Genomic DNA, 115,343 nt, shown 5'->3' with positions numbered 1-115,343 from the left:
GCGCCAGCAGCACCGCCGGCGGCGGCAAATCGGCCGGGCGATTTGCCCCGGCTGCGACGTCCATTGCCCAGGGCGCCGGTAAGAATGAACGCCAGTAAGACGAGGTCGGGCCAGGGGAAGACGAGCGTGAGACAGCTGGCCAGGATGTTCTTGGCGAATTCGGAGGTGTTGGCCGCGCCGTCTGTTGCGGTGGCGGTGAGCGGATCGCAGAAACCGACCCCGCTCAGCGGTATCGTGAAATGACCACTCGAATCGGCGTTGCCGCTTCCCACATACGTCATGCCTTCGCCGAACGCACCTTGACCCGAATCGGCGATGAAGATTTCCACGGTACAGCCCGGGCAGGCGTCTCCTTCCGCCGTGTTCACATTGGCGGACTGCAGCTCGGGGAAGTTGAGCAGCGTGTTGGGGCCGACGTCCGTGTCCCCAGGGTCGTTCAGGGTCACACCCGCGGGTTCCAGATCGATTCCCAGGGCACGATTGTGGTGGATGCTGTTACGGCTGAAGGTGTTGGATTCGGGAAAGCCCATCGAACTCGTACCCAGAATGCCCTGCGTGCGGCCGTAGGCGATCTCGTTTCCGATGACGCGGTTTTTGTGCGCCAATGCGTACAGGCTGAGCCCGGCTTCCTGGCTGAAGATGATGCGGTTTGCTTCTCCCGGGCCGTTTCCCCCGATGATGTTCGTGTTCCCCATGATGGTGACACCATACTGGTTGCCCATCATGAGAGTTCCGGCGAGATTGGTGCCGATGATGTTGCCGTACACCTGGTTGTATTCCGCGCCGCAGTACAGATCGAGGCCGATGCTGGTGTTGGCGGCGATGATGTTCGCTTCGCCGGGGTTCGTGCCGCCGATGCGGTTGTGATCACCGTTCACCTGGACGCCGCCCTGATTGGGGATGGCGATGTTCGTCGACCAATCGGTTCCGACGCGGTTGCCCAATATCTTGTTGTCGTCCGAATAGACCGCCATGGCGCTGATGTTGCCCGAAACCACGTTATCCTGGATGATTGACCCGTGGGCGGTTTCGTAAACGTAGATACCCAGGCCGTTGAGGATGGCCGTAGTGCCGGAAGGATCGACGCCGATGAGATTGTCCCGGATCAGGTGGCTGCCGGCCCAGATGTCGATTGCCGTTCCGTTGCAATTGAATACGTTTTTGAGAATGCGCTGGTTGCCGGCGTCGGTATCGATGCGAACGCCGTATTGGGTGTTGAAGAGCGAACAGGTGGGTTGGTAGCCGATGTGATTCAACTCGATCAAGTTTCCGCCGCCGCGCTCGATGTAGATGGCGGTTTCGTGCTGCAGGGTGGGGTGCATGAAGTCGATGGTGTGCAGCCCGCGGATCACGTTCCCGTCGGATTGGATCCAGAGGCCGATGTGCGGTCTTACACAACTCGGATTTGCAGATGGCGTCAGCGTGATGACAGGCGTCCCCGCATAACCCGGTTCCGTCGTGCCGTCGATCGTCGTCCCGCCGTCGGTGAGTTTGGGCAGCAGACTGCACAGTTCGATCACGTGCGGTCCGGCGCCGGGAATGTCGAAGGCGATCGTGTCCGCGCCGGGGTTGGCGTTGGCGGCGTTGATCGCCTCGCGCAGGGAACAGTGATCGGCGTCGCAGGTCCCGTCGTCGAGATCGTCGACCGTGTTGACGACGAAGGTGCTGGCTTCTGCTGGGAATGGAAAAGCGAGGGTCATCATCGCCAGCAGGCCCAGGGTCAGCCAGGCCTGGGAAATGTGTTTGCGAGTTCTCATCAAAGTGCTCCTTACATCAACCTCTGGCTGCGATTTTCGATCAACTTCACGGCGTAGTATTCTCGAATCGGTTTTACTCCGGGCACACACATCCCGCAGCGCCCGTCACGCCGCCGGACCAGGTGCCTCCGCTCGCTTCGCAGTCCTCCTGGCCCAGATCCGGAGTGCAGACCGGCGGCGTTGCGGTCGGCGGCGGCGCTGGATCGATGACCGGCACGCCACAGGTGCCGTACGGATTTTCAGGACCTTCCAGCAGTCCGAGCCAGATCCAGCACTGCCCGTGATCGAGTTCGAACTTACCGTGGGTGAACTCGGGATTCAGGGCCAGGAGTTCAGCCGATTCCCCCTGCATGAGGATATCGATCTGCAGCGACTCCGGATAGTCGCTGGCGCGGCAGTTGCTGTTGCGTACCGCCGTGTACAGACAGACTCCCGCAGGAGACTCGGGCGTGCTGGTGGGCGTCGGGGGTTGTCCCTCCGGGGTATCCGGTGTCCACGGCGGCGCCAGCAGTGGTGACAATCCGATTTGGAACGTCAGCCAGGCGGAGGGCGTGCAGAAAGCCTCCCATTCAGCAGAAGCGTCGTCGAACCGTTCGCCGCTCAAGCGCCAGGAGAATCGATCCCCATCATCGAAAGCGAGACCAAACGCAGTGAAAGGCAGCGTTAAGTTCTCCGTTGTTTGCTGACCCGAATCGTCGGGACCATTCAATTCCAGGATCCAGCGGAAATCACCGTTCGACGGTTCATTCAACCAGGCCCACGCGAAATCGAAGTTCTCGTCGAGCACGATTGCGCCATCTTGCGGGACGAATGCCTGCGGATCGAGGTAGGCATTGCAGGAGGGGACAAGTGCCGTCAGGCCTTCGGAGACCGCGTGTTCTTCTTCTGGCGGAAAGCGAAAGATCGGAATGAAGGAGGTAGCCAGGAGCAGCCCGGCGCCGATCAATCCGCCCAGCGCTGCGCCAGCAGCGGTCCCCAGGCCGGGTCTCTTGCCGCGGCCGCGCCCGATACTACCACCGGCGGCCGCACCACCGGCCAAGAAGACCACACCCAGGAAGAGTAAAAGGTGCGGCGAGAACGTGAAGCAAGGTCCGATAAGGAAGTTCTGGGCAAACTCGGAGGTATTGCCGTTCGAATCGGTGGCGGTGGCCGTAACGTAATCACAGACACCTGCGGTAGAGAGCGGATCGACACTGATGCTGAAATTACCGGCAGTGTCGGTTAACCCCTCGCCGATAGGCGATATGCCCTCTCCGTATCCGGAGGGATCCTCTTCGCTTTCGAAAATTTCCACCGTGCAACCCAGACAGGATGTTCCCTGAACCGTGGCAGTCGTAGCCGAACTGATCACGGGGAAATTTTGCAGGTTATTGGCGCCGCTGTCTGCGTCACCCGGGTCGTTGGGGGTCACGCCCCAGGGGAAGAGGTCGATACCGAGTTGATCGTTAAAGTAGATGTTATTGTAGTGAAAGGTGTTTTGGATCGACGTTCCGGTCGTAGCGCCGGCGGTGATGCCCCGTTCGTTCCAGGCGATGTAGTTGTTTTGAACCAGGTTATCGCTGGCGGTGGTGACGAACTGGATGCCGTCCTGGATATTGTGCATCACCCAGTTGGCTTCCATGGGTAGATAGATGCCTCCGATCGTGTTGTTGTTGGCGCCATCGAGCAGGATGCCCGTGGTGTTGGGCAGACTCGAATCCGGACTGTTGCCTGCGCCGATCTTGTTGCCTTTGATGTAGTTATTCTGCGCATTCGGGCCGAGGAAGATGCCCGTGTCATTGCCGGAGATGATGTTACCAGCCGTGCTGCCCGGTACGAGCATGATCGGAATCTCACCGCCGATGACGTTATCGCTGCCGGTGATGTGAACGCCGGTGTCGTTGCCTAACGCCAGGTCGCCGCTGGAATCCGTGCCGATGAAGTTGCCCGAGATCTGATTGCTGCTGCCGGCCAACAGCACACCGATCTGGCCGTCGCTGACCTGATTGCCCTCGATCAGGTTTCCACTGCCGGTCACCCAAATACCGGTGTCGTTTCCCAATCCGAGCGTACCGCTGGTGTCCGAGCCGATGCGGTTGTTGGTCACGGAGTTATCGTCCGTTACGACTTGAACACCGGTATCGTTGCCCGAAATGAGGTTCATCCAGGCGGGATTTGGACCTCCGATTTGCACGTTGCTGGAGGGATTATCCACCAGGATGCCGACGGAATTTTTCAGCGTGGGGCTGGTGAACGTGCCCGTGGGATCGGTTCCGATGTAGTTCAAACGGATGACGTGATCGCTGCGGAAGACGTGAATGCCGTTGACGTTGCCCGAGATGCGGTTGGAATAGATCTGCGACGCCTCGGAGCCCATCAAAATACCGTCTCGATTTCCGACGGGCGTTCCGGAAGGATCGAGGCCGATGTAATTGTGCTCGATCGTGACGTTCGAGCCCATGTGGGTCACGATTCCCCCGGCGACGGAGGCGGAAGGACTTCTAAAACCGATGATGCTCAGGCCGGTCACGGTGATGTCGCTGGCGGCGATCCAGATCCCGACTGGTGGAGGAAAGCAGCCCGGATAGGCGGACACATTGAATATCCCCGGCTTGATCACGACCACCGGTACGGTACCCCCATAATCGGGCTCCGAGGTGCCGTCGATCAACGTTCCGTCGTCGGTCAACGCCGGCAGCATCGAGCAGAGTTGGATCTCGTGTGGGCCCGGTCCAGGGATATCGAAGTAAATATACTGAACGCCTGGACTGGCATTGACCTGATTGATTGCTTCGCGCAAGGAACAGTGTGTGCTGTCACAGACGCCGTCGTCGAGGTCGTCGACCGTGTTGACGATCCACACCCCGCCGCCTGCATGAGACGGCAGCGGGGTAACGAAACCAATAACTAGAGCCAAACATACCGCATATCCCACCAACATGGTCGAGCGTCGTGATTTCATGATCTTCCTCCACAATCGAACCATCATCTCTAACCGAATCTCATCCTTGATGTTCGATTCTTAATCCGGGCAGACGCAACGGGGTTTTGTCGTTTCACCTTCCGGCCAGGTTCCGCCGCTTTTTATACACATTTCTTCGTTTAAATCCGGCGTGCAGGCGGGCGGCGTGGGCGTGTCTGTCGGCGGTGGTGGGGGATCGAGGACCGGTACGCCGCAGTTGGCGAACGGATCTTCCGGCCCGTCCAGCAAGCCGAGCCAGATCCAGCACGCACCCTGGCCGAGATTGAACTGGCCGTGGGTGAACTCGGGATTCAAAGCCAACAGTTCGGCCGTCTCTCCCTGCATGAGGATCGAGATTTGGGCCGCTTCCGAGTAGTCGCTGGCGCGGCAGTTCGCGTTCTGCAGCGCCTCGTATACGCAGGTCATTTCTTCGGGAGTCGGCGTGGAGGTCGCTGTGGGCGACGAAGTCGGGGTCGGAGAATCTTCAGGCTGGCTCCATTCGTCGGGCGTCCAGGGCGGGGCGTTGAGCGGTGGGCGTTCGCCGAATTGGAAGGAACGCCAGCCCATCTGCCGGCAGAAGGGCTCCCAGCGGTCCGTTCCGGGGATTGCTTGCTCGGCGCTGAGGCGCCAGGAGAATACGGCGCCTTGTGAGATTTCAGTATCAAAGGAAAGGAAGGGCAGTGAGTTACCGATTGTAGACAATTGCTGCATGCTGCCATCCGGTCCGAGTAGCTCGACGAGCCAGCGGAACTCTCCATCGGGCATCTCGGCAGATGGACTCCAGGTGAAATCCCAGTCGTTATCATCGATCTCAAAGATCGAGCCATCTGCGGGCGAGAGCCCGGCAGGATCGAGGAAGCGATCGCAGGGCATCTGCACGGCCGGCAAGCCTGCGTCTTCCTGTGGTTTTTCGATGTGCACAACGGGCAGCACGATCGCCAGGACAACCAGTCCACCGCCGATCCCGGCGCCGATGGCGGCGCCGCCGGCGGCGGAAGCCAGCCCGGGTTTACCACGGCCTGCGCGGCGGCCTCCGAGCAGACCCAGCAAGCCCAGCAGGAGGGGTGGTGCGAACAGCCACGGGCGGCGCATTACGAAGCAGGGTGAAACGCGCATGTTTTCCGAGAATTCGGAGCTGTTCCCAGACCCATCCGTCGCTCGCGTCGTAATCAGGTCGCAGGTGGAGACCAGGTTCACATCCAGCGGAACGCTGAAGTTACCAGAGGAGTCGGTGAACGCTTCCCCAACGAAGGTCATGCCTTCGCCGTAGCCGGAGGGATCGCCGTCGGCGATGAAGGCTTCCACGCGGCAGCCGGTGCAGGCGGTCCCCTGCGCATCGGTGGCCGTCACCTGGCTGAGCTCGGGGAAATTGAGCAGCGTGTTGGCACCTGTATCGGCGTCACCCGGGTCGTTAGGCGTAACGCCATCTGGAAATAAATCCACGCCCAATTCGCCGTTATCGAAGATGCTGTTGCGGTTGATTGTAATCTGCTGGGGAGTGGCTGGATTGGCTGAGAACGTTCCCAATATTATCCCGTCACCGCCGTTCTGCGTGATCGTGTTGCCAGCGATGTGATAGGTATGGGCATCAGCCAGAAGCATGATCCCGTGGTGGCCGTTGAATGCGATGAGATTGCCCCCCAGGGCGGAATTATTTCCGATAACGATGTTGTCTCCGCCGATTGTAAATATACCGACGAAATTTCCCAGCGATGCGGTACCGCTGGCGTCGGCTCCGATGATGTTGCCCAGGATTTGGTGGCCGCTGGAATTCCAGCCGATGATGACGCCGTCGATGTCGTTTCCGGAGATCAGATTCCCCTCACCGGCGTTACTACCGCCGAGGAGATTGCTGTTCCCTCCGAGGCTCACACCTTCCTGCTGGCCCAGGGCGGTATCGCCGATCAAATTGCAGCCGATGTGGTTGCCCTGGATGATGTTGTCGTCGGATTCCACCTCTATCCCGACGGCGGTGTTGCCGGAGATCACGTTCTTGTGGGTAGGATCGGAGGAGCCGATGATGTTGGCACCCGCTGAAGCTTCGATATAAATGCCGCGGTAGTTGCCCATGCCGGTTCCGCTCGTGCTGCCGGAGAAATCGGTGCCGATGCGGTTGGCGTATATTTTTTGTTCGCCGGCGCGGACGTGGATACCGTTGTCGTTGCCGGAAATGGTGTTGTGCCGAATCTCCTGGCCGGCTGCGCCGAGGAGAATGCCATCGCGGTTGCCGTCTGGTGAGCCGCCGGCGTCCAGACCGATGTAGTTTGCGTCGATAAGATTGTTGCTGCCGTTAGCGACCACGATCCCGGCGGCGATCGCCGGCCAGGTCTGGCGAAAACCGACGATGCTCAAGCCTCGCACGGTGATGTCGTCGGTTTCGATCCACAGGCCGACCGAAGGTGGAATACACGGCGGGACGTGGGTGAGCGGCGGCGGCGTATCGGAAAGGAACGCCGGCTGCAGTACGACGACGGGCGTTCCGGAATAACTCGGTTCCGTCGTGCCGTCGATGGTCGTGCCCGAACTCGTCAGCTGCGGCAGCGCGTGGCAGAGATTGATGACGTGCGGGCCGGCGCCGGGGATGTCGAAGGTGATCGTAGGCGTACCCGGCATGGTGTTGGCCCAGTCGATCGCTTCGCGCAGCGAGCAGTGTGTCGCATTGCAGACACCGTCATCGTTGTCGTCTACCGTGTTGACCTCGATGATGCCCCCTCCGGCGTAGCCGGAATGCGTGGGCTGCATGACGAGGGCGAAGACCGCCAGCGTTAAAGCGAGGGTAAGGTACAAGATCCGCTTGTTCTTCATTTTCATCTCCTAACCTTCTGACTTGCTGTCGAGCACCTCCCCGGTGAGGAAATGCCCGTCTCGAAATACGTCGCTGCATGCGTCTGCGCAGCTCAATCCGGGCAGACGCAGAAGGGCGCCGTCGTGCGCGTTTCACTCATCTGCCCGCCGGCGAGTATACAGGCTTGCTCATCCAGCTCCGGCGTGCAAGCCGGTGCGGGATCGATGATCGGCACGTCGCACGTGCCGAAAGGATTTTCGGGACCGTCCAGCAAACCGAGCCAGATCCAGCACGACTCCTGATCCAATTCGAACTGTCCATGCGTGAATTCCGGGTTGAGCGCCAGCAGCGCCGCGCTTTCTCCCTGCATGAGAATATTTATCTGCTCCGATTCCGAATGGTCGCTCGAACGGCAGTTGGCGTTTCGGATCGCCGTGTAGACACATACGTCCGGCGTGGGTGTCGGGGTTTGCGTGGGCGTGGGCGACGGTTCGGGGGTGTCGGAGGGCGCCGCAGGGACGATGAGGCGCTCGAACTGAAAGGGCAGCCAATCGGTGGGCGCACAGAAAAATCGCCAGCTGCCATCCGCGGATCCATCCATCTCTCCGCTGAGACGCCATTTGTAGATATCGCCCGGGTCCGGCTGCAGGCCGAAGGCCGAAAACGCCAGATGCTCTTCGCTCGTTGTCTCACTCTGCGCCGGATCGGGATGCCGGGAAAGCTCGACCGTCCAGCGCAGCGAATCGGGGAGCATGTCTTCGAGCGGCGACCAGGACAACACGGGATCGTCCTCCAGCGCAAACACTTCTTCGTCCGGGGACAGGCTATCCGGTTCGATGTAATCGCTGCAGGATGGCAAACCCGCCCATGGATCCATTTCTGCCGGCTGCGCTGCGGGGGCTTTGGTGGGACTTCGCAGGATCAGGAACAAGCCGCCCGCCAGTCCGAGGCCGACGATTCCGGCGACGGCAAGGGCGGCGCGGCCATTGATTTTGGGTGAACGTCCGAACAGCACGCCGGCCAGCAGACTCAACCCAAGGGACAGCATAGGTATGAAGAGGTTCCAGGGATGGTGGGATATACACAGTCCGAACTCAACGTTCCTGGAAAACTCGGAGGTGTTTCCCTGGATATCCGTCGCCGTTGCCGTGAGGCGGGTGCAGTGTGAATACGCCAACATCACCGGGATTGTGAAGTCGCCGTCATCTTCGGCGACGGTTTGGCTGATAAACGTGCTGCCCTCGCCATAACCGGAGGAGTCGTTGTCGCTTATATAAAGCTCGACGATGCAGCCCGGGCACGCAGTTCCGCTTACGCTGTTGAAACCTGCGCTGAAAACCGGGAAGTTCAACACCGTGTTGCCGCCGCTGTCTGTATCGCCGACGTCATTCAGTGATACCCCTGCGGGTTCGAGGTCGATTCCCAAACCCATGTTATCGTAGATGCTGTTCTGAGACAGCGTGTTCATCAACGCCGTATACCACTGATCGGATTCAACAAGCACGCCGGTTACGTTAGAAAAGATCGTATTCCCTACGACGTGGTTGGAGGTGGCACCGTGATCGAAGTCAATCCCTTCACCCGTGATAAAGGCAATCCGGTTGCCCTCTCCGGGATTGGTCCCGCCAATCGTGTTGGAATCGCCAAAGACGATCATTCCATGCCAGTTACCGGCCGCATTCACAAGTGCCTGGTTTCCGCTGATATCTGCTCCAATGTTGTTGCCCTGGATGATGTTGTCATCTGCGCCGCTGGCGAAGCTGAGTGCCAATCCGTTGCCCGAAATCAGATTGCCCTGGCCGGGTAACGGGCCGCCGATTATGTTGTCGTCTCCACCGATCATGATTCCGTTGGAGTTTCCCAGATCCATGGTGCCGGTTCTATCCGTTCCGATGCGATTGCCATAAATCGTGCTGTCCGAGCAAATGGATATACCGATCGAATTTCCGGAGATCAGATTCATTTCATCCGGATTCACGCCGCCGATGGTCGTGGATTCGCTGGGACACCACAAAAATATCCCTGTTTGATTCCCTAACAATAAGCTTGTAGACGTTCCCGAGATGTCCGTGCCGATGTAATTGCCCTGGATGGTCGTGTCCGAGGCAAAGCTGTTGATGCCATACCAATTCCCCGAGATCAAATTGTTACGAACGATGTGATTCTCATCTGTCAGGTAGATCGCATTATAGTTTCCCTCTACGACTCCATTGGGATACACACCCAGTTGGTTGTATTCGATGAGTGCGTTTGAGGCGTTGTCGACGATGATCGCGCCGGACGTCTCGGCCTGGAAATTGAGGAATCCAACCATGCTCATACCGCGTAGGATAACGTCATCAGCGCCGACCCAGAATCCGTAGGGTGGCGGATTGCATGGCCATGGGGGAAGATTGTTGATATCCCAAGGTTTGATCACGACACTGGGTGGACCAAACGTCCCGGGTGGCAAGGTGCCGTCTATGGTAACCGGATCGGCGATGTCCGGAAGCGGACTGCACAGTTGGATCGTGTAGTAGTTGCCGGGGTCCGGCATTTCGAAGACAATCGTTTGCCTTCCTTGCGTGTCGTTCGATTGGCCAATGGCCTCACGTAGAGAGCAATGTACATCGTCGCAACTGCCGTCTTCTTTGTCGTCATCGGTGTTGACTATGATCTTGCCGTCGTCGGCACTCGCGGGAAGCGGATCGGCAAGAGCGGCGAATGCGATGGAAATCATGACTGTCAGTAGTGTGATGTAAAAAATCGTTCTCTTCATAATTCTCGTTCTCCTATCAAAAACCCCACAAATCCCAGATTGGAGTGGGTATCGATATGAACAACCAGGTTCGATGTGGCTTCAACTGCAAAGCTGGCGTCGAAGTTCCCCTCGGTCCATCAATTTCATACTCCTGAAACGGTTCGGGAAGTCGTTTTGTGACATGTACACAAGCATGCGCGAGTGCGTTATGTGGTATTGAATTCAGTTTGATACCGGCTAGAAATCGCAGATTTGCAGACGTATGCCCATGGCTGCGAGAGATTCGAGCATGTCGAGAGATCGTACAACACCGCAACTACCCGGCGGGAGGCGTCCGAAATATTCTCGCGCCTTTTTTCACAAAGTTCAACGTGAACGCTTGCACAGGGATGCTGCGGGCGGAATTAGAGCCGAACCGCAGGAGGATTGACAGATTACGGTGTAGGGAGATCCGCGTGGACCTGGGCAATGTCGACAGGAGAGGCGATCAGCGACCAGGGACCGCTCCACTCGACGCGTACCGGCACCAGTTTGCCCAGCAGGTCCGCTTCGGAGTCGAAGAACACCAGTTTGTTGGTGCGCGTGCGGCCTTTCCAACGGCCGCGATGCTTTTCTTCGACCAGCACCTCGACAGTTCGATCCCGGTAGCCGGCGTTGATTTCCGCGGCGATGTCGGCCTGCAAGGCCTCCAAGGCCCGGAAACGGCGCATTTTCTCTTCCTCGGGCACATCGTCCGGCATGCGCCTTGCGGAGACGGTGTCCGGCCGCGGCGAATAGCGCGCCAGATGGGCGACGTCCAAACGCAGCTCCTCGAGCAGGTCGTAGGTGCACTGGAACTGTGCCTCCGTTTCACCCGGGAAGCCGACGATGATGTCGGTGGCGATGGATGCGTCCGGTACGCGCTTGCGGATGCGCTCGATCAAGCGCCGGGACTCGTCCACACTGTAACCGCGCTTCATCTGGCGCAGAACGTCATCGTCACCGGCTTGCACGGGAACTTCGATGTGCTCGCACACTTTGGGAAGCTCGGCTACGGTGTCCAGTAATTCGGCGTTCATCCAATTGGGGTGGGAGGTCAGGAAACGGACGCGTTGGATGTCCTCGACGGCATGCACGGCTCGCAGCAGACTGCTCAGCGTTTCCCCGCTGTCTAAATCTTTCCCGTAGCGGTCGACGATCTGCCCCAGCAAGGTGACTTCACGAACGCCCTGCGCGGTGAGTGCACTTAGTTCGGCGACGACCTCGGCGAGCGGCCGGCTGCGTTCCACACCGCGGCGGTAAGGTATGACGCAAAACGAACAGGCGTGGGAGCAGCCATACACCACGGGAATGAAAGCCGAGACGGTTTTCCCGCGTTGGGCGAGGGGCAGTTGGAGTTCGCCGTCCATGATGGCGTGGCGGCGATTCGTCTCCGCCCGGTCCACGTCGTGGGCGTCCTTCAGCAGCAGATGCTCGATCAGCGGGCTCGGGTCGGAAGGGGGTGAAAATACGTCGACGTGGGGAAAGACCTTCCGCAGCTTGGGATTGTCCTTCACGCCGACCAGGCAGCCCATGAGGTTGATGACCAAATCGGGGTTGCGTGCTTTCAACGGCTTCAGTGACTGGAGCCGGCCGTAGGCTTTGTCTTCGGCGCTCTGACGCACGACGCAGGTGTTCAGCACGATGACGTCCGCCTGCTCGATGTCTGCGGATGCGATGTAGCCCAGGCGTTCAAGGGCGGAAGCCACGCGCTGAGAATCGGCGACGTTCATCTGGCAGCCGGCGGTCCAAATGTGATACTTCATGGGGACGATTATAACCCGATCGAGTCTGATTTGTCGGATGTCCGGCTGTAACGTGGATCGGATGGAACGGAAAGGCCGGGACATCGCTCCTGCGGGCTTGTCATCGTTAATTGCGGTATGATTGGGATTCACGATGAGGAAGGACCGTCACAACACCATGCAGGCTGACGACACGGATTCCGTTCTGCGCATTGATCCACGAGGGCTAAAACGCACTTTGCTGGGCTGTCTCATCCTGGTGTTGGGGGGCGTGAGCTGTGGTCCTGGCGCTGGAAGCGTGGACGTCTCTCCGACGACAGAAGCGACGAAAGCGCCGGCCGCCACCCGCACCCTCCCGCCGACGAAGACTCCGGCGCCAAGCCTCACGCCCACGTTGAGCCCCACGGCTGCTTGCCCGGAACTGCAAGGCCATCTGGAACAAGGAGAATACACGAGCAGCCTGTTGAGAGAGCAGGTGCCTTATCTGATTTATCTGCCGCCCTGTTACCCCGATGAAAGCCGGCCGTATCCCGTACTTTACCTGCTGCATGGTTTTCCTTTCGACGAGACTCATTGGTATGACCTGGGGTTTACCGAGTGGGTGGATCGTGCCATCGCCACGAACTTTCTTCCGGGGATTCTGATGGTCATGCCGCGTGCACCGGAGCCACTGTTCACGAGCAGCGATGGTGGTCCCGGTTCCTACGAAGCCGAGTTCATCGACGATTTGCTTCCGGCAATCGAACAGAATTATCCCATCGATACCCGACCACAGATGCGTGCGCTGGCGGGCGTCTCGCGGGGTGGGGTTTGGGCCTTGGAGATTGCATTCCGCCACCCGGATGTTTTCGATACCGTGATAGCCTTGAGTCCGGCGTTGAACGTCAATTATGCCCGTCCGGCGTACGATCCCCTCTTGCTCGCCGGAGACGATCGCCCGCTGCCCGCGGCGATTTTTCTCAGCGCCGGGAAAGGCGAGCCCTCCTTCCGCCAGGCGACGGAGAAGCTGGTTGCGCTGCTCGAACAGCAGGGGATTCCTCACACCTATATATCCTCACAGGGTGGGCACGATCACGAAGGCTGGATTCTGGTTTTTGACGACATGCTCGATTTCCTGGCCGATAAGTGGCAAAACTAAAGTTAGATATTCCTAACATTTAACCGCCCAGATGACTTGAATTCAGGTACAATGAAACGCGCCGAAGGAGTTGTGGTTGCGCTCCACACTGGAGGGGAGTGATTGGACATGCCTGAACCGGAACCAGATGTCGCGGACGTAATTATGGCCTACAGGCGGCGTCGAGAGCGTTTGGTGCCGCTCATCCTGGGGGGGATGGCGGTGGTGCTCCTCGTTGTGGGAGTCTTCATGGTCGTGCTGTGGCTGACGGGTGATAACCCACCGGCGCTGCCCGGATTTCTTGCCAGCAAGACACCGACACCCACGGAAACCTCAACCCCCTTGCCGGCAACCGACACGCCTACGATTACCCTCACCCTGCCGCCTTCGGATACGCCGACCCCCACGGGCCCGTTGAGTTACACGGTCGAGCTTGGGGACTCGCTCTGGACGATCGCCGAACAGTTCGGATTGGATGGAATCTCGCTCTTGATGGCCGTGAACAACATCGACGATCCGGATGCGATATTCGTAGGACAGGTTTTGATCATCCCCGGCGCGGAAGACGTCTTGCCGACGAACACACCCCTGCCGGAGAATCTGCTGCCCGGACAAAAAATCGAATACCGCGTCCAACCGAACGACACGCTTGAGTCGATCGCCGCACAGTTCAACAGCACGGCGGAAGCGATCGCCGAAGCCAATGACATCGAAGACCCGAACGACATCGGCGTCGGTCAGATCATCCTCGTCCCGGTCAACATCGCCACACCGACGCCAACGCTGTCTCCGGCCCCGGGTACGCCTTCCGCTACGCCGAGCTAGCCGCGATATCAAATCCATAGAGTAAAAATAACAACGGGGCTGTCCCAAAAGGGCAGCCCCAATTGAAACCCGCCGGGTCTAACTCGTAGGTTGGGTTGAGGGAACCGAAACCCAACATTTCACGGCGGCGGAAAAAATGCGCCAGATACCGGCACCGGATATATATCCGGCACCAGCGAGGTTTTAGGTTGGTTGCGGGGCGATATTGGATCTGGGTGCAGCTCTTTGTGGAAGTTCTCTTTCCTATTTTCTCGAATCGAGTGTAAACGGCCAGGAATCTCGCAGCGCCGCCTCGATGGCTTCGATCACCTCGGGTGATTTCTCGCCCGAATGCGCCGCTCGGAGTACGGACAGGGCTTGCGGAGAACGAATGCGGCCAAGCGCCCACGCCGCATGCGATCGCACGAGCGGTTCCGGGTCTTGCTGGAGGAGAACCGTCAACTGGGGGACAAATGCCGGAGCTTCGGCGTTGCCCGCCACGACGGCTGCGTTGCGCACCAGACCGCGCCGTCTGGCGCGCAGCAGCGGGCTTTCCTTAAATCTGCGGCGCCAGCCGTGCGGTAGTAATTGCAGGAATTGCTCGAGCGTCGCGCCGGCGAGGGATTCGCGAATCTGGAACGCGGGATCCTCGCTCGGCCTGGCGAACGTTATATTGAAGGGACATACTTGCTGGCAGACGTCACAGCCAAACAACCAGTCCCCGATCTGCGAACGGACGTCGAGCGCGATGGCATCCCTGGCTTCGATGGTCCAGTATGCTATGCATTTGCGGCTGTCCAGGGTGCGGTCGGGCAGGATGCATTGGGTCGGACAGGCGTCGATGCAGCGGGAGCACGTACCACAGCGATCGTATGCGTACGGCGCGTCGATAGGGAGGGGGACGTCGAGCAAGATTTCGCCCAGGACGAAGTAGGAACCGAGTCGTGGGTGGATCAGGCACGAATTCTTTCCGATCCAACCCAAGCCCGCTCGTTGTGCGAGCTCGCGCTCGAGCAGCGGCCCGGTGTCGGTGTAGATCTTATGCCGCACGTCTCTTCCCAGCCGCTCCTGAACGAATTCGACGAGCCGGCGCATCCGCTCGGGCAGCACGATGTGGTAATCGTCGCCGAGGGCGTAGGATGCAATCTGGAGGTGAGAGGCCATTCGATCTCGAGCCGTGTTTCCGGGGAGGTAGTTCGCTGCGAGGACGATGATCGCCCGGCATTCCGGCAGGATCGAGCGGGGATCGGCGCGGTGTTGGCGGGCGTCTTCGCGGTTCATGTAGGCCATGCCCGCATGATGCCCTTCGGAAAGCCACGCTCGATAGACCTCGAGATGGGCAGGCGGATCGGGCGACGTGATACCCACAAGCGAAAAGCCGACACGTCTTGCTTCGTCTTTTATTTCTATGGCTAACGCCTTCGCTGGGGCCTCGTGCATGGTTTCCAATTCTTCCCTTGGAGGAGCGCTGACCTGATTATACCGGTCTTCGCTTAAATCGAGGCGCGGGCCGTCTTTCCACTCGAGTACAGCAGATGCGCCCTTTTAAAATCGATTGGGGACGCGGGCCTGGCCGCGTCTCCTGACGTAACATGGAATCGGAAAGATGGATTATGCGCTGGTTTCGAGCAGGTATTCGTTGATGCCTGCCGCAGCACGCCGGCCCGAGGCGACGGCCGTAACGACCAGGTCGGGTCCGCTGACTGCATCGCCGCCGGCGAAAATGCCCTTTCGAGACGTGGCGCCTGTTTCATCATCGGCGATGACGAGACCATACTTGCTGGTCTCCAGTTTGTCCGTCGTCTCTCCAATGAGGGGATCGGGCCAGTAACCGATCGCCAGGATCACGGTGTCCGCCTCTACGGTAAAATTCGAACCCTCGATGGGGATGGGCCGACGGCGGCCGCTTTTATCGGGCTCGCCCAATTCGCATTGCAGACACTCAACGGCGCTCACGCTCCCGTCTGGTCCGGCGATGTAACGCACCGGCTGGGTAAGGAAACGATATTGGGCGCCCTCTTCTTTCGCCAGGTGACGATCTTTCTCACCGCCCGGCATCTCGGCTTCCGTGCGCCGGTACAGACAGGTTACCTCTTCCGCCCCAAGCCGGATCGCAGTGCGCAGGCAGTCGGAGGCCGTGTCGCCGCCGCCGATGACGACGACCCGATGTCCGATTTCGGGTTTGCTGCGCTCCGATTCCGGAAGCAGCTTCGGATCGACGTTGGCGCGCATGAGAAAATCCGTGGCTTTGTACACGCCGGGTAAATCCTCTCCGGGTGCATCCATCTTGGCATCAATCAGGGAACCGACCCCGATGAAGACGGCGTCGAAACCTTGTTTCATGAGATCATCGATCTTTTGATCCTCGCCGATGCGGGTGTTGTTCACGAAGGAGACACCGGCGTCTCGCAGATCGTCGATCCGCGCCTGGACGACGTGCTTGTCGAGTTTAAAATTGGGAATTCCGTACATTAATAGACCGCCGAACGCAGGCATGGCATCGAAAATTGTTACGGCGTGTCCTTTTTGGACCAGTTGCTCCGCACAGGCGAGGCCCGATGGTCCGGAGCCGACGATGGCGACCTTTTTGCCGCTGGGCGAACCGACTGGGATTTCAACTTTACCGTGCTCGCGTTGATAGTCTGCGACGAAAGCTTCCAACGCCCCGGTCAGGACAGGCTCGCCGCGCTTGTTGCGCGGACATGCGCCCTCGCAGAACGACTCGTGCGGGCAAACCCTGCCGCAGATTTCGGGCATGGAACTGGTACGGCGGTAGATTTCGGCTGCGCCGATGAAGTCGCCTTGCTCGATTAACCACATTGCGGAGGGGATGTCGTTATGCAGAACGCATGCTTTGTGACAAGGGGCGGGATCTGGGCAATGGATGCATCTTTCTGCAGCGCGACGCGCTTGCTCTGCGGTCAGCGGTTTGAACGTGGGCTCAAAATCGAGGATGCGAACCTTGGCTGGGCGTGCTTCAACGTCCTCGAAAGGCAATTTCATGCGAGCTCTGCGGTCGAGAGCTAGTTCATCACTGGATATTTCCGGCATTTGTAACCCTCCGCGAATCCATACATAAGATGATACAGACCCAAGTGGTCCTATATCAGTCGTGAATGTCATCCTTATTCGTGATGGTTGTCACAACCGAAAATATACCTATCATCATAGGGTAAAATACAATTTGTTGTGCTGTTCGGCTCGGAAAACCGAGGATCCCCAGGCGTTTACCTTATTGCCCTGGGGATCGCAAATCTTATTCACCGTACGATAAAGGCAGAGAAGCAACTGGAAGGATGTAGAAATATGAAACGACGATATATCGCGATCGCAGTGGTTGTTGTCATTATTGCGGGTTTTCTTGCACTGCGATCTTGCGCGCAATCGAATCAAGCTTCATTGGGTTCTCTGCAGACCGAAAAGTTGACCCGAGGATCGCTAACGGCATCGGTCGGTGCGACGGGAACGGTACGGGCGAACCAATCCGCAGTGCTTACTTTTCAATCCAGCGGCATCGTAGACGGCGTCGAAGTGGAACTGGGGGACAAGGTCAAGCACGGGGATGTGCTATCCGAAATTCAACAGACATCGCTGCCCGCAGCGGTGATCCTTGCGCAGGCCGATTACGTCGCCGCACAGCGAGCCCTGGAAGATCTTCTGGAGTCCTCGCAAACGCAGGCCGCAGCGCAGTTGGCCCTCGCCCAGGCGCAAGATGCACTCGAAAATGCTGAGTACCTGCGCACCGTGCGGCAGGAAGGTTATCGGGCGAGCAGCGACACGCTGGCTGCAGCGCGCGCCAACCTGGTGCTCGCGCAGCAGGACGTCGACCGTGCCCAGGCTGCATACGATCGGGTGGAGAATCGTCCGAATGACGATCCGGGCAGGGCTCTGGCGCTGTCCAACCTCATCGCAGCGCGCAAGAAACGCGACTCGATCCAACGTGAGCTCAATTGGTACACGGGACATCCTTCGGAAACCGAACAAGCGTTGCTGGATGCCGATGTGGCAGTGGCGGAAGCGCAGGTCGCGGATGCCATGCGAGAGTGGGAGCGCGTGAAAGACGGCCCCAATCCTGATGACATCGCCGCGGCGAAAGCGCGTTTGGCGGCCGCGGAGGCCACGCTGAAGACTGCCCGCATCGAGGCTCCTTTTTCGGGCACGATCACTTCGGTGCAGGCAAAACCCGGCGATCAAGTTGCTCCGGGCACGGTCGCTTTTGGATTGGCGGATCTTTCACACCTGTTGGTGGACGTCGAAATTTCCGAGGTGGACATCAATCGAATTGCGCTCGGCCAACCGGTTAACATGAATTTCGATGCCGTCCTCGACCTTACGTATCACGGAGAGGTCACCGCGATCGGGCTCAGCGGTGTGATCACGCAGGGCGTCGTGAGCTTCAACGTTACCGTCGAACTGCAAGATGCAGACGAGCGTATCAAGCCGGGGATGACCGCCGCTGTAAACATCGTCGTCGAGCAGATCGAGGACGTGCTGCTTGTACCCAATCGAGCCGTACGAGTGGTCGACGGCGAACGCACTGTCTTCATCCTCGAGGGAGGGCAATTAAAGCCGGTCACCATCCAGCTTGGCGTATCGTCCGATACGCAAAGCCAGGTCCTCGATGGAGAACTAAAGGTAGGGGATCTCGTGGTTTTGAATCCGCCCGAAAATATGCTTTTCGGTGGACAACCGGGGTTCATGGGGGGCAGATAATGACGGATTGGGTCATCGAAGCCGAAGACCTGACCAAAGTCTATCGAATGGGCGAATTCGAAGTACACGCACTATGCGGCGTGTCGATGCGCGTCAAGCCGGGAGAAGTGATCGCCATCATGGGACCTTCCGGCTCGGGGAAAAGCACGCTGATGAACATCCTGGGGTGCCTCGATCGTCCGAGCAGTGGCTGTTACAAGCTCGATGGGCAGGAGATCGCCGATTTGAGTGACGATGAATTGGCGGAAATCCGCAGTCATAAAGTAGGTTTCGTTTTCCAGAGTTTCAACCTTTTGGGACGCCAGACCGCACTGACGAACGTCGAGCTGCCCATGCGTTACGCCGGCGTTTCCAACGGCAGGCGGAAACGTGCGATCCAGGCGCTGGAAGACGTCGGCCTGGGCGACCGCATCCACCACCGGCCGAACGAACTTTCCGGTGGCCAGCAGCAGCGGGTGGCCATCGCCCGGGCACTGGTCAATAATCCGGCGATCATTCTGGCCGACGAACCCACGGGCAACCTGGATACGAAGTCGGGCGAGGAAATCATGGACATCTTGCTCGATCTCAACGAGAAATTCTCGACGACCCTGATTTTCGTGACTCACGATCCCGAGATCGCGGTACGGACAGAACGCGTGATCATGCTGCGGGATGGATTGGTCGAAAGTCAACCGGGTTGATAGCGTGACCGCACGGATGGCCCTGCACATTTCCCACACATTTTTGCGATGCGGGGTCACGAGCGGTCAGTTGCAAGGCGGTAAGGAATCGGGATGGACATCTGGAACAACGTCCTCGAAGCGCTGGATAGTCTCGCCAGCAACAAGCTGCGCTCCGGCCTGACGGTACTGGGTATCGTTATCGGCGTCGGGGCGGTGATTGCCATGCTGGCGATCGGCACCGGCGCGCAAAACACGATCACGGGATCGATCAGCGGCATTGGGACCAATTTGCTTTTCGTTGTGCGCGGCGGATCCCAGGAAATCCGCAATCCCAAGCCGTTGACCCTGGCGGATGCTGAAGCGATACGCGATCCGTTCGTGGCTCCTTCCGTGGTCGGCGTGGCTCCCGTGCTTCAAGGTACGGTCGAGGTCAGTTACGCTGGGGAGGGAGATCTGACCACAGGCTACGGCGTCACACCGGACTATCAAAGTGTGCGCAACGTTGAACTCGCGGAAGGGGAGTTCATCAGCGAAGTGCATCTTCTCGGACGGGCCGCCGTGGCTGTCATCGGCCCGGACGTCGCCGATGAATTGTTCGGCCGAAGGCAGGGCGTGCTCGGTGAAACCATACGCGTCGAAGGGCAGCCGTTTCGTGTCATTGGCGTCACCGTTTCGAAGGGTGGATCCGAGTTTTCAAACGAGGACAATCAGATCATCGTGCCGTTGTCCACCGCACAAGTTCGCTTGCTGCGCAGGAACCGAGACGCGGTGGACATGATTCTGGTCCAGGCGATCAGTCCGGAGAATGTCACCACGGCGAGCGACGAAATCGCCGCCATACTGCGCGCCCGTCACCGCACGCCAATCGGCGAAGACGATTTCACTATTTTCACGCAGCAGGATTTCCTCGAAACGGCGGAACAGATCACCAACGTACTTACGGTCTTCCTGGGTGGGATCGCGGCGATCTCGCTGCTCGTCGGTGGGATCGGGATCATGAACATCATGCTCGTGTCGGTAACGGAGCGCACGCGGGAAATCGGCCTACGCAAGGCGGTCGGTGCACGCAAACGCGACATTCTGTTTCAATTCCTCACCGAATCGGCGTTGTTGAGCATGATGGGAGGCTTGATCGGCATCGGCCTGGGTTGGGGATTGTCGCAAATCGTCGGTGCGATCGCAGCCGCTTCGGATGCCGAATTGAACCCCAGCATGGGCCTGGATGCGATATTGCTGGCGACGCTGTTCTCGGCGGCCGTCGGCGTATTCTTCGGCCTCTATCCGGCAAAACGCGCCGCCGATCTGCAACCCGTCGAGGCGCTGCGTTCCGAATAACGTCCTCGATTTACGGCTATTTCAACTGCTCTCGCAAAAATTGACCGGTATACGATGCGGCCACGCCGCTGAGCTCTTCCGGGGTTCCGACCGCGACGATTTCTCCGCCCTGATCTCCCCCTTCCGGGCCGAGATCGATCACCCAGTCGGCGACTTTGATGATGTCGGGATGGTGCTCGATGATCAAGACGGTGTTGCCCTGGTCCACCAGGCGCTGCAGCACGTCGATCAATTTATACACATCCGCAGCGTGCAATCCCACAGAAGGCTCGTCGAGAACGTAGAGTGTGTGGCCGGTGCTGCGTTTCGAGAGTTCGCGCGAGAGTTTCACGCGTTGGGCCTCGCCACCGGATAAGGTGGGTGCCGGCTGGCCGATTTTGATGTAGCCCAGCCCCACCTCCTGCAACGTATCGAGTTTGCGTACGATCGCCGGAAATGCCTCGAAAAACTCTGCGGCTTCATGGATGGTCATGTCGAGGATGTCGGCAATGGAATGTTCTTTGAAGCGCACCTGCAGAGTCTCGCGGTTGAAGCGGGCGCCGTGGCATACCTCGCACGGCACGTACACATCCGGCAGGAACTGCATTTCGATGCGCAGTTGTCCCTGTCCCTGGCAGGCTTCACAGCGGCCGCCGTGGACGTTGAAAGAGAAACGTCCCGGCTTATAGCCGCGCACTTTGGATTCGGGCAACTCGGCGAACAACGCGCGCACGTGATCGAAAACACCTGTGTACGTGCCGGGGTTGGAGCGCGGCGTGCGGCCAATCGGACTCTGGTCGATGTTGATGACCTTGTCTACGAATTCGACCCCTTCGAGTGCGGAATAGGCACCCGGCTGCTGCCGTCCCCCGTGCAGTTTCTGCGCCAACGCTTTGTAAAGCACCTCCACCATCAGCGTGGATTTGCCGGAGCCTGAAACGCCCGTGATGCATACAAACGTTCCCAGGGGGATGTCGACGTCGATGTCCTTGAGGTTGTTCTCGCGTGCGCCGAGGACGGACAGGGTGTGTCCGTTTCCTGTGCGCCGTTCCTTGGGAGTGTCGATGCAGAGATTTCCGGCGAGGAATTGCCCGGTAACCGAATTCTTGTTGCGCGTGACTTGAGCTACCGTGCCTTCCGCCATGATTTCTCCACCGGATTCGCCGGCTCCCGGACCCAGATCGATGACCCAATCCGCAGCGCGGATGGTGGCTTCGTCGTGCTCGACGACGAGCACGGAGTTGCCCAGATCGCGCATCTCCTCCAGTGTCCGGATGAGGCGTTTGTTGTCGCGGGGATGAAGGCCGATGGAGGGTTCGTCGAGCACGTAGAGCACGCCCATCAAACGCGATCCAATCTGGGTCGCCAGCCGGATGCGCTGCGCCTCGCCGCCGGAGAGCGTGCTCGCCGAACGGTCGAGGGTGAGGTAATCCAGGCCAACGTTCACCAGGAAGCCGAGACGATCGGCGATCTCTTTCAGCACTCGATCGGCGATTTTCCGTTGACGGTCGGACAATGGACTGTCGTCTCCCTGTAATTTCTGTACCCACTTCAGGGTGCGTTGGACGGGCCACTTCGTGATCTCGACGATGTTCATGCCGTCCAAAAGAACGGCCAGGGCTTCTGCGCGCAAGCGCCGGCCGCCGCAGGAGGGACACGGCCGCTCGGCCATGAATTCTTGAATCCGGTTGCGAACCGCATCGGACTGCGTCTCCTGATAGCGCCGCTCGAGATTTCCGATCACGCCTTCGAAAGTCGTCTTGAATGTCGTTTTGCGGCCTTCAGTGTTCACGTAATGAACGGGTAATTTTTCGTTGTTCGTCCCATACAGGATCAAATCCAATTTTTCGTCTTCGAGTTCTGCGACCGGCGCATCGAGGCTCACGCCATAGTGCTCGGCGACGGCTTCGACCATCTGCCAGTAATAGCCTCTACGTTCGCGGCTTTGGTTGGACCATTCCAGTGCGGCGACCGCGCCGTCGGCAATGGAAATGGATCGATCGGGGATGATGCGATCGGGATCGATCTCCAGTTTAATTCCCAATCCCTGGCATTCCGGACATGCGCCGTGGGGCGTGTTGAAAGAGAATGTGCGTGGCTCGATCTCCGAGAGCATCGTGCCGTGCTCGGGGCAGGCAAGGAACTCCGAATACGGCGTGATTTTGGGTTCCTGCTCTGAAGTAACGTCGGCGACGAGCATCGTGCCATCACCCCAACGCAGTGCCGTCTCGATCGAATCCGTGAGGCGTGACCGGAATCCGTTTTCCGATGCATGTTCGGCATCTGCTTCGACGATGAGACGATCCACGACGACTTCGATGGTGTGCGTTTTGTAGCGATCCAGCTCGATCTCGTCGTCGACGGATTGCATCACGCCATCCACCCGTACACGCACGAAACCCGACCTTCGCACTTCGTCGAAAACCGCACGGTGTGTCCCTTTGCGGCCGCGAATCAACGGCGCCAGGATCAACACGCGCGAGTCGGCCGGCAGCGCCTCGACGGCATCTACGATCTCCTGCGCCGATTGCTGGCGCACTTCTCGATTGCAGATGGGACAGTGTGGGATTCCGGCGCGTGCAAAAAGCAGACGCAGATAATCATACACTTCCGTCACGGTTCCGACTGTGGATCGAGGATTGTGGGACACCCCGCGTTGATTTATCGATACAGCGGGAGAAAGCCCCTCGATGTAATCCACGTCAGGCTTGTCGAGCTGGCCGAGAAATTGGCGTGCGTATGCAGAGAGGGATTCAACGTAACGGCGTTGGCCTTCTGCGAAAATGGTGTCGAAGGCGAGCGATGATTTACCTGATCCGGATATGCCGGATATCACGACGAGTTTATTGCGAGGAATGTCGACGGAGATATTCTTCAGATTGTGTTCCCGTGCACCTACAACTTGGATGTGGTCTTGTGTCATTCGATTCTGGCCTTATTCGTACAAATGTTCTATTTACGCGTACAACATATCATTATAACAGACCAAAATCAAGGGTCAGAACAGGATTGATCATCGCGGGTGTGGGGACGGGATGCGTAGCGAGTGGATGTGACGCCGGGTCATCCTTCGGGGCGCAGCATCGAAGGGTTGGCGGTGGCATGAATGCAAGCAGGGTTATGAACGTCCCGCTTTAATGGATTTACGACGCAGGGGTTTCCGGCGGCCGCATCCTGGAAAAGGAGCGGTCTTTAACCTGGATGGGCTTTCCCAGGGTAACGAATTCGTTGGCCTCGAAGAATTGCTGTGCATAATCCTTGTTGCGGAATTCGAAGGCCGTCTCCAGGCCCTGCGCATCGTCGGGGATGAGAAGCGTCGAGCGAATGTAGGCGGCGTTGGGTGAGGGGGGAGAAGGTTTGATGCGTCTCAACAGGAAATAGGACGGGACAAAATATCCCACCAGGGCGAGAATACCAATGATAATTACACCAGAGATTGGATCCTCCTGAAGGTCAAGGCCCCAGGCAAGAGCCGCCACGAGGAGCACCATCATGACAAGCATGGAGATCAGGTTGGCTTGAAGCCGTTCCGCCTTTTCCTCCGGCGTGACGCTCTGAGCCCGATCGTGACATTCTGCGCATAGAGGAAGGTTGAAGGTTGCCTTCTTACGTTGGCCGATTTTCTGCCCCTGGGGAAGGTCACCGATGATCGTCAAGCGGCCGCGCACCGGTGTTGCCTGGCAGTGGGCACAGGCTTTCTTGGGGAAAATCACTTTCTCTCCCCGAAGGACGACGCGGTATCGAATTCCGGGCGGCGGATCGTTTTCGCGCAGCTCGAGCACGGGAGGTTCAGAAGCGGGCTTTACGGGGGCAGCCTGAACCGCTGTGCCTGGTTCGGCTTGCACTTCCGCCGTGGGAGCAGGTTCAGCCAGGCCTTCCGCAGGCTGCTTCAGCTTCATACCCTGGGGAAATACCGGCGTATCGCCGGGAAACGCTGGCTCTTCTGCGGGTTCCTCGACGCGGAGGATTCTTTCGAGGTCCACACCCGGTGGAGGTTCAAGATGGGAAGGTATGGGTGGAATTGGGGATGGCTGCACCGGTTCCTGCATGACGGGTTCAACGCTCGCGGGAGTCGGCGGGCCGGGTTCAACCTTTGGAGTCTGGACGGGTTCGGATTCCGGTTCCGGCTCCAGAGGGATCAATTTCTCCGGCGGCCATTCAAGGTCAGGCTCGGTGGGGATGGGAACGGCTGCCGAACGCAAGAGGTTTTCCGCGGAGGGCGGCGGCGTTGGGGCGGCTTTAGGGATTTGCGGGGTGGGCGCTTGTTCGACTTCTGGTGGGGCGGTCGTGTCCTCGCCTTCCAACCGCTCGTCGGAAGCGCGGCGTTCGATGGCTTCCAGCATGACCCATTGTTTCAATGCAAATTGCTGCGTACGCGGGTATTGATCGTTGATCTTCCCAAAGAGAACCCGTTCTCCACCTTCCTCGACGACGAAGGCGGACGAGCAACTATGGCAGGTAACGAAATCCGGGAGGGAGGAGGTGTGATGAACCATCAGCCTCGCTTCTCCGCAGATGGGACAATTCAAATGGGCTGCGAAATCTTCGCTCAGCGTCGAACGTGGTGTTGGAGCCATACATACTCCTAAACCGGAAGCCGTAGTTTTAGGAATCTATCATATCGGCAAGATGTACGCAATGACGCCATAGGGGCTGGGGATCAGGAACCGTCTTCAGCCCATCACCGTTCTTCCGCCATTTTTACCGGGAGATCGACTCTGGGGTGAGGTATCTCGGCTTGAAGAAGCAATCCGCCCTCGGGCTTGTTTTTCATGTCCAATCGGCCTCCCAGAAGAGCGACTCTTTCGCTGATTCCCAACAGCCCGAAGTGTCCCTCCCTCGAAAGGGCAGAGAGATCGAAGTCGTCCTGCAGTCCGCTGCCGTCATCGGATATGGAGATCATCAAGGCGCGGACGGATGTGTGTTCAAGCGTGACGTCGATGCGATTGGCCATGGCGTGTTTGCGAACGTTGTTGAGACCCTCCTGTACGATGCGGAAAATCGACAATTCGATCGCTTCGGGCAAACGACCCAAATTGCTGTCCAGGTTGAGCGTCAGATCGATGCCCGTGCGCTCACTCCAATCTTGCGTGTAGGATTGCAGTGCAGAGCCCAATCCAAGGCTGTCAATTGTCGGCGGACGCAGATCGCTGCAGATCCTGCGCAGGTCGGAGACGAACATGCGGATGGTGTTGCGGATTTGAAGGAGATCCTCCTTGAGTTCCGGGCCGACATCGGCGTGCGCTTCACTTTCCTCCAACTGGTAATTTACGCTCAGTAAGTCCTGAATCAATTGATCGTGCAGTTCTCTGGCTAAATGTTTGCGTTCCTGTTCGCGTTCGGTGAGCAACCGCCGATGCGCATCTTGCAAGGCGATGTTCGCCTGATCCAGCGCCTTTACCTGTTCGGTCATTTGTTCGATGAGACTGCGGATGCGGGTGTCCTGCACCGCAAGATTCTGTTCGAGAAGTCTTTGTTGGTGGCGCAGATTTTCTGCTTGCTCTCGGGCGCGGTAGTAATTGTCGAGCGCCCAGATGGCAGGCGTGAGCTGCTGCCGGTTTGTGGTGCCTACCAGCGCAGCCACGATCTCCTCACGGCTCACCTCGTCGGTGCGGTGGGAGGCTACTTTGTAGGCTCATCCACGACGATCAACTTCGCCGTATGGGTCATCACCTGGGCGATGGAAAGCATCTGCCGTTGTTCGCTGGATAAATTGGCCACTTTTTCGCGCAGCGAGGGAAATCGGAAATTGAGTTGCTCGAGGATGCGCGCCGCTTCGTTGTTCATCCTGCGCCGGTCGAGGATGTTCAGACGCCGCCCGAGGATCGGGATCCGCAATTCTCTGCCAAGGAAGATATTGGCTGTGATGTCGAGATGCTCAGCCAGACGCGGTCTCTGGTGGATGGCTTCAACGCCCAATTTTTGCGCGTGAAAGGGCCATTGAACCTTGCGTCCTTCGAAGATCATGGTTCCCGTATCCGGCATCGATAATCCGGTTATGATGCTGGCCAGCAGGGATTTTCCCGCGCCGCTCCTGCCGACCAGCCCCACGACTTCTCCGGGGAACACCTCAAAGCTTACGTGCTCTAAGACCGGCAGCGAACCGATGTACTTCGAAATGTTATAGACTTTCAATCTCGGTTGCATGTATCGAACCTGAGGATATCACTTTGATGCGAAACCATCAAATGATCACTCATAATCGAAAGTGGCTTGACACATTCATTCTATCGCATTACGTCTTCAATCAGTTCGCGCAGCGAAGCAGCGTCGAGGTCTTTCTTGTCCAGAAATGCGACCGCGCCGGCCTCCAGGCCCAACCGGTGAAACTCACGATCGGGATAAGCGCTGATGAGAACTACTCGGGGTTTGGATGAAATCGCTTTGATGCGGCGCGTGCAGTGGATGCCGTCTTCATCCCCCAGGACAACGTCTATCAAAACCAAGTGCGGAGTGATGTGTTGGACCAGGTTCACGGTTTCGTCGATGTTTTCGGCTTCATAGATCAAAGCCTGAGTGCAAACCTTGCCGATCATGCGTCGTAATTGATAGCGATAGCGGGCGTTATCATCGACCAACAAAAGCGTTACGGCGCTTTGATCGGAGGCTTTCATGGTTGGAGGCTCTTGCGTGGCGATCTGTCCCGGCAATCCAAGGATATCTGGGTGATGATTGGCGTATTTGACAGCTTCGAGGCGGCTCTGAACATCGAGCTGGCGATAGATGCGGGTAAGGTGATTCTCAATCGTTTTAATACTGAGGTTCATGCGTTGGGCGATGCTTTGATTGTCGAGGCCCTGTTGCAGCAAGCGCAGGATGTCGCGCTGTCGGGAGGTCAGCGGTGAGGCGGGTGCAGCTGACGTTCTTTCCGAAATCCGCACCAATTTATCGATCACCCGGCTCGAGACCCACTTCTCATCGGCCAACACCCGGTCGATTGCAAGCTGTAAGTCACCCAGAGATTGGTCTTTCAGCAGGTATCCGTCGACACCCGCTTGCATCAACCCCTGTACGTACACGTCGTCGTCGTATGCGCTGATCACCAGGATTTTCATATCCGGATAGTCGCTGCAAATTTGATGAATGGCTTCGACGGGCTTGAACTCCGGCATGGTGACGTCCAAAAGTAGCAAGTCGGGATTCGTGTCGTGCAAGGCTGCCATCAACGCGGGTCCGTCGCCGACTTCAGCAATAATGCTTACATGGGAAAGGTTCTTCAAGGCGTTGCGGATACCTTCACGAACGAGGGCGTGATCGTCTGCCAAGAGGGTGCGTACTTTGTTCATTCCAATACTATACCATTATTGCATATTTCGAGATGCGCCGAGCGGCACTGGAAAAGAGGGGGAAATCCCCTATTTTACTTAGGGATGCCCCCTAGCCATGGAAATATATCTTCGCCTATACTGCATCTACAGGTAGAAGTCGATTCCCACCAAAATCGTTCCAGGAAATTCGAACGGATGCGCCGTAATTCTGAACGGGAGGCAATTTCGGTCGCATGGAAGATAAAAAGACCCTGAAGCTGGCAAATCTGAAAGTGATCATGCGTTTTGTGGCGACGTTTGGCCTCCTGGCGATCGGCGAAATTCTGGTCATCATCACAGACGGAATCGATTTATCCGTGGGATCGATGACCGCATTGACCGGCGTGCTTGCGGCAACCTTTATGGTGAAAGGTGTGGGACCCATTCCGCCTTTGGCCATCTTGCCTTCCATCCTGCTCGTACTTACTTTTTCGGGTCTCGTTGGCAGATGGCATGGCTTCTGCGTCACCAAGCTGCAAATTCCTTCTTTTATCATCACCCTGGGTACCTGGTTGGTCGCCAGGGGCATGGCGAAGTTCATCACGCGCGGATATCCGATTGTCTTCCCTCTGGATTTCCCGTTTCTGGAACTGGGACAAGGTGAGATCTTTCAGATACCCGTAATGTTCATCATCCTGGTCGTCGTAGCCGTAATCGCGGCTTTCATACTTCGCTCCACGACACTCGGCCGGCACATCTATGCCGTAGGGGGAAATATCGAAGCTGCGCGCGTGGCCGGAATCAACGTCGATCGGGTACGCAGTTTTTGCTACATAAGCAGTGGCGTCATGGCCGGGTTGGTGGGATTGCTCCTGGCTTCCCGCCTGGGCCAAGGCACACCGACCGTCGGATCCACGTACGAATTATGGGCCATTGCGGCTACGGTCATCGGAGGAACAAGCCTGCGGGGGGGTGAAGGGACGATAACCGGGGCAATCCTCGGCGCAGCCATCATGGGGGTCATGTTCAACGGCATGGTCATCGTCAATATGTCTCCATACGTACAGGAGACCGTCTTGGGTGCCGTGCTGGTGATCGCGGTTACTTACGATATGTGGCGGCGCAGGCGCAGCACGAACTGAGGAGCAACTCGAGTGGATGATACGGCCGCACGCGTCGAGATGCACGATATTCGCAAGAACTTCGGAGCCATCCAGGCGCTTCGCGGCGTGGATTTGACTCTTAGGCGCGGCGAGGTGCTTGGCCTTGTGGGCGATAATGCGGCTGGGAAATCCACGCTGATGAAGGTGCTCAGCGGTGCGCACGTTCCAGACGGGGGACGAATATTTATCGATGGCCGCCAGGTGTGGTTCGGGAATCCGGAAGACTCGCGGGCATTGGGCATCGAAATGGTCTATCAGGATTTTGCATTGGTGGACAATCTGGATGTGGCGGCGAACATGTTCCTGGGACGTGAATATATCCGCTGGGGATTTGGCCCCGTTCGGCTGCTCGACAAACGCACGATGGAACTGGAATCGTTGCGTCTGATCGAGGACCTCAGGATCGACATCGATTGCGTGAGTCTGAAGGTCAGGCATTTATCGGGAGGTCAACGACAGGCGGTCGCCATCAGTCGTGTGACGGCTTTCGATGCCAGGATCATCATCATGGATGAGCCAACCGCGGCTCTGAACGTCATCTCTGTGGGAAAGGTGCTGGAACTGATCCGCCAGCTAAAATCTCAGGGCTGTTCTATCATCATCATCAGTCACCGCCTGGAGGATATCCATCAGGTCGGCGATCGCGTGATGGTCTTGCGTCATGGACGGAAGGTATGTGATCGGCCCATTCAAGGGGACATCCATGCGTTTCGTGAGCGAGTGGTGGCGTACATGATCGGTGCCAGGGACGATTACTCCGTCAATCTCGATGAATGAGATGGTGCAGATTCAACACTGCGAGCGATGAAATCCATCTCGTTATAGACTCCACAGCAGCTTTCTCAAATAGTACAATCACAGACCGGGGCGCGAAGGAAGGAGCGATATGAAAACCTTGCGCATTACTCTAGTTTTCGGGGGGGGTAATGGCGGCCGCTGCCGACCTCGGTTTGGGTTCCGATCAAGCGATTTTCTTCGTGACACCGGTGGAGGACGTCGCATCCCAGATTCAGACGATGGAAACCTACATCGCCCAGGGTGTCACCGGCATTGCCATCGCTCCCTCGGATCCCAGCGCGCTGGAGCCGGTGATGCGGCAGGCGGAAGCGGCGGGAATCATCGTTACGACGCTGGACACACCCCCCATTGCGGGGTCTATCTCATTGGTTTATATCGGCACGGACAACTACACCGCCGGTCTCGAAGCAGGAAAAACGATGACGGAGCTGCTGCCCAACGGTGGGGTTGTGGGGATCAGCCGCGGTTCGGACACGGCATTGAATTCGTTGCAGCGGACGCAGGGGTTCCTGGATGCCGTTGACGAGCAGATCGTTGTGCTTGAGCCCGTCACCGACAGGGAAGACGCGGCGCAGGCGCTGGAATTGGCAAATTCCGTGCTATCTGCGCACCCGGATTTGGCCGGTGCCTTTGGGGTCTATGCCTACAACGGCCCTGCGTGGGCGACGGCGATCAAGGAGGCCGACCGCGTGGGCCTGACGAAGCTCGTTTGTTTCGATGCCACGACGGACATCATTAACGGGATCAAGGAGGGCGTGATCGACGCTACGGTGGCTCAAAGGGAATTCGATATGGGCTACAAGTCGGTACAGTTGATCTATCTCATCGCCACGCAGGGTGAAGCGGCGGCCACGACGCAAATGGGGGTGGTCAACGGCGTCATCGATACCGGCGTGGATGTCATCACGGCGGATAATTTGAAGGAGTACGAGGCACTCCTGGATGATAAAGGCATCCCGCATGAATGGGACACCATCGGCTGGGAAGCGCCGGAGATGGGTGACGGCTAGATTTATTCACCTGGTGAAGGATCAAACAGCGTAAATACAGCGACTCCGCGTTCAAGGCCAGACGCGGAGTCGCTCTCTAGAGGGAAGCTCTTCTGTTACCCAATCAATATCTTGAACGGCCTAGCGGTTCCTTTTCAGCCTCGCATCCGCGAATACCGCTAGAACGAGCACGAGACCCTTAACCAGCTGCTGCCATCCAGGGGCTACGTTCATGATTTGCAGGCCGTTGGTCAGGCTGGACATGATCAACGCGCCGACCAGGGCGCCGAATATCGTGCCCTCACCACCCAGGGGGGAGGTGCCGCCAAGGATGGCGGCTGCGATGGCATCCAATTCGTAGCCTTCACCTGCGGCAATCGTGCCGTAGCCGACGTACGAAGCCAGCACGATGCCGGCCACACCGGTCAGAAAACCCATCAACACAAAAACCTGAAACACGTTTTTGCGGATGTTGATGCCGGAAAGCCGGGCCGCTTCGCGGTTGCCGCCGATTGCATAGGCATACCGTCCGAATCGCGAGTTGTTGGAAACGTAAGCCAGAATGACGGCGGCGATTGCCAGCAACAGGACAGGGATTTGAAAACCCTGGTACTTATTGACGATGTACACATACAAAGCCACGAGTAAAGAGAAGAAGAAGGTCATCGACAGATCCATGGCGAAGCTGGACTGCTCGAAGCCATACTCACGCTTCTTCCTTCGGCTGCGGAACATGTTGAATATTAGAAATAAGATCACCACTCCGGCGATAATCCAGCTGTACTTTGGATCAATGTAACCCTGAGCGATGGTTTTGAAAAAAGGTTGATTCGCGGGGATGGTCTTGCCTTCCGTTCGCAGCAGGATCGCGCCACGCATGACGAAGAGTCCACCGAGCGTGACGATGAATGCCGGGATGCCTTGATACGAAATGATATATCCTTGGATAATGCCCCACAGAATACCCAGACCGATGCCGAGAACAACCGACAATGCAGCTGCCAACAACGGCTGATCCGGGATTAATGCATGCCATACTCGGTATTGGTGGTGCGCCACCATCACGGATATGAATCCTGCGGCTTTCCCTACCGATAGATCGATGTTTCCGGTAACGATCACCAAGACCATACCGATGGCGAGGAATGAAGTCACCGTCATTTGGCGGAACAGGTTCGAGAAGTTCTGGGGCTGCAGGTACGCGCCTTCACTCAGCACTCCGAAAAACCCCCAGATAACGATTAGCGCAATAATGATGCTGTAGGTTTGGATGTTCCGCCGAAATTGCTGTACGAGTTCGTTAGGTAGGTTCATTTGCTATTCCTTCTTCAAGGTTGTGATTGGATTGCTCCCCCCTTATGTTATTTCGCCGGCTCACTTTCTGCGATGCCGGTTGCTAGTGCCATGATACGTTCCTGGCTGGCTTCGGAGATGTCGAGCAAGCCGTTCGAGCGCCCTTCGTGCATGACCAGCACCCGGTCGCACATGCCCAGTACTTCCTCCAATTCGCTGGAAGTCATGATGATCGAAACCCCCTTCTCGGCCAGTTCGGTCATCAGTTTGTAAATCTCAAATTTCGCGCCGACGTCGATGCCCCGGCAGGGATCGTCCATGATGAGCACTTTCGGTTTTGACATCAGCCACTTCGAAATCACGACTTTCTGCTGGTTGCCGCCGGATAAGGTGTTGACGGGAACTTCCAGGCTGGGCGCCTTAATATCCAGGCTCTTGGATTGCTGCATCGTCGCCCGAAGTTCCGCCAGGCGGTCGATGCGCATGAAAGAGGAAAATTGACTCAGGTTGGGTAATGAGATGTTCCTGCGCACGGATTGGATCAGGATCAGACCGTACCCTTTGCGGTCTTCCGGGACCAAGCTCAGGCCCTTTTGAATCGCAGCGCTGGCAGAGTGGGGCTGGATCTCTTCACCGTCCAGGAAAATATGACCCTGGGTGATCTTGCCGTACTCACCGAACAGGGTCATGGCCAACTCTGTGCGTCCTGATCCCATCAGACCGGCGATTCCCAGAATTTCCCCGCGCCGCAAATCGAAGGTAACGCCGTTGAGCACCGTTCGATTGGGGTCGTTCGGATCCTGGGCATGCAGATCTTCCACTTCCATGATGACTTTGCCGGGTTTGCGCTTGCTGGGTGGGAAGCGCTTGTGCATCTCACGGCCGACCATCATTTTGACCAGTTGTTCATGGCTTAGTTCGCTCGTCGGCAGCGTGTCGACGACTTTTCCATCTCGCAGGATGGTCATGCAGTCTGCAATACGGAAGAATTCATCGAGTTTGTGGGAGATATATATGCACGTGACGCCGTGAGATTTCAAAGAGCGGATGATTTCCATTAATTGATCGGTTTCCGCTTCCGTGAGCGCGCTCGTGGGTTCGTCCAAAATAAGTACGTTGGCGTCGACGGCCAGAGCCTTGGCGATCTCCACCATCTGCTGTTTGCCGACGCCGAGGTTTCCGACGATCGCCTGCGGTTCGACGTCGAGATTGTATTTATCCAGAACCTTCTGGGTATCGGAGTAGAGTTTATTCCAGTTGATGAAGCCGTTTTCTCTGGGTTCTTTCCCCAGGTAGATGTTTTCACCCACGGTCATGCTCGACACGAGGGTCAACTCCTGATAAACGATGGCGATTCCCGCCTCGCTTGCCCGCCGGATGGCGCGGTTCTCCAGCTTGAGTTCCTTGCCTTCGTAGAGAATCGATCCTTCGTACGTGCCGAAGGGGTGGACGCCGGAAAGTATCTTCATCAAAGTGGACTTCCCCGCGCCGTTTTCCCCACAGAGACCGTGGATTTCCCCCCGCTCGACCTGTAAAGTGACATCGTCGAGCGCAACTACACCCGGAAATTTTTTGGTTACATGTTGGAAATCTAGAATAATATCGTTTTTCACTTTGCGCGCCTTCGTCAAATTTTTTCGTTGGACTTTTCAGGTTGAAATTGAGGTGATTATACCCCGGCTCCCTTTGGTTGCCCAAAGAGAGCCGGGACCTTACGAACAGTCACTTATTACGGGCGTGGCGGTCGTTGATCTTCGGGGATGTCGCGATAGACATCATCGTAGCTCTGGAATCCAGAGACAACCACCAGGTCGTAAACGTTGGCGGCATTCACCTGATAGACATCCAGGAAGGCGCAGTTGACCTCGCCTACCAGGCTGTCGTCCAAGGTGAGTTCTGCCAGGGTGTACGAAGTCAGGCCCTCAGGCGTCTCGCCCTTGGCGAACGCGTCCGCCAGATTGATGGCGAGCGGTCCCAGGTCACGTACGTCCTTGAGAATCGACACGGTGAGTTCGCCCTTGACGATGCTGTTGCAGCCGTCTGCCGTGGCGTCCTGACCCGAGATCGGCACATTGCCTGCCAGACCCTGTGCAGCCATGGCCTGCAGTGCACCAAGTGCGGTCCCGTCATTCGATGCGACGACACCGTCGATTTCGTTTCCGGTGGCGGTGAGGATGTTCTCCATCAGGGCCAGCGCATTGGCTGCATCCCAGTTGTCCACCCATTGATCGGCAACGATTTCGATCTTGCCGGCTTCTTCGTAGGGATTAAGAATTTCATCTTGACCCTGGCGGAAGAGGATGGCGTTGTTGTCGGTGGGGCTGCCGCCGAGTTTCACGATTCTCGCGGGACCGTTCGCGTTCACGTCCCATTCCTCGATGTTGAGGGCGGACATCACACCCAATGCCTGCTGCCGGCCAACTTCAACGTTGTTGAAGGAGATGTAAGCTGCGATCTTGGGGGTTTTGATCAGGCGGTCGTAGGCGATGACGGCGACGCCAGCATCGGCTGCTTTATCAACCGAGGTTACGATGGCGTCTCCATCTTCTGCAACGACGATAATGACCTTAACGCCTTGTGCGACCATGTTGTCGATCTGATCGTTCTGCAGCTTGACGTCATGGCTTGCTTCCGCGGTCAGGACCTCGTAGCCCTTGTCCTCCAGCAGCCCGCGCATCAGAGCCTCTTCCGTGCTCCAACGCTCTGTGGCGAAGTCGGAGAACGAAAGACCGATTTTAGTCGTGCCTGGGGCTGCAGGTTCTTGCGCTGCAGGTTCTTCCGCTGCGGGTTCTTCCGCTGCAGGCTCTTGCGCTGCAGGGGCTTCAGTTGCTTTCTTCGCGCAGCCAAAGAGCATGCCAGCGACTAACACGATCAAGAGAACCAAAACAACGTAACGTAATGATAAGCGGCGCATCTTTCCTCCTATTTTTTTCTTGGTTGTACAATCGACGTGCAATTTGGTTCGTACTTCTCGTCCGGATTCACCTCCTGCTTGTTCGAGTTTCGAATTTCGGATGGTATCGATGATCTAAAAAGACGATTATTTTGGCCTGAGACGATACACGTACGTATTTTTAAAATATCGGGAGGTATTCTGTGAATTGTAGATTTGGTATTCCGTACTCGTGCGCTCTCTGTGCTTGAGGGCGGATGAGTTTGTCCAAGCGTCACAGAACTCGATAGGTGGTCCCTCCTCCTCCAGTATTCCACCGGGTCGGTGGATACAACGACAACCTAGGGTTTGATAATTGAAAAGGCGAAAGACTTTTGAAATTGTCTTTAGCAGTATATGGAATGTAGCATGAAATTACAGAGAGATTGCCCCTAAATTGATTAGGGGATTCCCCCCTCCTGTAAAACACTCTCAGGACTGCGTAGAAGGCTGGCAAGCCCAGTTGATATCCTTGAATCACAAGGCTCCGGGTCGTTTTGTTATCAGTTGGCAATAGAATGCTGCAAGTGGGATATGATTGATTGACGAAATTGCACACGAAGGTGGCTGTCTATTTCCAGAGATTGCCACGAAAGGGGAATCGAATCATGTCACTGAAAATCGTGGCTGTGGCCGACACACATGGTTATCATCACGACCTGACAGTACCCGATGGAGATGTTTTCATTCACGCCGGGGACATCAGCGCATACGGAAGGGAAACGGACCTTGCGGATTTCAACGATTTTCTGGATGGCCTGCCGCACCGAATCAAGATCGTCATCGCCGGCAACCACGATTTCGCCATCGAACGTGATCCCCAGGGCAGCGCGGCCATTCTCTCGAATTGCGTTTACCTTCAGGATGCCTCATACCAGGCGGACGGCGTTCGATTCTACGGCAGCCCCTGGCAGCCCTGGTTTCATGATTGGGCTTTCAACTTGCGGCGCGGGGCCGAAATCCGGGCAAAATGGGAGTTGATCCCGGAAGACACGCAGGTGCTGATCACACATGGTCCGCCGTACGGTCACGGCGATCTGACCGTTCACGGCAGCCGTGTGGGATGCCGGGATCTCTTGGAGTTCGTCGAGCGAATTCAACCCCTGGTTCATGTATTTGGTCACATCCACGAAGGCTATGGGATCACGGCGAACGAGCATACGAAGTTCATTAATGCAAGCGTGGTCGATCAGGATTTTGTATTGTCGCATTCACCTACGGTGTTTAATGTAGACGTGTCAGGTAAACGGGTTTGGTTTTAGGCGCTCTTCCGCCTGTGCACTGTCGTGGCTTCTGGGGTTACAATCGGATCTGTAAATCGGCATCTTACTCGATACCGGGAGATTTCATTCAAGGAGAGCATGTTGTGGAAGTTCGATACGAAAGAGCACCGCAGGACGTCTTGCCCAAGTGCCCGTTCTGCAAAGCAGAATTGGACAAAGTGTGGATCAAGAAGAAGGGCATGGGGATAATGCGGCAGAAACAGATTATCATCTGTCCACATTGTGAAGCGTTCCTCGCCTTCGGGGCGGTGATCCGCTGAAGTGCACCTCGGTCCATCCTGGCAGCTCGGCTTCTGATTGAAGCGGACTCGAGGGGGAAATCCACTCAACCACGGCGTCTGACATGCCGGGACATGGATGGTATGCTGGGTAGAACGGAATCTGTTTGGGCTGCTAGTAGGTCGAACCGATCTCGTTTAGTGCAGCACCGGGTGCGAACCGAAAGGCGATGATGAACTCGGGACGATAGACGAGGATGAGTGTTTCCTCCGGCAGCCAGCCAACCTTCGAACCGAAATCGACCTTCCACCAATAGGTGCCCTTGGCATATACGCCGTTCAGATCGTTCATGTGGGGCACGATTCTTCCGCTTGCGCCTTCCGGCACGGATGAGTGGACGGCGAAATTGGTGCCCGGTCCCAGCCATACCTTACTCGCTTCGCTGGTTTTCACTTCATCATTGACCTGGAAGGCATCCGAACGCTCCATCGGCTCAACGAGGATCATCATCATCCCGTTGGCCACAGGTCTTTCAGCTCCATCCGATGGCGAATTCACAATCTGCCCCTGGATCCACATTGTGGATGAACCCCCTCCGTCCTGATTGATTCCCCAGGTAGCTGCGAGATCATCTCTGCAGAATTGAGCGAGTTCATCGATCGTCATTCCGATACTGTAGTTCTGCTGCCGACTGTCAACGACGACGAAATAGATGTAGTCGGTGTTGTAACAGATTGCTGTGCGCGGATGGCGCAGCGTCGCTCCTGGATTGTCGAAGCTTGGAATTCCACCGTCCTTCAGGAAAAAGAAGCTGCCACCGATACTGGCATACGTGTTTGCCCAATTAAGTGGTAATGGTTCCTCGCAGTCTTCTTTCAGGGACACTACGTCTATCGAGATGCCGATCTTGTCGCCGACATGAAAGTTTTCTCGTAATTTCCGTCTGTTGTTCTCCTGGTGCGCAGATATCACAATGTGATCGAAAGGAATTGGAATAGGACCTTCGGCATCGCTTACTTGCCGCACGATTCCGACGGTCATATCTGGGTAAGGGCGGATACCGAGGGTGCGGGTGAGTTCGACCAGGATTTCTGTAATCTCGCCTTCTCGTTGGCTGTCCCGATCGAATTGTGGTGTGTAAATGACGAGGTCCTGGCCTTCTCGGGGGAAATTGATCGTATCGTAATATAAGGTTCTCTCTGTCGAAAGATTCGTGATGCGTTGTTTATTATATGGGTGATAGACACATTCACCGATGAATGCGGAGCGATCCTGTTGCCAGGCGAAACCACTGCCGCCTCCCAGATTTCCGAAAGGTTTGTCATACCAACCAGAGTGCACGAAACCGCCTATCGTAACGCCGGTGTCCATGTAGTAGAAGGTTCCGTTGATAGCGATTACAACATCGTTTCGTGATCCCCATGGCTCGAAAACGGGTTTCGTCGGTTTGGCTGGCTGGCTGAGCGGAAAGATGTTTGGGACGGATTGGTCAGGCGGTGGAGCCCAGGCGTTGATGGATTGCTCGTACCGATTGGCCATCAGGCTGACTGTTTCCATCCCGCCAGAAAGCCTTCCTTGTGCAATACTGCTGTCCAGAATGAGGTTCGGATTTGATCGATCCATGCGGGCAACAAAGGCTCGATTTGGACCGGGAAGTCGAAACTCCCGATAGTCGATCCCCTCGACGATCGTGGTCCATTCTGCGGTAGAAAATGTGTCGCGAAATGTAAAACCACAAATTGTCAGCGACACCACAGAGAGGAATATCAGAACACGATGTTTCACGCCACCTCGCCTCTTGATTTCTCGATCATACGTGTAGGATTGCTTTTATCATACCGTTTTATAGCCCAGCTTGGGAAGGTGACAAATGTGGGAGTGGATTTTCTTATGATACGTTGTCAATCCCAGAATCTTATCTCTGAATCCTTAATACCATAGCGTATTTTCCGAAAATTTGCAGGTTCTTTTTTCTACACCCAAACTATGCTTGTCATGTGGTCTTCTGACTGGAATACGATACACCCTTCGATACCAATTCATGCTATAGTCTTAAAATAGAACCATCGGAATCGCTGTCACAAATTCCCCATGTAGTGCGTTGTAGAGGAGAAGGTTGTCAGAGGAAAACGTGAAGGTACCTGGGCGCGATGACGTAGCGTTGGTTCAACGAGCCCAGCAGGGTGAAGACGAAGCTTTTGCGACGCTCTTCAACCAGCTGCACCAGCTAGTGTTGAACTACGTATACCACATGCTTGGGGACCGCCAGGCGGCAGAGGATGTGACACAGGATGCTTTCATCCGTGCTCACGAGCGAATTGGACAGCTCGGTCCACCCTGGGATTTCAAATCTTGGGTCTTTCGCATCGCAAGCAACCTGGCGGTGGATTATCTGCGTCGAAACCGAAGATTCGTCGATCTTGAAGAACCAACGATGATGGCAGAGGCACCGATTACGAAACGACCCTCCGAACGCGGCGTACAGCGCAACGAGGCGCGTCTGGCGGTATGGAGCACATTGGATGCCATGCCGACTGTTTATCGTCAAGCACTTATCCTGCGAGAATTCAACGGACAGAGTTATAAGGAAGTATCCCAGGCGCTGGAATGCACCTATGCCAATGCACGGCAGTTGGTCCATCGCGCTCGCATGCGCTTCCGCGAACAACATGGAATGCGCCTCTCGCTGGAAGCTGGAGTCGAACGCTGTCGTGTGTTGGGCGATTTGCTCTCGGCTTTTCACGATGGAGAACTCGACGAGCAGCAGCGGGCGGCCGTAGAAGCACACATCAAGACTTGTCCGCAGTGCCGCCAGACGGAGGAAGATCTCAAGAAGGTCGGCGCATTGATCGCCGGATTGGCGCCCATTATGCCTTCGCAAGCCTGGATCGCGAAAGTATTCGATCAACTGGGCATCGAAACGGTGCCCACGCCGGGCGGTGCTGGCGGGCAGGGCGGACCCCACGCTGGAAGCAGCTCCCCGCCAGGCGGAGGCGCCGGAGGCATGGGCGGAGGCGGATCTTCCGCCGGCTGGTGGAACACGATTTCAGGCTGGGGTTGGATGATGAAAACGGGAGCTTTTATAATGGCGTCCGCGATCATTATCGGCGGCGTCGTACTGACTTCGCTCCTCTTGTCGCCCCATCCTCCGTCACCGTTGGATCCGCTGCCATCTGAAGCATCGGATTCGGAAGCAAGCGATACCCCGACTCCTGGTGCAGCGCAGGATTCCATCGTCGAGGACGAACCGCTTGCGGCGACGGCGTCTCCCACGCTTGATAATACGGCGACGCAGACCACTACGGCCACGCTCGGTCCGCCGGTCGCCACGGGGAACGAAAATTGTAATTGCCGCTTCGGCCCGTCGTCGGATTACGACGTCGTCGGTTATTTGCTGGAAGATCAATCGGCGCCGATCGACGGACGCAACGCCGAATGGACCTGGTGGTGGATCGAGCGGCAAGACGGCTACGGCCACTGCTGGGTCTGGGACGGCCTGGTGACCGTCAGCGGGGATACGAGTGCCGTTCCGATCATCATTCCGCCGCCGACTTCCACGCCCGACGACACGACGACGCCGTCAGTTTCCATCAGCCACAGCCCTAGCGGTTCTACACGACCGGCATCGGACGACGTTGTCAAGTTTAGGGCGCAGGCACAAGACGACGGTGAGATCGAACGCATCGAAATCTGGGTCTACCCGGCTGGATCGAACAAGCCAGTGCAAGTCGCCGCCTGTCAGAATACGACCAGTTGTGTGTATTCCGGCGGTCCTTACCCACCTGGAAATTTGATCTATTACGCGCGTGCCTACGATACGGCCGGAAACGCTGGCGAAAGCAAGCATCATACGCTGAAGATATTCTCTGCCGTTTATTAACCGTCCGTGGTTGTTTTCGGAGTCGTTACACGCTTTTGCGTCTCGGGCAGCGTTCAGCGCGGCTCATACAGCGCAGGCGAGTAATCGGGTAAGATGTAAATGTGCGTCAATTTGCCGTATGTCAATCGAATCTGGAAACGGATGGCACACTCCCGAATGTGCAGGAGAAGAAAATGACACGCTCAAATTGGAAGTTATGCGGACTGACTCTTGCGATTGCGGCCGGACTCTTAGCCGCCTGCGGTATCCCCACCGCGACTCCCGAACAGTGTCCGCGGGAAGATTTCCCCTACGTAACGCTGCAATCGCCAGAGAATGGGGTGACCGTAAACAGCCTCACGCCGTTGTTCGAATGGGAAAATTCGCAAGGTAGTTGTGAACCGCAGGAGTTCTCGATCGACCTGGCCCTGGATTCGACTTTCACTGAAGTGATACTTAGCGATACGACGGACGGTCCATACCCGGGTTGGACCTCAACGATCGAACTGCTGGATTGTACAACCTACTTCTGGCGAGTTGCACCGATCGTCGATGGCGTCCGCGGCGAATATTCCGAGACCCATGAATTCAACGTGGATGTGAGCGACGCATGCAATGCGGACGCCTCGATCAGTGGGGACATTTTCCACGACCTGTGCGCCGTGCCGTATGCTTCGATTCCCCCGGGCGATCCCCTGCCGGAAGGCTGCATCGACGCCGGACCGGTCGAGGGGCTTGAAGCGAACGGCGTTTATGAACCCGGCGAACCGGGAATCGAAGCGATAACCTTACACCTGGGGAATGGCGCTTGTCCGTCCAGTGGTTTGGCGACGGCCGTGACGGATGTCAACGGGAGCTACTCGTTCGGTGGTTTATCCGCAGGGACGTACTGCGTCAGCGTGGACGCGCTCTCCGATGGAAACGATGCGATCCTGGTTCCCGGCGACTGGACCTATCCTGTTCGCGGCGCCAACCCGGAGGAGGTCACGCTGACGCTCGCGGCGGACCAGCACGAAACCGACGTTGATTTCGGCTGGGACTATCAATTTCTTCCGGATCCGCCGCCGTTGGCGGCCACTCCGACGGCGGAAGGATATATCGTGACAGCGCTCATGAACGCCAACTGCCGCACGGGTCCGATGGCGATTTTCGATCAATACGGTTTCCTGCTCGAAGATGAGCAGGCAGAAGCGAAAGGTCGTCTGGCCGACAATTCGTGGCTGTCCGTCAAACTCGCAACCGAGCCGAATCAATGCTGGATCGCGGAAAATTTGCTGGCTTACAGCTTCGACCTGAATGAGCTGCCCGTTCTGATTTCTCCGCCGACTCCCACACCGGCGCCTGGGGGGATTTCGGGCATCGTCTGGGACGACGAGTGCAATCCCCCGAACCTGACGCCGGACACCCCGGAGCCTCCACCGCCGGGATGTGAAACCGACGGGATTGTTTACTGGGCTAACGGGATCTACGAAGCAGGAGAACAGGGCATCCCCAATGTGATCGTCCAACTCGGCGCGGGCTCTTGCCCGTCCACCGGTTTGCCGACGACGACCACCAACGGCAGTGGTGCGTTCAGCTTCACGGGATTGGCGCCGGGAAATTACTGCGTGTCTATCTCTGTAGTGGGGAATGAAAGCGCCCTCGTTCCCGGGACGTGGTCCCATCCGGATGTGACCGGCAATTGGGCGCACATCAACGTGACGGTGAACCCGGGTGCCACGACCGGAAACGTCAATTTTGGCTGGGATTTTCAATTCTAATTCGAACCTGAGTCACGGGCGTGTGCGCGTAGTTTCGGCCTCGACGCGTCCCAATTGACTTTTTCTTACTATCGAACGCGGCTGGCGGGCGATACCGCCTGTCTCTGCGAAATCGTGGAGGAGAAAACAATCATGACGGAACGGACGATGCAGACCGTGGCGGCACTGGTCTCGATCGCGCTTCTGCTTGCAGGCTGCAACATGCCTGCGGCTTCGCCGACAGAGACGTCTTCGGCGGTGATGAGCGACACACCTCCCGAGACAGGCGGTGAGACGAGTACCCCTGCAACTTCAGGTGAACCTGTCCCTGTGGACGGACTGGGGGAAATCTTCGACCTGGCCTTCGATACCCAGGGAGATTTGTGGGTAGGGACGGCGAGCGGAGCGGCGCAATGCGATGCGGGTTTGCAGACTTGCCTGCTCTATTCTGTGATGAACGGATCGCCCATCGGTGAAGTCAGAGCCGTCGCAGTTGGAACGGATGGTTCGCTGTGGCTTGGCACGACGATGGGTTTGATACGCCGTTACCAGGGGGACTGGTCCCGGTATACCACGGAAGACGGACTGGCGGCCGACACGATCTTCGACCTGCAGGCAAGCGCCGGCGGATCGCTGTGGGTCGGGACGAACAACGGTGTCTCGTATTTCGCCGATGACGTATGGACGAATACCACGACCGCCGACGGCCTGGCGGATGATTACGTCCATTGTGTCTACGATGCCGGCGTGCAGGGGATGTGGTTTGGAACCTCCATGGGGGTATCGCGTTTCGACGGCGTCCGCTGGACGACCTACGATCAAAACACCGGCTTGCCCGGAAGCGATGTGCTATCCATAGCGGAGGACGCACAAGGTGGGATCTGGCTGGGAACGCTTTTCGGTGGTGCGGTTCGCTTCGATGCTGGTGGTTGGCAGTACTATACATTTTCGGGCGATGTGGGCGTCAACGTCGTCCAGGTGATGGCTGTTGGCGATGACGGGATGCTCTGGTTGGGGACGCGTGCGGGTGCCTTTCGTTTCGATGGGTCGAAGTGGCTGGGCTACACCATCGCCCAGGGTTTGCGCGGTGATGATGTGCGTGCGATCACCACTGCGGTCGATGGAAGCGTTTATTTTGGCACAAACGCAGGCATAACCCGTCTTACGGCGGCTGATTTGAGCAACGGAATCGTGCAGCCGTCGATGCCGTCGACTTCCACACTCCCCGAGGGGAATCCCATACCGCATCTCGGGGCCGGAGAGGAAATTACAATTTATGCCATCCACATGTCGGATGCAGATCGCGGTTGGGCGATCGGGGGATTGGCAGGATACGGGGATCACGTGCTGCGCACCTCGGACGGCGGTATCACCTGGCGAGACGTGACGCCGCCCGAGCCCGTTCCGGAATCGGGAGAGGCGGAGAAGATGGCCACCGGCTTTTTCATCGATGGAGAGACCTGCTGGGTAGTTTATCATTCTGTGCCTCGCGAATCCGAAATGGGACCTGCCGAATTGGCGATCTGGCACACGTTTGACGCAGGTCAAACCTGGCAGTGGAGCGGTCCTATCGGCGTGGATTTCGTCGGATCGAGCTTCAACCCGCCGTATCTTGATTTCTCGAACCCGCAGTATGGTTGGATCATGACCCGCGTGGGCGGTGTGGGCATGCACAGGTACCCGGTCTATCTGTTTGCTACGAGCGACGGTGGAACACATTGGGAACGCCGGATCGATCCGTATGACAGCGTCGATCTGCAAAGCTGCCAGAAAACCGGAATGAGTTTTGCATTCGAACTGACGGGTTGGGTGACCATCGGTAGTTGTCCCATCGACGGAGCGGAAGTCGTGGTGACCCGGGATGGCGGAGCCAGTTGGAATGAGATCGCTTTGCCGGCGCCCACCGAACAGCCGGGTCTGTTTTCCAGTGCAGGCTGCGAATCTCATTCCCCGACCCTCTTCTCTTCCTCCCGCGGCGCACTGGCAATGTCGTGCCTGCGTTGGGAAGACGATGAAAGGATCGAGGATCATTACGTATACGTCTCCGAAGACGGGGGCGAAACGTGGCAGACGCACCGTTATCCCGGCGGGACGTTGCTGTTCGTCGACGCGGACATCGCCTACGCGCTGTCCCATGACATCTACCGTACCCTGGATGGCGGCGAAACCTGGACCAAAGTCAAGAGTGTGAGTTGGGACGGCCAATTCTCATTTGTGAACGAGCAGCTTGGTTGGGCCGTGGCCCGCAGCGAAACGGAGATCGCCCTGGTGAAAACGGAGGACGGTGGACTATCCTGGTCTATCATCGTACCCACGATATCTTCCGAGTGAGTGTATGTTTTCGCAGACCGTCTTTGTTGAACGCCATGATGTCACAAATAATCGGGTAGATACGTTGTGAGAGGTGAAAGGATACTGTTCGCGCAGCATGAGGAGAGAACGATGAAGCACGCTCGTATATCACGGCAATTGAGTTGGCTGCTTATTGCGACCTTCCTGCTTTCGGCATGCAATTTTCCGTTCACCATCAGCGTCGATACCGCGATGCCGACGGCGGAGACAGGAGATTCAGAGAGTCCGGAATCTGAAACACAGTCCACGCCCACAGAAGAACCTCCGGCTCCGGTGGACACAGCGGAGGCGACGCCCACCACAGAACCACCGACCGATACGCCGGAACCGGCGGGATGCACGAACGTCGCCAGTTTCGTAAGCGACGTGACCTATCCGGACGATTCGGAAGTGGCGGCGGATTCGTCTTTCACCAAAACCTGGCGGCTGCGGAACGATGGCACCTGCACCTGGACGTCATCCTACGCACTCGTGTTCAGCCACGGCGATCGCATGGACGGTCCGGCCGAGGCGGCTCTGCCGGGGGCCGTACCGCCGGGAAGCACGGTGGACATTTCCTCCGGCATGACGGCGCCGACGGACGCGGGTACCTATCAGGGTTTCTGGAAACTGCGCAGCAGCGACGGCGTGCTCTTCGGGATCGGAACCGACAGCAGCGTGGCCTTCTGGGTCAAAATCGTGGTGCCCTCCGAGGATGAAGGGATCGTCTTCGAACCCCTGGTTCCCGTGTTTGAAGCGTATCTGCTCTTCAAGGCCAGTGGGACGGATGAATCTCTCAACGATAACGGCTGCTACGACCTCGATGCAGGAGAACAAGTCGCCTGCGGAGCGCCCCAAGCGGACTTCAAGTACGAGCATACGTTCTTCCTCTTTACCCACGACTACGAAATCGATCCGCTGCACGGAGTCGGTTTCAGGCTTTTCGGTTCGGAAGCGCCGACGCGCGATCAATGCCTGGGTGTGTCTTTGAGCGCGTCGACCTTCGAGTTGCACAAGCGCTACTACTGCTACCAGACCAGCGATGGAAATTTCGGCTGGATTAAAATAACGAACTTCAATTCAAGTGTAGTTATGTTCGACTTCGCCACGTTCAATGAGCCGTAAGGAATTCGCATTGAATGACAGCGAGCCAGCCGATGCCTGAAGGCTGGCTCTTTTCTTTCCAGGATTGAAGGCGTTCGTCTTTCTGGCTATACTTCTCTACATCGGTCATTTCAATCAGAAGTCCGCCCAGTAAAGAGACGAGTGAGGCTTTCCATGTTTTCGAACGAAGAGCAGTTCGGATCGCTGGCGATCGTTAATTTCGTGCTGGGGCCGGTTTCGACGAATTCCTATCTCGTCTCGGATACGGAAACCGGCCGGGCGGTTGTCATCGATCCGGCATGGGAAGGTGAGGTCATCGTCGCCGAAGCTGAACGGCGGGGTTGGCCGCTGGAAGCGATCTGGCTCACCCATGCCCATTTCGATCACTTCGGTGGTGCGGCGGCGGTGGCGAATGCCTCGCCGGAACCGCTGCCGGTGGCGCTGCATCCAGCCGATATGCCGCTGTGGCGCGTGCAGGGCGGCGCGGCACTGTTCGGTTTTCAAGAATTCGATCCTGGCCCCGAACCCAGCATTGCACTAGAAAACGGTATGCGCTTACAACTCGGAAAGCGGACCTTCGAGGTGCGGCACACGCCCGGTCACAGCCAGGGGCACGTGATCTTCCTTGACCGGGAAGATGGGGTCGTCTTCTGTGGGGATTTGATATTCCAGGGCAGCATCGGTCGTTTCGATCTGCCTGGCGGAAATGGGCAAACGTTGATGGAGAGCATCCGCAGGGAAATTCTCACCCTGCCGGACGAGATGCGTTTGTTCAGCGGGCACGGCCCGGCAACCACGGTCGGTGCGGAGCGAACGGCGAATCCGTTCATTACGGGAGCAATCCCGCTGTAAAGCTGCAACATACGGACAAGTCAACGAAAACGCACGTTGGTGCTCGTCGGAACGATTCCGCTTTAGTAGAGAACTTTTTTCGAGCGGGACGTCAGGGCGTTGCCGTTTCTACGGGCGCCTGGATGGCGAGGATCCAATCCCGCAGTGCACCTTGCGGTTCTTCGGAAGCGTAGGCGATCACCGGCAGGATCAGCGGATAGCGTCCGCTGCGCACGTTCGCGCTACTCGGCGACCGGTTGTCCACCTGCACCGCACGCACCTCGTCACTGAGCGATGAAAAGGACAGGTACCCGATCGCACCCGGGTTCTCCGAGACGAGTTGGATCATTGCCAAGTGAAAGCGAGCGGATGGCGTTTTGCGTGTGGACGACGACGGCGATTCCTTCATCGAAGATCGGTGTAACGAAAGTGTCATCCGGCGGCGCGCCGCCGACGATGGCAAGCTGGACCGTGTCATCCTCGATGGCCTGCGGTACTTCCAGCGGGGCGAGCGTGCGCAGTTCGAAGCGGGCGATGCCGGGGGCAGGCACCTCCGCAATCCATGTTTGAACCAGCGCTTCGAGGGCCGGCGTGGTGGCGATGGTCGCAACCGTCGTAGGCGCAGGTGTGGGGCTGGGTGTGCTGCAAGCGCACAAGATGACAAAAACCAGCATGAAACACATATGCTTAACCACGGATCACGCTCAACAGCAGTCCCAATCCGCCCACGATGGCGCAGTACACGCCGAAGGCGGAGAGAGATTTCCGGACCAGGAAGTTGATCAACCAGCGGATGGCGAAATAACCGACGAAGACGGCGGCCAGGAAACCGACCACGAGCGCGGAAATCTGGCTGTCTCCGTTCGGAATATGGGCGAGATCGAACACGGCGACCAAACCGGCGCCGATCATCACGGGAATGGCGATCAAGAACGAGAAGCGGGCGGCGTGCGGGCGCTGGAAACGGCGCACCAGCCCCGCTGCGATCGTCGCGCCGGAGCGGGAGATTCCGGGGAACAATGCGAGCGCCTGGGCAAGTCCGATCCACAAGGCATCACGCGTGGAGAGCGATTCGAGAGTTCGTTCGAACTTCCCGATGCGTTCGCCGAGAAACAACATGACCGCAGTCACGAGCAGTAGCAAGGAAACCGTTCGTGGGTTTTCAAAGGTCTGGGACACTTGGGTCTTGAGTGCCACACCGACGATGGTCGCGGGGATGCTTGCCGCCAGGACCAGCCAGGCGAGTCTCGCCTCGGAGTCCTGAAAAGGTTTTCGGGAGCGTACACCGCGCCAGGCTGCACCGACCATCTCCAGCAGATCGTGTCGAAAGTAGAAAACAACGGCGAGCAGCGTGCCCCACTGCACGAGGATGTTGAAGATGAACGCCGCATTGGGATCGAATTCCCACTTCAAAAGCCACGGTACGAGAACGAGATGCGCCGAGGATGATATGGGTAAGAATTCCGTGGCGCCCTGTACGATGCCAAGAACGAGGGCCTGGATGAGGCTCATGGATCAGATCTCCGGCGGGCGGTGTTTGCGGTAGTCGACAAGAAATTCATCGGCAAAATCTTCCAGCCTCGCTTCGGTGATGGCCTGGCGTAAATCGTCGGCGAGCGCCGTGAGACTGTGTATGTTGTGAATCGAGAGCAGCGTCGCCGCAAGCATCTCCTTGGCCACACAAAGATGGCGGAGATAGGCGCGGCTGAACGTCCGGCAAGTATAGCACGTACACGTATCGTCGATCGGGCGCCTGTCGTCGGCGAAGGGGGAATTGCGTAGATTCAAGCGGCCGAGACGGGTCAGCGCCGTGTGATTGCGCGCCATGCGCGTCGGCAGCACGCAGTCGAACATATCGACGCCCTGCAGCACGCATTCCACGAGATCGTTGGGCGCTCCCACACCCATCAGATAGCGCGGGCGGTCTTCGGGAAGAACCGCGTTGACGACCTCGATCATGGCGTGCATTTCTTCCGGGGTTTCGCCCACCGACAATCCACCGATGGCGATTCCGGGGAAATCCCGGGAAGCGATAAAAGCGGCGGACTGTTCGCGCAGATCGGGAAACACGCCGCCTTGCACGATGCCGAAGAGTGCTTGATCGCTGCGGGACTTGGCGGCTAGACAGCGTTCGGCCCAGGCGTGCGTCCGCTGCAGCGCTTCCTGGTTGTACTCCCGATCGTAAGGCTGGGGGCATTCATCGAGTGTCATGATGATGTCCGCGCCCAGATTTTCCTGAATCTCGATCACGTTCTCCGGCGTGAAGCGGTGTTCGGAGCCGTCGAGATGACTCTGAAACGTCACGCCATCCGCGTCCACCTGGCGGCGTTTGGCCAGGGAAAAAACTTGAAAACCTCCCGAGTCGGTCAGGATGGGATGGTTCCAGGACATGAATTGGTGCAGACCGCCCAGATCGGCGATCAACTTGTCTCCCGGACGAAGGTGGAGGTGGTAGCTGTTGGCGAGTATGAGCGTAGCGCCCAATTCCTCCAACTGCTGCGGCGTGAGCGCTTTCACGGTGGCCTGCGTGCCCACGGGCGCGAAAACAGGCGTTTGCACGGCGCCGTGCGGAGTGTGCAGCAAACCGGCGCGTGCGCTTCCGTCCTGGGAAGTGACTTCGAATTTCAAGGCGCTCATAATCCCCAGAACCAATGCAAGCCGAGAGCGGCGACGAAGAACGTGAGGATGGTGAGCGGGATGCCCAGGCGAACGTAGTCGCGGAATGTGTAGCCGCCGGGACCCATGACGAGAAGACTCGAAGGATGTCCGAGAGGGCTGATGAAGGACAGGGAGCAGCCGACGGCGACGGCCATCGACAGCGCACGCGGGTCGGCGTTCATCGCGGTTGCGGCTGCAATGGAAATCGGCGCCATGATCACCGCGGCCGTTTGTCCGCTCAAGATCAGGCTTAAAGTCGACGCGCCGATCAGGAGCAGCATCGCTGTGATCATCGGCGATCCCGTTCCGACCCATTGAAGAAGGTCGTTCGCAACCGCACTCGCCGCTCCGGTGATTTGCAGCGCCGTGCTCAAAGGCAGCATGCCGGCGATCAGGAAGATGGCCCGCCATTCGACGGCCCGGTAGGCTTGATCCATCGTCATACAGCGTGTGAGCACCATCAGCGCAGCACCGAGCAGCGTGGCGATGGCGATGGGCAGAACTTGCGCCGCAGCCAGCGCTAGACTTCCGATGAGGATCATGCTGGCCAGGACGGCCTGCTTGCCCGGGCGTATGTCCCGTTCCTCTTGCAGGACCATGAAGTTGGAATCCATTCGCAGCAGCCGTACTTTCGACTTCGGCCCTTGCAGCAGCATTGCGTCCCCAAAGCGAAGCGGCAGGTCTGCGATCCCGCGTTGGATGATCAGCCCCTCGCGCCACAGCGCGATGACCTGCAGGCCGAACCGCTCGCGAAAGTGGATCTGCCGCAGCGTTTTCTTTTCCAGTTCGGAACGCGGAGCGAGTACGACCTCGACGAGGGGAACCTCTTGCGAGGAGAGTCCGCTTACCAGGTCTGAAGTGAAGGTGAATTCCAGCCCGTAGTCTTTCATTTGCTTGGGGGTCGGGGTTCCATCGAGCAGGACGATGTCATCCTCGTAGATTTCGATGTTGGGATCGGGTGCGAGCGTGAGTTGATCGTCGTGCGAGATTCCCAGCACGGTCAAATCGAGATCCTGGCCCCAGGCACCTTCGACCAGCGTTTTGCCGGCCATCGGGGAATCTTCCTGCACTCGAACTTCGGAAGTGCCTTCCCGCAGGTGGTAGATGCGGGCCAATTCGCCGCGCAGCAGTTTCATACGTGCGATTTCTCCGGCCATGTCCCGTGCCGGCAGGAGTTTCGGCGCCAACCAGACCATCAACAACGTACCGGCGATGACGACGGGCAAACCGACGGGAAGGAAATCGAGCAGTCCGTAAGGTTTCAAGCCGTTCTGGTTCAGCGCATTGCTGACGATGATGTTTGCGGTAGTCAAGAGTGTGGCCGTGCCGCCGAGCAGTGCGCCGAAGGAGAGAGGCATGAGCAAGCGGGAAGGGCGGAGCTTCAATTCGCGAACGATGCCCATCGTCATGGGAAGCAGAATCGCGGCGGCGGCGATGGTGTTCATGAACAAGGAAAGCAAGGCGGCAGTCAGCGTGATGACGGTCAACAGACGCCTTTCGGATGTGCCAGCCAGGCGCAGCAAATGTCGCCCGACCCAGCCCGTCGCTCCGGTTATTTCCAGGCCATGGGTAATGATGAAAATCGAGAGTATGGTGAGAACGGCGGTCTGGCTGAAACCGGAAAGCGCCTGCTCGGTGGAAAGCACACCGGTCAGTCGCAGCCCGAGTGCGACAAAGATCGCGACCAGATCGGATCTCACCCACCCGGAAATGAGCAGAATGGCTGCGACGACGATTAGGCCAATTGTGATCCAAGCATCTACAGTCATCGGTCTTCGATTATACACGCTTGTGAACCATTGTCATCCGCTCGGCTTGGGCTTATACTCGCACGCGTGAAGTTGATGAATGGGTATTCCAACTGGTTGGAAATCGATCGCCAGGTAATCATCGGCAACATCGAATGTATCAATCAATGGACCGGCGTTCCGATGATGGCGGTGGTTAAGGCGAACGGATACGGACACGGGCTCACCGAGGTGGTACGAACCGCAGTTGAAGCAGGCGTGCGGTACTGCGGTGTGGCCCGGGTGGAAGAAGCGTTCGAACTGCGTAGAGCGGGAATCGACATCCCGGTCCTGGTGTTGGGTTACACACCGGACGAGCGTTTCGGCGAAGCGTTCGCGCAGGACATCTCCCTGACTTTTTTTCAACCCCAGCAATTGGACGTGCTGGCAGCGGCTGCGCGAGAGGCTCCACGGCCGGCGAAGATCCACCTGAAAGTGGATACGGGCATGAGCCGTTTGGGCGCAGCGCCTGAACTGGCATATGATATGCTGCAGCGCTTGTCCGGACTCGAAAACGTCGAGGTGGAAGGAATCTTCACCCACTTCGCACGTGCCGATGAACGCTACGCGCCCACGACGGAATGGCAACTGCGCAGGTTCACCGACCTGCTGGCCGAAATCGAATCAGCCGGTCTACGCCCGTCGATCGCGCATGCAGCCAATTCCGCAGCGGCGCTCACCCGGCCAGGTGCGAATTTCGACATGGTGCGGGTTGGCATCGCCCTGTACGGCCTGGCGCCATCCGCTGAAGTGGAGCTTCTCGAAGGCATGCACCCGGCGCTTTCCTGGCACGCACGCCTGAGCCACATAAATGTTTATCCACAGGGCAGCGGCATCAGCTACGGTCACCTCTATACCACGCAAGGAAACGAGCGCATCGGCGTCGTGCCTGTGGGATATGGTGATGGATACCGTCGCGAACAGGGCAATATCGTCCTCGTTCACGGCCGGCGGGTGCCTGTTGTCGGGCGAGTGTGTATGGATCAATTGATGGTCCGCCTGGATGAGGTGCCCGAGGCGGAGATTGTTGACGAAGTGGTCCTGATCGGCGAGCAAGGCTCCGAACGCATCACAGCCGAGGAACTCGCATCCCACTGGAACACGTTCAACTACGAAGTGGTTTGTGGTTTGAGTGCGCGTGTGCCGCGCCATTACATATAAGGCATTATTGAATCGGGACACCCCGCAGGCTTTCCATCTGCGGGGTGTTTTTTTATTTCTGGTACTTATTTCGAATCGTCGGGATGAGATACTCGTCGAAGGCCTGATCGAGGTCGTAATCCGGCGACCAGTCCCAGTCCTTTCTGGCTGCCGCATCGTCGAGATCGGCAGGCCAGCTGTCCACGATCTTCTGCCGAGCCCGGTCGGGTTCGAAGGTGATTTTCGCCTGGGGAAAGGCGTGTTTCACGCGATCCAGAAAATGACCCGCTGAGATACTGAAACTGGTGGCGTTGTACACGCGGCGGGAGAGAGCGTCTTGTTCTGCGTTCGCGATTGTGGTTAAGGCTTTGATCGCGTCGGGCATCACCATGAACGGCAGGCGCGTGTCTTCACGCACGAAACATGCATAGGCTTTTCCTTGCGCGGCGTGATGGACCATCTCCGGACCGAAATCGCTCGTGCCGCCCGAAGGGACTGTTTCTGCGCTGATCAGACCCGGGAAGCGAACGCTTCGGAAATCCACGCTGTGGGGTTCGCGATCCGCAGCCAACTGCTGGTAATGGTCGGCATAGTAACGTCCCAGGTGCTCGCAGTAAAGCTTGTTGCAGCCGTACATCGTGAAGGGTTGGCCGTATTCATTTTCTTTGATCTTGCCGGTGGAGTTTTTCGTTTCCAGATCGGGAATGCCATAGGCGGCAATCGAGCTGGGGAAGATGAACTTGATCGATCGACCCTGCCAACGGGCCTGTTCGAGGGCCAGATTGAGCAGTTTCAGCGTGCCGTCCACGTTCACACGATGGGCGCCTTGTGGGTTGTACTCTGCGCTGGTGGACAGGATGGTGGCGAGGTGGTAGATGGCGTGGATTTCGTAACGCAGGACGATCCGCCCCAGGACGGTTTTATCGAGGATGTCACCTTGAATGAACTCGTGACAGCGGCTGCGCAGGTCTTCGTCCAACGCTTTGATGTCGAGAGCGACGATATCGACGACGCCTCGCTGGCTGAGTCGGGTGATCAGATCGTGGCCGACTTCGCCGCTCGCGCCGGTGATCAACACGACTTCTCTGCGCATCTGACCTCCTCGGTATGTACCGTCTTGATACTCTATTGTATGCTTGATATTCGATCGAAGACAACTTGGCCCGTTCGTTCTGAGTCGCTGCCGGGGATGGATGCGCAACCGCTACTTGCGTAACAGTGGTTGCGAAAAGCGGTGCTCCTTGACTTTTTAGATCGCTATTCGTAGAATTGAATCGGAAAACGAGTCCGGATAGGGGAGAGATCCGCCTCGGGCGGACACCGAAGGGGCAAACCCTGCGAAAGCGTGCAGACGCCGGGTGAAACTCTCAGGTAAAGGGACCCTCTCCGGTCGTTCCTCTGGAAAGTCGAAAGACACCGAAGGGGCAAACTGCATTCGTGCAGTGAATCTCTCAGGTTATCGACAGAGGACGCACACCTTTATGGCGTGCGTCTTTGTTATTATGTATATTCGACGCAACCGAGTGAATGATAAAGGAGTCTGCGATGTCCTTTCCAGCGGAACTGAAGTACACGAAGAATGACGAATGGATTCGCGTGCAAGACGGCGTTGGTACGGTCGGGATCACGGACTACGCCCAAGATCAACTTTCTGACATTGTATTCCTTGAAATTTCGGCTTCGGAAGGAGACGAGTTTTCGCGGGGTGATGAACTGGGGGAGATCGAATCCGTGAAGGCGGCGGCTGAAATCTATCTTCCCGTTGATGGGAAGATCACCCAGGTCAACGGGAGCATCGTCGATGAACCAGAAGTCATCAACAGTGACCCCTACGGCGATGGGTGGTTGGTCCAACTCGAGATCAAAGACCCGGCCCAACTCGAAGACTTGATGGATGCCGCAGCATACGAGGAATATTGTCAGGATCGCGAGCATTGACCATCGAGCGGAATCGAAATCTCCCACATCGTCCATCCCGTCGATTCGCAACGATGTTCTGATTCGATCGGAGGTCACGGCACATGGCGTTTATTCCCCATACGGATGAAGAACGACGAGCGATGTTCGAGGCGATCGGAGTCGAGGGCTTCGAGGATTTCTACCAGATCATTCCGGAAAACGTTCGTTTTCCGGATTTTGACCTTCCCGGCGCAGTGACGGAGATGGAGATCGCTGCCGAGCTGCAAGCGTTGGCGGAGGTCAATCTCAACATGCATCACGTTGCTTGTTTCCTCGGCGCCGGAGCTTACAACCATTTCATACCCGCTGCGGTGGATGAAATCCTGCGCAGGAACGAATTCTACACGGCATACACGCCCTATCAGCCTGAAATTTCCCAGGGTACGCTGCAGACCATTTTCGAATATCAAAGCTTGATGGTCAACCTGACCGGCATGGACGTTTCAAACGCCTCCCATTACGACGGCGCCACGGCGTTTGCGGAAGGGGTCATCATGGCGCTCAACGTCCATCATGGAAAACGAAAGAAGGTGGTCCTTTCCGCGGCGATCCATCCGCAATATCGCCAGGTCGTTCGCACGTATACACGCGGCGTGGGCTTGACCCTGGTCGGCGATGGGGCCATCGAAAACGATGCACAAGCGTTGATCGAGATGCTGGATGAAAGCACCGCACTCGTTGCGGTTCAGTATCCGGATTTCTTCGGCTGCATTCAAGATTGGACGGCGCTGGGCGAAGCGGCCCACGAGGTGGGTGCCTTGTTCTGCGTGGTCGTCAATCCGCTCGCGTTGGGATTGCTCAAGCCTCCAGGCGCCTTCGGCGCCGACATCGTGGTCGGGGATGGCCAACCGCTGGGAATCCCGCTTTCATTCGGGGGACCTTCATTGGGTATATTTACCACGCGCGATAAGTACGTGCGCAAGATGGCGGGCCGTCTGGTCGGCGAGACCGTAGACAGCCGCGGCCAGCGGGGTTACGTTTTGACCCTGGCGCCGCGTGAACAACATATCCGCCGCGAGAAGGCGACTTCCAACATCTGCACCAATCAAGGCCTCATGGCGCTGGCCGCTACGGTTTATCTCTCTCTTATGGGCAAACAGGGATTACGCAGCGTCGCCGAACTTTGTTTCCACAAGGCGCACGCCGCAGCGAAGAGAATCGCTGCTTTGGATGGGTATCGTCTGTGGAACACGGGAGATTTCTTCCATGAATTCGTGATCGAGTGTCCACGGGATGTGAAGACGATCAACGAGCGATTGCTCGAGTTGGACATCATCGGAGGTTACGATCTGGGCCGGGACTATTCGGAGCTGGAACAGCATATGTTGATCGCCGTAACGGAGATGGTCAGCGAAGCGGAAATCGACGATCTGGCCGCTGCGCTGAAGGCGGTGAGCCATGACTGAGCCCTTGATTTACGAACTCTCGTCTTCGGGCAGAACGGCGATCGAAATGCCCGCGCCGGAAGTTGAGAAAGCGGAAATTCCCGCATCGCTCGAACGTGAGGAATTACCTTTGCCGGAACTATCCGAGATCGACGTCGTGCGCCATTTCACGCGCTTGTCGCAGCTCAACCACGGCGTAGACACCGGTTTTTACCCGCTCGGATCGTGCACGATGAAATACAATCCCAAGATCAACGAGGAAGTCGCCCGCCTGCCGGGTTTCGCCCTTACTCATCCGCTTCAGGATCCGGCGCTCCTGCAAGGAAATCTGGCTTTGATGTACGCCGTGCAGCAATGGCTGATGGAGATCGGCGGGTTCCGCGCCGTCAGCCTGCAGCCGGCTGCAGGCGCCCAGGGCGAACTCACCGGGATTCTCATCATCCGCGCCTATCACGAAGATCGCGGCGACACGAAGCGCAACCGCATTCTGGTTCCCGATTCCGCACACGGGACCAACCCCGCCTCGATCGCGATGAGCGGGATGGAGGTGGTCGAAGTCCCCTCGGATCCGCGCGGCAACATCGACATCGAAGCGCTGCGCAGTCAGTGTGGCGATACGGTCGCCGGTTTGATGCTGACCAATCCGAACACGCTGGGTTTGTTCGAGGAGCACGTGCAAGAAGTTATCCAACTGGTCCACGGTTGCGGCGGACTGGTGTATGGAGACGGCGCGAACATGAATGCGCTGCTGGGGGTGGTGCGTCCCGGCGATCTGGGATTCGACATCCTGCATTACAACCTGCACAAGACGTTCTCTACCCCTCACGGCGGCGGTGGGCCCGGAGCGGGTCCGGTCGGCGTTGCGGCCCATCTCGCGGATTTTCTCCCGAGTCCCCTCGTCGACATCGTCGAGGTGGGCGATGAAAACGTGCCTCCGTTGTACGGGCTGGTGGAACCGGCGAAGAGCATCGGCAGGATGAAACTCTTTCACGGACACTTCGGAGTCCTGGTGCGCGCCTATACCTACATGCGCATGCAGGGCAACGAGGGGCTGCGGGACGTCGCCGACCATGCCGTTTTGAACGCCAACTACTTACGCGTGAAACTGCAGGATGTGTACAGGATTCCCTACGATCGGATCTGCATGCACGAATTCGTGGCGGAAGGCAAATGGGACGATGCGCCGGGCGTGCACGCGCTAGACATCGCAAAGCGGCTGATGGACTTCGGCTTTCACCCACCGACGAATTATTTCCCGCTCATCGTGCCGGAAGCGTTGATGATCGAGCCCACGGAAACCGAAAGCAAACAAACCCTGGATGCCTTTGTGGCGGCGATGCAGCAAATCGCTCGCGAAGCGCATGAGGATCCCGAGATCCTGACCACTGCGCCGCACAAGACGCCCTTCGGACGTATGGATGAGGTCAGGGCAGCAAAGCAGTTGGTGCTGTGTTGTTGGCCGGTTGATGAGTGAAGTAGGCCGTCCTGGAACTGGCGAAGGAATGCGATCCGAAGCTGCGATCGGCAAAGGCTTGCTCGTGTAAGAGCTTTCGTCACAGCGTGCTTCCAATGGTTCAGGATCGGCATCAACAGATCGGAGCGATTGAAGATCAGGCTCAATCGCTCCGAAGATAAGGAAAACATTTGCCCCGGGTCCCCTTGCATCCGGGGCCTAGTTTCTGAGGATGGTTAAAGTCTACCTCACAGGACTCAATAGATTCTGAACGTTTTTTTCGCGTAATGCGACGATCTATTTTAGAAGCTCTTGCTTGCGAGCAAATGGGTGAATCAAAAATAGGGTAGAATGAAGTTTCGTGGAGGCCGTGTCGGTATGGCAGCAAAGCCCAATCATAAAATTCACGAGACACAACCGCGGGCGACGGTGCAGGTTCATCTTCCTGACGAACGCGTTCTCGAGGGTGCACGAGGCAGCCAGTTGGAGGACTTCCTGAAGGTCGTCGAATCTCCGGAAGCTCCCATCGTGGGCGGTATCGTAAACGGTGAACTGCGAGAGTTGACCTATACCATCGAAATGGACGCCAGGGTGTGTCCAATTACCATGGCGTCGGCCGACGGTATGCGTATCTACCGCCGTTCTCTGACCTTTCTGTTGGCGGCCGCGTTCGAGGAACTTTTCCCGGACGCCGAACTTACCGTCGATCACTCCATCGCCTCCGGCGGATACTTCTGTGAGGTGGATGGACGTCATGCGTTGAGCAGCGACGAGCTTGCAAGATTACAGGCGCGCATGCAAGAGTTGGTCAATCAGGACCTGCCTTTCGCCAAGAGCCATCTTCCGATCGAGGCTGCGATCGAGTATTTCAGCAAGCGAGGCTATAAAGACAAGGAGCGCTTGTTGAAACACCGCAAAAAACCCCAATTGGTTGTTTACCAGCTCAATAACTTTCGGGATTATCACCATGGATACATGGTTCCTTCGACCGGCTACCTGCGATGGTTTGCGCTGCAAGCCGCCGGTGAGGGATTCACGCTGCGCTTCCCCAGGCGGCACCGGCCTACCGAATTGCTTCCTGTGCCGGAATTCCGCATCCTTCTCGAAACTTTTTTACAGTACGGGGATTGGATCGACACCATCGGAGTTCCGGATGTGGGCGCATTGAACGAGGCGATCAGCGCCGGCCGGGCGCGGGAAATCGTGCTCGTTTCAGAGGCTCTCCACGAGAGAAGGATCGCAGAGATTGCCGCCTTGATTGCGGAACGACGGGATCGAATGCGCGTCGTGCTGACGGCCGGTCCGTCTTCGTCTGGTAAAACGACATTTTCGAAACGGCTCTCGATTCAACTGCTGGCGCGCGGTCTCGCGCCGTACCCGATCGGCCTGGACAATTACTTCATCGATCGCGAAAAGACTCCCCTGGATGAATATGGGGAATACGATTACGAATCGCTTCATGTGCTGGACCTCGCGCGCCTCAATCAGGATATCAAGCGCATGATCGCCGGAGAGGTGGTCCGCCTCCCGCGCTACGATTTCCTTCAGGGCAAACAAGTCGAGGGGGAATTCATTCAACTGGCCCCGGATCAAATCATCATCCTCGAAGGCATTCACGGCCTCAATCCGGAACTGCTGCCCGAAATCCCCACCGAAACCACCTTTCGCATTTACGTCTCTGCGTTGACGCAGTTAAACCTGGACCGTTTTAACCGCGTCTCGACCACCGATACGCGCCTTATTCGTCGCATCGTGCGCGATGCGGCACAGCGAGGATACACGGCGCAGGAAACCATCCGCCGCTGGGAGTCCGTGCGGCGCGGGGAACGGAAATACATCTTTCCTTATCAGGAAAACGCAGATGCGATGTTCAACTCGGCTCTGGTTTACGAGGGCGCAGTATTGGCTTCGCTGGCGGAACCTCTCTTGCGCCAGGTGCCCTTCGGCACGGACGAACATGTTGAGGCGAAGCGGTTGTTGGCTTTTCTGGATTGGTTTCTACCGATCGACAGCGATCTCATTCCCGATAACTCCATGATTCGTGAATTTATTGGCGGTTCCATCTTGCGCGATTTCGTCCCCTGGCCTCCGCCTGACCTGGATTGACCGTCTCTTCTCCTATACTTTCCAACCAGCGCATCGAAAATCGAGCCTTTTTTTGTGATGTCCGCATCCAATCCGAATTGAAGCCCAACTTTTATTTGTGCTAAGATATGGTGCCACATTCCCATCCACAAATTGCCTCTCTCTGTGATAATCTTCATTGTGGGAATTTACCGGCAAACAACGGGGCCGTTGATTACGGGTGATAGAATCGCTATCACAATCCTGTCGATGATCTATCATGCTCGGTAGATTGTTAATCGGGCGCCAGGGGAGGTGGATCGGCTTGTAAAGGCTTCGCCCTTGGATGCCGATCCACAATTTGTCATTGGGTACCTCTTAACCATCCTGGGCGTTGATTGTCCCGGGTTGGATAGGTGCGGGTGGGAATCGAGTTATGCCTGAATTAGAAGGTAGGACCTTCGGGAACTACCATCTTATCGAAAAAGCCGGTCGCGGTGGCATGTCGAACGTTTACAAGGCGCAAGACCTTGTCAACGATCGGATTGTTGCGGTGAAAATTCTCGCCCCCCATCTGAACCTGGACGAGAAATTCAAGTCGCGCTTCATTCGCGAAGCCCAGGTTCTCAGTCAGCTCGATCACCCCAATATCATTCCGGTCATCGATTACGGCGAAGTCGATGGCCTGCTGTTCTTCGTGATGCCGTACATGAAGTACGGCGGTCTGCATCTTCGCATGCAGAAGAAGCCGATGAACGTCAAAGAGGCGATGCGGATCGTCGATCAGATATGTTCGGCATTGCAGTATGCTCACGATCGCGGCGTGGTTCATCGAGATGTGAAGCCTTCCAATATCCTGCTGGACGACGAAGGCAACTGTTATCTCTCGGATTTTGGGTTCGCCCACGTCGACGAAGCCTCGGTGAGTTTGACCGGATCGGCGGTCATCGGTACGCCGGCATACATGGCGCCCGAGCAGCTCCAGGAAGGCGAAGTAACTCCGCTATCGGATCAATATGCCCTCGGGGTGGTGCTGTACCGTATGAGCACCGGCTATCTGCCTTTCGATGCCGAGACTCCCATCGCTATCGCATTGAAGCATGCCACGGAGCCGCTGCCCCGGCCGCGCTACCTCAATCCCAATCTTCCCGAACCCATCGAGCGCGTCCTGATCAAGGCACTCTCCAAGGATCCGAGCAAGCGCTATCCGACGATCAGCGATTTCAATCAGGCTTTCCATCAAGCCATCCGGGAAGCGGTCGCGCGTATCCGCAACGGCATCACCGATGAAATTCCGACTGAGGCTTTCCACGTTCCCCTCGAATCCACCGTACGTGTGGGCGAGAAGTCCCCAACCGGCGGCGAACGGAAGGATGAAAAGGAACCCTGGTACCGCCGGCGGGCTGTCCTTGTGGTTGCTTTGCTGCTCCTGCTTCTCTGTCCGCTTTCGATTATCGGAACCAACGCACTTTTCCCGGATCTGTTCGGCGGAGACAGAGGTGTGGTCATCGCCGCTGCGGAGACGATTGACGTCCAGGCGACGTTGAATGCCTTCGCCACGGAAATGGTGGCGCTCGAGGGAGATGCTTTATCGGAGGAGGAAATCCGCGCAATGTTGGATGCCACCCTGACGGCACAAGCCAGCGCCACGCCGGCTGCGGGAGGTGAATCAGCCGTGACCGACAGCGGAACGGAAGACCCACTCGCGGCGAGCGCAACCGAAGATCTGACGACAACGGCGACGCTGACTTCGACCTCGTCATCCGGTGGAGGACCTGCGGTTCCCAGTGCCACGCCTACCAGGACCCAAACCTCGGCCTCGACTCCGCCTGCAGGTACGACGCCCACTTCAACCCTCACAGCAGGACCGACGAGCACGCCAACACCAACCTTAACACTGACGTTGACGGCGACAGCGACGACGCCTCCCACAAACACACCTACGGCGACGCAGCCTCCGACGAACACCCCGACGGCAACGCAGAACGTGTGTGACAGCCTCAGCTTGAGCGGGAAATCTGTCAATCATAAAATAGTATCCTGGAATTTTAATAACAACAGCAGCAGCAGTGTGACGATCAACTACGTTGCCTTATCGTGGCCAGGTGATGATAATATATTGAAGTTTATTAAAGTGGGTGGCAGTAACAATCCGGTTAATGATCCTGACTCGCCATCTTCGGCTCCTGTCTCAGTAAGTGTCGCCGCAGGTGGTAGCATTTTGTTACAGTTCCAATTCGAGAGTAATGGGCAGGCTACTTCCTATTCGGTCACGGTGAATACGACGTACGGCTGTTCGCTGCATTGATCCCCCCTGTGTGATCCCCGATTACATCCTCGATACCCTTGCTAAACGACGATTTTTTCGACTTGATATACCAACAGTTAATCTACAGTGAGGAGAGCAGCCACAGCGCGCCCATGCCGACGCCGATGGTGAGCCAGGTGTTTTTCGTCCGCCAGGACACGAGAGCGGCCAGCAAGCCGGCAAACAGCCGGTAATTCTGAAGATCGAGCTGAAAGCTGCCATCCGATAACAGCAAATCCGGGAGAATCAGTGCGGCCAGAACGGCCGGCGGCACGTAGCGCAGGGCTTGTTTCATCAACGTGGGCACCCGTTCCTGCGGGACCAGCAGGATGAAGGACAATCTCGTGGCGTAGGTAACCAGCATGCCGCCGATGATGATCGTCCACAGGTAAAGCGCGCTGGCGGATTTCATTGCGGGAGGTCCTTAACTCGCGCAAGCCGCATTTCGGCGAGCATGCCGGCGGCGACGCCAAGCGTGGCGGCGATCAGAATCCAGAGTTTATACGGTAGCCCGGAAAGGATCACCGCCGAACATCCGGAGACTGCGGCCGCAATCCAGGTCGGGCGGTCGATCAACAGCGGCACGAGCAGTGCGACAAAGGTCAACGGCAGGGCGAAATCGAGCCAACTGTTTTCCGGAATCACCTTGCCGAGCGCTATGCCTACGGCCGTACTCGCTTGCCAGGAGGCCCACAGCGTCAGCCCTGTCCCCAGGGTATACCAATGGGAATGCGCGTTATTTCGTTCTCGATAGCGCACGGAAGCGACGACGAAGGCTTCATCCGTGAGCAGCCAGGCGAGGACGGCTTTCCAGCGTTTGGGGAGATGCTGGGTGTACTGGGAAATACTTGCGCTGTACAGCGCGTGACGTAGATTGACGACGAAAATGGTGAGCACCACGATGAGCGCCGGAGTGCCCTCTGCGATCAATCCGGCGGAGATGAACTGTGCGCTGCCGGCAAAGACGAAGAGTGAAAACGCTTGAGTTTCCAATGGGGGAATCCCGGCGGAGAGCGCCAGGGCGCCAAAGATCACCCCAAACGGCACGACGCCGAGAAGGATGGGGAGCTGCGCCCGTACTCCGGCAAACCATTCCGCACGTGCGGTCGTCTTCATCGGGTCACCTTTCGCAGTGTGCCTGCGTTGGAATTCGAATGATGATAACCTGCTTAATGTGCGCCCTCAAGGTTTGTGTGAATTCTGCGTTTGTAGCGGACCGTTCTTTTGGATCGTTTGTTATGCAGCTTTGGAGTCGATCATGGAACCACGCGAGGCATAGCAGGAGAACTGCCGCATACATCCATTCTCGAACTCGCTCCGCTTGACACAAATGTCCCTGTAGTGTAAACCCTTGGTTGCTGTGCACATCGAACCCTGCAGCAGAGGTAGCATTATGAGTGTGTTGGTTGGAAAAATGCTCGATCACTACCATCTTCGCGAGCTCGTCGGCCAGGGGGGCATGGCGACGGTCTATCGGGCCGTCGACACGCGCAGCATGCACGAGGTGGCCTTGAAAGTGTTGTCCCCGGCGATGAGCGCCGACCGCATGTTCTTGAAACGCTTTCGACGCGAAGCCCAGTTGGTCAAGCAGCATCTCACGCATCCATCCATCGTTCCGGTCATCGATTACGGACAGACGCAGGGCTACATCTATCTCGTCATGCCCTTCGTGCGCGGCGAAACGCTGCAGGAGCGCATGGAGCACGGCAGTATTTCCAAACAGGAATGCAAGCGTTGGGTGCAGCAGATTTCCGACGCGCTTTCCCTGGCGCACGACAAGGGCATCATTCACCGCGATATCAAACCTTCCAACGTGATGATCGACGAGAAGGGCAACGCCTTGCTGACCGACTTTGGCCTGGCGCGCCAGATCGAAGGTTCGGACACGCTCACGGGGTCGATGTTGATGGGCACACCGGCATACATCTCTCCCGAACAGGGGCGCGGCGAGAAAATCGATGCCCGTTCGGATCAGTATTCATTGGGCGTAATACTCTACCGCATGGCAACCGGACGGCTGCCCTTCGAATCCGATAAACCCATGGCGAGCGTCCTGGCGCACATCAACGAACCGGTTCCCCGCCCGAGACGCTTCAACCCGCAAATTCCACCGGACGAAGAACGGGTGATTCTCAAATCCCTGGCCAAACGACGCGAGGATCGATTTCCGAGCATTCGCCTCATGAAGGAGGCCTATCTGGCTGCGTTGGACGGGAAACCGCTGCCGCAATTTCGATTGCCTCCAGAAACTTCTCCGCAAGTTAGATTGGCGCTCGACGTGGTGAATCAGACGGGCGTTGGCGAAATGGATCCCTCGTCGTCGGCCGCATCTACACCGGCCTCGCAGCGGAGGGGTTCGCTTTGGGTCGTGCCGCTGACGCTGGTGATCTTCGCCGGGGTTGCGGCAACGCTGCTGCTGCGGGATTATTTTTCCGGGTTCGGAACGACTGCCATGGTGACCTCGACGCCGTCCCGGACGGCAGCCGTGATCGACATTGCACCCACTGCGACGGAGCAGGTTGTCGTTCTCGCCGCTTCTCCCACACCTGAGCCGGTAACCTCGGATGCCTGCCCGGGCCTCCGGCTTCAATATCTGGGGGAACAGGGAAACGACGCCGAGTGGATCGTCGACAATCAGAGCGGCCGGAGTGTGAACCTCGTGAGTGTGCGAGAGTTGAGTTGGGACGCAACGGTGAAGGGTGTGCTGCAGCACATTCGCCTGGGGGATGACGTTCTCTGGCAGGGGGAAATCGGGCTGGAAGACCTGCAGAACGGCATCGTTCTCGAGATGTCGGCGGATGCCAACAAGACCATTCCCCAGGACCAGGTGGTCGTCATCGCGCTCAACTTCCACTGGGGAAATCCTGCGCAGACGGATTACCTGCTCGCCCTCGAATTTGACGCCGGCTGCACGCTGAGCGGCGCGTGGCGTTGAATCGAACTCGAGTACTTCGATTTTATTAGCAACCGACGTCAGGCAGCGATACCTTTCAGGGTCCTGGATCGATGGCTGCAGACAAGCAGTCTTGATTTTCCTTGAATTCGAATTCATCAATTTCTGAACACCCCCACGCGAACACCCACTTGAAACCAGACAGCCCGGCAGGGACGGGTTTCAAACCCACCCCTACAAGAACTCTCGCTCGTAATTGTGAGAGGTTTGGATTTCGGTTCCCTTCAATACGACCTGCGGACTTTCATGGGATCAATTCCATCAATATTGGGGTGCACCCATGTGTGCGCCCAAAAAAACGATGTGAAATTGGGCCGGCACACTGGCCGGCCCTACGAATGATGTGTGTGCAAATCGAGGCATGGTTTCGTTGAATGAGGCAATCAATCGTGCAAACACACTCATTCATACATTCAACGCTTTTCACGGACATATCATTAATTCTAGATAACGATAGCGTTGATATAATCAAGGAAAATATCGCCGAGAAAGGATGTGTTCCATGGCAGATGCGCGCGTGGTGAATCTGGCGAAGATTCTGGTGCAGTATTCGACCAAGGTGCGGCCGAAGGACGTAGTGGCGATTTACCACCAGCCGGCGGGGATGCCGCTGGTTCGGGAGATTTACCGTGAAGTCATCCGCGCCGGGGCGTATCCGTACGTTCTGCTCGGATTGCTGCGTTCGCGTGTCGAAGTCGAGGATCTGGCTTACATCCTCTTCACCGAGGGAAACGAGGATCAGCTGCAGCGCGTGCACCGCTTCGAGAAAATCGTCCGCTCGGAGTTCGACGTAATGATCAACATCGACAGCTCGTCGAACACGCGCGTCCTGAGCAACGTAGACCCGGCCAAACAGAGCCTGCGTTCGAGGGCGCACGCCGAATTGACGAAAATTTTCATGCAGCGTTCGGCATCCAAGGATCTGCGCTGGGTGATCAGCCTCTTCCCGACCGAAGCCTACGCCCAGGACGCGGACATGAATTTATCCGAATTCGAGGACTTCGTATACGGCACCACCTTCGCCGACCAGGATGACCCGGTCGCGGCGTGGCAAGCCGTCCACGACGAGCAGCAGCGTTTGGTGGATTGGTTGGCCGGCAAGCGCAGCGTCGAAGTACGTGGGCCGAACGTAGAACTCAAGCTTTCGATCGACGGCCGCAAGTTCATCAATTCCGACGGCACGTACAACATGCCCAGCGGGGAGATATTCACCGGCCCGGTGGAGGATTCGCTCGACGGCTGGATTCGATTTACCTATCCGGCGATATACAGCGGCCGTGAGGTCGCTGGAGTCGAGCTTCATTTTGAAGCCGGCAAAGTGGTGAAGGCCAGCGCGAAGAAGAACGAAGAGTTTCTTCTGCGCATGCTGGAAACCGACGCCGGCGCGAAATACGTGGGCGAATTCGCTATGGGAACCAACAAACGCATCAACCGCTTCATCAAGAACATCCTCTTCGATGAGAAAATCGGCGGCACGATCCACATGGCGCTCGGCGCCGGATATCCGGAAACAGGATCGAGCAACGAGAGCGCCATCCATTGGGACATGATTTGCGAAATGCGTGACGGGGGAGAGATCATCGTCGATGGGGAGCTGTTCTACCGGTCCGGAGAATTCCAGATTTAGGCGCTCCGCCTGGATAGAAGTAAAAAAGCCGCCGGTTTTGGTCCCGGCGGCTCGTTCGTTGCTGTGCAAGTGCACTCGAATGCTCTCGACGCCGGATTTCGAGTGCTACATCCGGGGAAGCACGATTTCTTTCTGCTTCTGATACTTTCCTTTTTTGTCCGCGTAGGATTGGAGGCATTCATCGTCGGCTTCGAAGAAAAGCACCTGGGCGATGCCTTCGTTGGCGTAGATCTTCGCCGGGAGAGGGGTTGTGTTGGAAATCTCCAGGGTGACGAAGCCTTCCCATTCGGGTTCGAAGGGGGTCACGTTAACGATGATGCCGCAGCGCGCGTAGGTCGACTTGCCCACACAGATCGTGAGTACACCGCGGGGGATGCGAAAGTATTCCACGGTTCGCGCCAGCGCAAACGAATTCGGGGGAATGATGCAGACGTCTGACTTGAGATCGACCATCGACGCCTTGTCGAATTGTTTCGGATCGACGACGGCCGAATACACGTTGGTGAAGATCTTGAATTCGTCTGCCACGCGGATATCGTACCCGTAGGACGAGACGCCGTACGAAATGACGCCATCGCGGACTTGCTCCGCGGCAAAGGGATCGATCATTTTTTCTTCACGAGCCATTTTCGCAATCCAATGATCGGGTTTGAGACCCATGAAACGCCTCCTGAGTGTGGGTGGATTATCCTTCGTCTCTCGGTTGGCCGCGCACCGGGTTCCGCAGCGTGCCGACGCCTTCAATGTCTACAGTCACCTCGTCGCCGTCACCGAGGATTCCGACGCCGGCGGGGGTTCCCGTGAGGATCAAGTCGCCGGGATCGAGGGTCATGATCGAGGAGACGAAGGCGATGAGTTGAGGAACGGTGAACACCATGTCGCGCGTGGACGCCATCTGGCGCATCTGTCCGTTCACCGAACAAGTGATCAACACGTCCGAAGAGTCGAGATCCGTCTCGATCCAGGGGCCAAGCGGGCAGAAGGTGTCGAAGCCCTTGCTGCGGGTCCATTGGCCGTCCCGCTGCTGCAGGTCCCGTGCGGTCACGTCGTTCGCCGCCGTATAGCCGAGGATAAAATTACCGGCATCTTCTGCACGTATCCAGCGGCCGCGCTGGGAGATCACGACGGCGAGTTCCGCTTCATGTTCGACCTGGTTCGATTGTGGGGGCAGTACGATGGGTTCGCCGGGGCCGATGACCGCCGAGGGTGGTTTGAGAAAGAGCAGGGGCAGATCGGGCACTTCGGCGTGGTGCTCTTCGGCGTGGGCGACGTAATTGCGGCCCACACAAACGATCTTCCCCGGAGAAATCGGTGGAAGCAAATGGATGGAGTCGATCGCCAGCGTGGCTTTTCGCATGTGCTTGCGCCCGTGTCGATTTGATAACCGGCTGGCCGGCGGTTTTCGTGCGGAGCGGCCCGCTGAGTAAACTCCGGCCGAACGTTCAACACAGCATCGTACCATAAACTCGGCAGACTGACACACGATGCTGGCCGGAAGCGCCGCATTATGCGCTGCCGGATGGTTGCAGGTTTCTTTCGAATTCGATCTCGTCCCGGATGGGGATGTCTTCCCAACCGAGTTCGGGTATCTCCGGGTTGAGTTTTCTGGCTTGCCGGATTGAATCCGGATAGATCGCGGCCAGCGTGAATCCCTGCTTCTGATAGAAACGCAGAGCGGGGATGTTGTCGTTGGTGGTGATCAGCCACAACCGGCGGCAGCCGTCCGAAACGGCTGCCTCAGAGATGGCCTCCAGCAGCGCCGTGGCAACGCCGTGCTGCTCCAGCAGACTGTTGAGCGTGACGATTTCACACTCTGCGTTTTCGACGCGGTAGGTCAAGAGGCCAGCGGGTTCACCTCGCAGTTCGGCGATCAATCCCGGGAGCAATTCGGCGTGGTGAAGACGGCCGCGGCTGACGACTCGCGCAGACCCCCATTGGTCGCGAAGCAAACTGCTGCACCAGGCTCGATCCGTTTCCGTCTTTTTGCGGATGAAAATTCCCGACATCTTTGTCCGTTCGCGGGCGCGATTTGACTCCACGCCTGCACCATCTGGATGGTAAGATATCCCATTATAATCTGCCTCGGAGATGGTATGCCGATATTCGATCATTTCGACATCCTCGCACCCCTCTACGATCGTTTGATCCGCATCCCGGAGAACGACCGGCTGGCGCAGGTGGTCGGTTTGCCGGTCGCCGGTCGCCTGCTGGACGCCGCGGGTGGGACGGGGCGCATCGCCCAGCAGCTTGTCGATAGAGCGGGCCTGGTGGTCATCAGCGATGTTTCCTTCAACATGCTCCGCCAGTCCCGGCAGAAGGACGGGCTGTGCTGTGCCGTCGGTTCTGAGACCGAGAAATTGGCCTTTGCGGATGCGAGCTTCGAACGGGTGATCGTTGTGGATGCCTACCACCATTTACTGGATCAGGAACTCAGTCTGCGAGAGTTCTGGCGCGTTCTTGCGCCCGGTGGACGTTTGGTCATCGAAGAGCCGGACATCCGCCGCTTCGGCGTGAAGCTGCTCGCTTTGGCGGAGAAACTCGCTTTGTTCCGCAGCCATTTCGTACTGGCGGAGAAGATCGCAAAGAAGTTGGCGGGTTTTGGCGCCAGGACCCGTGTCATCCGCGACGGTGCGACGGTTTGGATCGTGGCCGAGAAGGAACTCCGTTAGCCATTCCGTAATCCGAAGGCCTCCCGATTCGCAAGGGAGGCTTTTGTGGTTCAATCAAGTGTGCTGGATCACTTTGTTTCAATCCCAATCAAAATCACGATAACATGCTTCATACTCGCCGTTCACTTCCACCACCCAGTCGGTTCTGCTGTGCGTGACCGGGTATTCGTCGAGTAGATCGGCGATGCCGTCGAGCGCCTTTTGCGCGCCCAGCCGGGAAAAGTGCAACGAAGGCCATTTCAGGCTTTCCATACGCGCATTCAGCTTGCCTCGTTCGCAAGCCAATTGAGAGAGGAGTTCCGTGCGGATTTCTCCCTGCGCCGCATCGGCGAAATCGACTAGACCAGGGACGCCGTCGTAAGAAAGATCGAACAGATAGCGCAAATCGAGTTCCGCTGATCCGGCACCGACCCGTGTGATGCCTTCTCGGACGATTTCGGTATTTTCGCGATCTGTGTACCGTTTAATATTTTGACGCACGATGAAGGCATCGACGTTCAGCACATTCAGCGTCAGCGTGAAACCGAGCACCCCAAGTGCAGCGACGGGGGCGAAGCGACGCAGGCGTTCCCGATAGAGCAGGACGAGGAAGACGGCGAACATGACGCCCATCCAGGCGATTGCCACGTGAGTGTAAGTACGCAGGCGGGTGAATCCGTAGGCGTCCTCATACAGCAGCAGCCGCTTGACTGCGGAAGCCAGAATGACGCCCATCAAAGCCACCAGACAGGTACTCAGCGCAGTAAACCAGTTCTTCTCCGAGGTGCTTTCGCGTTTCGTCCAACGACTCAAGCCGATGATGAAACCAAGGCTCAGCACTGCCAGCACGGTCAACTCGAAAAAGCCTCTACGGGCATATTCCGAGTAGTTGTAGCCGGCTGCGGTGATGTTGGCTTCTCCGCCGAATAGATAAGCAAATTGGATGGCGACGAAGGCGCCAAAAAGCAGGTCGATCACGATCAGGACGACGGCGCCTTCGATGATTCCCAGAATTTGTGACGAAGACTTTTGCGCGTGCCCGGCGATGTTTTCTTCCCGTTTTCGAAGCGCCATGACGAGGGCACCGAGTGAGAGTGCCGTGGCGAAAAGGATAATGAATAACCGCCGCAGGATCTGTATCAGTCGATCAAGGTCAAGCCATTGGAAGGCCTTCCGCACGTAGTCGGCGAATACCAGGTCGGCACTCGCCAGCAACGCCAGGAAGAGGAAAAAGACTGGAAGCGCAAGCAGCAATCCCCGCAGGATCGCAATCAGTTTATTTTTCGTGGCGCGAGCGCCGATCGTCTGCCGTACGGCTGCAGCAGCAACAGGACCCCATCCGAATAAACACTCCAATGGAGTGCGTATGGTGGCGACGATGAAATCCACCCAGCGAAACTCGAGCACCCGACCAATGCGGAAGGCGAATATCCAGACCGCAAAGATGAGAAGCGTGATTAACATGCTCAATATGCCCGTCATGGGTTCCAACCGAAAACAGGTGAATACAGAAAGCACGACGATGGGAATCGAAAGAAGATATTCGGGTTTTGCCGGCTGGATTCCTTCATTCTGTGCCATTCCGACGAGGGCAAGCAAACAGGCAGTGATCCAGATGGGAAAAGAAATGCCGGTAGGGTGGCCGTCGAAGAGGATCTCGAAGAGAACTCCCAGAATGATCGCCATCAAGCTGAGTGAACGCGGCGAACGGAAAGTCGGTTTCTGTCCCTGCTCCTCGCTGCCGCCGTCTGTTTTTTCTTTTTCTTCTGCCATGTTTTTATCCTTGTGGGGTTTCGGGATCATGGTATCGTTTTCCTTCTCTGGCTGCAAACACCTGGGTGCAATGCGGAAGGCACGTGCGGTATGCGTTCTTGTGGCCTGAATTCGAGCCGCGTGGGCGCAGGAACAAAACGGACCTGAGAGTCGTCATAAGCATTACGGATGGATATACTGATACGTAAGGGAGGTTGCAATGAAGAAACGTAGGCTTATCGGATTGATGCTGGTAATCGCGTTGACGCTCGTGGGCTGCCAGGCGAGAAGCGTTGCGGGAGAGAAGAACGTCTCTGCTTCTTCGACGGAAGGAAAAGAGCAGCCTGCTGCGACGCCGCAGCCGCAGGAAGCCACGGAGCAATCGTTTGTAGGAGAGATTAAAACCCCGGCGCCGATGCGAGGCGAAGCGTACATCGTCGATCGGGCAGTTTCCGACCTCGCGCAGCGATTGGGCGTTTCGGAAGATGACGTCCAGGTCGTGAGTGTGGAAGAGGTGGAGTGGTCCGATTCGAGCCTGGGCTGCCCCGCGGAGGAGATGGATTACGCCCAGGTGATTACCCCGGGATACGAGGTTACCCTGCAGGTCGATGATGACGTATACAGCTATCACAGCGATGAAGGACTGCTCATGGTGCTGTGTGGTGAGGATGGCACACCGGAAGTTTTGCCGATCCCGATTCAACCGGGCGAGAAGATCCAGGATGGCTCCCCCTGGGTGCCAGTGGATTGACGAAGATCAGCCGATAACCAAACCTTTGCGTAATAAGAGGTCGAGCCCGCCAATATAACGGCGGGCTCGATTTGTTCATGAGGTTAGCGTCGACGCCAGGGATGTCGATTCGGCAAGCGCGGTTTCCGTGGACCTTGATCGAAATACGTGAAACCGTATTCGTAATCTGCATACTTCGAATGGCCCTCGGGCGCGTCGAAAGTGACGAGCATCACGGCCTTGTTGGATCGGCCGAGCAACCTGCGAAGCTGAATGAAGCCTTCTTCGGTCTCCTCGTTCAAGCGCATCTTGATCACCTGGTATATCGGTTTGCCTCGAAGGTTTCGGATGCCCACAAAGATCACGGTGAAGTCGTTATCGATGGGGAACAGCTCCGTGATGTCCTTGAAAACCGAAGCATCGGAACCATCCGAGATGAGCACGTCGTCGACGTAGACGTTGTCGATGAACCAGCCTTCGTAGGTCGTGGCCCAATCGGTGATGTAACGGAAGGCGAGCAGGATGTCACCCGGGTAGGCACTCAGGTCGAAACTCATCGTAATCCAGTCTTCGCTCCAACCTGTCAGGCCGGGCAGATTCTCGACCACCTTCGGATGCGCGTCGGGATCGTGATCGCTCGTGGTGTATTCGTTGGCCAGGCTGGTCCATGTCTGGCCGCCGTCTGTGGAGACCTGCACGAAGCCGAAATCCCAGTAGTCTTCGATGTCGACGTAGGTGTCGAAGGTCAGTGTGCCGCCACCCGTGGCTTCGAAGATCGCCCAGTTGTCGATCAGGTCACCACTGCCGCCCCAGAGCACCTCGCCATCGGAAGTCCAAGCGGAGGGGAAGATCGAATAATCCTGTCCGTTGAAGGTGAACATCCCCAATTTCTTGGGTTCCCGGGAGAGCCAGATGTAGTCCGTGCCCCAGGGCGGTGCACCGGGCATATCGTAAGCTTCCGGATTGGGGTCGTCCACGGTGCCGATATCGATGGCCAGGTCGAGCTTCTTGAAGCCGTAGCGGTAGCGATTTTGGCGGGAATCGATCAACACGGCGACGGAAAAGTCGTGGTAGATGTCATCGAAGTCGCGGTGAATGTGGCGGGAATCGAGCGTCGAATTGATGCCGCTTATCCCATTCTCGGGGTTTCTGAACTCGGCTTGCAGGAAGGCGCTGCCGAATTGTTCCATCATGTAAAACTGGAACAGGTAGGCCTGGCCGTAATCCGACAGCACTTCGATATTTCCTTGATCTTCCCAGACGACGAGAGAGTTCTCGGGATTGGTCAGGAAGCCGCCGTACTGCTCCTCGCCCGAAGCGTACCCGGTGAGGTATTCGGCGTACATCGACAAACCCTCGTTTACGAAATTCACTTCGTCGGGATCGTAGTCGTCATGCAGCAAGTGTTGATACTCGTGGGCGAATACCCCCTCGTAAAGATGGGGTCGTTCCACATCCGGCCCTACGCGATCCGCCCAGTCGTAGGCGTCGATGGTCATAACGTTGCGATCGAAATACGCTTCGAGGGACGGGGAGTAAAATCCGGCGATATACAGCGGGTAGTTCGGATCGTAGTAGTTTTCATCGCGTACGTTCGAGACCAGGATGACCTGCTTGCCGTCCGGGTCGGTGTAGTATCCCGGTGGGACGATTTCCCAGGCCTCGAGCAGCGAGGCCGAACCGTCGTGGAAGTCCGCCACACCGAAGAAATCACTTTCCTTCGGGAGCATGTTGTTGTCGAATTCCGAGACCATGTAGCTGGCTTGCTCGCAGGTGATCTCCGGAGTCTCCCGGGTATCTCCTTCGGGCCAGCTCGTGTCTGCCTGCACCCAAAGCTCGGAATCCGTGCCCACGGCTACCAGGTAGAACGTGGTGAAGAAGTAGGATCCGGCGACGGAATCCATGGATAACCAATCTTTCTCATCCAGAATACATTCATCCACGCTGGAGGCGGCATTTGCGCCTGCCTCGGCCTCGGCTTCCGCTGCTGCGGGTGATCCTTCAAGCCGCGCCTGGGTCGGTTCCCATTCCCGAATTTCCGGGCCGACATCCACGGGTCGATAATCGATTCCGGGTGCTGCACCAACAGGTAAAACACCGGCGATCAAACCTAGAAGTAATGCCAACAAACCGATCACTGAGTAACGTTTCATGGGTTTCCTCCTCATTAGAATGTAGCCAGAACTCTTTCATGCTGGGTGTTGATGATCGAGATCATGCTTAAATTTGAGCCTCACCTCCTTCATTATGAATCCGGATTGAGTATTTCAAACTGGCGTTTGATACTCGTTTGACTTCCATCGAAGCCTGGGTCGTCGACCCCCTGATAACTTCGAATAGAGTATCGTCAACACATCGAGTCAGCCAGCCCCATAATGGAAAACCTCCATCACAGGGTTTTATGCCGGTCCGATCTAGGATGTGTTCAGAAGATGGCTTACGCCGTCGTCTCAACATGATAGCCTATCGGACTCAACGTAAAATCAACGCGGTGAGTCAGATTTCCGATTGGATTCTGGATGTATGCAGGCGATGTTCTGGCGGCGAATGCCAGATTTTGAAGTGAGCAGATCGCCGCCGATGAGCCCCGTCTGGACGACTGTATGGCCGCATGGTATGATGAATGTTGGAGCGTCTGATGGCAAAGAAACGAAACAACAAGAAACCGCAGATGAGCCGCGATCAGAAGCGGCGAATGCGTATTGGACAAATCCTGTTTGCGATCATGGGGGTGCTGATGATCCTAACGATGGTAATCCAATTGATAACTTAACAGCCCAATCAACACCCAGATAAGAGGATTTCGCATTCTCGCAAATAGAATCGTGCCGCCCTTCAACCTGGCCGCCGGTGTAACGTTTTTCCTGGCGGAAGGTTATCATGTATGGTTGCGCGTAGCTGAACGGCTGGCGCTATAGGCCGATCGTATGGGAAAGATCGATGAGACGAGTCAATTGAAATCATGTTCTATGAGGTGATTTCATTTTGGTCTGCTTCTTGCATCGTTGGTACATCGTTAGGACTCTGTAAGGTATACGGACATGCTTCCTGTGTTATTCTGAATTCAGCATCATGCACAATTGTGAATTCGTAAATCCGTATACCCAGTACAACAATTGTGATCCTCGAAAAGAAAGGTGGTGAATGTAGATGCTATTCGCTCCGAAAGAAAGAGGGCAGGGCCTGGTAGAGTATGCGTTGATCCTGGTTCTGATCGCCGTTGTCGTGATTGTGATCCTGGCGTTGCTCGGACCTGCCATCGGAAACGTATTCAGCAACATCGTCAGCAATATCTAATTGATACCGTCGCAATATTGTTATAGCTGTAGAGCCTCGTCCATGGATGAGGCTCTCCGCTTTTAAGCTACCTTGGAATTGGATCGATGTTCTAATCAAGGGGGAAATATTTCGCCGCCTTCATAAACCCAGAGGTCGAAGAAATCCTGGAGATCGCAGGCGCAGACCGCTTCTGCGGCGTTTTGGAATTCTTCGGCGTGCATGAAACCGTAGCGATACTGTGCGTAGACGGCGGCAAGGAAGTCGTTGAAGCGATTGGTTCCCAATTTGTTGCGCAGCGCTTCGAGGAACAGGGTTCCCTTTTGGTAGACGAAGATAAAGTAATCGCTTTCACTCGCGTATTCCCCGACAGCGAGACCAATGGGTTGTGTGGCGTCGGGAACGGCACGCAGCCTGGCGCGGATGTCACTCAGGTAGCCGGTTCCCTGGCCCAAACCATACGCGCGCTCGTAGTAGAGCGCCTCCGCAAACGAAGCCATGGCTTCGTCCAGCCAGGGTTCACGAATCTGATCGTTTCCAAGCAGCGCGTAGAACCACTGGTGCGCAACTTCGTGAACCGTGGGCACAGTAACCCAATCTGTTCCCATGGTCCCGATGAATACCAGGCCGGGATATTCGATTCCCCCGAAAGCGTAGGGCGCGTCGACGAGATCGAGCTCTGGGTAGGGATATGGCCCGACGATTTCACTCAGCAGATTTACTTGAATCCGGGCCGCTCGTAGCGCAGTCTGTGCGCTCGCTGCGTGTTGGGGGAGTGCCCACACGTTTAAAGTCACCTCACCAGAAGTGCCGCTGGTTTTCTCCCATTGCCCGATGGCGAAGGCAAAGTCACGCACCGGACCGCTGATGTATTCGAAGCGTTGTTTCCCATCCGGTGTCGTTGTGCTCGAAATCTCAACCCCGGTAGCGACTACGATTTGGCCCACGGGCGTCGTGATGTTTACGGCGTAAAAGGCAGTTTCTGAACTGGTCGTGTCTCCGGCGGACGGCGCATCGATCGCATCCCATTCGCCGTCCACGAGCCTGGGGATCATGGGGTAGAACGTCGGTGCGAGGAGCACACCTTCCGTGATCCCCATACGTCTGGGCGATCCTTCGTGGAAGGAATCAACTTCGAGGGAGAAGGGAATGGTCAAGTCGACGCTTTCACCTCCTGCGAGGGACGGGCGCAAATCAATGCGCAACGCTTTTCCGTCCATAATGGCTTGCGGGATGGTGAGTTCTCCGTCGATCATGGCCGTCCCGGCCTGCATCTGCGCCTGGTACTGCTCGTCATTGGGCCAGAGCATCAACACGATGTTGGAAAGGTTTTTCTCGAGGGGATTGACATAGCGGATGCGGGCGATTCCTTCGATGTGGGCTTCGGTCGATCCGGGTTGGAAATCGACATCCAGCTCGATGTCGTAACGTGTGGCATCGGGGAAAACGTCAGCGTCGCTGACGAACTCGGGCAGCAGTGCGGATTGCTGCGTATGTTCGGAAATCGTCGGAGTCGCCGGGATCGAAGGGATCGCAGTCGGAGAGGCGGTCGGGGTGTACGTGGCTGGAAGCGAACGCGTCGCAAGAGGCGTTTCGGTTGCTCTGTGGAGAACATTTCCGAAATCCCCGATCCGGCTGCAGGCGGTTAGGTGGACGAGTAAAACCAATACGATGAATCGATAACGTCGCGACATTGCCCACCTCCACCGTGGAAGTGGTATTGTAGTGGTTTTGGCCTGATTTTCAATCTGTTGGAGCGGCTGTTTCTTTGGCCCGGGGAAGGATGAGGGTGAACGTCGATCCTTTATTTTCGGCGCTTTCCACGCTGATTTCCCCGCCGTTTACCTCTGCGAGTGTCTTCGAAATCGCCAGCCCCAGGCCGATCCCCTTCGGCTTGGTGGTGAAGAACGGTTCGAATATTGTCTGTATGTTCTGCGCGGCGATCCCCGATCCTGTGTCGTGAATGGCGAGCCGAACGTGATCATCCAGTTGGGATATCTCGATGTCCAGGTTTCCCCCTTCGGGCATCGCTTGATACGCATTGGTGAGCAGGTTGTTCAGCACCATTCCGATTTGTCGGCTGTCGATTTGTGCGGCCGGCGCCGAACCGTCGACCTTGGTGGTGATTCGTATCGAATCCGGTGTCGGGAGCCCTCCGAGAATTTCTTGCAGCAGCTCGCCGATATCGGTTTTCTCGAAGATAGGCACCGGCTCTCGGGAGTACTCCAACAAGTCAGTGATGGTCTTCTCGGATCGATTGACTTCGATCTCGATGATGTTGAGATATTCTCTCGTCGTGCCTTCATTTTGCGCGTGCGGGGTTTTTAGATAATAGACGGCATTGGAGATCACGCCCAGCGGGTTGCGTAGTTCGTGTGCGATTCCTCGAGCCAGCTGTCCGAGTTGGGCCATCTTCTCGCGCTGGATCAATTTCGCCTGCGTTTCACTGAGTTCTTCCGTGCGTTCCTCGATGAGCGTCTCGAGCCAGGCGGATTGGTCCTTCAGTGATTGTTCGTATTTCTTCTGCTTGGTAATGTCGGTAAAGATGGCGGCATAAAAGTTGGGTATGGGCGAGAAGGCGGCGACCTGAAAACAGCGTTCCAGGGTGGAAGAGTAGATCTCTTGCCGATCGGGTTCTCCGGTTTCCGCAACCTGGCAGTATATTTGTTCGAAGATCGTCTGCTCCGCCTCTGGGAGCACTTCGCGATTGCGTTTACCGACGACTTCGGATGCTTTAAGCCCCGTGAGTTCTTCGAAGGCGGGATTTACTTCGACGAATCGATAATCGATTTCGCCGTTTTCATCGTCGCAGACGACCTCGTGATAAGCGATGCCGTTCAGGGAGTTGTTGAATATCTGGCGATAGCGTTCCTCGAGGTGGGCGAGCGGTTTGAGCACGTAGCGTCGAATGTGAAGGTATTGAATGATGCAAATACAGGCGATGATGATGAGGAACAGGCCGGTCAGTTCCCAATGGCTGAGTGTGGGCATGACGCACTCCTATTTCTTCGAGCTCCTAAGCGGGAGCACCGCAAGCGGATCGCTGGTTCAACGACTACGGTTTCTCGGCTGTTCGTTCAAGTACATTTTGTAGTGCTGGATCGGCTGTGAGCTGCGATGATAAAGCGGTGGAAGGAAGTTGGTCGAAAAACCGCCTGACGCTGACGGCAGACGGCTGTGGCCTGGTGGGCGGAACAGGACTCGAACCTGCGACCTCTTCTGTGTAAGAGAAGCGCTCTAACCAACTGAGCTATCCGCCCGGACCTCAAATTATAGCTCGTGCCCTGCACAGGGTCAACGCGCGATCAAAATAAAACGCTCGCAAGGCCTCATTTCCAGATCGAGGACACTTTCCACTGTCAGTTGGAACACGTCAAGGCGGATTCAACAAATCTTGCATTACGCCTTGCGGCTTTGCCTGTAAACCCGCCTTGTGCTATAGTTTCCGCACTTTCTCGTGGAAGTATGGTGCTCGAACCGTGACCAATCTGCAAACTGACTCTGCATTCTCGTACGAAAACCGCATTCGTGAGGCTCGATCCGGGTTCTCACCGAGTTTTTTGCGCCTGGCCAACTTCCTGCTCGACTCGTACACCGAATCGGCTTTTCTCACGGCCACAGAGCTGGCGCATCTCATCGACATCGACCCGGGCACGGTGGTGCGATTCTCGCAGCATCTCGGCTATCGAGGCTATCCGGAACTGCAGGCCGAAATCCGTGATCGCGTCCGGCGGGAATGCTTCCTCGATCTGACCACCGAATCGAATACCCCTTCCGAAGCGGCCGCCAAGGCGCTGGACGAGGTAGTTCAAACCCTGAAAGCCGTGCAGCGCAGTTTTCCGGTCGAGCTGGCCAACAAATTCATTTCCCTGCTGGATGAAGTGGAGCGGATCATCTTGCTGACCGACGAGCACGCCCATCCTCCGGCCAACACCCTGGCTACTTACCTGGAAGCCGCCGGATATACGGTCCATTGCTCGAACGGCAGCCCGGCGGGATTGGCGCGCGCGGTCGCCGGCGCCCGCAAGCGGGACCTGGCGCTGGCAGTCTGCGTCTGCGACGAAACGCCCTTCATCGCCGCAGCGCTCGCCGGCGCGAAAGATGCCGGCGCCCGCACGGTCAGCCTCGTGGCTATTCCTTCTGCGGAAGCTGCTGTCTCCGCGGACCTCGTCCTTTCGGGATTCGCCCATCCCGACCCCGGAGTGGGGCAGATCGTCCTGGAAAGCATGGTCTATGCGCTGATCCGCATGCTCGCACACGCCCGCCCGGCGCGCTTTCGGAGAGCCGAGGAACGAGTCCAGGCCATGACCGAGCGTCTCGTCGGAAACAAGACCACCTGAATCCATGTCCTGTAGGCTGGATTTTTCTTCCTGGAAATGGCGTCGGCACGGGGGCCGACGTTTTCCGTAACATGCTCTGGCTGCTCCTGGTTCTGCTTGCTCTGCTGATCGCCCTCCTGGTGTGGGAGATCTGGATTTGCGAGGGCGTGCACCTTGGGCGGCGCTTCGTGGTTTTCCTCTACGATCTGGCGGCCACCCGCTACGAACAGATCAAGGAATTCGACCCCGATTGGGAAAAGCGATTTCTGGGAGAGCCGGTCGTCGGGACGCTGCGGTCATTGCAGGACGCGAAGATCCTGGATGTGGGCGCAGGCACTGGCCGCCTGGCGCGCCGGGTGCTTCCACTCGGCTCCTTCCAGGGCTCGATCGTCTGCCTCGATGCCTCCCGCAGAATGATCGCCCAGGGACGCCAACTGACGGACGACCATCGAGCCTGCTGGATGCAGGCCTGGTCCGTTCCGCTGCCGTTCCCGGACGGCGTCTTCGACATGGTCGTGAGTCTGGAGATGCTCGAGTTCACGCCGCAGCCGCTGGAGACGTTGGCCGAGATGGTGCGCGTGACTCAACCTGGTGGGTGGGTCGTGGTGACCAACCGCGTAGGATGGGAAGCGCCGTGGATTGTGGGGCACACCTACCCAAGCAGCGACTTCGCCGGCGTACTGAAGAGACTTGGCCTCGACTACGTCGAAATCCTGCACTGGCAGCTCGATTACGATCTGGCCTGGGCGCGTAAAGCTTATCTTTAGCACGACTCGGGCGATCTCCCGTACCGTATCAATACCCTTTCCACTGAACGATTTCGCACGGTTGAAATTCAATCACCAGGCCGAGTCCTTCTTGATGCGCGCACATGCAGATTGCAACCTTGCCGTGCGATCTGCGTATAGTGAATCAGAACGTAAATTTCAAGGAGGGACGCTATGTCGGGTGAATATAAGCGACTGTATCGATCCAGAGATGACCGTATGATTGCAGGCGTTTGCGCTGGAGTGGCCAATTATTTCGAATCCGATCCGACCCTGATCCGATTGTTGGCCGTGGTCGGACTCTTTGCCAACGCACCAGCGGCGGCGTTGACCTACGGGGTCATGATGGCCGTCGTGCCGGAAGCGCCGGTCGAAGAATCGCCGGTTAACTGAGCCGCTGCCGCGGCGGACCTGATCGAGGAAAGTGCGGACAATCCCCGGCAGGATCCTGCGTCGTAGACACGACCGGGATCCTGCTTTATTACTCCGGACGAGAAGGGCGCTTCATTACAACGGGCTCAAGGGGCGGAGTCGAAATACTCGAGTGTGATCTCCGAGATATCTTCATCGCTGATTCCGGCGAGGACCTGGAAGAAATCCCGCGCCGTGAGCAGCTTGCCATCGCCAAATTGCGCGTAAGCCTTTAAAAATTTGAAAAACGCTTCGTCGCCGATGCGCATGCGCAGGCCTTCGAGGAACCTCACGCCGCGGAGGTACACCGCGTCGACGTAGTCGCGGAAATCCTCGTAGTCATACACGCGGCCGTCGATCATGCCTTGCGGGTGGAAGATATCCACCCGGCGGTACCACCACCAATCGAGCCATTCGGGGTGGCGGAACTCGTAAAACAGGCGTTCGCTGTACGTAGCCAGGGCTTCGTCGAGCCAGGGTTCCGCGGCCTGATCGCTGCCGACCAGGGTGTGCCACCACTGGTGCGAAGTCTCGTGCGCCACCAGGGTGGTCAACCAGCCCGTGGGATACTCGTCGTAGCTGTCGAAGTAGGTCTGGTCGAGGAAGAAGAGACCGCTGGTTTCCAGCCCGTCGAAGAAATCGGCCTCGACGATGGTCAGGCCGTCGTAGGGGTAGGGCGTGAGAATCTCGTCGAACAGCGTCAGCGCTTCGACGGCCACCTTGACGGCGGTTTCGCCTGCCGCAGCGTGTTCGGGGAAGACGTAGGCGCGTACGTTCCAGGGACCTTCCTGCGCCGAGATGACTTCATATTCCTCGCTGGCCGAGAGGCTGAAGCAGCGGGCGGCCCGTAGCTCGAAGTGCAGTTCGCCGCCGATCTCCTGCGGCGCGGCGCTGGCGGCCAGGATCAACGCATGCACCGGGTCGGCCCAGGCCCATTCGACGTGGTAGTCGGCCACGTCGTAGGCCTGGTGTTCTCCGACGTAGGCCGGCGTGTGGACGAGCCATCCCTGCTGCGGGTCGTATGCCGGCAGGTAGGGATACCAGTCGGTGAAGTTGAATTGGCGCCCCGTGAAACCGAAGGCGCCGGCCGGTTCGGGCAGGTTCAGTTCGAAGCGCATCTGCAGCCCGACGCTTCTGCCCGGCGCGAGCGCTTCACGCAGCGGCAGGCGCAGCCCAATCCCTTCCAAACGCAGCCCGGACAGCGGCGCGCCGTCCGCCCAGCGGATGTCGTTCAATTGAAACGCTCCTTCCCAACGCAGGGGTTCCACCACGAAGAGCAGGTCGCTCAAGAAGACGCCGCTGCGGTTGACGTAGGTCACCCGTTCGCCGACATCCACGTGCTTGTTTTCGACGTCGAAAACGACGGACAGATCGTACTGCGTACGTGTGGGCGTTTCGGCGACCGCCGGCGTGGGTGGGATCGTGGCGCTGGTGGTGGGTGCACGGGCAAAGGTCGGGCTTACGGTCGCTGCGGGCGCCGGAGATTGCGCTTCAGGTGCGCAGGCGCTGAGCAAGAGCAGCAGCAACAGACTAAAGTAGATGCGATGGGACTGCAAGCGCATCTGGCGCTTCATCCGCGGCGAATGAGGCGCGCCGCGAGCCAGGCAAGAGTCATGGTGGGGATGACCTGCGTCCCGGGGATCAACTCCTCGATGACGGTCACCTGGCGCAGCGGGGTGAGGCCGAGCCGGCCCAGCAGCGGCCAGGCGATGGGCGCCGAGAGGAAATCCAGGCTGAAGTCGAGCAGATCGAGCATGAGCACCACGGTCAGAGGTGTGGCGCGCAGGGCTGTGAAGAAATCCGCATCCGGGGGGAGGGAGATGCGGCGTACGCTGCGCAGAATCCAGGCGGCGAGCAGTACGGTGAGGATCGATCCGGCGGCGATCGCGATCAGGAAGAACTGCAGCAGCGTGTTCCAGTCGATCTCAGCCAGGTCGTGAAGCGCAGCGATGGAACAATCGATGTGGGGCATGGATGGTCATCCTCCGGGGGCGTTCAGCGCGCGCAGTTTGCGCAGCGTCTCGAGCGAGGCGAGCACCAGGATGCGGCTGCCGGCTTCGAGCGCTTGTGAGTCGTCGGGATGGAAGCAGGAGCTGCCGTCCGTCTCGTAGCTGATGACGGAGAGATTCAATTCGCTTTCAAGATGGGAGACGTCCCAGCCCGCGAGCGCCGCTCCGGGCTGGATGGCGAATTCACAGAGATGCAGCAGTTCCTCGCCGACGTAGAAACTGTGGCGCACGTTCAAGCCCATGGCGGCGGAGGCGAAGATCGGTGCGGTAAGCGCCGAGGTGCTGATGGCGGTTTGGATACCGAAGCCGCTCTCGATGCGCCGCGCCAGGTCGCTGTCGAACATGCGCACCACAATGATGATCTCGGGATTGATCTCGCGGGCATCGAGGGCGATGTCCAGATTGGTCAGCTCGTCGTTGGTACAGGCGATGATGGCCTGCGCCCGCTCCACGCCGGCCTGGCGAATGTTCTCGGAGCGGCGCGCGTTGGCGATGATGAGCGGCACACCGAGGCGCTTCACTTTTTCGACGAAGCGCCCTTCGGGATCGATCTCGATGGCCACGATATCGCGGCCGAATTTCTGCAGTTCGAGGATCACGCGGTAGCCGACCTTGCCGATGCCGCAAACGATGATGTGGTTCTTATAGGTAGATGCCATCGCTGTTTGCCATTTCTGCCCTCGGGCTTGTTTGCTGAGCAGGGCGCCGCTGAAGCGCAGCACGCCGTCCGCGGCGACCGCCAGGCCGAGGATGGGAATGATGAAGTAGAGCGCCTGCAGCGCCGTTTGCCGGGGATAGGGAAGCTGGATGTCGAAGAAGATCATGGAGAAAGCGGCGTACAGCGCCCGGCTGAACTCCGGGTGCTGCCCGCTGTCCGGGTAGGTGTAGAAGAGGTGCAGCAGCAGACCGCCGCCGAAGACGATGAGCGCGAAGAACAGCAGCGAGCCGCGGAACTCCTGGAAGAGCACGCTGGCGTCGCGCAGTTGGGCGCGTAGGAAACGGGCTCGTGAACGGGTCATAAGCTCAAGGGCTCCGGACGTCAGTCGATCTCAACTCTGAGAAATAAACTATGATTCGACGGTTTTCGCGGGACATGACAGACGAATCGTTCAGTTGGTGTGGATGATCGGTGACTACGGCAGCCACTCCAGCTTGACCGTCCGACCTCCAGAACCTCCCAGACCTAAAAAGGGTACCGGATAACTGGGTGGTACCACAGTAAACCGCCTGTCGATCGTAAAATCGCGTTCCAGCCTGCCGGCGGGACCCATGCCGAATGGCATGTACCAGGGAACCGGCTTGCAATCGTCGGAATCGCCGCAGATGCGAGACCCCTTTTTGCACGGGATCAGCATTTGTCCCGATTCCCATTTCTCCGTGTAGGCGATGGTGATCACGCCGCCTGCGCAGGAGCCCGTGATCGTCGGTGTGAAACTGAATTTTTGGCTGACCGGCTCATCGTCCTTCATGCACTCCGGCCACACGATCGTGAAGGTCGCGTTTTGCGGCCCGAGGTTTTCGAACTTCAACGTCCCGGTGAGTGTATCCGTCCCGACGTCTTCCGAGGGTGTGTACGCGGCGGTGAACACGAAGTTTTGCCGCAGCGTGATATGCGGACCCTGCGGCGGCGACCATGTGAGATTGTAGTCGACTTCGAAGGCGGCGCGATCGTCTTTCGATTCTTCGCCGGTGGGGCAGATCAAGGAAGGAAAATCCCGGCCGCCGGCTTCTCCCGCGCCCGACGTGCCGCCGCCGGAACCGCCAAGCGGTTGTTCCTGCGTGGCCAGGTTCGAGCCCGACCCTTCAGACTGGGCGGCCACTCCGGGGAATTCACATGCGCTGAGCGCCAGCATCAGGACGAGGCAGATGGCCGTAAGCAGCGCGGTTCGTGCGGGACGGAATGCGGACTTCATGCGGACCTCCCAGGATGTTCAATTTCTCGTTGCTTCGGAACACCCGTTGTTTATCATAAACCCTTTTCGGCGCGGGAACAATCCGGTCGACCTGGACGGGCATCCGCATGAGGACAAGCTTGCTATTCCGGGGGGCTGCTTACGTGCGATCCGGGATCCGCCGCGCCCATTCTCTGGCGCGTTCGAGTTCGCCCTCCACCAGCGGTCCTTCCATACCCTCTACGTAGAAACCTTCGGGCGGCAGGACCATCTTTCCACCTTTTCTGGATAACATCCGGCCGATGGGTTTGGCGGCGTAGCCAAAGATGCGTACGAAGAAGGCCAGCACGCCGTGCGACTCGATCTCCTCGAGCGTCAGGCGCGTGTCGAAGGCCGCCGCGCGTACGCCTTCGAGACTTCCGGCGGGGAGCGATTTGAGGAAAGTAGTGATGGGCAGGGTGGGGCGGAAGCGCTGCGTGGGCGAGCCGGCGATGAGGGTGTCGAGATTTTCGAAATGCTGCGGGGTGACATCCGCAACGTGCAGGACATGCACCGCTCCGGACGTTTCCAGCGCCTCGCCGATGGCCTGGGCGACGCGCTGTGTGTTACCGAATTGGGAGTCGTATACCACGAGTGTATTCATAGGGTCATTGTTCCGCGTTCATCATTTTGCGTGTTCTCCGCCGGGCAATTGAAAATCCCGCCGGACTTGGCGGGATTCTATCATTCACCAAGATGCGCCGTACAGGAATCGAACCTGAGTTGCTTGGGCAGGAAATGCCTCTGAGAATGGGAAAGAACAGGAAATATAAAAGTGCGCCGTACAGGAATCGAACCTGTAACCTTGGGCTTAAAAGGCCCCTGCTCTGCCAATTGAGCTAACGGCGCGCTGTGCTCGATTGTAACACCGCCGTTTTCACCGCGTCAACCAAAAATAATTTCTCGTATTGCTGTATACGGGGGAGGGAATTTCTTTTTACTGGGATCGAACCTGAGTTGCTTGGGCTTACACGCGCCGCCGATCGAGCCGACGCGAGTTGCGGCCGGTTTGTCGACCGGCCGCAGCCCGTCAATTTGTGAACCGCCCGGCTTACTCCGTCAGTGGTTTCGGCTCGAGGTCTGCATCTTCTCCCATGGGACCGACAAGCTTCAACGTCCAACTGTACTCCGCCTTGAACTGCGCCAGATTAACGGTGGTTCCGGCCTTGTCGCCGTTCTTGGTCAACTTGAAGTCCCAGTCGATGCTGGGTGCCGGGAAGGCCGAGTCGGTGTATGTGATCGGCGCTTTGCCGGGGCATTCGGTCGAGCGGGTGTAGTACTCGAACTCCTCAACGATGCTCAGTGAAGCGGTATCGCCGCTGCAGGTCCCCGTCACATGAACGGAAATATCTCCCCAGCCGGATATCGTGCATGATCCGCTCTTCCCCTCGATCACATAGGGGAGAACATCCGAAGCCGAAAGCACGCCATCTTTGCTGATGACGAAGGGGATCACGTTGGCGCCCTCTTCACTTTTTATCCTTTCGGTGTACTTGCCCTTGTCGTCTTCGGCGGTCATGGTGTAGACGACCTCCAGATTGAACAACGTAGGCTCGTCGGGGCAATCGACGAAGGTGCGCAGGTCGATCTCGTCCAAGGCTCCTTCTTCACCCGCCTGATCGGAGGCTCCGGAGAGGTCGATTTCGTCCAACGCTCCGCCTTCTCCTTCCCCGCCTGCCTGATCGGAACCCTGGCCCTCTCTGGCCGACTGGGTAGAACATCCTACGACCAGCGCCAGGCTGGCGATCAGAACGAGAACGAGCACGAATAGGGTCCGATGTTGTTTCATCCGTTTGCCTCCTGTCTGTCCATCCGCTAATCAAGCGGAGTAGGGTAAGGGGAGCCGGAGAAATGCCCGTCATTTGCGGGGTGTCTGAGGCACGATCCAGGACTCGAACCTGCGTTGCCTGGGCTTAAAAGCCCCTGCTCTGCCGATTGAGTTAACCATACCCGATTGTAACACCGGCGTTTTTACCGCGTCAACCAGGAGCAGTCTCACTTTACGCTTCGTGGTGAGGGGGAATTTGTTCTGTGTATGAGAATCGAATCCGAGTTGCCCGGGCTTACAAGTCTGCCAATTGCGTTGACCAGGCCCGCTTGGAATATCAGCCGCATGCAGCCATCGACGTGCGGCATGGTTCTCGACGACGTCTGAGCGATGTTATTCTGATATCGGTGGGAGAGGTTCCGGAGGTTCCGGTCTTTCGTCCGGTCCTTCGTCGCCCGAATATGCTTTCAAGGTCCAGCGGAATGCATAGCGTATCTGTTCCAGGTTCATTCCCTCCGTAACCAGGTCGCCTGCCGTGGATAGGAGGAATTCGCCGTCCAGGCTGGGCGCCGGGAAATCTGCGTCGGATCTCGTAATCGGCGCCTGTCCGGGACATTTGATGGTCTGCGACCAGCTTTCGTACGTTCCCAGGACTTCGAGGTAGGCTTTCTCGCCTCGGCATGTGCCTCCGACTTCCAGCCGGATGGCGCCGTCGCCGGTGATGAAGCAATCGTCACTCTCTCCTTCGATGACGATCGGGACGATGGCATCGTAAACTTGTTCCACACCCGACTTGGAGATATTCAATACCACATAATTCAAATTCAAATCCCCCTCGTTTTGCGTGTGCTGGGTGTAATGACGCCCCTCCTCGTCTTCGACGTAGAGCGAGAAGTCGACGAACAAGGCGAATGCGCGCGGGGTATCCGGACAGGGGAAGTAGCTCGTAAAATCGTATCCTTCAATATTCTCATCCCCGGCTTCCTCCGAATCTGAGGAATCCGATCCTCCATCTCCCTCATCCACTGCGCTCTGGGTTCCTGCGGCCTTCTGGATGCTGCAGGAGATGATCAGTATTCCGATGAGGAACAAAAAGCCGACGCGTTTGCAAAGCCGATGCGTACGCACTGCGGATAAGGTGGACATGCCCACCTTCCTTTCACTGGATTCGAGAATGCGCGGACGTACCTACGATAGGGAAATTCGCGGGACTTGTCAACATCCCTCGCAGAAGCGGGCTATAATGCGCACGTGGCACGACACGTCTACCTCTCGCCCCACCTGGACGACGCCGTGTTTTCCTGCGGCGGGCTGATCGCCTGCCAGACATCGGCCGGCGAATCGGTCACGGTGCTCACCGTCTGCGCCGGCGGTCCGCCGCCGGGGGAACTCTCTCCCTTCGCACGGCAGCTGCACGCGCGCTGGAATGCGGACCGGGCGCCCATCGACGTACGGCGGTCGGAGGATCTGGCCGCATGCGAACGCCTGTGTGCCGGGTCGATCCACCTCGAAATCCCCGACGCGATCTATCGTAAGGCTCCAAACGGCACGCCGCTGTATCCCGCTGAAGCATTCATCTTCGGCGCGCTGCACGAGATTGAAAGCGATCTGGTCGATGAATTGGCGGGGAAACTGGCGCGTCACGTCCCTGCCGGTGCGTATCTCTACTGCCCGTCGGGGTTCGGCGGCCACGTCGATCACCGTCTCACCCGCCGCGCCGCGGAAAGCTTGAAACGGGCGATGCGTTATTACGCCGATTTTCCCTACGCCGCCCGCGGCGAGCTTCTGCCGGACGAGTTGGGTCCGCCGCAGGGGAAGAAGCAAGTTTTCGAGCTCGAATCGGGGGACATCGAGGCCTGGGTGGCGGCGAGCGCCGCGTATCGATCGCAGCTTTCGACCTTTTGGGCGGACGAAAACGAGCTGCGCGCCGAGCTGACCGGGTTTACGGCCCGGAATCGTGGGCTGCAGCTCATCGTCCAGCGCCGCTAGCGCTTAAAGTGCATAATTCGACCAGGTTTGTGGGTTTCGTGACTTTTAACTTGCTGGACAGTAGACCCAAGTTATGCTATTATCCTGCCGCAAGAGAAATAGATTCGGGCTGAGAGTATCCTCTCAGTTCTTTTATTCTAACCGTGTCCTGCCCCGCGAGGCAGGTCGTAACGTTTGAGGTAGGAAGAACGATGGCGAATTCCGCAGTCTATCTTACGTCCGAAGGACAGAAGAAGCTCGAGGATGAACTCGAACATCTGCGCACGGTCAAGCGCCATGAAGTGGCACATCGGCTGCACGAAGCCATGGAAGACGGCGAGTTGATCGAAAACGCAGAGTACGAAGCCGCCAAAAACGAACAGGCCTTCATCGAAGGCCGCATACTCGAGCTTGAGCGCATGCTCGCCAAGGCACAGTTGATCAAACCGTCCAAGAAAAAGGACGTTGTACAAATCGGCAGCACCGTCGTGGTCAAACAGGACGGAGAGAAGAGCGAAACGTACACGATCGTCGGGGTGGCGGAAGCCAACCCAAAAGACGGGTTGATCTCCAACGAATCTCCCCTGGGGCAAGCGTTGTTGGACCAGGCCGTGGGGGATGAGATCGAAGTGCAGGCGCCGGCCGGCACGCTGTCCTTCCGCATCGAAAAAATCAAGTAATCTGGTGATTTCCCCAAGCGCCCCGCGTCTGGTTTGCCGTGCGGGGCGTTTTTTCGTGTACACTTAGCCTGGAATGGATCCCGAGCGGGTGCGTTCGGGGCGTAGAAGAAGGATGATTTTAAGCATGACGAAATGGAACGATCTCGAACGGGTTCGCCTGGAGAAGCTGGAACGCCTGCGGGAGGCGGGTATGGAGCCGTATCCCAACCGAGTCGAACGCACGCACACCACGGCGGAAGCGATTCAGGCCTTCGAGGCCGCGGACGAGGACGAAACCGTCGAAGCCACGGTGGTCGGCAGGCTGCGTTCGATCCGCGCCATGGGCAAGTCGACCTTCGCCCACATCGAGGACGGCGCCGGCAGGCTGCAGCTCTATCTGCGCGCAGACGAGCTGGGCGCGGAAGTGTTCGACCGTTTCAACGACGAATTCGATCTGGGCGATTTCATCCAGGCGCACGGAAAGCTGTTCCGCACACGCACGGGGGAGGTAACTCTGCGCGTCGACGGCTACCGCATGCTGGCCAAGGGAATCACGCCGCTGCCGGCGACGAAGGAAGAAGAGGTCGACGGTGAGCGCGTGGTCCATAGCGCCTTTTCCGATACGGAGGCGCGCTATCGGGAGCGCTACGCCGATCTGGTGGTCAATCCCGAGGTGCGCGAGATCTTCCACTTGCGCATGCGAATCGTGCGCGCCCTGCAGCAGTTTCTCGACGAGCATGGTTTCCTCGAGGTCGAGACGCCCATCCTGCAGCCGATCTACGGCGGCGCAGCGGCGCAGCCTTTCATGACGCACCACAACCAGCTGCATCAGGATCTCTTCCTGCGCATTTCTTTCGAGCTGTATCTCAAACGCCTGCTCGTCGGGGGGTTCGAGCGTGTCTACGAGATCGGACGCGATTTCCGCAACGAGGGCGTGTCTTTCAAGCACAATCCCGAATTCACGCAGCTCGAGTTCTACATGGCCTACGCCGATTACAAGGACGTGATGGAGCTTACCGAGCGGATGGTGGCTTTCACCGCCGAACGGGCGACGGGATCAGCGCAGATCGAGTACAAAGGTGAAGCGATCGATTTAAACCCGCCCTGGAAGCGCATCGAACTGCGTCAGGCGTTGATCGACGCGGCCGAAATCGACATCGCCAAACACGTCGATGCGCAGAGTCTGCGAAAGGCGATGGAAGCCCGCGGTCACGAGCCGTCGAAGACCTCTTCGCGCGGCAAATTGATCGAAGCGCTGCTGAGCAAGTACGTGGAACCCAATTTGATCCAGCCGACTTTCATCTACGATTACCCGCGGGACATCTCGCCGCTGGCGAAATCGATACCCGGCGATCCGCAGACCGTCGAGCGCTTCGAGGGCTTCGCAGGCGGCATGGAGTTGTGCAACGCGTTCACCGAGTTGAACGATCCTATGGATCAGGAACAGCGTTTCCTCGAGATGGGCCGCATCTACGCCGCCGGTGACGAGGAACGTCATCCCATGGACGAGGATTACCTGCGGGCGATGGCTTATGGCATGCCGCCCTGCGGGGGATTCGGCATGGGCGTCGACCGCCTGACCATGCTGCTGAGCGACAAATCGTCGATCCGCGAGGTGATCCTCTTCCCGCACCTGCGCAGCAAGGACCGGGAGTAGGGCAGGCGGGCTGCTTGATGTTGGGTTTCGGTTCCCTCAACCCGACCTACGCGCTGCGGGCTGCACCTTTTTCTTCGGCGTCCGTCTGCAGATAGAGCAGATCCGCCGAACGCGACCAGACGATCAATCCCAGCGTCACGCCGAACCAGAGCGTGGCGAAGCGAATCAGCAGCGTGGCTGCAGCGGCGGTGCTGGCGGGGATGTCCAGGAGCAGCGTGAGCATGCCGGCGGCGCTGGCTTCGAAGGCGCCCAGCCCTCCCGGCAAGGCCGAGACGGCGCCGATCACCGTTGAAAACGAGAGCACGAAGACCGCCACGGAGAGCGTCTCCCATCCGCCCGGAACTCCCAGGCCCACAAGCACGATGTACATCGCCAGACCTTCCCCCAGCCAGGCGGCGCTGCCCAGCACGATGGCAGTGATTGTGGCGCGCGGGCGGAAGAGGGCGTAGATGCCCTCGTAGAATTCGTGCAGGTGGTGCGCCAGGCGCTGGATCAAAGGCAGGCGTTCGGCGAAGCCGAGCAGGGCCAGCGCCAGCGGCCGGATCTGGGATATGATGATGCCCGCCAGCAAGATACCCAGCACGACGGCGAAGGCCGGCCAGTAGCGGGGATAGGCGATCACGCCCAGCGTGGAGAGCGCCAGGACGGCCAGGCCGTCGCTGATACGTTCGGCGAGCACCACGGTTACGCCGCGCGCCGTGGGGATGCCGGTTTTATTCTGCAGCCAGACCGCCTTGAGCGCTTCGCCCACCTTGCCGGGGGTCACGGCGAGTGGGAAACCGGCGACGAAGAGCCTGGCGCTTTGACGCAGTGAAAGATTGTGCTCGCCGATCTGACCCAGGTAGAAGTGCCACTTGAAAAAGCGCAGGATGTAATTGAACAGCGTGCCGGCCAGGATGAGGGGTGTGTAGGTCCATTTAAAATTGGCGAACTGGGCACCGACCTGGCGGATATCGCCGATCAGCCCCAGTCCGAGGAAGACCAGAAAGCCGAAGATCAGGCCGACGGCGAGGCGCCGGCGGATCGATTTCAAGCGCATCAACGCAACAGGAAGAAGCCCAGAACGACCGCTGCGAGCACGGCCAGGCCGACGATGGCCTGAATTACCGTTTTCGGTTCCATCCCGGGCATGACCACGTTGCCATCGCCGTAACGCTTGAAGAGCTGTCCCCAGCGGGTCTTCAGGGCGGCGGCGACGCGCTTTCGTCCGATGAAGGGATACCAGTAAACGTTGTGGTAGAAGTTGCTGGCGAAATACGACCAGGGCACCAACGGACTTTGCAGGAGGACTTTTTCGAAGGGCTTGAGTGGTCCATGGTAGATCATTTTCTGGCCGCGGCTGGCGAAGGTGTCTCCTTTCTCAAACTCCCAGGGCTCTTCCTGCTCGATGTCGTACCCGGCGATTTCGATCTGCGAGGGGTCGCCGATGCCCAGATCGAGTTCGTGGGCGCGGCGGATGAAACGCAGTTTCATGGGATCGAATCCCTGCAGTTTGGCGGACACGGCGTCGATGGCCACCTGGTCTGCGGAGGCGAGCAGTATGTCCTTCTCGTGCCAGTGCATGGCGCGAGGACCGGGTCCGTCGCCGGCGAAGGTGCCGTCCATCATGGCAAACAGTCCGGGGTGGATGTCCTGCTGGATCATGAGCAGGTCGACGAGCGTGTCGTGGATCACGGCGTGGGTCCAGTGGCGGTTGCGATGCAGCAATCCGCCGAAGGCGTTTTTCATGGCGCCGGTGATGGTGGTGAAGACGTGGGTCTTGACCGTGGGCAGCTGCACGATGTTCAAGCCGACGAGCGCCTTGGGTATGAAGACCCCGTCCGGATAGACCTTGTCGAGTACGAGGAAGGGTTTCTTGGGTTTGTACTCGAACCACTCGAAATCCTCTTCGTAGAGGTAGATGCAGGGCACGTTGTGTTTGTCGGTCACGAAGCGGTGTTTGTTGTTGAACTCTCCGACGCGGGTATCGACGACCACGGTGTCGTTATGTACGCCGACCAGGTCGTCGTAGCCGCTGCCGCGCAAGGTCTGGATCACGCCTTCGAGCTGCCAGGGCTCGGTGGAGCAGGCGGGATACCAGGTTTGCCAGGAGATGTTGATTTTCAAGCCAGTGCGGTTGCCTTTGGGCAGGGCGGATTCGAAATGCGCCAGGCGCATGACCTTGTCGATGTCTTCCAAGATGGTCTCGGGCGACGTCTTCACGGCCGCTACGAGGCCTTTGCCGGAAAAATCTGCCATGTGTTCCTCCTTACTGCGCTAGAATTCTATCGCATCCCGATGCGTTGGAACAGTGGATCGGAACAACCGCTGGGAGGCTGGATGGAATCGCGCTGGTGATCCTCCTCCCTGAGCATCCGCTGGACGTGCTACAATAGCGCATAATCACGAGGATCAGATAGAGATGAATCCGAGAGATCACCGCCAGGAGAAAGTTGGATTACGACCGAGCACGCGGCGGCAAATCCGCAGGGAGATCTACCTGCCGTTGCTGTTTGCTGTGCTCTTGATCGCGGGGCTCGCGATCTTTCTCTGGCCGGAGGACAGCAATCCCGGCATTTTCGCGGACGTGTCCGTGGTTTGCCTGGCGCTGCCGATCCTGCTCTTCGGTGTGTTGGCCGTGGTGATCCTGGGTTTCGCCGTGTTTGCGACGGAGAAGCTGATCCGGTTGCTGCCGGCTCCTTTCAGGAAAGCGTATCGTTTTTTGGAACGACTGGAACGTACAGCGAAGCACAGCGGCGATCTGGCGGCTAAACCGATGATCAGCACGCTGTCCGCCTGGGCGGGAATCAAGGCATTCTTCCACGGTGTAGCCTCGATCTTTCGTTCCGATGAGGGAAATCTATATGAATGATGACGAGAACTGGAGAACTCGAACCCTGATCATGGGCGGTGTGATCGGCACAATCACTGGCCTGATGATGGCCGTGCTGCTCGTGCGGCGGGCGGAACAGCAGGGCGAAAGGCCGAAGCTCGGCACCAGCGAGGGTATGAAGATCGGCATGGCACTGCTGGGTTTACTGCGTCAGATCGCCAAATAGAGCAGGGGTAAACGGCAAGCTGCGTTCGTGAGGATTCCTCGAACATAAACACCGCCTGATTTTCGTCAGGCGCGCGAGACGGCGTTGCCGCGGTTGCGCGTGTGAGACACATTTCAACAATGACATGAAAACCTATCTTGAATGCATACCGTGCTTCTTCCGGCAGGCGCTTGAGGCCGCCAGAATAACCGGCGCGGACGTGAAAACCAAAAAGAGAATCCTCGATGAGGTCGCAAGATCGATTCCGGGATTCCGCCTGTCGTCTACACCTCCCGAGATGGGGAAAACGATTCACGACATCGTCAAACGGATGAGCGGAAATCCCGACCCCTATCGTGACCTGAAGCACAGAGCGACAGAGCAGACATTGGCGATCTATCCGGACCTGAAGCAGAAAGTCGAGATTGCGGAAGATGGACTGCGTATGGCGGTAGAGTTGGCCATCGCAGGAAACATCATCGATTACGGCACCGAGAACTCGCTCGTTGTGGAAAACGAGCTCGACAAAATCCTGCAGAAAGAACAGAAGGCCATCGCGGCGGAAAGAGAGTCACTCTTCGACGTTCGATCTTTCCGAAACGCGCTCGCTGAGGCCGGGACCATTCTCTATCTCGGCGATAACGTTGGTGAGACCGTTTTTGATCGAGTGCTCATGGAAGAAATCAAACGCATCGACCCCGTAAAAGAGATCCTTTATGCGGTTCGGGAGAAACCGATCATCAACGACGCCACGAGAGAAGATGCGCTTGCGGCCGGAATCGACCGGGTTGCGGAAGTCATCTCGAGTGGATCGGAAGCCCCGGGGACGATTCTTGAGTCGTGCTCGCAAGAGTTTATCGCCATCTTCGACGAGGCTGATTTGGTCATCAGCAAGGGACAGGGAAATTATGAGACCTTGTCGGACGTACGCCGCCCGGTCTATTTTCTGTTCATGGCAAAATGCCCGGTGATTGCCAGAGGTTTGGGCTGTGCGGTGGGGGAGATCGTCCTGATGTGCAACGAAAATGCATTCGACCACGCTTGAGCACCGGTCGATGTGAGGAGATGTTTTCCATCCGGCTGGAGCATGCGTAGGTTTTCTTTTTCCACTTCTTGATTCAACTCCGTTCGTTCCCTCCCGGGATTTCGTTGGCGTTCGTCGCTCTTGACAGATGTCCCTATATTGATTAATATAGAAACGAACGTTCGTTCATATAATCAAGTAAGTAACTGAGAAAACACTGATGATCGCAAAGGGCGAGAAGACCAGCACCCGCATCGTCGAAGCGGCCCGCTTGCTGTTCGAACAGCAGGGTTATCACGGTACGTCCATGCGCCAGATCGCCCAGGAAGCCGGCATCGCCTTGAGCGGCATCTACAATCATTTCAACAACAAGGAAGACATCTTCGTCAAGGTCATGCAGCGGTTCCATCCTTACCACGAGATCGTGCCCATCGTACGCGCCGCAACCGGCGATTCGGTGGAAGAATTCGTCAAACACGTGGCAGAGGGCATGATCGCAGTGCTGGACCGGCGTCCGGATTTCCTCAACCTGATGCTGATCGAGATCGTCGAGTTCAAGAGCCGGCACCTTCCCGATTTGATGTCGCATTTCATTCCGCAGGTCTTGAGCATCGTGCAGGAATTCGCTGAGATGAAGGACAACATCCGCCCGATACCGATCCCGATCATCGTGCGCGTTTTCCTGGCGAATTTCTACGCTTACTTCCTGATCGAAAAATTCCTCGGCGAGGGATTCCCGTTCGAAATGCGAGCCGACGCGCTGGACTATACCGTCGATATCTTTTTACAAGGAATCGTCACGGAGGACTGAGAGATGGCCGCCGAGATCTTGCAGCGGGTTATGTTGATCCTGCTGCTCGACATCGGACTGCACACGTTGGTGCGTCTGGAGCCCAGGTTTCAAGCTCGATAGACGGGCCGGGAATTGGTTCTCCTATAAATTGATCTTCGCCAAGGTCTGACAGGGCAGGACGGACATGCTAAACAACCGCTTGATGTCGCTAATCCGTAAAGAGTTCATCCAAATCTGGCGCGATCCGCGCACCTTGCTGCTGGTCATCGCCATACCGGTCACGCAGATCCTGCTCATGGGATACGCCGCAACGACAGACGTGCGCAACATCCCCATGGCGGTTCTGGACCAGGATCGCAGCGCCTCGGCCAGGCAATTGCTGGACGCGTACCGTGCCGCGGACTACTTCCAGATCGTGATCGAGGTCGATTCCGAGGACGAATTGCGGGAGACGATCGATGATGGAGATGCCAAAGTGGGCCTGATCATCCCGCCGGATTACAGCCGGCGCTTGACAGGGCAAGGTTCGGCGAGCGCGGTCTTCGTCCTCGACGGAAGCGATCCGACGATCGCTTCGACGTCGCTCTCTGCGGCCAAATTGATCGCCCAGGCGTATGCAACGCAGGTGCTGCTCGACCAGAGCGCACGCTTCAGCATCTCCGCCGTTCCGGAAGCCCCGTTGGAACTGCATACCCAGGTCTGGTACAACCCGGACATGATCGATGCCTATTTCATGGTACCCGGGGTGATCGGCACGATCCTGTATGCACTGACGTCCACTCTCACCGCCACGGCCGTCGTGCGCGAGCGCGAACGCGGCACGATCGAGCAGCTCATCGTCACGCCCATCCGGCCCTGGGAATTGGTCGTCGGTAAGATTCTGCCGTACGTGTTTCTGGCGTTGATCAACACCCTGGAGGTTCTGGCAATCGGGTCCCTGCTCTTCCACGTCCCCATTCGCAGCAACCTGAGCCTCATCCTGCTCCTTTCCGGTCTGTTCCTGCTCTCGGGGTTGGGCGTAGGGCTGCTGGTTTCGACCATATCGAACACGCAGCAGGAGGCGATGCTCGGGGCATTTTTCACCTACTTGCCGAGCATTTTCCTCTCGGGCTTTTTCTTCCCCATCGAAGCCATGCCCAAGGTGCTGCAGTGGATTTCGACGATCATTCCACTGCGCTACTACCTGGTCGTCATCCGTTCTTTACTGATCAAGGGTGTGGGCATAAGCGCCCTGCGGGATGAGATATTGGCCTTGCTCCTCTTCGGTGGGGTGATGATGACTCTGGCGGCCCTGCGTTTTCGTAAACGCCTCGATTGAGGGCGTGTTTCCGTTTTGAACGTTTTCCATCCGCTGGAAAGGATAGCGGGTGAATTGGGAGGTTAGCATGACAGTCGAACGTATCCGCAGAGCAGTTCTTTTACTGCTGATCCCCTTGTTGATCGTGATCTCGATCGTATATCTGGCCAACGTCTCGAAGGAGACGGAAGCGGGTATCCAGGCCTCCGGTACGGTCGAGGCGCTGGAGGTGACGATCTCGCCGGAAGTGGCGGGACGAATCGATGTCGTGCTCGTCGACGAAGGGGATCACGTTGAAGTCGGCGATTTGCTGCTTCGTCTCGACGACGAACTGCTGCAGGCGCAGCGGGAGCAAACACAGGCGGCGGTCCAAACGGCCAGGGCGACGCTCAACAGCGCTCAGATCAACCTGGATTTGCTGACGCTGCAGGCCGATCTCACGCGCCGCATGCAGCGTCAGACCGACCAGCCCAATCGGGAGGACCGCTGGCGGACCACAATGCCCTCGGAGTTTGATCTGCCGGTCTGGTATTTCGACCAGTCGGAAGAGATCGACGCCGCCCAAAAAGAGGTCGATCTCGCCCAGGCTGCACTGCAGGACGAACAATCGCGCTTCGATACGCTGCTCGAAGCCTCCACTATGGAAGACTTGCAGCAAGCCGCAGACCGCCTCGCCGACGCACGCATCAGTTTCAGGGTCGCAAAGGAAGTCCTGGATCGCGCCCGCCGCGCGCGCGACGATGCGGATCTCGAACAATACGCCGAGGATCGATACGATGCCGCGAAAGCCGAACTCGAAGCGGCGCAGTCGGATTACGATCAACTGCTGTCCGGGAAGGACGCCGAGGACGTTCTCGAAGCGCGGGCGCGTTTGGCCGTCGCCCAGGAGCGCTACGACTCGGCACGCGACCATCTGGCGGCGCTGCAGAGCGGAGATTACGCGCTTCAGGTGCGCATCGCCGAACGAAATCTCGATCAGGCCCAGGCGGCTGTCGATCAGGCGAACGCCGGATTGTCGCAGGCGCAGGCCGAATTGGACGTGATCGACCTGCAATTGGGAAAAATGGAGGTATCCGCCCCGATCTCGGGCGTCGTGATCACGCGCAACGTAGAACCGGGCGAAGTGCTCCAGCCCGGTGCAGTCGCCTTGACGCTCGCTCAACTGGACGACCTGACCATCACGGTTTTCATCGAGGAAGATCGATACGGGCAGATTCATCTGGGCCAGGCAGCGATCGTTACCGTGGACTCGTTTCCCGATGAAACCTTCAACGCCACGGTGACGCGCATTGCCGACCGGGCAGAATTCACCCCGCGAAACGTGCAGACCAAAGAAGGACGCCGGGTGACGGTTTTCGCCATCAAACTGGAGCTGAACGATCCTACCGGACGCTTGAAGCCGGGCATGCCGGCGGACGTGGAGTTCGTCGAATGAGGGACCTACGGCCGGCCGATTCCTGTCGAAAACTCGGGCATAGGTGAGGAGGGCGCGTGTTGGAGACCTTGATCCAGGCCGATGATCTGCGTAAGAGCTTCGCTGCGCGCACCGCCGTGAACGGTCTCTCTTTGCGCGTGCGAGCAGGCGAGATCTATGCCCTGGTCGGGCCGGATGGCGCGGGAAAGACCACCACCATGCGCTTGTTGTGCGGTGCGTATACCCCGGATTCAGGGTCGGTCAGGCTGGCTGGGATCGACCTGTGGGAGCAGACGGAGCGGGCGAGGGCGCAGATCGGCTATTTACCGCAGCGTTTTAGCCTGTACGGGGATTTGACCGTGTTGGAGAACCTGCGTTTCTTCGCCGAGGTGCGCGGGATTTCACCGTCCGAGTGGCGTCCGCGTTGCGAAGAAATTCTGGATTTCGTGGGGCTGAAAGACTTCGTGAACCGAAGGGCGGATGCGCTCTCCGGCGGAATGAAACAAAAACTGGGATTGGCGGCGGCGTTGGTCCACAAACCGCGAGTGCTGCTGCTCGACGAACCCACCGGTGGGGTCGATGCACTCACCCGGCAGATGTTCTGGCAGCTGCTGATCGAACTCCTGCGCGATGGCGTCGCCGTATTGATCAGCACGCCTTACATGGACGAAGCCTCCCGCTGCAACAAGGTCGGTTTTCTTTCGGATGGCAGACTCTTGTTGGAAGGATCGCCGGGGGAGATCACACAGCGGCTGGCGGGACGTATCCTCGCCTTGTACGGCGGCCCCAGACGGATCGTCGAACGCGTGGCAGACGATATCCCGCAGATCGAAGGCGTGCGCGCCTTCGGAGACCGCTGGCACATCCGTGTGAAAGCCGGGGAGAACGGGAGTGTGATCCGGCGTTTGAAAACCGGCATAGAGAAAATGGGGGGCACGGTCACGCGGCTGACCGAAACACCTCCCGGGTTGGAGGACGTCTTCATCGAATTGCTGACCCAGGATGATAACGCCGATGCCTGACGATGTCGTTGTCCAGACCGAGGAACTCAGCAAGAAGTTTGGAGATTTCATCGCCGTCGACAGGGTATCGTTCGAGGTGCGGCGCGGTGAAGTGGTGGGCTATCTGGGACCCAACGGCGCCGGAAAAACGACCACGATCCGCATGTTGCTGGGACTGCTGCTGCCGAGTGGGGGCTGGGCGAAGGTGTTAGGCTTTGATTCGCGTAGTGAAGCGGAAGCCATCCGGGCTCGCGTGGGTTACATGTCGCAGAAATTCGCCCTGTATGACGAGTTGACGGGGTTGGAAAACCTCACTTTTTACGCCGGTGTGTACGGTATGCACGACCCTGCGCGCCTGCGTGAGGTGTTGGACCGCTTGGGTCTGAACGACATGGTAGGGGAACGCGCCGGGTCGCTGCCCATCGGCTGGCGGCAGCGGCTGGCTCTGGCCACCGCGATCATTCATCAACCCAGGCTGCTCTTCCTGGACGAACCTACCAGCGGTGTCGATCCCGTCGCCCGCAGGGATTTCTGGGATTTGATCTACGCCCTGTCGGATGAAGGCGTGACGGCCCTGGTGACCACGCATTACATGGACGAAGCGGAATACTGCGGACGCGTGGGCATCATGCACCGCGGCCGTTTGATGGCCATGGGCACGCCGTCGGAACTCAAACGCGAGGCGCTCCCGGGCACCGCCTGGGACGTTTTTGCGGAACCGATGCTGGAAGCGTTAAAGGCGCTTGCAGATGATCCGCACGTAACCCGGGCCGGATTGGCGGGCGACCATCTGCGCGTGATCGCGCCCGCCGATGTCCGTGAAGCGGATTTGCAGCGGGCGTTATCGCAGGCTGCGGTGCAGATCTCACGTATCGCCGTGGTCGAACCTTCGCTCGAGGATGTCTTCCTGGCGCTGTTGGGAACCTGAACGGGCGTCTGTACGGGAAGCATTTTTACGTCTGCCGATTCCTTGGCATCCCGGCGCCAGGCGTGGGATAATGATCCCCTGCATGGGGCTTCGAAAACGCATTCTCCCGTCAAGATACTCCTTGATTCTCTGTCTTTCGGCGTTATCCCTCGCCGTCTCTGCGGTGCTTCAATCCTGTCACTTCCCATTTGCTTCCCCATCGCTGCCTGCTCCATCTTCGCCCAGTCCGACTGCCTTCCAGCCGCTCACTGTCACGCCTACACCGGAGCCGTTGAACGTGTGGATATCACCTGCGGTGCCGATGGGTTTGAGAGAACGCATAGACGGCGCCGTCCGGACCAATGCAGCATCGATCCGCATCAGCGACGAAGCGGACGCCCAGTTGAAGATTCAGGCGAACGCTGAATTTCGACCTGTGGAGTGGATCTATGCACTTGCGGCGCCGTTCCCCACGCTGCAGGACGGTGTGGCCGGGACGGATCTGCAGGCGATCTGGGCCGGAAGCGGTGACTTCGAGGGAAAAATCTATGCCTCCAACACCACACTGATGGCCTTCGAAGGGCTGTTCGGCGCCGCGGACGAGGCGAAAGTCGTCGGCGTCTCTCCGCAGACCCTGGCCGATGTGGCCTGGGCCGATCGACCTGCCTATGCCATCGTCCCCTTCGACGAGCTCGAACCGCGCTGGAAGGTGTTGGAAGTGGATGAGAAATCTCCCATCCGAAACGATTTTGATGGGGACAATTACCTGCTCCGGGTGAGCTTTGGGCTAAGCGGATCTTCTCAGGCGATCGAGCAATTCCTGCGGTTGGTGGATTGGCCGGCGACAAATCGGGATCCTGCACGCATGACGATCCTGGCCATGACCGGCGTTACCGCCTTGACGCGCGGCACGGCGGCGAGGATGGACTCCCACGGCGTGGACTATCCGGGTCTGTTGATCGGGGATTGGCTGCGCGACGCGGACCTGACCCACGTCAGCAACGAAGTGTCTTTCGCCGAATCCTGTCCGACGCCCGATCCTCTCACCGCGGACATGCGCTTCTGCAGCGCGCCGAAGAACATTGCCCTGCTCGAAGATGTCGGTGTGGACCTTGTGGAACTCACCGGCAATCACGTGAATGATTGGGGGGAGGACGCTCTGCTCTACACCCTGGATCTGTACCAGGCGCGGAACTGGCAGACGTTCGGTGGTGGACGAAATCTGGACGAAGCCTTGCGTGCGGTGACCATCGATCATAACGGCAATCACCTCGCCTTTTTGGGATGCAACGCTGCCGGTCCGGCGCACGCCTGGGCGACGGAGGATTCTCCGGGCGCGGCTCCTTGTGATACGGAAACGTTATACGCCGAGATCGAACGTCTGCGGTCGGATGGATACCTCGTGGTTTTCACCTTCCAATGGTTCGAAGGAGCCTCTTTGCTGCCGCCACAACGGGATGCTTTTCGAGAGGCGGTCGATGCCGGTGCAAATATCGTCAGCGGAAGCCAAGCGCATCAGCCGCTAGGGTTTGAATTTTACAACGGCGGGTTCATACACTACGGTTTGGGAAATCTGTTTTTCGATCAAATGCAGTCTCTGGCACTGCGCCAGGAGTTCATCGATTTTTACGTCGTCTACGATGGCCGTCACATCAGCACGGAGCTGCGAACGGCGCTGCTCGAGGATTACGCCCAACCGCGTCCGATGACGGCTGAAGAGCGCCTTGCGTTTCTCGCCGATATTTTTGCCAGAAGCCTCTGGTAGCCTATCGCCTATCGCCGGCCTTTCCAGTCGAAGCTAAGCGTCTTCTGCGTCAGTGGACATGGCGTGGAACAACTGCGTTTCCAGAATCTGCTCGGGGGCCAGGGGATTGAGCTGCAGATACCAGCTTGCGGCAGCGGTGATTGCGGCCTGCGGAACCAAACCGACCAACTCCGCGTGATGGATCGATGTGCCGCAGCGCTTGGCTTCGCTGCGGATCATCTCCTGGACGCGGGCGATCGGGGTGACGTTAAAGTCGGTCAGATTCATCGACACCTGGGCCTGTCCCCCGACCAGCAATCCGATCGCTTTCACGTTGGGTAAACCGCCGGAGGATTGGCGTACGATGCGGGCGATCTTTTTCGCAACTGTCACATCGTCGGTGGATAAATAGACGTTGTAGGCGATCAGCGGCGGACGGGCGCCGATGATCGTGGCGCCTGCCGGACCTAGTGTTTTGGGTCCGAAATCCGGATCGCGTTCGGGGTCCTTGCCCAGTGACTCCCTCAACGCTTCATATTCTCCCCGGCGGACATCTTCGAGTTGAACGCGCTGTGGACGGAGCGCGGCGCGCTCGTATAAGTAAACCGGAATGCCCAGTTCCTGTCCCACTCGTTTCCCCAACGACCGGGCCAGTTCGACGCATTCATCCATCTCGATGCCGGAGAGGGGGACGAAGGGAACCACGTCGGTGGCGCCCAAGCGGGGATGCGCTCCACGGTGTTTATCGAGGTCGATCGTCCCGGCAGCTTTTTCGATCGCTCGAAAAGCTGCCTCCGAAACGGCGGCCGGTGTTCCCGCGAAGGTGATCACCGTACGATTGTGATCCTCGTCGCTGTGGCGGTCGAGCACGAAGACGCCGGAAACGTTTGAAATGACCTGCTCGATCGCTCGGATTACGTTCGTGCGCCGGCCCTCGGAGAAGTTCGGAACACATTCCACGATCCTTTGGGGCATTACGGCCTCCCTGTTCTGCTTCCATTATAGCCTGACTGCGGTTGATGGGTTACTGCCACCGGATAATCGATTTGGTCGATCTCGACTTCGGACCTCAACGAGCGTTTGGGAATCACGCGATAGAATGTAGATAGCTTGGCATTGATGCCTGGGTTTTGGCCGTTGCCGGATTTTTCGCTTCTGGATGGAGGAATAATGACTTCGCGAAGGTTTCGCGTGTTGATGGGATTGCTCCTGGTTGCCTTCCTTTTGGTATCTTGTCAGGCGGGCAGCCCTGCTTCCAGCGTCGCTGAAGGAAACCAGCCGCAAACATCCGGTTCTTCGGCGGACGAGGGATCGGAAGTAGGAGAGTCGAATCAGGCGCAAGCGTCTGATGCCTCGGCAGCTGAAGAACCAGCGGCAGCAGGACCACATCCGGAGCCGCGTACGGAATTAACGGCGACGAATCCGGGCCGCGTGAAGCTGGGCTCCGGCAGGGTGACTCTGGTCGAGTTCTTTGCTTTCTGGTGACCGACCTGCCAGCGATTGGCGCCCGTCGTGCACGGGCTCGAAGCAAAGTGGCAGGAAGACATCGACTTCGTTTATCTCGACATCGACGATCCCCGTACGGACTCTTTCAAGCGAGAGCTGGGTTACCGGGTCCAGCCGCATCTTTTCCTCGTAGATGAGGACGGGACGGTGATCCATCAATGGTTGGGTTACGTTGAGGCCGAAGATCTGGAGGCGGCATTCAACGAGGCCTTAAAGTGAGAGCTTCGCTCCAGATGAGCCAATTTGATGGGTATCTTGTTGCGCCCATGATGCTTTTTATCTAGAATCTTGGGAGCATCAGACCTTACCTTTCGGGAGGATTACAAATGGATGAGGACAAGGTCAAGCGTTTGAAAGTTATGCGATTCTGGCTCTTTGGCACTTTCGTCATCGTGTGGGCTTCGATAACGATGTATATCGGGCTATTTACCGGGTCAGATTGGGTCGCAGCGCTCAAAGCCGGCTTTCCGATCTGGGGCATTATTGGAGTAGCCTGTATCGTTTGGTACGTCGGCTATTTATGGTGGCTTCGCCGTCAATAATCCGGTTAGCGATAGAGATTCATAATCTCATTAACCACGGATCTCGCCGAGGCACACTCGGCACGCTTTGCATTTAACCTTCCCCTATTTAGAGGCTCGTAATACATTCATCGTTACCTGGCGAACAGGGAGGGGTTTTGATCCGTATTGTCTTCTATTGGACACCGGTGAGGCGGGAGTACCAGTACCAGATTACATCACGTCCCGGTTTCCCATAGATAGAAGCTGATTTGTCTTGCAGCACTACGCTGGGATTATAGCCACGTACGAAGAAGCCCTGGATCTCATCTCGAACGGTAGCTTCCAGAAGCACCGCATTGAGCGCCTGCGCTTGTGCGAGTAAATCGACTCCCAAATCCGGGTCGACGATGGCGCCCTGCTCGAACTCGGTGTTGTCTCTGCACGTTTCGTCCGGCGCTTTGGCGCACGCGCTCGCCGAGCCCTCGATGGAAAGGTATTCCACACTCAGATAGATGGGAACGTTCGAAAGCCTCGGATCGGCGAGCAGCACGGTGTCCAGCAGCGAGCTCGCCGCAGATTGCATTTCTGCGGGCGAAGCTTCCTCCGTGGTGGCCAACGGGGCATGCCAATACACATACACTGCATCGCAGGCGACCATGAAATTGGGAATCGCCTCCAGTTCATCCGACAGCTCGATCTGAAAGGCGAGCTCGCCGTCGTATATTTCGCCGATCTCCGTGATGAGCTCCAGCCAGCGATGTTCTGCGTCCATCGGCACTTCGGAAGAAATGTCGCCTGCGATCAATCCGCCGGGCAGGGCAGGCATCGTCTCGACTCCGCCGAGGACCAGACGGGATACGTCATTCCGTTCGGCCAGCCGTGCGTAGGTGAGTATGAACGATCTGTATTCTTCAAACCACACATCCCACCAGGCCGAATCGCGGGGCGCCGTCAGCCACCAATTCTGCAGGCTGCCGTCCTCAACGGACAACGTTGGTCGAAGGGAGATCTCGAGGCCTCGTTTTGTCGCTTCACGGATCGTGTTTTCCAGGTCGGCCGCAAAGGGGGCGCGTGCCGGATCGAAAGCGATGTTCGGCGTGGGTTCGTTCTCCTCGAGCACCCAACTGGGCGTCAACACGATGGCGTTGGATCCGAGATCTACGACACTGCCGAGCATCGCAGTGGTCAGAGCTTGAAGATTCGGATGGTAACCGGACACCAATTCCACACCGACCTCGTAATCATTGCGGGCTTCGATCGCCGGAGCGATGATGGTCGTCGAGGGCGAATCGGCGGACAACCACCACCACGCTGTCACCTCATCGTGGAGCTGTTGCATGTCTCGTGAGGGGGTGAGTGGACGACCCATGGAATTCGAGCCGGCCGTCTCGATGTCGTCGGCGCTGCCACATTGGCCATTGCGGCAGTAGCGGTAGCCGATCGTTCCGCTGAAATCGAGGGGGCCGTGCAAGACGTAGAACCATTGGTTTTCGTCCTGGGGCCACATCGGGATCGGCTCGAACCACGTGTACGGGTTGAGCTGCAGGCTGATCTGCTCGCCGGGCGGTGTATCCGCAGGCACGGTGACGTTGAATTGCACGCTGCCCTTCGATCCGCCGTGCCACGTTGCTACGGCGTCTTTTAAGATGATGTCGTAGTCCGGGACGATTAATTGCCGCGTCAGGAAATAGCCATCCGGATCGCGCTCGGCGTTCCAGAAGCCGTCCCCGAGCGTGTATTTGTAACGCAGGTCTGTGCCGCTGTAGAGCGTCACGACGGAGATGTAATCGGTAGGAGTCACCAGAAGGGCTTCGGGCATCTTGGCCACACTCAGATTTACGCCGCCGGAAAGCGGGCTGAAGACGTTGCCCATTTGCTGTACGTTGCCGGCGATGCGCAGCGGTATGCCGGGGATCGTGTCTTCCGGAACGGAGATCTCAAAAGTAACTTGAACCCGTTGCGCAGCCGAGAGCTGCAGCGCAATGGGAGTCGTGCTGTCTGCGGCAATCAGCGCGCCTTGCTGCACGGTTTGGTACGCGCCGGTCGGGCTGAAGACCACGAGTTGGTGCAAACCGGGTTGAAGACCTTCGATGCGGAAATTTCCCTCCCCGTCGCTGAACGTGCGAACGCCCGCAACGACCACGACCATCTCCGCAAGCGGCGATCCATCGGCTTGATCGGTGAGCTGACCGATAATCCTGCCTACGGGTCCTTGATAGGCAGCGTCGCTCCAGGTGGCAATGACATCATCGATCCGGGTTGGACCATCGATTTTCGCCAGGCGATATTCGATGGGATTTCCCATGGTGTCCGCCTCGTCCGCGGGCGACGGCGACTGGCGAGTGTAGCGGTAGTGCAGCACTGAGCTGACGGGCACGGCGACATGGACTTCCCAGTGTCCATCCTTTTGGCGCTTCATTTCATGCGTAACGGTGTTATAGTCGAGACCGGTCACTTCGTCGACGACGACGAGCGCCAGGTCGGATTTCGAGGTCGTGTCCGCGGGCGGGGATGCACTGAAGACGACCTCCGCGGCCGGCAGCGGTGTGGCCGTGGGAATCACTCTGGACGTGGGGCCGCTGCTGCCCGAGAACATGTCGGTGAGCGAACAGCCCGATACGAGCGGAATCAAGAGTATCACGAGAAGCAAGTACATCGATCGGTGTTTGCTCATCGAGTTTATTAATGGATTGTGGGTTAGCTTTCCGCTTTGCATTCTGTCAGGCACCCTGATGTCTCGTTTTTTCCTCCGTGAGGAAATGTTGTATGAGCTGGAAGCAAAGATCGATGTTCGGGATGCGCTGTGCAGACAGCCGCATTCTCCGCTTCCAGTGGGCGGATTGTTTTTCGATGATCAGAAAACCCCTGTCTAATTTGACCTTGTTGATTTCGGCCCACGGATACTTCCGCTTGCCGTGAAGGAGTTCTCTTCTCGTGATTTCTATGGAACCGAATTGTACTGCATCTCCTTGCTGCAGTGCTTGGCGATATTGTTCCAGCAATCCCGGATAGACGTACTTTTTCGCCGTGATCGCCAGTTGATCCAGGTTCGTAAGCGACTGGCTCAAGGAACGCTTTCCCTTTGGTTTGAGATGAATCGTAATCTTCGAACTCCTGCCCCAGGAAAACCAGGGCAGGCCGTAGCGCACCGACGACGTCGAGATGGCTTGAATTTGATCCCATGGGATTCTTTCGAATTTCCCTCTCCGGCTGATCAAGATGCCTCCGGCGTAAACTTTTGTGTACGCTCCCCGTAGGTGCAATAAATACGCCAGACCGATGAGACCCAGCATGGCGGAAGCGAAACTGATCCCGAGGGCCGGTCCGGACCAGCGTGCTACAGCAGCGGGTCCGAAATGGCGATAGGCGAAGTACCAGCGGTAGATTCCGATTGCCGCGCTGAGGAAGGCCGTGCAGAGTCCGATCACGGTCAACGAAACGCCGAGCGTGCGATACTCTCGACGCAATCCGTGAGTGCTGATCACGGAGCCAAATTCCCGGGGTGCGGATTCTACGAAAGCTCTGTCCATCGGCCTTTCAAACCTCGATGGCTGCGAATTCGCCGTTTACCCATGTACTGCGGCGGCCATGCATACTGGGCGATCGTCGTACCGATAACGCAACTTCTCCGCTGCGCTCGACGAATCCAATTCATCTTACGTCTTTACAGCAGGGCGAGGGTGCCGGATTCCAGGGATTCGGGAGCGCACGAATTCTACCGCACGAGAGAAAGGAGGGCAAAGACGATGAACAGCTTGCGTGTGTGAATTATGACTTCAATTGGGAGGCGGCAAGCCGGCGTTGTGCGATCGCAGCCGCAGCGATGCTGATGAAGTAAAGCAGGATCATCGGCACCATGACGATGGCCATGTTTACCGGATCGATCGTCGGGGTCACGACGGCCGCCACAACGGCGATGGCCACAATCGCCACGCGCCAACCTTGAGCCAACGTTTTGGCCTGGACGATACCCAGTCTCGCCATGCTGTAGATGACGAGCGGGAATTGGAAGGCGACTCCGATCCAGAACATCACGCCGGTGACGAAACGGATGTAGTTCGAGGGACGCGGCACAGTGTTGATGCCGATGAAACCCAACATGAAGGGCAGCGCGGCCGGGAGCATGATGTAGTAAGCAAAGGCCATGCCCATCAGGAAAAGCACCGTGGCGAAAGGCGTGATGGCCAATAACGACTTGCGCTCACGAGGTTTCAGCCCCGGATTCACGTAGGCGAATATCTCGGCGCTGATGTAGGGCAGTGCCATGGCGAATCCCGTCAGCAGCGAAACGCGCATAAAGGCGCCTATGGATTCGGTCACTTCGATCGCTTGGAGGTTGGCGATCCCGCCGATCGGTTTGGCCAGCCAGTCGAGGACCTTGCTGGCAAAGGTCATACTCACGATGATCATGATCACGAGAACGATGACCGAGCGGATGATGTGACCTCGCAGCGCTTCGAGGTGTTCGAGCAAAGCGGACGGCTGCTCGACTGCCTTGGTGAGTGCATCGCCGAGGGGAGTGTCCTCCGGCTCGTATTCGATGAACTCCCTGAATGCGCGGAAGGGTTTCGAGATCAAGCGAAATGGAAACCCGAGTATGTGGCGGACCTTGTCTAGAAATCTGCGTCTCATAGAAGCACTCGTTATTGATCGCCTTCAGCGTTTTGCGCATCTTTCGCTGGAGCGGTGGTATCGTTGGATTTGGTTTCCTTTTCTTGCGGCGTCCAGGCTTTCAGACCATCCTCGAGTCCTTGCGATTCCTGCAGACTGGGAGATTCTTTCTTACCGGCAGGTTTTGATGATTCGGTGAGTTCCTTTTCCGTTTCATCCAATTCATCCTGCACCTCGTTCAATTCTTCCGCCGTATCTTCGATCGTACGCTTGATCTCTTCCAACTCCTCGAGCGCGGCTTCACGCGCCAATCGGTTGGGCAAGGAGCGTATGTTGCGCGAGGTTTCGCGAAATAGTCGCCAGGTATCCGAACGGTAGAAACGGTTTAAGAAACGTCCTGCTGAGCGGGCATACTTTCCAATGTCTTCCGGGCCGATGAAGATGAGGGCGATGATCAAGATGAAAATGATTTCAAGCGTACCCACGCCAAATATGTTCATGCGTCTTTACTCGGTTTTCCTATTTGTCAAAGATCAAGACTCTTCATCTTCCCGAATCAAGGTGCCCAGAACGCCGTTGATGAATCGAGGGGCGTTATCGGAGCTGAAACGTTTTGCCAGTTCCACGGCTTCATTGATGGCAACCTTCACCGGAGTTTTTGTGTAAATCTTGATCTCCCACAGTGCGATTCTCAGGATGTTCCGGTCTAAAATCGCCAGCTCATCCACCGGCCAATCCGGTGCGCAGCTGGCGATCATGGCGTCCAATTCTTCTGCATGCTCGAACGCACCCAATACCATTTGACGGAGAAATGCCGCTGTTTCCTCCTCGAGATCGCTGCTCCTCTCCAGGCGGCCGGCCAGGACTTCCTCCAATGGATGCCCGACGCAGTCGACTTCATAGAGTATCTGCAGCGCCAGACTTCGCGCGCGCCGCCTTTCACGCTTCATGACGCGCGCATCGGCCGGGGTTAGGTGTAATCGATGTCTTCGATGTGTACATCGATGCGCGTAACCTGCATTCCAACGATGTCTTCGATCGCTCGGGCGACATTTTCCTGGACCTTGCGGCTCACGTCTCGGACGTTGGTGTCTTTTTCTAGTACGAGGTGCAGATCAACAGACACCGCTTCGTTGTCGATTTCGATACGGACGCCTTCGCCGGATCCGCGGCGGAAGAGCCGGTTTACACTGCTGGGGCCTGGAGCGACTGCAGCGACTCCCTGAACACCCAGTGCGGCCAGCCTTGCAGTTGTAACGAGCACGTTTGGGGCGATCGTCGTCGCGCCGGGCGCTCGTGCGGCATCCTTTTCTTTCGCAGCCATGTCTTTTCACTCCCTGGTTCGTTTGACGCAGATATCGACTGCTATTTTACCGAATTCGAGACACGATTTCCCGCAAACACGGGCGGCGGCATCGTGTCGTAAGCCTCGTCCGCTCCGACTTCAGCATACCTCATGGATAGATCTTGTGCGTACGCCAAAAGAAACGTGAACGGCTTGACACACTGGAGGCGGTTTCCTCCGTTCGGGTTATGTGCTTTCGTTCTCGAGAACGAGAAAATCCGCCTGCAATGTTGTTAAATATATTCTACCTACATCATCGCCATACCGCCATCCACACCCAGAACCTGGCCGGTGATGTAGGATGCTTCGGGGGAGGCCAGGAAGGTTACGGCCGCGGCGATTTCTTCTGTGGAGCCCATGCGTCCCATGGGAGTCATGCCCAGGATGTAATCCATCAATTCTTGTGGAAGGGTTTCCGTCAGCGGCGTCGGGATGAATCCGGGCGCCACGGCGTTGACGGTGATGCCGCGCGTGGCAACCTCGCGCGCCAGGGCTTTGGTGAAGCCGATCAACCCGGCTTTCGAGGCCGAGTAGTTGGTTTGCCCGGCTTGTCCGACCTGTCCGGAAACGGATGAGATGTTTACGATGCGGCCGTAGCGCTGCTTCATCATGCTGCGCACGACGGCCTTGGAACAATTCCAGCCGCCTTTGAGATTGACGTTGATCACGGCGTCCCAATCCTCAACGGGCATGCGGATGATGAGATCGTCGCGCGTGATGCCGGCGTTGTTGACCAGGATGTCGATCCTTCCGAGTTCCTTGATGACCGTCTCGGCCATCGCTTTGGCCTGTTCGAAATCCGAGACGTCCACTTTGACGGCGATCGCCTTGACTCCCGTCGACTTGCTGATATCGGCTGCAACTTTCACCGCGCTTTCGAAGGCGTAATCCGCAACCGCGACCGATACGCCGCGCGTGGCGAACGATTGAACGATGGATTGTCCGATCCCGCCGGATCCGCCGGTAACGATGGCAACTTGCCCCTCGAACGAGGCCGATTTTTCAGTCATGTGAATCTCCTTAGATTGTCATGGCTCGCACAAGTATACCGCGCCGGACACGAGGCGAGCTTTCGGATGTGGGGATATGGATCGATCCTGCATATCCCCCTTTGTATCGGTGTCGATATGATTTTACGATAGCAACCCGTTCGTGGATCGTTGGTTGCGTGTGAAATCGTGAAAATCATGCATATCTTTTCCTACAGTGTTGCTATTCCCCCGGCTGCAATTATTCTACGACAGTGATTTCTGGCTGATCCTGGGGAACGATGGGGTCCATTCCCTGCCAATAGCGGAAGGCCAGTGTCCAGGCGCTTGAAGACAGGATTTGCACCAAGGACTCAAAGAATATACTGATGGCCACGTTGATGGCCAAGATGGGGAGGTTGCTGAATGGATCATTATGGAACGAGCGCAGGACATTACCGAGATCCGGGAATGCGTTATTCTGCAGCGACAGTGGAATGATGCTTGAACTAAGACAACATGTCAAGAATACTGCCGGTACGACGATGACCAGCCCCAGTAAAAATCCAATTACGATGAAATCCTTCAATTTATCCAATAATATGCGTACGCCGCGCTTCAGCGCGTCGAAAACGATCATACCTTCCAGAACCACTGCACGATCGGCCCCAACGCTGATGGCGCCTGAAAAAATGGTTAGCAAACTGATGAAACAGCGAATGCCCAGAAGGATTCCTGATTGCGTGTATGCGGCTGACGATTGAAGTTCACCCGTTCCAGCGGCCTGGCCCATCGCGCTGGCGTACGTTCTGGTTGCCAGGAATGAAATGATCCATACCGGCAGCAGGAGAATGACCCGCAGCCCCAACAAACGAAGGAGATTGCGTATGGCGGCAGTAAATCCGTCCTGTACGGTCACGGAATGCCGCTCTGCGATGGCGTTGACCAGGTGAATCAGCGCTCCCGGCAAGAACGCAGTGTATGTAAAAGCAAGGAGTGAAGTCAGGATCGCAAACGCGATTCCGGCTTGCCCGAGCAGGGTTTGAACGACAGTCACCGTACCGATCGTAATTACCGTCACGATCCACAACGATCCATTTTGTAACATGATTTTGAACGCATTGTTGATCAGTTGGGTGTGTTTTATGGCTGTCCTCCTCGAGCGATTGTCATCTTCGATCTCATTCACAGACAAGCGTGTGAAGGAGTGCTTTGAGCAAGCGAGTTACGCCGGATGCATCCTGGCAATTGCGGAATCTTCCTGAGCTAAATTGGTGTGTGAGCAAGTTACGTAGAATCAGTCCACAATCGAGAGATTCCCTGGTCAAGAGCCCATCTGGCCGTAAATTATAAAATCATATACCCGGAACGCCAATTTCCCTGGCGCGCCTCAGCAGCCTTTCAGGGTCATCCCGAAATAATTTCGGATCCGTCTGGTGCTTCGTCAGCTCGAGCATCGCGTCTGTGAGCGTCCGATTTGCCGGTGTAGCAATGCCTTGCTCGCTTCCCTGGTGCACGACGGCGCCATTCAACCATTCCACTTCGCTGCGGCCTTTGCCGATGTCGTAGTGGAAGGACGGCAGCTTTTCCCCTCGGCCTTTTGCTACGACTTTCCCCAGCACGGGACGGATGACCCCCGCCGGCAGGAAGATCGCCCGCCCGAGCAGGGCCACGGGTACGCCGGGCAGATTTTGCGGGCTGATTCCCAGGCCTCGCATCACGCGCATCGTCTCTCGCAGGGCTTCGATCTCCAGCCGGGCCAGGCCGGGGTGGGCGAATATGCGTTCGGGCGGCCATCCCAGGATGGCTGAACTGGCATTGGCGACGATGTTGGTCAGCAATTTGGACCACTTCAGGCGCGCACGATCGTGGTAGAGCCGGACGTCGAATCCGGCCTGGCGCAGTTCCGCTGCGATGCCCGGTACGATCGCTCGATCCTGCACCAATCCCACCCCGCGCTCCCTTTCGATGCGGATCAGTCCCGGCTCCAGGTGCTGCACCGCAGTGGTCAGCGTGCCCGAGAGGACTCGGTCCTCGCCGAGCAGCTCGGCCAGCGTCTGCTCGTTGCCAACGCCGTTGAGCATCGAAAGAACGGGAATTCGGGCCACGGCGGCAGCCTGGATGTCCTGCGCCGCGGAACGGCAATCGTACGCTTTCACGGTGAGGACGATCAGATCCGCCGGAGGATCAGAAAATGCGGCGCGCAGCTCCGTGATGGTTTCGGGCTGCGCCAGGCGCGTGCGAGTACCGTCTGTCTGCAGAGTCAGCCCGTTTGTACGCAGCGCTTCAGCGACGTGCGGACGCGCCAGGAACGTAACACGCTGGCCGGACAAGGCAAGCCGGCCGCCAATCAGACCGCCGACTGCTCCCGTACCGTAGATTATGTAGTGCATGCGAAGCGCCTACGAAGATCCCAGCAGGTATTCGATGAGGGCGTTCAACTCTTCGTCGGAGTAAAAGTGGATGATGATCCTGCCGCTGCCTTTGCTTTGCTGCAGACTCACTTTGGTGCCCAGCGCCTGGCGCAGTTGATCCTCGAGGGCAGTTTCCTCCGGCGTTTTCTTCTTCACCGGCGCCGATTGCTTTTTTTCCCCCGTCAGCCGGCGCACCAGGGATTCCGCCTGACGGACGCTGAAGTCATTTTGCAAGATCGTTTGCAGCGCGGCCGATTGCGCCTGCGCGCTGGAGAGAGCCAGCAAAGCGCGGGCATGCCCTTCGTGTATCGTTCCATCGAGCAGCGCTTTGCGCACGGCCGGAGAGAGTTTGAGCAGCCGTAAGGTGTTGCTGATCGCCGTGCGGCTCTTGCCCACACGTTTTGCGATCTGCTCGTGGGACAGCCCGAATTCGCTGGCCAATTGTTCGTATCCCTGCGCCGCCTCGAGCGGATTCAGGTCCGTCCGCTGCAGATTCTCGACGAGCGCCCATTCCAGACTTTGCTGGTCGTCTGCCTGGCGTACGATGACCGGAACTGTCGCCAGACCGGCGATTCGCGCCGCTTGCAGCCGCCGCTCACCGGCGATCAGCACGTAACCTTCCGCCTCGGAACCTCTCGCGACCATCAGAGGCTGCAGGACACCGTGCTCCCGGATCGAGTCTGCCAGGGATTGCAGGCCTTGCTCGTCGAAGTTCGCTCTCGGCTGGCGCGGATTGGGAACGATGTCGTCGATAGGAACCTGGAGCACGCCGCTTTCAACTTCCGGCTGCTCTTCGCCCGTCGGAATGAGAGCGTCCAGACCTTTTCCAAGACCTCGCTTGCGGCTCATATCAGGCCTCACACTTTTTTACTGGCTTCGCGCAGGTCCACGCCGTCACCTTGCAGGATTTCCTGCGCCAGGGATTGATAGGCGGCGGCTCCGGGAGAGCCCGGATCGTATGCTAGGATCGGCACCCCATGGGACGGCGCTTCTGCCAAACGAATGCTGCGGGGGATGATCGCATGGAAAACTCTGCCGGGGAAGTGTTGGCGCACTTCATCGACGACGTCCTTCGAGAGGTTGGTCCGGCTGTCGTACATCGTCAGCAGCATACCTCGAATTGCCAGTGCGGGAAAGAGACTGCTGCGTACACGTTGAAGCGTCTTCATGAGCTGGGTCAGTCCTTCGAGGGCAAGATACTCGCATTGGATGGGGATGATCACGCCATGGGATGCGGCCATCAATCCATTGATCGTCAGCAGTCCCAACGACGGCGGGCAATCGATCAAGATGTAGTCGTATTGACCCGTGATCGGCGCCAGGGCCTCCTGCAGTAGCTTTTCCCGGCCGTCGATTCCCACCAATTCGACTTGTGCGCCCGCCAAGGCAGGGGATGAGGGCATCAAGGACATTTTCAATTTCGGATTGATCAACGTGCTTTCAGCGGCCGGTTTGCGGCCAATGAGGACGTCGTACGTGCCGACCTTGATCTCGGCGTGGTTGATGCCCAGGCAGGACGTGGCGTTGGCTTGTGGATCGAGATCCACGAGCAGCACTTTTTGTCCCATTTTCGCCAGGTAAGCGCCGAGGTTGATCGCCGTTGTCGTCTTGCCCACGCCGCCCTTCTGGTTGACCAGGGTGTATATTCGAGTCATCAACGCACCTCTGCCTGCAAAGCTCGCACTTCTTCCCGCGACGGCGAGCTTTCGATGCCCGTTCGCATGACGGATTTAGAGGCCAATTCCGTCGCCAGACGGGCCGCTTCCCACGGATCTCGATGGCGTTGAACGTGGATGAAAAATGCAGCGGCGAAGATATCCCCGGCGCCGGTCGGATCTACTTCCACCATGCGCGGGGCAGGAAAATGCCGCCGCTGACCTTTGAAATGTACCCATGCCCCGTTCGGTCCATCGGTGACGACGAGCAGCCGGCAGTTTTCCGCCACGGCTGGAACGGTCTGGGGAACGTTATCGAGGTCTTCCAGGCTGAGAACGACCGCATCGGCCAGCGGCAGGACGTCTCGAATGGTCTCCCAATGCATGAGATGGATTTTTCCGTCTTCGTTCCATCTGCGCAGCCAGCCCTGCGGCGTCAGACCGATGAACGCCTCCGCAAAGCATCCGATCAGATCCGGGCTCACCTCGTTGGCGATCGGTCCGAGATGCACGAGCGGTGTTTGCTGCCATTTCTCAGGGACGGCAGCTGCGTGAATGGGTTCAGCTACGCTGCGTAAGAACTGGTCGCGTCCCCGGGCGGTGTAAAGATTTTCGAAGGTCGTCGTGGCTGCGGACGAAACGTTGCGGATGTCCAAACCGTTTAAGGGGCTCAGGTTGAGATCCCCGGCGTACGAGGTCAGAACGCCGACAGACAAATCGTGTGCCTGCGCCGTCCGGCCGGCATACGCTGCAGTCCCCCCGATCTCATCTCCCTGCGGGGATTGGTCCTTTGCGATGTGGCCGATGACGAGGTAATCGATGGGCGTGGGTTTGCTCGAACGACGAATCTCCGGAAGAGATGCCATGGTTTGCCGGGTTCTCTAGCGGACGGGAACGATGGTGACTTTTCGACGATCCCCTTCACCGACGCTGACGGTCTTGACGTTCGGGTCGTCGCGTAGTTCGATGTGGATGATGCGCCGCTCGTTGGGCGCCATCGGTTCGAGGGTCATGGTACGGCCGGTTTCCAGCGCTTGCTGTGCCATGCGGCGCGCGAGCCTGCGCAGTTGTTTTTCCTTACGAGCGCGATAGCCCTCGACGTCGATCACAACGGCGACCGGACGTTTGAGCTCCTTGCCCAGAATCAGACGGGTGATGTACTGCAGCGCGTAAAGCGTCTTGCCGCGGCGGCCGATCAGAACGTTCAGGTCATCGCCGTGAATGTCGACGAGAAGTGGGCGGATCCTTCCTTCCTCGTCCGATTCTCCCCAGCTGGCTTCGACGTCTCCGCGGATGTCCATGCGCTGCAGCAGCTCGGCGACCGTCTCGCGCGCGACCCGCACGACTTCGGCATCCTCGCCTTCCATTTGGGGCACCGCTTCGGCGGGTTCTTGAGACCGCCGCTCGTCCTGCGCCTCCTGCGACGCAGAGGTGCGTATCGTAAGCCGTACTCTTACTTGCCGGTTTCCCAATCCGAGAAAGCCGCGCCCGCCTTCGTCGATGACCTCGACGTCGAAAGCTTCAGGAG

Annotated in this window: 99 protein-coding genes, 2 tRNA genes and 1 riboswitch (1 of these 102 running past the window's edge); of the genes, 45 read left to right on the top strand and 56 right to left on the bottom strand. The window is 57.7% G+C overall.

Translation table 11 applies throughout. The features are described from left to right. From P8Z34_02500 to miaB, 5 genes are all read right to left on the bottom strand, one after another. On the bottom strand, positions 1-1,757 hold the 5' portion of the coding sequence (locus tag P8Z34_02500) for a CSLREA domain-containing protein (protein ID MEJ2549536.1). 844 nt of this gene lie to the left of the window's left edge; the window shows 1,757 of its 2,601 coding nt (coding positions 1-1,757); the start codon lies at positions 1,755-1,757; the stop codon falls past the left edge of the window. A gap of 73 nt (positions 1,758-1,830) precedes the next feature. Continuing rightward, positions 1,831-4,698, bottom strand: coding sequence for a CSLREA domain-containing protein (locus tag P8Z34_02495; GenBank protein MEJ2549535.1), 2,868 nt, complete (start codon positions 4,696-4,698; stop codon positions 1,831-1,833). A gap of 60 nt (positions 4,699-4,758) precedes the next feature. Beyond that, the gene (locus P8Z34_02490; protein ID MEJ2549534.1) at positions 4,759-7,503 is read right to left on the bottom strand and encodes a CSLREA domain-containing protein; all 2,745 of its coding nucleotides are present in this window, start codon (positions 7,501-7,503) and stop codon (positions 4,759-4,761) included. Positions 7,504-7,595: 92 nt separating this feature from the next. Then, positions 7,596-10,241: a CSLREA domain-containing protein gene (locus P8Z34_02485; protein MEJ2549533.1), complete on the bottom strand. Its 2,646-nt coding sequence runs from the start codon at positions 10,239-10,241 to the stop codon at positions 7,596-7,598. Positions 10,242-10,657: 416 nt separating this feature from the next. Further along, the gene (gene miaB, locus P8Z34_02480) at positions 10,658-12,007 is read right to left on the bottom strand and encodes a tRNA (N6-isopentenyl adenosine(37)-C2)-methylthiotransferase MiaB (GenBank protein ID MEJ2549532.1); all 1,350 of its coding nucleotides are present in this window, start codon (positions 12,005-12,007) and stop codon (positions 10,658-10,660) included. 133 nt (positions 12,008-12,140) lie between these two features. Here miaB and P8Z34_02475 point away from each other — a divergent pair, with 133 nt between their 5' ends. After that, positions 12,141-13,124 (top strand): alpha/beta hydrolase-fold protein, encoded by a 984-nt coding sequence (locus P8Z34_02475; GenBank protein ID MEJ2549531.1) that lies wholly within the window; start codon positions 12,141-12,143, stop codon positions 13,122-13,124. Positions 13,125-13,232: 108 nt separating this feature from the next. Beyond that, entirely contained in the window at positions 13,233-13,928 is a 696-nt protein-coding gene (locus P8Z34_02470) for a LysM peptidoglycan-binding domain-containing protein (GenBank protein MEJ2549530.1), read from the top strand. Between the two features lie 243 nt (positions 13,929-14,171). Here P8Z34_02470 and queG read toward each other — a convergent pair whose 3' ends face one another. After that, positions 14,172-15,347, bottom strand: a complete 1,176-nt coding sequence (gene queG, locus P8Z34_02465; protein MEJ2549529.1) for a tRNA epoxyqueuosine(34) reductase QueG — start codon at positions 15,345-15,347, stop codon at positions 14,172-14,174. Positions 15,348-15,518: 171 nt separating this feature from the next. Beyond that, entirely contained in the window at positions 15,519-16,958 is a 1,440-nt protein-coding gene (locus P8Z34_02460) for an NAD(P)-dependent oxidoreductase (protein ID MEJ2549528.1), read from the bottom strand. Positions 16,959-17,213: 255 nt separating this feature from the next. Between P8Z34_02460 and P8Z34_02455 the strand changes: the two genes are divergently transcribed. The 3 genes from P8Z34_02455 to P8Z34_02445 all read left to right on the top strand — a co-directional run bounded on the left by P8Z34_02455 (position 17,214) and on the right by P8Z34_02445 (position 20,620). Beyond that, the gene (locus P8Z34_02455) at positions 17,214-18,620 is read left to right on the top strand and encodes an efflux RND transporter periplasmic adaptor subunit (protein ID MEJ2549527.1); all 1,407 of its coding nucleotides are present in this window, start codon (positions 17,214-17,216) and stop codon (positions 18,618-18,620) included. Continuing rightward, positions 18,620-19,303, top strand: a complete 684-nt coding sequence (locus P8Z34_02450) for an ABC transporter ATP-binding protein (protein MEJ2549526.1) — start codon at positions 18,620-18,622, stop codon at positions 19,301-19,303. Before P8Z34_02455 ends, P8Z34_02450 begins: the two co-directional genes overlap by 1 nt. Positions 19,304-19,396: 93 nt before the next feature. Continuing rightward, positions 19,397-20,620, top strand: a complete 1,224-nt coding sequence (locus tag P8Z34_02445; GenBank protein ID MEJ2549525.1) for an ABC transporter permease — start codon at positions 19,397-19,399, stop codon at positions 20,618-20,620. A gap of 16 nt (positions 20,621-20,636) precedes the next feature. On the opposite strand, the gene uvrA is transcribed toward P8Z34_02445, so the two are convergent. The 5 genes from uvrA to P8Z34_02420 all read right to left on the bottom strand — a co-directional run bounded on the left by uvrA (position 20,637) and on the right by P8Z34_02420 (position 27,885). After that, positions 20,637-23,522 (bottom strand): excinuclease ABC subunit UvrA, encoded by a 2,886-nt coding sequence (uvrA, locus tag P8Z34_02440; protein ID MEJ2549524.1) that lies wholly within the window; start codon positions 23,520-23,522, stop codon positions 20,637-20,639. A gap of 220 nt (positions 23,523-23,742) precedes the next feature. Beyond that, the gene (locus tag P8Z34_02435) at positions 23,743-25,176 is read right to left on the bottom strand and encodes a hypothetical protein (GenBank protein MEJ2549523.1); all 1,434 of its coding nucleotides are present in this window, start codon (positions 25,174-25,176) and stop codon (positions 23,743-23,745) included. Positions 25,177-25,280: 104 nt separating this feature from the next. Then, positions 25,281-26,183: a sensor histidine kinase gene (locus P8Z34_02430; protein MEJ2549522.1), complete on the bottom strand. Its 903-nt coding sequence runs from the start codon at positions 26,181-26,183 to the stop codon at positions 25,281-25,283. 38 nt (positions 26,184-26,221) lie between these two features. Next, positions 26,222-26,746, bottom strand: a complete 525-nt coding sequence (locus P8Z34_02425) for an ATP-binding cassette domain-containing protein (GenBank protein ID MEJ2549521.1) — start codon at positions 26,744-26,746, stop codon at positions 26,222-26,224. Between the two features lie 80 nt (positions 26,747-26,826). Next, positions 26,827-27,885 (bottom strand): response regulator, encoded by a 1,059-nt coding sequence (locus tag P8Z34_02420; protein ID MEJ2549520.1) that lies wholly within the window; start codon positions 27,883-27,885, stop codon positions 26,827-26,829. A 215-nt stretch (positions 27,886-28,100) separates the two neighbouring features. Between P8Z34_02420 and P8Z34_02415 the strand changes: the two genes are divergently transcribed. From P8Z34_02415 to P8Z34_02405, 3 genes are all read left to right on the top strand, one after another. After that, entirely contained in the window at positions 28,101-28,988 is an 888-nt protein-coding gene (locus P8Z34_02415; protein MEJ2549519.1) for an ABC transporter permease, read from the top strand. Between the two features lie 12 nt (positions 28,989-29,000). Further along, complete coding sequence (locus P8Z34_02410) at positions 29,001-29,786, top strand: ATP-binding cassette domain-containing protein (protein ID MEJ2549518.1); 786 nt, start codon at positions 29,001-29,003, stop codon at positions 29,784-29,786. Between the two features lie 149 nt (positions 29,787-29,935). Beyond that, complete coding sequence (locus P8Z34_02405; protein MEJ2549517.1) at positions 29,936-30,817, top strand: sugar-binding protein; 882 nt, start codon at positions 29,936-29,938, stop codon at positions 30,815-30,817. 120 nt (positions 30,818-30,937) lie between these two features. Here P8Z34_02405 and P8Z34_02400 read toward each other — a convergent pair whose 3' ends face one another. The 3 genes from P8Z34_02400 to P8Z34_02390 all read right to left on the bottom strand — a co-directional run bounded on the left by P8Z34_02400 (position 30,938) and on the right by P8Z34_02390 (position 35,003). Further along, positions 30,938-32,110, bottom strand: coding sequence for a sugar ABC transporter permease (locus P8Z34_02400; protein ID MEJ2549516.1), 1,173 nt, complete (start codon positions 32,108-32,110; stop codon positions 30,938-30,940). 47 nt (positions 32,111-32,157) lie between these two features. Continuing rightward, positions 32,158-33,702 carry a sugar ABC transporter ATP-binding protein gene (gene gguA / locus P8Z34_02395; GenBank protein ID MEJ2549515.1) on the bottom strand — a complete coding sequence of 515 codons (1,545 nt, stop codon included), beginning with the start codon at positions 33,700-33,702 and terminating at the stop codon, positions 32,158-32,160. 116 nt (positions 33,703-33,818) lie between these two features. Next, entirely contained in the window at positions 33,819-35,003 is a 1,185-nt protein-coding gene (locus tag P8Z34_02390; GenBank protein MEJ2549514.1) for a substrate-binding domain-containing protein, read from the bottom strand. A gap of 626 nt (positions 35,004-35,629) precedes the next feature. Here P8Z34_02390 and P8Z34_02385 point away from each other — a divergent pair. Further along, positions 35,630-36,283 (top strand): metallophosphatase domain-containing protein, encoded by a 654-nt coding sequence (locus tag P8Z34_02385; protein ID MEJ2549513.1) that lies wholly within the window; start codon positions 35,630-35,632, stop codon positions 36,281-36,283. A gap of 104 nt (positions 36,284-36,387) precedes the next feature. Further along, positions 36,388-36,564 carry a hypothetical protein gene (locus P8Z34_02380; protein MEJ2549512.1) on the top strand — a complete coding sequence of 59 codons (177 nt, stop codon included), beginning with the start codon at positions 36,388-36,390 and terminating at the stop codon, positions 36,562-36,564. Between the two features lie 133 nt (positions 36,565-36,697). On the opposite strand, the gene P8Z34_02375 is transcribed toward P8Z34_02380, so the two are convergent. Further along, positions 36,698-38,308 (bottom strand): phosphodiester glycosidase family protein, encoded by a 1,611-nt coding sequence (locus tag P8Z34_02375; protein MEJ2549511.1) that lies wholly within the window; start codon positions 38,306-38,308, stop codon positions 36,698-36,700. A 331-nt stretch (positions 38,309-38,639) separates the two neighbouring features. Between P8Z34_02375 and P8Z34_02370 the strand changes: the two genes are divergently transcribed. The 5 genes from P8Z34_02370 (at position 38,640) to P8Z34_02350 (ending at position 46,408) form a co-directional block, all read left to right on the top strand. Further along, entirely contained in the window at positions 38,640-40,403 is a 1,764-nt protein-coding gene (locus P8Z34_02370; protein MEJ2549510.1) for a sigma-70 family RNA polymerase sigma factor, read from the top strand. A gap of 173 nt (positions 40,404-40,576) precedes the next feature. Then, a complete protein-coding gene (locus P8Z34_02365) occupies positions 40,577-42,142 on the top strand; it encodes an SdrD B-like domain-containing protein (protein MEJ2549509.1) in 1,566 nt (521 codons plus the stop codon). Positions 42,143-42,274: 132 nt separating this feature from the next. Continuing rightward, positions 42,275-44,452 (top strand): two-component regulator propeller domain-containing protein, encoded by a 2,178-nt coding sequence (locus P8Z34_02360; protein MEJ2549508.1) that lies wholly within the window; start codon positions 42,275-42,277, stop codon positions 44,450-44,452. Between the two features lie 111 nt (positions 44,453-44,563). After that, positions 44,564-45,577 (top strand): NBR1-Ig-like domain-containing protein, encoded by a 1,014-nt coding sequence (locus P8Z34_02355; GenBank protein MEJ2549507.1) that lies wholly within the window; start codon positions 44,564-44,566, stop codon positions 45,575-45,577. 153 nt (positions 45,578-45,730) lie between these two features. Then, positions 45,731-46,408 (top strand): MBL fold metallo-hydrolase, encoded by a 678-nt coding sequence (locus tag P8Z34_02350; protein MEJ2549506.1) that lies wholly within the window; start codon positions 45,731-45,733, stop codon positions 46,406-46,408. 91 nt (positions 46,409-46,499) lie between these two features. Here P8Z34_02350 and P8Z34_02345 read toward each other — a convergent pair whose 3' ends face one another. From P8Z34_02345 to P8Z34_02325, 5 genes are read right to left on the bottom strand one after another with little or no spacing between them, the layout of a single operon-like run. Beyond that, positions 46,500-46,658: a hypothetical protein gene (locus tag P8Z34_02345; GenBank protein ID MEJ2549505.1), complete on the bottom strand. Its 159-nt coding sequence runs from the start codon at positions 46,656-46,658 to the stop codon at positions 46,500-46,502. A 13-nt stretch (positions 46,659-46,671) separates the two neighbouring features. Further along, positions 46,672-47,082: a hypothetical protein gene (locus P8Z34_02340; protein MEJ2549504.1), complete on the bottom strand. Its 411-nt coding sequence runs from the start codon at positions 47,080-47,082 to the stop codon at positions 46,672-46,674. Next, positions 47,075-47,899 carry an undecaprenyl-diphosphatase UppP gene (gene uppP, locus P8Z34_02335; GenBank protein ID MEJ2549503.1) on the bottom strand — a complete coding sequence of 275 codons (825 nt, stop codon included), beginning with the start codon at positions 47,897-47,899 and terminating at the stop codon, positions 47,075-47,077. Before uppP ends, P8Z34_02340 begins: the two co-directional genes overlap by 8 nt. Before the next feature lie 3 nt (positions 47,900-47,902). Next, a complete protein-coding gene (gene tgt, locus P8Z34_02330) occupies positions 47,903-49,024 on the bottom strand; it encodes a tRNA guanosine(34) transglycosylase Tgt (GenBank protein MEJ2549502.1) in 1,122 nt (373 codons plus the stop codon). Beyond that, complete coding sequence (locus P8Z34_02325; GenBank protein ID MEJ2549501.1) at positions 49,021-50,814, bottom strand: SLC13 family permease; 1,794 nt, start codon at positions 50,812-50,814, stop codon at positions 49,021-49,023. The genes tgt and P8Z34_02325 overlap by 4 nt, the downstream gene beginning before the upstream one ends. 75 nt (positions 50,815-50,889) lie before the next feature. Between P8Z34_02325 and alr the strand changes: the two genes are divergently transcribed. Continuing rightward, complete coding sequence (alr, locus tag P8Z34_02320; protein ID MEJ2549500.1) at positions 50,890-51,993, top strand: alanine racemase; 1,104 nt, start codon at positions 50,890-50,892, stop codon at positions 51,991-51,993. A 52-nt stretch (positions 51,994-52,045) separates the two neighbouring features. Here alr and P8Z34_02315 read toward each other — a convergent pair whose 3' ends face one another. Beyond that, positions 52,046-53,065, bottom strand: coding sequence for an NAD-dependent epimerase/dehydratase family protein (locus P8Z34_02315; protein ID MEJ2549499.1), 1,020 nt, complete (start codon positions 53,063-53,065; stop codon positions 52,046-52,048). A 191-nt stretch (positions 53,066-53,256) separates the two neighbouring features. After that, positions 53,257-53,365: riboswitch (glycine riboswitch) on the top strand. A 152-nt stretch (positions 53,366-53,517) separates the two neighbouring features. Between P8Z34_02315 and gcvH the strand changes: the two genes are divergently transcribed. The 5 genes from gcvH to P8Z34_02290 all read left to right on the top strand — a co-directional run bounded on the left by gcvH (position 53,518) and on the right by P8Z34_02290 (position 61,141). Further along, positions 53,518-53,910, top strand: a complete 393-nt coding sequence (gene gcvH / locus P8Z34_02310) for a glycine cleavage system protein GcvH (protein MEJ2549498.1) — start codon at positions 53,518-53,520, stop codon at positions 53,908-53,910. An 83-nt stretch (positions 53,911-53,993) separates the two neighbouring features. Further along, complete coding sequence (gene gcvPA, locus P8Z34_02305; GenBank protein MEJ2549497.1) at positions 53,994-55,337, top strand: aminomethyl-transferring glycine dehydrogenase subunit GcvPA; 1,344 nt, start codon at positions 53,994-53,996, stop codon at positions 55,335-55,337. Continuing rightward, complete coding sequence (gene gcvPB, locus P8Z34_02300) at positions 55,330-56,790, top strand: aminomethyl-transferring glycine dehydrogenase subunit GcvPB (GenBank protein ID MEJ2549496.1); 1,461 nt, start codon at positions 55,330-55,332, stop codon at positions 56,788-56,790. Before gcvPA ends, gcvPB begins: the two co-directional genes overlap by 8 nt. A 357-nt stretch (positions 56,791-57,147) precedes the next feature. Beyond that, positions 57,148-58,875, top strand: a complete 1,728-nt coding sequence (locus P8Z34_02295; protein MEJ2549495.1) for a nucleoside kinase — start codon at positions 57,148-57,150, stop codon at positions 58,873-58,875. Positions 58,876-59,269: 394 nt separating this feature from the next. After that, entirely contained in the window at positions 59,270-61,141 is a 1,872-nt protein-coding gene (locus P8Z34_02290) for a serine/threonine-protein kinase (protein MEJ2549494.1), read from the top strand. 82 nt (positions 61,142-61,223) lie between these two features. Here the strand turns inward: P8Z34_02290 and P8Z34_02285 are convergent, their stop codons facing one another. Then, entirely contained in the window at positions 61,224-61,553 is a 330-nt protein-coding gene (locus P8Z34_02285) for an AzlD domain-containing protein (protein ID MEJ2549493.1), read from the bottom strand. Then, positions 61,550-62,257: an AzlC family ABC transporter permease gene (locus tag P8Z34_02280; protein ID MEJ2549492.1), complete on the bottom strand. Its 708-nt coding sequence runs from the start codon at positions 62,255-62,257 to the stop codon at positions 61,550-61,552. Before P8Z34_02280 ends, P8Z34_02285 begins: the two co-directional genes overlap by 4 nt. 277 nt (positions 62,258-62,534) lie before the next feature. On the opposite strand from P8Z34_02280, the gene P8Z34_02275 reads away from it, so the two are divergent. Further along, on the top strand, positions 62,535-64,076 hold the full coding sequence (locus P8Z34_02275; protein ID MEJ2549491.1) for a serine/threonine-protein kinase: 1,542 nt from the start codon (positions 62,535-62,537) through the stop codon (positions 64,074-64,076). 520 nt (positions 64,077-64,596) lie between these two features. Continuing rightward, positions 64,597-65,721, top strand: a complete 1,125-nt coding sequence (locus P8Z34_02270; protein ID MEJ2549490.1) for an aminopeptidase — start codon at positions 64,597-64,599, stop codon at positions 65,719-65,721. Positions 65,722-65,826: 105 nt separating this feature from the next. Here the strand turns inward: P8Z34_02270 and dcd are convergent, their stop codons facing one another. The 3 genes from dcd to P8Z34_02255 form a co-directional block, all read right to left on the bottom strand. Then, the gene (gene dcd, locus P8Z34_02265; GenBank protein ID MEJ2549489.1) at positions 65,827-66,381 is read right to left on the bottom strand and encodes a dCTP deaminase; all 555 of its coding nucleotides are present in this window, start codon (positions 66,379-66,381) and stop codon (positions 65,827-65,829) included. 25 nt (positions 66,382-66,406) lie between these two features. Beyond that, positions 66,407-67,078, bottom strand: coding sequence for a fumarylacetoacetate hydrolase family protein (locus tag P8Z34_02260; protein MEJ2549488.1), 672 nt, complete (start codon positions 67,076-67,078; stop codon positions 66,407-66,409). A 148-nt stretch (positions 67,079-67,226) separates the two neighbouring features. Further along, a complete protein-coding gene (locus tag P8Z34_02255) occupies positions 67,227-67,760 on the bottom strand; it encodes a GNAT family N-acetyltransferase (GenBank protein MEJ2549487.1) in 534 nt (177 codons plus the stop codon). 54 nt (positions 67,761-67,814) lie between these two features. Between P8Z34_02255 and P8Z34_02250 the strand changes: the two genes are divergently transcribed. Beyond that, positions 67,815-68,390: a methyltransferase domain-containing protein gene (locus tag P8Z34_02250; protein ID MEJ2549486.1), complete on the top strand. Its 576-nt coding sequence runs from the start codon at positions 67,815-67,817 to the stop codon at positions 68,388-68,390. 78 nt (positions 68,391-68,468) lie between these two features. On the opposite strand, the gene P8Z34_02245 is transcribed toward P8Z34_02250, so the two are convergent. Next, positions 68,469-70,142 (bottom strand): DUF4173 domain-containing protein, encoded by a 1,674-nt coding sequence (locus P8Z34_02245; GenBank protein MEJ2549485.1) that lies wholly within the window; start codon positions 70,140-70,142, stop codon positions 68,469-68,471. Positions 70,143-70,341: 199 nt separating this feature from the next. Here P8Z34_02245 and P8Z34_02240 point away from each other — a divergent pair, with 199 nt between their 5' ends. Next, a complete protein-coding gene (locus P8Z34_02240) occupies positions 70,342-70,872 on the top strand; it encodes a hypothetical protein (GenBank protein ID MEJ2549484.1) in 531 nt (176 codons plus the stop codon). A gap of 83 nt (positions 70,873-70,955) precedes the next feature. Here P8Z34_02240 and P8Z34_02235 read toward each other — a convergent pair whose 3' ends face one another. Beyond that, positions 70,956-73,004, bottom strand: coding sequence for an immune inhibitor A (locus P8Z34_02235; GenBank protein MEJ2549483.1), 2,049 nt, complete (start codon positions 73,002-73,004; stop codon positions 70,956-70,958). 485 nt (positions 73,005-73,489) lie between these two features. Here P8Z34_02235 and P8Z34_02230 point away from each other — a divergent pair, with 485 nt between their 5' ends. Continuing rightward, the gene (locus P8Z34_02230) at positions 73,490-73,624 is read left to right on the top strand and encodes a hypothetical protein (protein MEJ2549482.1); all 135 of its coding nucleotides are present in this window, start codon (positions 73,490-73,492) and stop codon (positions 73,622-73,624) included. A gap of 377 nt (positions 73,625-74,001) precedes the next feature. Next, a complete protein-coding gene (locus P8Z34_02225) occupies positions 74,002-74,148 on the top strand; it encodes a Flp family type IVb pilin (GenBank protein ID MEJ2549481.1) in 147 nt (48 codons plus the stop codon). A 95-nt stretch (positions 74,149-74,243) separates the two neighbouring features. Here P8Z34_02225 and P8Z34_02220 read toward each other — a convergent pair whose 3' ends face one another. The 3 genes from P8Z34_02220 to P8Z34_02210 form a co-directional block, all read right to left on the bottom strand. Then, positions 74,244-75,821, bottom strand: a complete 1,578-nt coding sequence (locus tag P8Z34_02220) for a M1 family metallopeptidase (protein MEJ2549480.1) — start codon at positions 75,819-75,821, stop codon at positions 74,244-74,246. Between the two features lie 49 nt (positions 75,822-75,870). Then, positions 75,871-77,118 (bottom strand): ATP-binding protein, encoded by a 1,248-nt coding sequence (locus tag P8Z34_02215; GenBank protein ID MEJ2549479.1) that lies wholly within the window; start codon positions 77,116-77,118, stop codon positions 75,871-75,873. 192 nt (positions 77,119-77,310) lie between these two features. Beyond that, positions 77,311-77,387: transfer RNA gene (locus P8Z34_02210), tRNA-Val, on the bottom strand. A 219-nt stretch (positions 77,388-77,606) separates the two neighbouring features. Here P8Z34_02210 and P8Z34_02205 point away from each other — a divergent pair. The 3 genes from P8Z34_02205 (at position 77,607) to P8Z34_02195 (ending at position 79,606) form a co-directional block, all read left to right on the top strand. Further along, the gene (locus P8Z34_02205; protein MEJ2549478.1) at positions 77,607-78,467 is read left to right on the top strand and encodes a MurR/RpiR family transcriptional regulator; all 861 of its coding nucleotides are present in this window, start codon (positions 77,607-77,609) and stop codon (positions 78,465-78,467) included. 71 nt (positions 78,468-78,538) lie between these two features. After that, a complete protein-coding gene (locus tag P8Z34_02200; GenBank protein MEJ2549477.1) occupies positions 78,539-79,213 on the top strand; it encodes a class I SAM-dependent methyltransferase in 675 nt (224 codons plus the stop codon). 174 nt (positions 79,214-79,387) lie between these two features. After that, a complete protein-coding gene (locus P8Z34_02195; protein MEJ2549476.1) occupies positions 79,388-79,606 on the top strand; it encodes a PspC domain-containing protein in 219 nt (72 codons plus the stop codon). A 125-nt stretch (positions 79,607-79,731) separates the two neighbouring features. On the opposite strand, the gene P8Z34_02190 is transcribed toward P8Z34_02195, so the two are convergent. The 8 genes from P8Z34_02190 to P8Z34_02155 all read right to left on the bottom strand — a co-directional run bounded on the left by P8Z34_02190 (position 79,732) and on the right by P8Z34_02155 (position 86,478). Next, positions 79,732-81,186 carry a M1 family aminopeptidase gene (locus tag P8Z34_02190; protein MEJ2549475.1) on the bottom strand — a complete coding sequence of 485 codons (1,455 nt, stop codon included), beginning with the start codon at positions 81,184-81,186 and terminating at the stop codon, positions 79,732-79,734. An 8-nt stretch (positions 81,187-81,194) separates the two neighbouring features. Continuing rightward, on the bottom strand, positions 81,195-81,596 hold the full coding sequence (locus tag P8Z34_02185) for a hypothetical protein (protein ID MEJ2549474.1): 402 nt from the start codon (positions 81,594-81,596) through the stop codon (positions 81,195-81,197). A gap of 6 nt (positions 81,597-81,602) precedes the next feature. After that, positions 81,603-82,652 (bottom strand): NAD-binding protein, encoded by a 1,050-nt coding sequence (locus P8Z34_02180; GenBank protein ID MEJ2549473.1) that lies wholly within the window; start codon positions 82,650-82,652, stop codon positions 81,603-81,605. A gap of 114 nt (positions 82,653-82,766) precedes the next feature. Continuing rightward, the gene (locus tag P8Z34_02175) at positions 82,767-83,546 is read right to left on the bottom strand and encodes a hypothetical protein (GenBank protein ID MEJ2549472.1); all 780 of its coding nucleotides are present in this window, start codon (positions 83,544-83,546) and stop codon (positions 82,767-82,769) included. Between the two features lie 139 nt (positions 83,547-83,685). Next, the gene (locus P8Z34_02170) at positions 83,686-84,168 is read right to left on the bottom strand and encodes a flavodoxin family protein (protein MEJ2549471.1); all 483 of its coding nucleotides are present in this window, start codon (positions 84,166-84,168) and stop codon (positions 83,686-83,688) included. Between the two features lie 172 nt (positions 84,169-84,340). Then, positions 84,341-84,413 (bottom strand) — tRNA-Lys (locus P8Z34_02165). A gap of 202 nt (positions 84,414-84,615) precedes the next feature. Beyond that, positions 84,616-85,353 carry a hypothetical protein gene (locus P8Z34_02160; GenBank protein MEJ2549470.1) on the bottom strand — a complete coding sequence of 246 codons (738 nt, stop codon included), beginning with the start codon at positions 85,351-85,353 and terminating at the stop codon, positions 84,616-84,618. A 372-nt stretch (positions 85,354-85,725) separates the two neighbouring features. Next, positions 85,726-86,478: a hypothetical protein gene (locus tag P8Z34_02155; protein MEJ2549469.1), complete on the bottom strand. Its 753-nt coding sequence runs from the start codon at positions 86,476-86,478 to the stop codon at positions 85,726-85,728. A 66-nt stretch (positions 86,479-86,544) separates the two neighbouring features. On the opposite strand from P8Z34_02155, the gene P8Z34_02150 reads away from it, so the two are divergent. From P8Z34_02150 to lysS, 3 genes are all read left to right on the top strand, one after another. After that, positions 86,545-87,321: a PIG-L family deacetylase gene (locus P8Z34_02150; GenBank protein MEJ2549468.1), complete on the top strand. Its 777-nt coding sequence runs from the start codon at positions 86,545-86,547 to the stop codon at positions 87,319-87,321. A gap of 191 nt (positions 87,322-87,512) precedes the next feature. After that, positions 87,513-87,980 carry a transcription elongation factor GreA gene (gene greA, locus P8Z34_02145; protein MEJ2549467.1) on the top strand — a complete coding sequence of 156 codons (468 nt, stop codon included), beginning with the start codon at positions 87,513-87,515 and terminating at the stop codon, positions 87,978-87,980. A 124-nt stretch (positions 87,981-88,104) separates the two neighbouring features. Continuing rightward, entirely contained in the window at positions 88,105-89,616 is a 1,512-nt protein-coding gene (gene lysS, locus P8Z34_02140) for a lysine--tRNA ligase (protein ID MEJ2549466.1), read from the top strand. 46 nt (positions 89,617-89,662) lie between these two features. On the opposite strand, the gene P8Z34_02135 is transcribed toward lysS, so the two are convergent. Then, positions 89,663-90,655: a lysylphosphatidylglycerol synthase transmembrane domain-containing protein gene (locus tag P8Z34_02135; protein ID MEJ2549465.1), complete on the bottom strand. Its 993-nt coding sequence runs from the start codon at positions 90,653-90,655 to the stop codon at positions 89,663-89,665. Further along, complete coding sequence (locus tag P8Z34_02130) at positions 90,655-91,854, bottom strand: DUF362 domain-containing protein (protein MEJ2549464.1); 1,200 nt, start codon at positions 91,852-91,854, stop codon at positions 90,655-90,657. Before P8Z34_02130 ends, P8Z34_02135 begins: the two co-directional genes overlap by 1 nt. A 163-nt stretch (positions 91,855-92,017) precedes the next feature. Here P8Z34_02130 and P8Z34_02125 point away from each other — a divergent pair, with 163 nt between their 5' ends. The 9 genes from P8Z34_02125 (at position 92,018) to P8Z34_02085 (ending at position 100,834) form a co-directional block, all read left to right on the top strand. Next, on the top strand, positions 92,018-92,467 hold the full coding sequence (locus P8Z34_02125; protein MEJ2549463.1) for a hypothetical protein: 450 nt from the start codon (positions 92,018-92,020) through the stop codon (positions 92,465-92,467). Next, positions 92,460-92,654, top strand: coding sequence for a hypothetical protein (locus P8Z34_02120; protein ID MEJ2549462.1), 195 nt, complete (start codon positions 92,460-92,462; stop codon positions 92,652-92,654). The genes P8Z34_02125 and P8Z34_02120 overlap by 8 nt, the downstream gene beginning before the upstream one ends. Before the next feature lie 124 nt (positions 92,655-92,778). After that, positions 92,779-93,678: an ARMT1-like domain-containing protein gene (locus P8Z34_02115; protein MEJ2549461.1), complete on the top strand. Its 900-nt coding sequence runs from the start codon at positions 92,779-92,781 to the stop codon at positions 93,676-93,678. Between the two features lie 199 nt (positions 93,679-93,877). Continuing rightward, on the top strand, positions 93,878-94,468 hold the full coding sequence (locus P8Z34_02110) for a TetR/AcrR family transcriptional regulator (GenBank protein MEJ2549460.1): 591 nt from the start codon (positions 93,878-93,880) through the stop codon (positions 94,466-94,468). A gap of 166 nt (positions 94,469-94,634) precedes the next feature. Continuing rightward, entirely contained in the window at positions 94,635-95,768 is a 1,134-nt protein-coding gene (locus tag P8Z34_02105) for an ABC transporter permease (protein ID MEJ2549459.1), read from the top strand. Between the two features lie 67 nt (positions 95,769-95,835). Continuing rightward, entirely contained in the window at positions 95,836-97,182 is a 1,347-nt protein-coding gene (locus P8Z34_02100; GenBank protein MEJ2549458.1) for an efflux RND transporter periplasmic adaptor subunit, read from the top strand. Positions 97,183-97,238: 56 nt separating this feature from the next. Beyond that, a complete protein-coding gene (locus P8Z34_02095) occupies positions 97,239-98,183 on the top strand; it encodes an ABC transporter ATP-binding protein (protein ID MEJ2549457.1) in 945 nt (314 codons plus the stop codon). Beyond that, positions 98,176-99,090 (top strand): ABC transporter ATP-binding protein, encoded by a 915-nt coding sequence (locus P8Z34_02090; protein ID MEJ2549456.1) that lies wholly within the window; start codon positions 98,176-98,178, stop codon positions 99,088-99,090. Before P8Z34_02095 ends, P8Z34_02090 begins: the two co-directional genes overlap by 8 nt. Positions 99,091-99,172: 82 nt before the next feature. Then, entirely contained in the window at positions 99,173-100,834 is a 1,662-nt protein-coding gene (locus tag P8Z34_02085) for a CapA family protein (GenBank protein ID MEJ2549455.1), read from the top strand. Between the two features lie 33 nt (positions 100,835-100,867). Here the strand turns inward: P8Z34_02085 and ftcD are convergent, their stop codons facing one another. Further along, positions 100,868-101,788 (bottom strand): glutamate formimidoyltransferase, encoded by a 921-nt coding sequence (gene ftcD / locus P8Z34_02080; GenBank protein ID MEJ2549454.1) that lies wholly within the window; start codon positions 101,786-101,788, stop codon positions 100,868-100,870. A gap of 195 nt (positions 101,789-101,983) precedes the next feature. Here ftcD and P8Z34_02075 point away from each other — a divergent pair, with 195 nt between their 5' ends. The 3 genes from P8Z34_02075 (at position 101,984) to P8Z34_02065 (ending at position 102,861) form a co-directional block, all read left to right on the top strand. After that, positions 101,984-102,298 (top strand): hypothetical protein, encoded by a 315-nt coding sequence (locus tag P8Z34_02075; GenBank protein ID MEJ2549453.1) that lies wholly within the window; start codon positions 101,984-101,986, stop codon positions 102,296-102,298. Positions 102,299-102,325: 27 nt separating this feature from the next. Next, positions 102,326-102,538 carry a hypothetical protein gene (locus tag P8Z34_02070; protein MEJ2549452.1) on the top strand — a complete coding sequence of 71 codons (213 nt, stop codon included), beginning with the start codon at positions 102,326-102,328 and terminating at the stop codon, positions 102,536-102,538. Between the two features lie 107 nt (positions 102,539-102,645). Next, the gene (locus P8Z34_02065; GenBank protein ID MEJ2549451.1) at positions 102,646-102,861 is read left to right on the top strand and encodes a hypothetical protein; all 216 of its coding nucleotides are present in this window, start codon (positions 102,646-102,648) and stop codon (positions 102,859-102,861) included. Between the two features lie 154 nt (positions 102,862-103,015). Here P8Z34_02065 and P8Z34_02060 read toward each other — a convergent pair whose 3' ends face one another. From P8Z34_02060 to jag, 13 genes are all read right to left on the bottom strand, one after another. Continuing rightward, a complete protein-coding gene (locus tag P8Z34_02060) occupies positions 103,016-105,496 on the bottom strand; it encodes a carboxypeptidase regulatory-like domain-containing protein (GenBank protein MEJ2549450.1) in 2,481 nt (826 codons plus the stop codon). A gap of 46 nt (positions 105,497-105,542) precedes the next feature. Beyond that, positions 105,543-106,352, bottom strand: coding sequence for a hypothetical protein (locus tag P8Z34_02055; GenBank protein MEJ2549449.1), 810 nt, complete (start codon positions 106,350-106,352; stop codon positions 105,543-105,545). A gap of 238 nt (positions 106,353-106,590) precedes the next feature. Further along, positions 106,591-107,454 (bottom strand): twin-arginine translocase subunit TatC, encoded by an 864-nt coding sequence (gene tatC, locus P8Z34_02050; GenBank protein ID MEJ2549448.1) that lies wholly within the window; start codon positions 107,452-107,454, stop codon positions 106,591-106,593. An 11-nt stretch (positions 107,455-107,465) separates the two neighbouring features. Then, positions 107,466-107,933 carry a hypothetical protein gene (locus P8Z34_02045; protein ID MEJ2549447.1) on the bottom strand — a complete coding sequence of 156 codons (468 nt, stop codon included), beginning with the start codon at positions 107,931-107,933 and terminating at the stop codon, positions 107,466-107,468. 33 nt (positions 107,934-107,966) lie between these two features. Next, a complete protein-coding gene (nusB, locus tag P8Z34_02040) occupies positions 107,967-108,383 on the bottom strand; it encodes a transcription antitermination factor NusB (protein MEJ2549446.1) in 417 nt (138 codons plus the stop codon). A 20-nt stretch (positions 108,384-108,403) separates the two neighbouring features. Further along, the gene (locus tag P8Z34_02035) at positions 108,404-108,757 is read right to left on the bottom strand and encodes an Asp23/Gls24 family envelope stress response protein (GenBank protein MEJ2549445.1); all 354 of its coding nucleotides are present in this window, start codon (positions 108,755-108,757) and stop codon (positions 108,404-108,406) included. Between the two features lie 269 nt (positions 108,758-109,026). Continuing rightward, positions 109,027-109,788, bottom strand: coding sequence for a 3-oxoacyl-[acyl-carrier-protein] reductase (fabG, locus tag P8Z34_02030; protein ID MEJ2549444.1), 762 nt, complete (start codon positions 109,786-109,788; stop codon positions 109,027-109,029). A gap of 220 nt (positions 109,789-110,008) precedes the next feature. Further along, positions 110,009-110,827 carry a hypothetical protein gene (locus tag P8Z34_02025; protein ID MEJ2549443.1) on the bottom strand — a complete coding sequence of 273 codons (819 nt, stop codon included), beginning with the start codon at positions 110,825-110,827 and terminating at the stop codon, positions 110,009-110,011. A gap of 274 nt (positions 110,828-111,101) precedes the next feature. Beyond that, a complete protein-coding gene (locus P8Z34_02020) occupies positions 111,102-112,139 on the bottom strand; it encodes a ketopantoate reductase family protein (GenBank protein ID MEJ2549442.1) in 1,038 nt (345 codons plus the stop codon). Between the two features lie 9 nt (positions 112,140-112,148). Further along, a complete protein-coding gene (locus P8Z34_02015; protein ID MEJ2549441.1) occupies positions 112,149-113,009 on the bottom strand; it encodes a ParB/RepB/Spo0J family partition protein in 861 nt (286 codons plus the stop codon). 8 nt (positions 113,010-113,017) lie between these two features. Beyond that, positions 113,018-113,815 (bottom strand): ParA family protein, encoded by a 798-nt coding sequence (locus tag P8Z34_02010; protein MEJ2549440.1) that lies wholly within the window; start codon positions 113,813-113,815, stop codon positions 113,018-113,020. Further along, a complete protein-coding gene (locus P8Z34_02005) occupies positions 113,815-114,681 on the bottom strand; it encodes a PfkB family carbohydrate kinase (GenBank protein MEJ2549439.1) in 867 nt (288 codons plus the stop codon). Before P8Z34_02005 ends, P8Z34_02010 begins: the two co-directional genes overlap by 1 nt. Before the next feature lie 15 nt (positions 114,682-114,696). Further along, the coding region (jag, locus tag P8Z34_02000) for an RNA-binding cell elongation regulator Jag/EloR (GenBank protein MEJ2549438.1) at positions 114,697-115,343 on the bottom strand (647 nt) is incomplete at its 5' end.

It is taken from the genome of Anaerolineales bacterium (assembly GCA_037382465.1).
In the GTDB taxonomy this organism is placed as follows: Bacteria; Chloroflexota; Anaerolineae; order Anaerolineales; family E44-bin32; genus WVZH01.
Note: the sequence above shows the minus strand (reverse complement) of the source record. Positions and strands in the feature narration are given on the sequence as shown.

Bases quoted from the DNA above. Each gene is read 5' to 3' on its own strand.
- P8Z34_02495 (MEJ2549535.1), bottom strand. From the start codon at position 4,698: ATGAAATCACGACGCTCGACCATGTTGGTGGGATATGCGGTATGTTTG.
- P8Z34_02490 (MEJ2549534.1), bottom strand. From the start codon at position 7,503: ATGAAGAACAAGCGGATCTTGTACCTTACCCTCGCTTTAACGCTGGCG.
- P8Z34_02485 (MEJ2549533.1), bottom strand. From the start codon at position 10,241: ATGAAGAGAACGATTTTTTACATCACACTACTGACAGTCATGATTTCC.
- miaB (MEJ2549532.1), bottom strand. From the start codon at position 12,007: ATGAAGTATCACATTTGGACCGCCGGCTGCCAGATGAACGTCGCCGAT.
- P8Z34_02475 (MEJ2549531.1), top strand. From the start codon at position 12,141: ATGAGGAAGGACCGTCACAACACCATGCAGGCTGACGACACGGATTCC.
- P8Z34_02470 (MEJ2549530.1), top strand. From the start codon at position 13,233: ATGCCTGAACCGGAACCAGATGTCGCGGACGTAATTATGGCCTACAGG.
- queG (MEJ2549529.1), bottom strand. From the start codon at position 15,347: ATGCACGAGGCCCCAGCGAAGGCGTTAGCCATAGAAATAAAAGACGAA.
- P8Z34_02460 (MEJ2549528.1), bottom strand. From the start codon at position 16,958: ATGCCGGAAATATCCAGTGATGAACTAGCTCTCGACCGCAGAGCTCGC.
- P8Z34_02455 (MEJ2549527.1), top strand. From the start codon at position 17,214: ATGAAACGACGATATATCGCGATCGCAGTGGTTGTTGTCATTATTGCG.
- P8Z34_02450 (MEJ2549526.1), top strand. From the start codon at position 18,620: ATGACGGATTGGGTCATCGAAGCCGAAGACCTGACCAAAGTCTATCGA.
- P8Z34_02445 (MEJ2549525.1), top strand. From the start codon at position 19,397: ATGGACATCTGGAACAACGTCCTCGAAGCGCTGGATAGTCTCGCCAGC.
- uvrA (MEJ2549524.1), bottom strand. From the start codon at position 23,522: ATGACACAAGACCACATCCAAGTTGTAGGTGCACGGGAACACAATCTG.
- P8Z34_02435 (MEJ2549523.1), bottom strand. From the start codon at position 25,176: ATGGCTCCAACACCACGTTCGACGCTGAGCGAAGATTTCGCAGCCCAT.
- P8Z34_02425 (MEJ2549521.1), bottom strand. From the start codon at position 26,746: ATGCAACCGAGATTGAAAGTCTATAACATTTCGAAGTACATCGGTTCG.
- P8Z34_02420 (MEJ2549520.1), bottom strand. From the start codon at position 27,885: ATGAACAAAGTACGCACCCTCTTGGCAGACGATCACGCCCTCGTTCGT.
- P8Z34_02415 (MEJ2549519.1), top strand. From the start codon at position 28,101: ATGGAAGATAAAAAGACCCTGAAGCTGGCAAATCTGAAAGTGATCATG.
- P8Z34_02405 (MEJ2549517.1), top strand. From the start codon at position 29,936: ATGGCGGCCGCTGCCGACCTCGGTTTGGGTTCCGATCAAGCGATTTTC.
- P8Z34_02400 (MEJ2549516.1), bottom strand. From the start codon at position 32,110: ATGAACCTACCTAACGAACTCGTACAGCAATTTCGGCGGAACATCCAA.
- P8Z34_02390 (MEJ2549514.1), bottom strand. From the start codon at position 35,003: ATGCGCCGCTTATCATTACGTTACGTTGTTTTGGTTCTCTTGATCGTG.
- P8Z34_02385 (MEJ2549513.1), top strand. From the start codon at position 35,630: ATGTCACTGAAAATCGTGGCTGTGGCCGACACACATGGTTATCATCAC.
- P8Z34_02365 (MEJ2549509.1), top strand. From the start codon at position 40,577: ATGACACGCTCAAATTGGAAGTTATGCGGACTGACTCTTGCGATTGCG.
- P8Z34_02360 (MEJ2549508.1), top strand. From the start codon at position 42,275: ATGACGGAACGGACGATGCAGACCGTGGCGGCACTGGTCTCGATCGCG.
- P8Z34_02355 (MEJ2549507.1), top strand. From the start codon at position 44,564: ATGAAGCACGCTCGTATATCACGGCAATTGAGTTGGCTGCTTATTGCG.
- P8Z34_02350 (MEJ2549506.1), top strand. From the start codon at position 45,731: ATGTTTTCGAACGAAGAGCAGTTCGGATCGCTGGCGATCGTTAATTTC.
- uppP (MEJ2549503.1), bottom strand. From the start codon at position 47,899: ATGAGCCTCATCCAGGCCCTCGTTCTTGGCATCGTACAGGGCGCCACG.
- tgt (MEJ2549502.1), bottom strand. From the start codon at position 49,024: ATGAGCGCCTTGAAATTCGAAGTCACTTCCCAGGACGGAAGCGCACGC.
- P8Z34_02325 (MEJ2549501.1), bottom strand. From the start codon at position 50,814: ATGACTGTAGATGCTTGGATCACAATTGGCCTAATCGTCGTCGCAGCC.
- alr (MEJ2549500.1), top strand. From the start codon at position 50,890: ATGAATGGGTATTCCAACTGGTTGGAAATCGATCGCCAGGTAATCATC.
- P8Z34_02315 (MEJ2549499.1), bottom strand. From the start codon at position 53,065: ATGCGCAGAGAAGTCGTGTTGATCACCGGCGCGAGCGGCGAAGTCGGC.
- gcvH (MEJ2549498.1), top strand. From the start codon at position 53,518: ATGTCCTTTCCAGCGGAACTGAAGTACACGAAGAATGACGAATGGATT.
- gcvPA (MEJ2549497.1), top strand. From the start codon at position 53,994: ATGGCGTTTATTCCCCATACGGATGAAGAACGACGAGCGATGTTCGAG.
- gcvPB (MEJ2549496.1), top strand. From the start codon at position 55,330: ATGACTGAGCCCTTGATTTACGAACTCTCGTCTTCGGGCAGAACGGCG.
- P8Z34_02295 (MEJ2549495.1), top strand. From the start codon at position 57,148: ATGGCAGCAAAGCCCAATCATAAAATTCACGAGACACAACCGCGGGCG.
- P8Z34_02290 (MEJ2549494.1), top strand. From the start codon at position 59,270: ATGCCTGAATTAGAAGGTAGGACCTTCGGGAACTACCATCTTATCGAA.
- P8Z34_02285 (MEJ2549493.1), bottom strand. From the start codon at position 61,553: ATGAAATCCGCCAGCGCGCTTTACCTGTGGACGATCATCATCGGCGGC.
- P8Z34_02280 (MEJ2549492.1), bottom strand. From the start codon at position 62,257: ATGAAGACGACCGCACGTGCGGAATGGTTTGCCGGAGTACGGGCGCAG.
- P8Z34_02275 (MEJ2549491.1), top strand. From the start codon at position 62,535: ATGAGTGTGTTGGTTGGAAAAATGCTCGATCACTACCATCTTCGCGAG.
- P8Z34_02270 (MEJ2549490.1), top strand. From the start codon at position 64,597: ATGGCAGATGCGCGCGTGGTGAATCTGGCGAAGATTCTGGTGCAGTAT.
- dcd (MEJ2549489.1), bottom strand. From the start codon at position 66,381: ATGGGTCTCAAACCCGATCATTGGATTGCGAAAATGGCTCGTGAAGAA.
- P8Z34_02260 (MEJ2549488.1), bottom strand. From the start codon at position 67,078: ATGCGAAAAGCCACGCTGGCGATCGACTCCATCCATTTGCTTCCACCG.
- P8Z34_02250 (MEJ2549486.1), top strand. From the start codon at position 67,815: ATGCCGATATTCGATCATTTCGACATCCTCGCACCCCTCTACGATCGT.
- P8Z34_02245 (MEJ2549485.1), bottom strand. From the start codon at position 70,142: ATGGCAGAAGAAAAAGAAAAAACAGACGGCGGCAGCGAGGAGCAGGGA.
- P8Z34_02240 (MEJ2549484.1), top strand. From the start codon at position 70,342: ATGAAGAAACGTAGGCTTATCGGATTGATGCTGGTAATCGCGTTGACG.
- P8Z34_02235 (MEJ2549483.1), bottom strand. From the start codon at position 73,004: ATGAAACGTTACTCAGTGATCGGTTTGTTGGCATTACTTCTAGGTTTG.
- P8Z34_02230 (MEJ2549482.1), top strand. From the start codon at position 73,490: ATGGCAAAGAAACGAAACAACAAGAAACCGCAGATGAGCCGCGATCAG.
- P8Z34_02225 (MEJ2549481.1), top strand. From the start codon at position 74,002: ATGCTATTCGCTCCGAAAGAAAGAGGGCAGGGCCTGGTAGAGTATGCG.
- P8Z34_02220 (MEJ2549480.1), bottom strand. From the start codon at position 75,821: ATGTCGCGACGTTATCGATTCATCGTATTGGTTTTACTCGTCCACCTA.
- P8Z34_02215 (MEJ2549479.1), bottom strand. From the start codon at position 77,118: ATGCCCACACTCAGCCATTGGGAACTGACCGGCCTGTTCCTCATCATC.
- P8Z34_02200 (MEJ2549477.1), top strand. From the start codon at position 78,539: ATGCTCTGGCTGCTCCTGGTTCTGCTTGCTCTGCTGATCGCCCTCCTG.
- P8Z34_02195 (MEJ2549476.1), top strand. From the start codon at position 79,388: ATGTCGGGTGAATATAAGCGACTGTATCGATCCAGAGATGACCGTATG.
- P8Z34_02190 (MEJ2549475.1), bottom strand. From the start codon at position 81,186: ATGCGCTTGCAGTCCCATCGCATCTACTTTAGTCTGTTGCTGCTGCTC.
- P8Z34_02185 (MEJ2549474.1), bottom strand. From the start codon at position 81,596: ATGCCCCACATCGATTGTTCCATCGCTGCGCTTCACGACCTGGCTGAG.
- P8Z34_02180 (MEJ2549473.1), bottom strand. From the start codon at position 82,652: ATGACCCGTTCACGAGCCCGTTTCCTACGCGCCCAACTGCGCGACGCC.
- P8Z34_02175 (MEJ2549472.1), bottom strand. From the start codon at position 83,546: ATGAAGTCCGCATTCCGTCCCGCACGAACCGCGCTGCTTACGGCCATC.
- P8Z34_02170 (MEJ2549471.1), bottom strand. From the start codon at position 84,168: ATGAATACACTCGTGGTATACGACTCCCAATTCGGTAACACACAGCGC.
- P8Z34_02160 (MEJ2549470.1), bottom strand. From the start codon at position 85,353: ATGAAACAACATCGGACCCTATTCGTGCTCGTTCTCGTTCTGATCGCC.
- P8Z34_02155 (MEJ2549469.1), bottom strand. From the start codon at position 86,478: ATGTCCACCTTATCCGCAGTGCGTACGCATCGGCTTTGCAAACGCGTC.
- greA (MEJ2549467.1), top strand. From the start codon at position 87,513: ATGGCGAATTCCGCAGTCTATCTTACGTCCGAAGGACAGAAGAAGCTC.
- lysS (MEJ2549466.1), top strand. From the start codon at position 88,105: ATGACGAAATGGAACGATCTCGAACGGGTTCGCCTGGAGAAGCTGGAA.
- P8Z34_02135 (MEJ2549465.1), bottom strand. From the start codon at position 90,655: ATGCGCTTGAAATCGATCCGCCGGCGCCTCGCCGTCGGCCTGATCTTC.
- P8Z34_02130 (MEJ2549464.1), bottom strand. From the start codon at position 91,854: ATGGCAGATTTTTCCGGCAAAGGCCTCGTAGCGGCCGTGAAGACGTCG.
- P8Z34_02125 (MEJ2549463.1), top strand. From the start codon at position 92,018: ATGAATCCGAGAGATCACCGCCAGGAGAAAGTTGGATTACGACCGAGC.
- P8Z34_02120 (MEJ2549462.1), top strand. From the start codon at position 92,460: ATGAATGATGACGAGAACTGGAGAACTCGAACCCTGATCATGGGCGGT.
- P8Z34_02115 (MEJ2549461.1), top strand. From the start codon at position 92,779: ATGAAAACCTATCTTGAATGCATACCGTGCTTCTTCCGGCAGGCGCTT.
- P8Z34_02110 (MEJ2549460.1), top strand. From the start codon at position 93,878: ATGATCGCAAAGGGCGAGAAGACCAGCACCCGCATCGTCGAAGCGGCC.
- P8Z34_02105 (MEJ2549459.1), top strand. From the start codon at position 94,635: ATGCTAAACAACCGCTTGATGTCGCTAATCCGTAAAGAGTTCATCCAA.
- P8Z34_02100 (MEJ2549458.1), top strand. From the start codon at position 95,836: ATGACAGTCGAACGTATCCGCAGAGCAGTTCTTTTACTGCTGATCCCC.
- P8Z34_02090 (MEJ2549456.1), top strand. From the start codon at position 98,176: ATGCCTGACGATGTCGTTGTCCAGACCGAGGAACTCAGCAAGAAGTTT.
- P8Z34_02085 (MEJ2549455.1), top strand. From the start codon at position 99,173: ATGGGGCTTCGAAAACGCATTCTCCCGTCAAGATACTCCTTGATTCTC.
- ftcD (MEJ2549454.1), bottom strand. From the start codon at position 101,788: ATGCCCCAAAGGATCGTGGAATGTGTTCCGAACTTCTCCGAGGGCCGG.
- P8Z34_02075 (MEJ2549453.1), top strand. From the start codon at position 101,984: ATGACTTCGCGAAGGTTTCGCGTGTTGATGGGATTGCTCCTGGTTGCC.
- P8Z34_02065 (MEJ2549451.1), top strand. From the start codon at position 102,646: ATGGATGAGGACAAGGTCAAGCGTTTGAAAGTTATGCGATTCTGGCTC.
- P8Z34_02060 (MEJ2549450.1), bottom strand. From the start codon at position 105,496: ATGAGCAAACACCGATCGATGTACTTGCTTCTCGTGATACTCTTGATT.
- P8Z34_02055 (MEJ2549449.1), bottom strand. From the start codon at position 106,352: ATGGACAGAGCTTTCGTAGAATCCGCACCCCGGGAATTTGGCTCCGTG.
- tatC (MEJ2549448.1), bottom strand. From the start codon at position 107,454: ATGAGACGCAGATTTCTAGACAAGGTCCGCCACATACTCGGGTTTCCA.
- P8Z34_02045 (MEJ2549447.1), bottom strand. From the start codon at position 107,933: ATGAACATATTTGGCGTGGGTACGCTTGAAATCATTTTCATCTTGATC.
- nusB (MEJ2549446.1), bottom strand. From the start codon at position 108,383: ATGAAGCGTGAAAGGCGGCGCGCGCGAAGTCTGGCGCTGCAGATACTC.
- P8Z34_02035 (MEJ2549445.1), bottom strand. From the start codon at position 108,757: ATGGCTGCGAAAGAAAAGGATGCCGCACGAGCGCCCGGCGCGACGACG.
- fabG (MEJ2549444.1), bottom strand. From the start codon at position 109,788: ATGACTGAAAAATCGGCCTCGTTCGAGGGGCAAGTTGCCATCGTTACC.
- P8Z34_02020 (MEJ2549442.1), bottom strand. From the start codon at position 112,139: ATGCACTACATAATCTACGGTACGGGAGCAGTCGGCGGTCTGATTGGC.
- P8Z34_02015 (MEJ2549441.1), bottom strand. From the start codon at position 113,009: ATGAGCCGCAAGCGAGGTCTTGGAAAAGGTCTGGACGCTCTCATTCCG.
- P8Z34_02010 (MEJ2549440.1), bottom strand. From the start codon at position 113,815: ATGACTCGAATATACACCCTGGTCAACCAGAAGGGCGGCGTGGGCAAG.
- P8Z34_02005 (MEJ2549439.1), bottom strand. From the start codon at position 114,681: ATGGCATCTCTTCCGGAGATTCGTCGTTCGAGCAAACCCACGCCCATC.